Here is a 115343-nt window from a genome sequence, read left to right as displayed (position 1 = left end):
TTTTTTCCTTCCATATAACGTTTCACTTTTAACATATCAAGAACTGGAATTCCTTCTGTGATACAGATGGCTAGATCAAGTTCAGCGTCTACCGCTTCCATAATTGCGTCAGCTGCAAAGCCAGGTGGAACGTAAATGACTGTTGCATTTGCTCCTGTTGCTGCTTTCGCTTCAGATACTGTATTAAATACAGGAACACCTTCAATTTCCGTACCGCCTTTTTTCGGTGTGACACCGCCGACGATTTGTGTACCGTATTCAAGCGCTTGCTTTGTATGGAATAGTCCGGTACTGCCCGTAATACCTTGAACAATAACCTTCGTATCTTTGTTAATTAAGATACTCATTGTAGTTGGCCCGCCTTTCTATTTTACTAAAGCTACAATTTTTTCTGCGCCATCAGACATCGTGTCTGCAGCTGTAATGTTAAGTCCTGATTCTTGAAGGATTTGCTTACCTTCTTTCACGTTCGTACCTTCAAGTCTTACGACAAGAGGGATTTCAAGGCCGACTTCTTTCGTCGCCGTTACAACACCTTCTGCAATAACGTCACACTTCATGATCCCGCCAAAGATGTTGACGAAGATTCCTTTTACGTGCTTGTCCGAAAGAATGATCTTAAAAGCTTCGGTTACCTTTTCAGCTGTTGCACCGCCCCCAACGTCGAGGAAGTTCGCGGGTTCGCCGCCTTTATACTTGATGATGTCCATTGTAGCCATCGCAAGACCTGCACCATTTACCATACAACCGATGTTTCCATCGAGGGCAATGTAGCTAAGATCGAATTTAGACGCTTCAATTTCTTTCTCGTCTTCTTCATCAAGATCGCGGTACTCCACGATGTTGTTTTGACGATAAAGTGCATTGGAGTCGAAGTTCAACTTCGCATCAAGTGCAAGCACGTCACCTTGCTTTGTCGTTACAAGTGGGTTGATTTCAGCGATGGAGCAATCGTTATCAACGAATACTTTATATAATCCATCCATGAACTTCACGGCTTTGCCGAGCGCGTCCTTTGGAATGTTCATATTGAAAGCAAGTCTTCTCGCTTGGAATCCTTGCAAACCAACAGCAGGATCAATGAACTCTTTGAAAATCTTTTCAGGAGTTTCCTCAGCAACTTCCTCGATTTCTGTACCGCCCTCTTCAGAGCCCATAAGTACAATACGAGAAGTACTGCGATCAAGTACTAGTCCAATATAGTATTCTTGGTCAATGTCACAACCCTCTTCAATAAGAAGGCGTTTCACTTCTTTTCCTTCAGGTCCAGTCTGATGCGTGATGAGCGTTTTTCCTAGAATTTCATCTGCGTATGTACGCACTTCATCTAAGTTTTTCGCTACTTTTACACCGCCGGCTTTTCCGCGTCCACCTGCGTGGATTTGGGCTTTTACAACACTGACTTCTGTAGATAGCGACTTGGCTTTCTCAACCGCTTCATCCACTGTAAAAGCAACATGCCCAGTCGGTACAGCAACACCGTACTTTCTGAGTAACTCTTTACTCTGGTACTCATGAATATTCATGTTCTTTCCATCCTCCCTATGAGTACATTCAGTTTCATAAGATGCGGACGTTTGGCGAATGAATCGCCTACCGCAAGCTCATTACACACATGTTTAATCGTAACACAAAATGTTCGTCCTCAAAAGTTATATGTGCAATAACTTTCAATCTTGCCCACACATTTCCATTAAAAACGTCACGCATTGGGCACGCCCTTTATTATACATTAGTTCTGACGATTCGACACGGTTAGTTTTTTGGGAAAATAACTCATGTGTACGTCATCAACGTAAGAACCGTCCGCTTCTTTCCGGAGCTTCTCTACTCTCGCGTCTTCCAAAAATCCGAATTTATCATAAAGACTGATTGCTCGCTTGTTCGAGGCATACACTTCCAGTGATACTTTTTCTAGTCCTTCTTCTGCTTCGGCCCATTTCAAAAATTCAGTGAGCAACTTCTTGCCAATGCCTTGACCAGTGAAGTGTTCTTGGATACTCATGCCCATCATCCCCCCGTGCTTGTAACGCGCGCGCTCGTTTCGTAAAAAGCCGAGCATCCCGATAACCTGTCCGTCATAAATGGCGACAAACATACAGCCCCCTGGTTGCAAATGTTGTCTCAACCACGTCGTTTCAACGGATACGTCGATCTTCCATTCATCCAGTGTACGCCCCATGAATGCAGCATTTTCTCGCAATACTTGTTTTTTATGATTGATGATTGAAACGAGGTCTTGAAGCTTCACATCACGAATGATTACAACATCATACATTTCTAAATACCTCCTGAAAAGAAAAGGGCTTGCCACTGTGAGATCCACTCACAGGCAACCCCCATATCTTTATGTGACATTCAACGCTTTAAATTGACTCATCACTAAGTCGTAATACTTGCCTTTTTCTTTCATCAGCTTCTGGTGATTGCCCTGTTCCAGAATATTTCCTTGTTCCAAAACAATAATGTTGTCCGCTTCACGAATGGTCGATAACCGGTGAGCAATCATAACCGACGTTCTCCCTTTCAAAAGCGTGTTTAACGCTTCTTGAATTTTCAGTTCTGTCTCTGTATCAATACTTGCAGTCGCTTCATCCAAAATAATAATTTTAGGATCTGCAAGTAGCGTCCGAGCAAAAGAAAGAAGTTGTCGTTCTCCAACGCTTAAAATGTTCCCGCGTTCTTCAACTTCAGTTTCGTAACCGTCCTGAAGCCTTCCGATGAATTCATCCGCACCAATCGCTTTAGCCGCCTGTTCTACTTCTTCATCGCTAGCTGAAGGTCGGCCAAAACGGATGTTTTCTCGAATCGTTCCAGAGAATACAAACGTATCTTGAAGCACAGTGCTCACTTCTTCTCGTAAGCTGTTTAATTGATAATCTTCAAGCGCGTTTCCGTCAAGATATACACGGCCGCCTGTCGGGTCGTAATACCGGCCAATCAGGTTGGCAATCGTCGATTTCCCTGAGCCCGTATGACCGACGAGTGCAACCGTGTCCCCTGCATCGATCTTTAACGAGACTCCGTTCAACGCTTTTCTCGATTCATCATAACTGAATGTCACATCGTCAAAGACAATTTCTCCATCGAGCTTTTCAGCTGCGTAACCGTCCGCTTTATTTTTGATGTTTGGCCGCTCGTCGAGAAACTCAAAAATTCTTTCTGAGGAAGCCATCGCAACGAGCAGCTGGTTGTACACTTGCCCGAGTCGAGAGATCGGCTCCCAAAACATCCCGAGAAAGAAAGCAAACGAAACGAGAACACCAAAGCCAATTGATCCTTGAGCGACGAGGTACGCGCCGTACCAGATGAGCACTGCCGAACCAAGGGCGTTAGACATTTCCACAAACGGACGAAAGTATGCACTTTTCTTTGAAGCTTCTTCCCAAGCGTCATAATTCTCGCGGTTGATGCCATCAAAGAAATCCATGTTGTTGTTTTCTTGAGAAAATGATTGCGTCACGCGAACCCCTTGAATGCTTTCATTCAAGTGCGAGTTTAATTTCGCTTGACGAATTCTGACGGTTTGCCATGAACGACGAATATTTCTTCGTAATTTCGTTGAAATGAAAAACATGATTGGCAAAACAATTAAAACCGCTAACGCCAATGGTGGACTAAGTGTAAAGAGGATGATAATGATGCTCACGAGCATGACGATATCCATGAGCATGTTAATAATCCCGTTTGTAAATAGCTCTTGCAACGCATTCACATCGTTAACGACGCGTACGAGGATCGATCCTGCCGATCGTGAATCAAAGAAACGGTTGGATAACCCTTGAATATGGTTAAACAGTTCCTTTCTTAATGCATGGATCGCGTTTTGACCGATTTGATTCGTCCACTTTATCCGAAATCGGTTCGCAAATAATGAGAAAATATACAAACTTAAAGCAAGAACCGCTAGTTGCAGCATTAAACCGTAATCCTCGTCAGCGAGGGCGTAATCGAGTGCCCACTGACCGATGATAAGCGGAACAATCAGCCGAACGATTGTTGTAATGAGCATGGCAACAATCGCTTTAGGGATGAGTCCTTTGCTTTCTTTCATGTACTTGAACAATCGAGCTAACTTTTCCCAGTTGAAAGGCTTCTCGATTGCCGTGTCTTGACTGTAATGAAATCGCTCCATTACACGACTCTGCTTACTGTTTTGCTGTGACACGAGGCTTGCCCCTTTCAACTAATCGTTTGCGCTTTAATTGCTTCTAAATCTTGATACTGAATATCAAATATTCTACGGTAGAGGCCATTCTTTTCTAATAGTTCATCGTGACGTCCCCGTTCTTTTATCGTGCCTTCTTCTAATACAAGGATCTGATCCGCATGTTGAACACTCGAAATTCGATGGGCAATAATAAATGTCGTTCTGCCTTTCATGAGCTCCTTAAATGCGGCTTGAATCTTAAACTCCGTCTGCATATCAACAGCACTCGTCGCATCATCAAGAATGAGTATGCTCGGGTTCACAAGCAATGCTCTTGCAATTGAAATTCGCTGCTTTTGTCCTCCAGAAAGCCCCATGCCCCGCTCTCCAAGCACCGTATCATAGCCGTTCGGTAGCCCTTCAATAAATTCATGAGCATCTGCGCGTTTCGCCGCTTCAACAATTTCATCTAAAGAAATACTCGGATTTCCGTAGGAGATGTTGTCACGGATTGAAGATGAGAAAAGAAAGGGCTCTTGAAGAACAAAACCGATGTTTGCGCGAAGCGATTGCACCGTATAATCTCGATTGTCAATTCCATCGATAGTGATGGATCCGTTCGTTGCTTCATAGAACCTGGCGATTAATTGTGTGATGCTGGACTTTCCAGCACCTGTCCCTCCCATAAGACCAATGGTTTCGCCTTCATTTGCTTTGAAGTTAATGGACGAAAGAGCAGCCTTTTTCTCGGAAGGATAATAAAAATCAACATCTTTAAATTCTACTTCTCCCTTTAATCGTTTGGCGTCTGTCGCGTTAGGAAGATCTTGAATATCTTCAGGCTCATGCAGCACTTCAAGCAAACGCTCTCCTGACGCTTTCGATTGGCTAAAGGTGTTAATGATAAACCCTAAGTTCATAAGTGGGCCCATGATGTACCAAACGAGGCTGAAGAACGCAACAAATGCTCCAGGCGTTAACGTCCCATAAATCGCTAAGTATCCTCCGTAAGCTAAAAGAAGGACGACGGCGATGTTTCCGATGAATTCCATTACTGGAAAGTATTTCGCCCAAATCCCTGACGTAAACAAATACCGATCTCGATAGTGAGAGTTTTTATCATCAAATCGCGTCTTCTCAAAGTCTTCTTTGGAGAGTGATTTGACCGTTTGAATACCACTGACGTTCTCTTGAACGCGCGTATTTAAACTGGCCATTGAGATACGAATTTCTTTAAACGCAGGATGTACGAAGCGGTCAAACCGTTGCACGGTTACCGCGAGGACTGGCATCATAAAAAGCGTGACTAACGCCAATTGCGGTGAATAATAAAACATGACGATCAAACTGAAAACGACAATCATAAAAAAGTTAAATAACTGCGCAAAACCAAATGATAAAAAGAAACGAAACCCTTCTACATCCGCGGTAAGTCGCGACATCAAGTCGCCTGTACGAGCATTATCGTAATAGCGAAATGGCAAAAATTGCAACTTTTCATACAATCTTTTTCGGAGTTGGTAGACGGTTTGAATGCCGAACAGATCCCCCCAATATTGATTGAAAAATGCTGCGACTGCCTTGAGCATCATCACGAAGATAAACCCAATGGATAAAATGGGGATGAGACTGTAGTTTTGATTCACAATCCCTTCGTCAATTGCCAGCTGTAGAAAAATAGGATAAACGACAGTTAAGCCAGTCACAAAAATGAGTGAGAGAATGGAGCCGATAAAGTACTTACGATAAGGCCAGAAAAACTGTTTTAACTGCTTAAATATCTGCATATATGCATCACCTTCTTGTCACATTAAACTATCATTCAGAAACGTTGAAAAATTGTCACTCGATAAATATACCGTGTTTCGAAATAAAATGCTAGCGATTTTTGGAAATTATCTAAAAATGTCCGAGTCGTTTTTACGATAGAAAAGGCATGATGTTTTCACGCAACCATGCCTTTGCCTTTTGAAACAATTAACGATCAGATTCTTTTTGCTCGTCTTGCTTCTGCGATTTTTTGTCGTTAGCTTTCGCTTTGGCATCCTGTTCAAGCGCAGCATAATGAATGCCAAATTCATGTGCAATTTCTTCGTTAAATTGAGTCATCAGCGTCTCGCTTTGTGTTACGTCGAGCAAATTCTTTTTTTTCGTCAACGCTGGTCCCTCCTTTCTTATCTATCCCCCCCTATCGTTCCCGTTTGTTTGGATTTCTTTCATTTCTCTCTCCACTTGATAAATAAAAGCAAACACTTCAGCAACCGCTTCATACAAGTGCTCTGGGATCGGCTCATTCATATGTAAATGAGACAATAATTCAGCAAGAGACGGATCCTTTTGTACCGGAATTGCTGATTTCTCCGCGGATTTTTTGATCTGGTCAGCCACATGTCCATACCCTTTTGCTTTGACAACGGGCGCGTCTGTGCGATCTTTGTCATAACGAAGAGCGGCTGCAAAATTTCGTTTCTTCTTCATATTCTTATGTCCAATCGCTTTGAAGTTTTCGTATTTTCTTGCTCATTTTTTTGTAGTGTTAATACCGGTTCTCCATTTTCTGGCTCTTCCCACTGAAATTTTGACAACACAAATCCTGCTTGCTCCAGCCGATCGGTTAAAAGCGGGGTCATGACCGTCTTTATCCACTCTGGTTCCTGTTGTTTTGTGCGAATGTTTAAGAAAAGTTGCTCTTTGACGACTTGCATGTCAATGACGGTGTCACCGAGCATTTCCAGATTTAGAAAAAACAGAATTCGAAAAGCTTCATGATGCTCTCGCTTGTGTAGTAAAAACAAATCGGTATATGTTTCTTCTCGCTCTAGTGGAATATAAAATGCTTGAAAGTCATGAATTGCAGCGAGCAGATGCGTGCCGGCAATTTGTTGGGCAACGGAAGTAAACAATGTTACCGCCTGCGGGCTCATCTCCGTATTCATACCACGCTCCAACGTTTGCACGAGCATTCGTTGACTTGTACTCGTGTCTAGTAATTGTTTCACTTGTTGTACGTGCATCACTTCTTGGCCAACAAGTCGCTGCAGAGCTACGCGTTCATGAGCGGTTAGGTTTTGAAGAGAGAGGATCGTTTTCAAACGCTCAAACATCTGTGAAGAAGGGGTTAACCAAGTGCTCCACTCACGCGATTGAGTATACGCTGGATACGTCTCTTTTAGTTGGTGTATAAATGTCTCTCTCGTCGCGGTTGCCACTCCCTCGTTCACAAGCCCAATCCTCGCCAGCAACATTCTTGCCCCTTCTCCCCTACGATGCGGTACTTCTCGTCCAGTTGCTTCTTGGAGCAATTGCTCCAATCGGGAGGTCGTCACTGCCTGATTTGCTGAAACAGACGATCTTTCTAAAAGGGTCGTAAGCAATTGTAGAAATTGATTGGAGGACGGTGTTGCCGCTTGCATCGTCGTGGAGCTTTGCAGTTTACGAAGGAACGCTGATGCCCCTTGGTCTCCTCGCGTGAAAGCGTCGATGGCTTGATAGACCGAAGGGGTTAACGGCAAAAGTTGTTGAATCATCGCTCCGACAATCTTCACTGCGTGCGCATCTTTTCTTCCAATCGCTTTTAGCAGTTCCCCCCCTTGTTGCAAAGCATTCGTAGTAAACGGCGTTTCGTCTCTTAAAAAACGACCGAGCAACGCCCGTTCCTGCCGGTTATTCCCTAGACCTGTTGCACTCAATTGGTCTTTAGACGGGGAGTTGGACGGGGTGGGAAATACTTTCAAATGGACCTCACCTTTAACCGACTGCACTTGAAATAAATAGCGCTCATTCGCTGTGAGCGGGGCTTCGAGACGAGCAACCATCGAACCGCCGGATGTATGTACAACAGCTTGACGTCCCCTATAAATCTTTGTAATTCGTCCACTAAACCATTGGCCAGGCGTTAGTTTAGGCTTACCAAGCGTTAGATCTCTTGACACCGATAATGAACGGTTTATGTTTTGATGGTCCATACCTACACCCTCTCTTAGAGTAAACGTTCGGCGACTGGACGGAAACTCAAGCGATGTTCAGAAGAAGGTCCATAATCATCAAGAGCATCAAGATGGCGCTTCGTCCCGTATCCTACGTGCTGGTCAAATCCATACACCGGGAAGCGTTCATGAAGCTCCCTCATAAACCTGTCTCTTGTCTCCTTAGCGACAATCGAGGCGGCTGCTATGGCAGCACTGTGCTGATCACCTTTCGTCAGTGAGGTTTGGCGAATGGGCACGGGTAACGTCATCGCATCAACGAGTAAATGATCCGGTTGGGTCGGCAATGTTTCAATCGCCCGTTTCATTGCTAATTGCGTAGCATAATAAATGTTGATTTCGTCAATTTCTTCAACAGTCGCCTCACCAATGCCTACAACGCACGTTTCCATAATGAGGGTATATAGACGGGCTCTCTCTTTTTGTGAAAGTTTTTTTGAATCATCAATGCCCGGCAGCATCACGTGCTCAGGGATTATAACTGCAGCTGTCGTCACCGGTCCAGCTAGTGGACCTCGCCCGACTTCATCAATGCCTGCAAAGTTCCACGTGCGACAGAGACGATACTCTTCATTTCTTTTATCGGTATATATGTTCAAATCTGTTGTTTGTTTTTCGATGAGTGCATCGTACTGGGAGAGAAGCTTTTGAATGCCTTTTCTTTCGTCTGCACGCAGCGCTTTAAGCCAGTTCTCGTCATGCACTGCACCTTCTTCAAATAACTGGGCTTTCACTGCCTTTATGCTTTCCTTATTCATCGTTTTCTCCTTTTTAAAAAAAGGGAGCGTTACGTGTAGACGGTCGTTATGGCCGTTCTAGCGTAATTCTCCCTAACTTCTCTGAACGAAACTCCCTCAAAATCAGTTCGGAAGTTTGATCAAAATCGATGTCTCCTCCGCTCATTAGACAGCCTCTTCTTTTTCCAATTTCTTCAAACCACGCCACATCTTCAGTCGGAGCTTCTTTTATGTTATAGCGCACAGTTAGCGCATTTGGGTATTGTTCTTTAAGATAACGAATCAAATATAGGGCAACATCAGAAAAGTCTAGACGCTCATCTTTAATGGCTCCTGTCGCTGCCAATCTAAGGCCGACCGTTTGATCTTCAAACTTTGGCCAAAGGACGCCTGGCGTATCGAGCAGCTCCATTTTTTTGCCAACTTTTAACCATTCGTTCTTTCTTGTCACCCCTGGTTTATTCCCGGTTGTTGCTTGGTTTCTCCCGACAAGTCGATTAATGAGCGTCGATTTTCCTACGTTTGGAATGCCGACAATCATGGCACGCACAGAACGTTGTCGAATGCCTTTTTGCTTCAACTTATCCATCTTCGGTTCTGCCTGATTGAGCACTTCTTTAATGAGCGTTTGTATGCCTGTGTTTTTCTTGGCGTCCACCACGACTGCTGCTTGTCCACGTTGTTCGTAGTGGGCGACCCACTCTTTCGTTCGTTCTGGATCTGCTAAGTCTGGTTTCATAAAAACGAGCACTCGCGGCTGGTCAGTTACGACTTCTTCTAACACCGGATTTCTAGAAGATTCTGGGATGCGGGCATCAAGCAGTTCAATCACGACATCGACTTTTTTAATATTTTCTTTCATCTCCCGGATGGCTTTAGCCATATGTCCGGGGAACCATTGTATTGTCATGGTTACAACTTCCTTTACTTTTAGAAGTGCGAAAAAGGAGCCTGTATGGTGGCAAGCTCCTTTCGTTGGTCTACAATTTAGCGAAGTTCTTTTACTCTTGCTGCTTTTCCTTGAAGTTTACGCAAGTAGTACAATCTTGCTTGACGTACGCGACCACGGCGCTTCACGTCAATCTTAGCGATTCTTGGTGAATGAACCGGGAATGTACGCTCAATTCCTACACCAGAAGAGATCTTACGCACGGTAAACGTTTCGCTAATTGAACTTCCGCGACGCTTGAGTACAACACCTTGGAATACCTGAATTCTCTCACGAGAACCCTCGACAACTTTAACGTCGACAGCGACTGTATCTCCAGGACGGAAGTTAGGTACATCACTCTTTAGTTGAGCTTTGTTAATTTCACGAATAATGTTTGTCATAAGGCATACTGCCTCCTTTCTTCTCGGATGCTCTTACGGGATTTCCATAGCGGAACATCGGATTCAAGGGCTTTCGCCACAACTGCTATCATAGCATATGGACAGCCGTTCTTCAATTGTTTCCTTCAAATTCTTTTATCCAAACGTGTTCTCGTTCGGACAGTTCTTTTTGTTCGAGCAAATCCGGTCTCCGCTGCCACGTTCGCTTCAGCGCTTCTTTTTCTCGCCACTCATGAATACGCTCATGATGACCAGAGAGCAACACTTCAGGTACGTGCAAACCATTCCACTCGGCTGGTCGGGTGTATTGAGGATGTTCCAATAAACCGGTACTAAACGAGTCTTTAACCGCCGATTCATCATTTCCGAGCACTCCAGGCTGCAAACGAATGACGCTATCTGCAACAATCATCGATGCCAGCTCCCCACCGGTAAGCACGTAATCCCCTACAGAAATCTCATCTGTGACGAGCGTGCGAATACGTTCATCATACCCTTCATAATGGCCACAAATAAAAACGATTTGATCAGCGTCGGCAAGCTCTTCCGCTTTCTTTTGTGTGTATGCTTCGCCTTGAGGGCATAACAGGACGACTCGTTCCTTTTCTGTGCGAGGAATTGCCTGCAACGCATCGTGAATCGGTTGCGCACGAAGCACCATGCCTGCACCACCGCCAAACGGGTAGTCATCGACTTTCTTGTGCTTATTATCGGTATAGTCTCGGAAATTCGTAATCGTGTAAGTGGCACTACCTTTATCATTCGCTTGTTTCCATATGGAAGACTCTTTGACTCCAGTAAACATCTCTGGAAAAAGCGTTAGAAAATGAAGGTTCATTCGTCTAACAATCCTTCCATTAGCCGCACGGTGACGACTCGTTCAGAACGATTGACATCAATGATGACATCATCAATATACGGCAATAACACGTCTTTTTTCATCGGTTCATGTCGCTTGACGACCCACACGTCATTCGCTCCAGGAGAAAGTATTTCTTTCACGACACCAAGCGTTTGTCCATCAGTTGTAACAACGTTCAACCCGACGATTTCACTATAGTAGAAATCACCTTCTGGCAAATGCTCGCGCTCAGATTCATGCACTTGCAATTCAGCATCTCTAAGCGTATCTGCGCTCTCCTTAGAATCAATGCCTTCTAACGTGAGAAGTTGAAATTGCTTATGAGTCCTTGAGCCTGTAATTTTAACCGATGAACGGTTTTTGTTTTTGCCAAGAAGAGAAAGTGTGTTACCTACTTGAAACCGTTCTTCTTTGAAATCGGTTGACGGAATGACACGCACCTCACCCCGCACTCCATGGGTATTAACAATCGTCCCCACTTTAAAATACTCAGTGTTTGACGTCATGATCTCCTTGATCTCCTTTAGTGCGAATCTCTGTAACCATACCATCTTCAATGATGATTTCATCTTCTAGCTTATGGTCTGCCCATTTGTCGCCGACTTTTACATCGGTCGTACGTTTCAACGTTTCACTTGTTACAAGAGAACCTTCTGGAAGCGTACGAATCTTATTCTCACGAAAAGTAATGCTTTCAATTCGTTGTGTACGCTTCTTTATTTCCGCGTTAAACCTCGTTTTTACGAGCGCTTTGTTGTTGGCATCGGTTTGCTCTTTCGCTTGTTTCTGTGATTGAAAACGGAGTTGTTCCGTCTCCGTCATCAAACGCTGCTTGTCTTGTTCCATTTTAGCCAATAATTTCTTCCGATAGTCTTCGGTGAGTACATGACGAACGAGCACTTTCTTTTCAATTCTCATTGGATCACCTCTAGTTGATATGTAATACTTTCAATATACCATTAATCTTGTCCGGATTGAGCAAAAACGAGTAAAAAGAAAGAGGAAGGCTTCGCCTCCCCCTCACACGTCCTTAATCAGCAATGTTTAGTCGAACCTTTCCGTGATCCCGGTTCGCTGCGGCCAAAACCGTGCGCAATGCGCTTGCAACTTTGCCGCTTTTGCCGATGACTTTCCCCATGTCTTCCTTGTGCACAGACAGCGTTAACACTGTCGTTCCTTCTTGTTCCACTTGGTCTACGTGAACGTCTTCAGGGTGATCCACAAGCGTCTGGGCAACGGTCAAGACGAGTTTTTTTAGCATCGGTTAACCTACTTGCCGTTCTTCGCGTTATGGACTTTCTCCATAAGGCCAGCTTTAGAGAATAGGTTACGTACCGTGTCAGATGGTTTAGCTCCATCTAGCATCCACTTAAGCGCACGCTCTTCTTTCACATCAAATGTGTTTTCTGTAAGAAGCGGGTTGTACGTTCCAATCTCCTCGATAAAGCGACCATCACGTGGTGCGCGAGAGTCCGCAACAACTACACGGTAAAAAGGTCTTTTCTTTGATCCCATTCTTTTAAGACGAATTTTCGTTGCCATAATCCTCAACCTCCATTATATTTGTTTTCTTTTTTGTTTAAAAGGCAGAACGCCTTGCAATAATTCTAGTGAATTCATCGCACATTAGCCTATTATAGACAAAATCTTTTCATGTGTAAAGGGTTTTTCCTTTTCAGCATAAAAATCTTTGTCTACTTCATAAACGGGAGCTGCATCCCGCCTTTTCCTTTTTTCTTGCCTGTCATTTGTGAAGACATCTGTTTCATCATTTTTTTCATATCATCAAACTGTTTGAGCAGCTTATTCACATCTTGAACGGTCGTTCCACTACCTTTAGCAATTCTTCGCTTTCGGCTAGCATTCATCAGTTTAGGGTCGACTTTTTCCGCTTTCGTCATGGAACGAATGATCGCTTCCACTTTTCCAATTTGGCTGTCGTCAACTTGCATGTTCTTTAAGCCTTTCATTTTCCCAGCACCTGGAATCATCCCGAGTAGGTCTTCTAAAGGCCCCATGCTCTTCACTTGATCGAGTTGTTCCAAAAAGTCATCAAACGTCAAGTCGGCATTGCGCATCTTCGCTTCCAACTCTTTGGCTTTCTCTTCATCGACGTTCGTCTGTGCTTTTTCAATTAATGAAAGTACATCACCCATACCGAGAATTCGAGACGCCATTCGCTCTGGATGGAATGGTTCAAGTTGGTCAATCTTTTCACCCATTCCGGCGAACTTAATCGGCTTGTCAGTGACCGCGCGAATCGATAAAGCTGCCCCTCCGCGTGTATCGCCGTCTAGCTTCGTTAATACGACGCCATTAATTTCGAGCTGTTCGTTGAAATGTTCGGCAACGTTAACGGCATCTTGACCGGTCATCGCATCGACAACGAGAAGAATTTCATCAGGAGTTACAGCGTCTTTCATCTGCAGCAGTTCACCCATAAGTGATTCGTCCACATGCAAACGACCTGCCGTATCCAAGATGACCGTGTCATGTTGGTTATCTTTCGCCATTTGCACACCTGCATTGACGATGTCCACCGGGTTTTTATCGGTCCCATCCGAGTACACAGGCATATTTAATTGCTTTCCGAGTGTATTCAACTGGTCAATGGCCGCTGGACGGTATACGTCAGCGGCAACGAGCATCGGTGTTTTGTTCTTTTGCTTTCGCAAATAGTTGGCAAGTTTCGCCGCTGTCGTCGTTTTACCTGCACCTTGCAAACCGACCATCATAATGATCGTAGGAGGTTTGTTCGCTGTAGCAATCTTGCTTTCTTCAGCGCCCATCAATTCAGTCAGTTCTTCGTTGACGACTTTGATGACTTGTTGGCCGGGAGTTAAACTCTTCATCACTTCCTGGCCAACCGCCCGTTCTTTAATGCGGTTTACGAATTGTTTCACGACTTTAAAGTTCACGTCGGCTTCGAGCAAAGCAAGCCTCACTTCACGGGTCATTTCTTTGACGTCCGCTTCGTTAACCTTTCCTTTACCCTTAATCTTTTGCATCGTTTGTTGAAGTCTTTCCGCTAAACTTTCAAATGCGATTGGAATCCCCTCCTTACTCTTCGGCTCGTTCTAATTCTTCACTAATCCGGAGTAATTCCCGGTTATCTGTCTCGTCACCGATCTCTTTAAGTGCCTTGTATAGCTCTTGTCGAATTCGGTATCGATGAAAAAGACCCAGCTTCGCCTCATAGTCTTCAAGCATCTGTTCACTGCGGCGAATATTATCATACACCGCCTGCCTGCTCACCTCATAAAGTTCAGAGATCTCACCGAGCGAATAATCATCGTAATAGTAGAGCTTTAAATAATTGCGTTGTTTGTCTGTGAGAAGCGAATGATAGAAATCAAACAACGCGTTCATTCTCATCGTCTTTTCAAGCACTGAATTCACCCTCACTGTTAAGTGAATAGCCTTTACAATTAAATGTTACAAGCTGCGCGTCACGCTGTCAAGAAACGGTTAGTCCTCTTCTTTCTCGACCATGTTTTGAAAAAGTCCGTACGTGAACTGTTCCGCTTGAAACGGCTGTAAGTCATCCATCTTCTCGCCTAGCCCAACAAATTTCACTGGTATATCAAGCTCGTTGCGAATGGCGAGCACAATTCCACCTTTCGCCGTACCATCAAGCTTCGTTAACACAATCCCGGATACATCGGTGGCTTCTTTAAATTGTTTTGCTTGGGCCATCGCATTTTGACCAGTCGTTGCATCCAGAACGAGCAACACTTCATGAGGAGCGCTCGGTACTTCACGTTGGATTACACGCTTCACTTTCTCAAGCTCTTTCATGAGATTCACTTTATTTTGCAAGCGGCCAGCGGTATCACACAAAAGCACATTCGCCCCACGAGAGCGGGCAGCATGAATGGCGTCGTACATGACCGCTGCAGGGTCTGAACCTTCGGCTTGCTTGATTACATCTACACCGACGCGCTCTCCCCAAACCGCTAACTGTTCAATCGCCCCTGCACGAAATGTATCCCCGGCGGCTAACACAACTTTTTGGTCGGTTTGCTTGAAGTGGTGTGCGAGTTTACCAATCGTCGTCGTTTTTCCAACACCGTTCACACCGACGAACAAGATGACAGTCATCCCATCGGGGTTCATTGTAAGCTCACTGTCATGACCGGTAAAATCGAGTCTTTCGGTCAATTTTTCACTAATGATCGGTAAAATATCGTGACTGTTTTTAACATTTTTCAGCTTTGCCTCATCTCTAAGTTCATCAACGAGTTCCATGACCGTATTCACGCCAACATCTGCCGAAATGAGAAGTTCTTCAAGTTCTTCAAAGAAATCTTCGTCTACAGTTCGATACTTTGCAGCGAGACTGTTCATTTTCTCAGAGAATGAATCTCTCGTCTTTTGCAAACCATCTTTAAATTTATCGGTCATCGAATCGGTTTGATTCGTCACGCGTTCTTTAAGTTTTCGAAAGAAGCTCATGTCATCTACACCTTTCCACGATTTAATCTCCCGAGACGATGGCCTCGAGTTGTTCGGTTTCTTCTAAACGAACGGAAACAAGTCGCGATACACCTGATTCTTCCATTGTGACCCCATACAGTGCGTCACAAGACGCCATCGTCCCTTTTCTGTGTGTAATGACGATGAATTGGGTTTGGTGAGCGAACGACTGTAAATAGTTTGCAAACCGAGTGACGTTCGCTTCATCTAACGCGGCTTCCACTTCGTCCAATATGCAAAACGGCACCGGTCTCACGTTCAAAATCGCGAACAATAGAGCAATGGCAGTGAGCGCTCGCTCTCCACCAGAGAGTAGGGATAGCGCCTGGCGTTTCTTTCCTGGTGGTCGAGCAAAAATATCAATCCCACTCTCGAGCAGATCATCTGGGTCGCTCAGCTCGAGGTCAGCCTCTCCTCCCCCAAACATTTTCCGGTACGTTTCTTTAAATTGTGCGCGGATTTGCACGAACGTCTCACGAAACTTCCGCGTCATCTCCTCATCCATCTCGCGAATCGCTTCTTGAAGAGTGCGTCTAGCTTCTAATAGATCTTCTTGCTGGCTTTTAAGGAAATCGTGACGTTCGGAAATCCGTTCAAACTCATCAATCGCTCCAAGGTTGACAAACCCAAGCTCATCAATCGCTTTTTTTAGCAGCTTCACTTTCGTACGTGCTTCGTCCACAGGAATGGACAGCTCATAGTCACGTCTTGCCGCTTCATAACTTTGTTCATATTCGGATTGCAGACGGTTTAGCAAGTGGTCGAGTTCAATGTCTAACCGGTGAAGGCACAGTTCCTCATCTTGCTTTTTCGTTGCCTCTTCACTTACCCGCACTTCGTAACGTTGAACTTGCTCTTCTAACAATTGAAGTTGTTGTTTCACTTGCTCACGTTTTGCTTTGCCATCCTCAACCTTCGCCTGCTCAGTTTTCTTTTCCTCAGATGTCAACTGAATATCATCATCAATCGTCGATGAGCCTTCTGATAAGTCACCGAGTCTTGATTCTAATGTTTTCCGCTCATCTTTGGCGGCTTCAAGACCTTTCTGATGTTCTTTTACATCCGCTTGCAACCGTTTGACGGTTTGTTGCTGACTTTCGAATTGTTCTTTTTGTTTCGCCCGCTCAATTCTCATCTCCGTCACACGCTCTTGGAGATCTTTCTCCGAGGACTCTTCTTCTTTTTTGAGCGCTTCTTTTTGTTCGATCGACTGCTGGAGTTGTTGTACACGTGTGACGAGTGACTGCTCTTTTTCTTCGGTTCGTTCCACATGCTCTTCGGTATCGGTAAGCTCTTGTAAATAAGCTTCTCGCTCTTTAATATACAAGGAATGATGCGCCCCGTCCCGCTCCTTTTGCTGGGCAAGTTGTTGGGCTTGTTCTTTTGCTGTTTCCAACTCTAAACGAATGGTTTCACTTTGAAGGAGTTGTTCCTGTTTCTTTTCTTCAAGTTGAGCGAGTGTCTCTTTTTCAGTCGCAACTCGTTTTTCAAGAGATTGAATCGCTTCCTCAATAGACGTTTGCTTTTCTCGTAGCTCTTCTCGTTCACGCTTCCTACCGAGCAGCTCCATTCCTTTACGCTTCTCGCCCCCGCCAGTCATCGACCCTCCAGGGTTGATCACGTCACCGTCCATCGTAACAATTCGGTTTTTATAGTTGACCATTTGCGCTAATTGATTTCCTGCTTTTAAATCTGTCGCAATAATGACGGCTCCGAGCAAGTTGCCAATGACCGGTTCGAGCTGTTGTTCATACTGAACGTTTTCTTTAGCCGTCCCTAAATAGCCATCATGGGTTTGCAGCTTTTTTACGAGAGCTTCAGGAATTGTACGCGCTCGCATGACGTCTAACGGTAAAAATGTTGCCCGACCTTCTCGGTGGTTTTTCAAATACTGAATGGCTTGACGACCTGAACGTTCGGTATCAACGACGACGTGTTGGAGCGCACCGGCAAGTGCCGTCTCAATCGCCGTCTCAAACTTCTTATCAGAAGAGACGAGGGATGCGATCGGACCGACAATCCCTGTCAGGTTCTCACGGTCCTTTGCTTGAAGAACAGCTTTAACTCCTTGAAAGAAGCCAGCGTGTTCTTGCTCCATTCGGTCTAGCAAAGCGAGTCGTGACGTCACATCTTCCCTCGATCGATACCCACGATAGAGATGATCTTCTGTGTCTACCTTCTTTTGGGTCGCCTGCTCAATCTCTCCATCCAACGATTGCTCATCATCATTGGCTGCTTCGCGCTTGGCTTGAAGTGCTTTCACACGTTGAATCGCCTCTTGATGCTGCTTATCCTGAGCTTTTAACTCCTCATCTGTCCCTTTATTCTCTTCATCCAAGATGCGCAAGCGATGGCGTAGCTTTTTTCGTTGTTCATCGTGATAACGCAACTCATTCTTTGTGGCAGCTTGTTCATTCAAAACATCGATATACGTCGTTTTTAATGTTTCAATCTCTTCTTCAAGATCCTCTTTCGAACGGCTTGCACGGTTCGTTAACTCTTTCCACTGTTCGTCTAACGCCGTTAATTGATTCGTCTTTTCTCGAAGATCCTGATCTTCATCATCCAACTCTGTTTTCTTTCTTTTCCATTCACTTTCAATCGCCGTAATCCGTTTGTCCAACTCATCCAAACGGGTATAGGCATTCGTCCCTCGTTCGTCCATGAGCTTCTTGTGGCCTTCTTGTTGCTGAAGACGTTCACTAGCTTCTAACAATTTCGTCTGAGCAGATTCTAAGTTTTGTTCAATGTTTTGAAGTTTATTTGTTTCTTCTTTTCTCGCATCCGTATACGAAGCCAACTGTTTCTCTTCTGTTTTCAGACGTTCCTGTAAGGTTTCGACATCTTGTTTGGAAACAGACCATTTTTTATGTTTGTCTTCAATGTCAATCGCAAGAAGTGCGACATCTAGCGCAGTTAATTCTTCTTTTTTCTCAATGTATTCTTTTGCCGTTGACGCTTGGATTTCTAAAGGCTCAATTTGCTGCTCGAGCTCATGCAAAATGTCTTCTACCCGATCCAAATTCTCCATCGTTTCTTGAAGTTTCTTTTCTGATTGCTGTTTACGAGATTTATACTTCAATACGCCTGCCGCATCTTCAAACATCGCTCTACGCTCTTCAGGTTTAGAAGAGAGAATCTTTTCTACTTCTCCTTGCCCGATCATGGAATACGCTTCTTTGCCGAGCCCAGAGTCAACGAGTAAATCTACGAGATCTTTTCTGCGACAACTCGTCCCGTTTAACTTATATTCGCTCTCCCCACTCCGAAACAATTTACGCGTCATACTAATTTCCGTATAGTCCGATTGTAAATGACCGTCTTCATTGTCTAACACGAGTGTAACTTGAGCGAGGTTCACTCGTTTTCGCGATTCACTGCCAGCAAAAATGACATCTTCCATTTTTGATCCACGAAGCTGTTTGGCGGACTGTTCTCCTAGCACCCATCTCACGGCATCCGCAACATTGCTTTTGCCGCTACCGTTTGGGCCGACAACGGCGGTAATTCCTCGGTCAAAGTCTACGGTCAGCGGTGACGCAAAAGACTTGAATCCTGAAATTTCCAGTCGTTTTAAATGCATACATGTACCCTCAATTCAACCTTACCCCTTATTTCCTGATCTGACTTTTTTTACGTCTCACCTTTTCAAACATGAAAATCGCCTCTAAAATAAAAGAGAAAAGGAGGCTATTCATGGAACTTCAAGAAGCAACAAAAGAGAATATGACTTACATGTTTGAAAAGCTGCAGGAACGATTAAACGTCGTCAATCGGGCGATTCTAGACCCAGATGGCTATTCGTTATCACGATATGATGATATTCGTGATGTGTACGATTACGTCATTCATCATCCTAATCTAAGCGTAAAAGAGATCGATGCGCTCGTTTCTGAGCTTGGGTCCATTAAGGTTAAGAAATAATTCTCAGCACTAACCATTTTCTTAGAAATTGGTTAGTGCTGTTTTTCTACCACATCTTTGCTTAATTCTGCAAGTGCAAGTTGCGCAGCATGCTGTTCTGCAGCTTTCTTCGTCTTTCCTCTTCCTTCACCGTGCAATGCTTTATTTACATACACTTGTGAAACGAACTCTCGACTATGTGCAGGTCCTTCCTCAGCGACAATCTCATATTGAATTCTAGCGCCACTTTCTTGCTGAACGAACTCTTGCAATTGACTTTTAAAATCCATCACATGTGTATAACTGCCACTTTTAATCTTCTGATAGACCGTCTCTTCAAGGAATACGTACACCGAATCCATGCCTTGGTCAAGATAAAGTGCACCGACAAACGCTTCAAACACATCAGCGAGCATGGCTGGGCGTTCGCGGCCTCCACTCATTTCTTCCCCTTTACCTAAAAAGATAAGCGTTCCGAAGTTCAAACGCTCAGCTAAGTCTGCAAGGGATGGCTCACATACAACTGCTGCTCGGAGTTTCGTCATCTCCCCTTCTTGCATCGTCGGGAACCGTTTAAATAGATGCTGGGATACGGCAAGCTCAAGTACAGCATCTCCAAGAAACTCCAATCGTTCATTATCTTGGTCCGAACGAAACCTCTGTTCATTCACATAGGATGAATGAGTAAATGCTTGATAGAGAATTTGTTTATTCGTAAACGTAATCGATAAACTTTCAATTAAATCATCAAACCGCCTTGCCAATTGCGGGTGAACATTCGTCTGAGCTTTACGTTTTGGCTTTCGCTCCGTTTGCCGCCGCATAAGCACACTCCTTTCAAAGATCCTAACCGGAAAACAAGTTCTGCACCTTTGTGCAGAACTTGTTCGTTCAGTTACTGTGCATCTATGTAATTGACGACATCAGCAACCGTTGAAATTTTTTCAGCTTCTTCATCAGAAATTTCAAGTTCAAACTCATCTTCAAGTTCCATAACGAGTTCAACAACATCAAGGGAATCTGCTCCGAGATCGTCTTTGAATGTTGCTTCCATTTTTACGTCTGCTGCTTCTACGCTTAGTCGATCTACGATAATCTTCGTTACACGTTCAAGTGTGTTATTCTCTGCCATATTTATTCGCCTCCATTAATCATCTTTCTCTTTTAAGAAAAAGATGGCAATCCTTTTGTTATTATAGATGAAACTTCGAAAAAAAACTAGTGAATATCGTCCTTTATCCCATGTACATACCGCCGTCTACATGCAGGGTTTGCCCTGTCATATAACGACTTGCATCACTGGCAAGAAAAACGACGGCTTCTGCAATGTCTTCTGGCTTTCCGAGTTCATTTAGTGGAATGTTTGCCAACAAACTAACTCGCGTTTGTTCATCAAGTTGGTCGGTCATTTCCGTTGCGATGAACCCAGGAGCAACCGCATTGACACGGATGTTCCGTGCCGCAAATTCTCGAGCTAGCGTCTTTGTTAGACCGAGAACACCTGCTTTTGCCGCTGTGTAATTCGCTTGGCCCGCGTTCCCAATGGAACCAACAACCGATGCAATGTTAATGATCGCTCCGCTCCGCTGCTTCATCATTGGTCGGGATGCCGCTTTGGAGCATAGAAACACCCCCTTTAAATTTGTATCGATGACTGCGTCCCAATCGTCACTTTTCATGCGCATAACGAGGTTGTCTCGTGTAATCCCGGCGTTATTAATGAGCAGGTCAATGCCCCCGAATTGAGATTGCACTTCTTGAAACATGTTCTTGACGTCATCTTCACTCGCAACATCTGCTTGAATGGTGAAAGCCTCAACACCTTCAGCTATACATTCATTTTTTACTTCGTCTGCTTTGGCAGCATTTCCAGCATAGTTAATCGCAACATCTGCCCCTTGTTTTGCAAGAGCGACTGCAATGGCGCGACCAATTCCTCGTGAACCACCAGTAACAAGAGCTTTTTTGCCTTTTAACGTCATTATCTCACCGCCTTTACTGCTTGTTTAAATTGTTCAGCTTCTTCGAGGTTGCTGATGGAGAAAACATTCACATCTCGGCGTTGAATCTTTTTTACGAGCCCAGACAAAACTTGACCGCTCCCAAATTCAACGAACGTATCTACCCCTTCACGAATCATAAAGCGGATCGTGTCCTCCCAATACACCGGTGAGGTGAGCTGCTCTACTAGACCTTGCCGCAACTCTTCTCCGTTTGAAACTGGTGCAGCATGAATGTTCGTTACAACGGGGACACGTGCATCTTGGAATTCAATCGCTGTGAGTACGTCTCGCAACTGTTCTTTTGCCGGTTCCATTAACGCTGAATGGAATGGACCGCTCACGTTTAGTGGCATTACTCGTCTTGCCCCTTCTTCTTTCGCAGCCGCAGATGCAACTTGTACCCCCTCAACCGTCCCAGAAATGACGATTTGTCCAGGAGCATTCAAGTTTGCCAATTGAACCGCGTGACCAGACTCACTTACTCGCTTTGTGATCTGCATGAGCGGTTCACGTTCCATCCCAATAACGGCCGCCATCGTTCCCTCGCCCGTAGGAACTGCTGCTTGCATAAACTTGCCTCGCTCATGAACCGCATAAACTGCGTCATCAAAACGAAGGGCACCCGCGGCAACAAGCGCGCTATACTCCCCAAGACTATGCCCAGCCATGTAACTAGGCTCAATCTCGGCACCTTCTAAAAGGGAAAGACTTGCAATGCTCGCCGTTAGAAGCGCTGGTTGCGCGTTTGCCGTTTCTTTCAATTGTTCTTCAGGTCCGTTTTTCATTAACTCGCTTAAAGAAAATGGCAACCTGTCATCCGCACGGTCGAGAATTGCTTTTGCACTGTCACTGTCATTTGCTGCAGCATGTCCCATTCCGAGCGCTTGAGAACCTTGACCAGGAAATAAATATGCAATGTTTTCCATCGTTTCCACTCCCTATCCCTCTGAAGAAGTTAGTTCACGTTCAATCACACCGGGTACTTGTTCTTCAACCATTTGCATCGCCTGTCTGATCGCATGAAATACCGCAGTATGATCCGAAGAACCGTGCGCTTTAATGACAGGGGCACGCAGTCCGAAGAGTCCAGCTCCACCATAGTGGGAATAACTCATTTTTTCTTTAATATTTTTGAAGGAAGGTTTTAATACTCCGGCGGCGAGCTTGTTCATCGTTGAAGAAGTGAGCTCGGTTTTTAGTATAGAGAACAATGATTCCGCGGTTCCCTCAATCGTTTTCAGGAGAATGTTACCAGAGAAACCGTCGGTGACGACGACGTCACAAACGCCGTTTAAAACGTCCCGTGCTTCTACATTGCCAATGAAATTAAAATCGGCTTCTTGTAGGCGGGCAAATGCCGCTTTACTTAACTCATTGCCCTTGCCTTCCTCTGTTCCAACATTCAATAGCCCAACACGTGGGTTTTTACGGTTTTTTACTTGTCGCAAGTAAACGTCACCCATCACCCCATACTGATAAAGGTGTTCCGGCCGCGCATCAACATTCGCCCCGACGTCTAGCAACAAAAACCCTTCACCGTCTAGCGTCGGAAGCATCGGTGCGAGTGCTGGTCGCTCTACCCCTTCAATGCGCCCAACGTGTAAAAGTCCAGCTGTCATTAATGCCCCGGTATTGCCCGCTGAAATACACGCTTTCGCTCTTCCTTCACGTACTTCTCGAACTGCGAGCACCATCGACGCTTCTTTTTTTCTTCTCACTGCTTTTGTTGGTGAATCTTCAGAAGTGATCACTTCTGTCGTATGCTTTACTTCAATTCTTTCGTGATCTGTTAGGTGAGGCTTGATCAATTCTTCGTTTCCAATCAGTTGGATCGTAATATGATCAAACGCTTTAACCGCAGCCAGGGCTCCCGCTACTTGTGCTTTAGGAGCATGATCTCCACCCATGGCGTCTACCGCTATTTTCATTGCCGATCCCCTTTTCTCCGCATCTTGTTTGATACGTTTTCCATTTCAATCGCCTGTCCTCGCGACATAATAAACTCCCCGGAAAACACTACCGAGTGGTCGACTGTGCTCGTTACTTCAACGACCGACCAACCGTCATCCGTCTTGACTACCTTTGCTTTAGCAATGACACGGTCCCCTGCTTTTACTGGCTGAGAAAACCGAACTTTTGCACTGCCGGTAACGACAAATTCATTATTAATAATGGCCACTGCAAGTGAATTCGCTTGGGCGAACATATGGTGACCCCGGGCAATCCCATTTCTTGAAAATACTTGTTCATTCGTAATTTCCATAATTGAAATGGCTTTCTCATCTAATTCTAAATCAACGACCTCACCGATGACTTCTTCGTTTGTCAGTGCCTTTACGTCATCGTGGTGACCTCTAGCTACAGACTTTATTCGCTCCCGAAGTTCTGGAATTTGCAGTTCCATACGGTCCAAACGGATCGTTTGAATACTAACAGAAAACCGTTCCGCCAACGCCTCATCTGTAATAAATGGATCGGCTTCGATCGTTTCTTTCAGTTCGCTTTTTCGAATATGTTTAGGCTTTTTCATTCTTAAAGAGCACCGCATTTCTATGACTAGGTCCTAATAGTAGTTTGCAACAGTCCAAAGATAAAATCAACCGTTGACCATTGTTAATCAAGCTTGTCTTCTGACAACGCTCCTGAAGTGACCAAGTCCGTTCGCAACGCTTCGTACTCAGGATCTTCCCAAAAAGAGGAGGACTCAAACAGCGATTTTGCATCTTGTCTAGCCGTTTCTAATGCCCGGTAATCGTGCACCGGATCGGCAAGTCTAAACTTCGGCATGCCACTTTGCTTTTTCCCGAGTAATTCACCAGGTCCACGTAATTTCAAGTCTTCTTCGGCAAGTACAAATCCGTCTGTCGTTTCTGTCATAATGCGCATACGCTCTTTCCCGGTCTCTGATGACGGGTTGGCGAGCAAGATGCAATACGACTGGTTGTGACCTCTACCGACGCGACCACGAAGCTGATGCAACTGCGCTAGACCAAATCGATCTGCATCATAGATGACCATGCACGTCGCATTTGGAACATTCACACCGACTTCAATCACTGTCGTCGCGACGAGAACATCCAAATTTTGGGATGTGAATTGTTCCATCACTTCTCGTTTTTCATCATTGTGAAGGCGTCCATGAAGCAAACCGACGCGGTCCCCTGAAAGAATTGCTTGTAACTGCGCATGCAAATCGATGGCATTTTGGACATCGAGCTGTTCTGACTCCTCGATGAGCGGGCAAACGAAATACACTTGCCGTTTGTTCTGAATCTCTCTCTTAATGAAGTTAACAACCCGCTCAAACAAAGACATGTTCACCCAATACGTTTCCACTGCTTTTCGACCCGTAGGTAACTCATCGATCCTTGATACGTCCATGTCACCATACGCCGTAATCGCCAAAGTTCGAGGAATAGGTGTTGCGGTCATGAATAAAACATCAGGGTCGCCTTTTTCTTTTAGGGCGCGACGTTGCTTCACCCCAAACCGGTGTTGCTCATCAGTGACGACAAGACCTAACTTCGGAATTGGAACATCTGGCTGAATGAGCGCATGCGTTCCAATAATCAGGTCCACTTCTTTGTTTTCCAGTTGTTCAATGATGTCGCGACGCTCCGCCGCTTTCGTTGACCCTGTGAGCACCGAGACATTCACTGGATCGTCAGCAAACATCTCTTTAAAAGCTTCATAATGTTGACCTGCTAGAATTTCTGTTGGAACCATTAATGCGGCTTGCTTCCCAGCAGTAACAGCAGCATACATTGCGATGGCTGCAACTGCTGTTTTGCCTGATCCTACATCCCCTTGTAAGAGACGATTCATTCGATGCCCACTGCGCATATCAAATAGAATTTCTTGTAGAGAACGCTCCTGCGCTCCTGTGAGTGTAAAAGGAAGCCCTTGAATAAACGTGCTCACTCGCTCTTGGTCATCTTGTAATCCTTCTAAGTATTCACTTTTTCTTAGCGCATGCTTATAGGCGTGCATGCGTAGCTGAAACGTCAAAAACTCTTCATAAATAAACCTGCGCCTTGCATGCTTTAGTTGCTCTGCATCTTGTGGTTGATGCAGTTGCCTTAACGTTTCTTCTATTGATGGCAGCTTGTACTTCTCTCGAATAGAGAAAGGAAGCATCTCCAAAGGAAATACTTCTCTATTACGGGAAAGATCCGCAATCCATGTTTTTAATTGTCGATTTGTAAGTTTGCCTGTCAATTGATAGATCGGATCATACGGAGTACGTTCTTGACGCTCCCCGATTTCAATGTGTTTGGCTGTTACTTGTGCACGGCTTCGATTCCATTTCCCGGTTACTGTGATCGTCATCCCTGGTGAGAGTTTCCCTTTTAGGAATGCACGATTAAAAGCAGTCACCTCTATTGCGTGACCGCCGCTGTCCAATCGAAAGGTAAGAATGTTTTTTGCTTTACTGTAGCGGCGCACTCGCGCCTCACCGATCATCTCACCGGAGATGGTTGCCTGTTCATTATGTTCAATGTCTTCAATCGGTCTGATTTCGATATTTTCATAACGAAAGGGGATGTGAAACCATAAATCTTCGATTGTGGATATGCCGAGGCGCTCCAAATCTTTTTCTGCTTCTGGTCCGACACCTTTTAATTGCTGGACTTCTGAGTGGCGATCCATCCCATTCACGACCGCTCTAGCGATATATTAAAGATTTTGGTCTCAAGTTCTCTACCTGTCGGTGTCGCGGCCAGACCACCCATTGCTGTTTCTTTGAGTGACTCAGACATACTTTCGCCAATCCGGTACATTGCATCAATGACCTCATCACATGGAATTCGGCTTTCAATACCTGCTAGAGCCATGTCAGCAGCTACCATAGCAATGGCCGCTCCAGCTGCATTTCTTTTAACACAAGGAACTTCTACGAGTCCAGCTACAGGGTCACAAACGAGGCCGAGCATATTCTTTAACGCCATCGCCATCGCTTCAGCAGATTGCCTTGGTGTCCCTCCAGCAAGTTCAGTCGCTGCCGCAGCAGCCATACCTGCTGCCGAACCGACTTCAGCTTGGCAACCACCTGCTGCACCAGAAATGGATGCATTGTTGGCGACAACAAGTCCGAAAGCACCTGACGTTAATAAATACCTTTGCATCGCTTCTCTTGAAGGGTTTAGCTTGTCCTTAAGACTAAAAAGCGTACCGGGTACAACTCCAGCAGACCCCGCTGTTGGCGTCGCACAAATCATGCCCATAGCGGCGTTCACTTCATTGGTCGCCATCGCACGACTGACGGCATGGAGCACCGTGTCCCCACTTAGCCCTTTGCCTTCGGCAATGTATTGTTCGAGCTTCTTACCATCACCACCGGTGAGTCCAGACACAGAACGAATATCCTCTTCTACCCCACGCTTTGCCGCATCTTCCATGATCTTTAATTTCTCATCCATATCTTCTAAGACCGCTTCTCGACTTCGTCCGGTCACTTCAACTTCTTGGCGAATCATCGCCTCTGAAATCGAGATCTGGTCACGATCCGTGCGTTCGATCAATTCAGCTACATTCCGAAACATTAGTGATCACCTCAATATCATTCATTCAGCTTCGCTACTTGTGTAATGTGTTCGAGACGTTCTAACGATTCAATCATGTCATCTGTGACGGATTGATCCATTTCAATCACCATTAACGCTTCTCGACCTTTTTCTTTACGTGAAACTTCCATATGCCCAATGTTTACTTTGTGCGCTGCTAAAAGGTTGGCGACGTTAGCAATTACGCCGTAACGATCTTGATGGACAATGAGAAGGGCAGGATGATGTCCTGATAAATTAAGTTGAAAGCCATTAAGCTCCACCACTTCAATCTTCCCACCACCAATGGATATCCCAACGAGTTCCATTGATTTCTCCTTCGCCTCAAGACGGAGCTTAACTGTGTTTGGGTGGTCCATTATCGCATCTTCTTCATGGAATCTGACACGCATTTTTCTTTCTTTTGCAAGCTCTTTCGCTTGTGGGATTCGCTCATCAAACGTGTCGAAATCCAACAATCCACCGATAAGAGCAACATCGGTTCCGTGACCTTTATACGTCTTTGCAAACGACCCGTATAGGTGGATGTTCACGCGCTCAGGTTGCTCATGAAACAATAATCTTGCGAGCCGACCAATTCTTGCCGCACCCGCCGTATGTGAACTAGATGGACCGATCATAATCGGCCCTATAATTTCTGTTACACTCCGATACTTCATGCTAATCCCCTCTCAACCGAAGGTTTACTTGTTTTCATCTGCAGGGATCACCATGATTGCGATGGTTCCCGGCCCTACGTGTGTACCGATGACAGCCCCAATTTCTGTTTTGACTGTTGACACCGTATTAAGCCTAGACGAGACGGTTTCAAGAACAGAATCACCGACATCACTCGCGACTGCATGTGAAAGACCAATCTTCACGGGCTGATCGTTATACTCCGCAGCGAGTGTCTCGACAATCTTATCAATTGCCTTCTTGCGGCCTCGTACTTTTTCAAAAGGGTACACTTCCCCTTCTTTCGAAAGTGATAAGATCGGTTTCATCTTTAATAGCGAACCGATAAGTGCTGCTGCCTTTCCAATACGTCCGTTTTTTTGCAGATATTCAAGTGTCTCGACAAGAAAGTATACCGATGTTGATTCAAGCAACTCATCAATTCGCGCTTGTACCTGTTCCGCACTCGCCCCAGTTGCAGCAAGTCTAGCAACATCCTCTACGATAATCCCAATGGAATAACTCGCCTTTTTAGAATCAATCACATGAACACGAATCTTGTCTTCAACTTCTCCTGCTGCAATGCTCGCCGCTTGGTAAGTACCGCTAAGTTTGGATGAAAGGTGTATCGAAAACACGATCGTCTCTTCATCTGCATCTGTGCTAATTTTTGAGTAGAGCGTTTCAAAGTCATAAGGTGACGGCTGAGAAGTTGTCGGCATCACACTCGTCTTCCCCAACTTCTCATAAAACTGCGCCGGTGAAAGTTCTTCCCCGTCCAAGTACGTTTCTTGCTCAGAAAAGTTCACCTTTAGTGGAATGACCGTAATATCTAGTTCTTCAACAAGATCTTTAGGAATATCCGCCGTACTGTCTGTGACGATCTTCACACGTGTCATCGTTCAACCATCCCCCCTGCTATTCAGCAGCTATAATATAATGATACAGTGGCTGTTTGCCCTCGTGTACTTCAGTCTCAACGTCTGGGTGATGGCTTTCAATATGCTTAATGAGCGCATCTGTACACGACTGTTCCGCGTCTTCCCCGCTAATGATGGTGACCATTTCCGTGTCTTCATCGATCATCTTCTCGGTCACTTTTACAAGTGTCTCGTTTAACGGATCACCTGCACTAACAATTTTATTCTCAACAAGCCCCATGTAGTCGTCTTTTTTAATGTCGATGCCTTCGATGGACGTGTCTCGAATTGACGTCGTCACTTGTCCACTACGGACATGTTGAATACTATCGGTCATCTCCTCTTGGTTCTGATCAACATCTTGCATGCCATTAAACGCAAATAAAGCGCTTAACCCTTGTGGCACAGACTTTGTTGGGATGACTCGAACATCTTTATCGCTCACTTCAGCGGCTTGCTCAGCCGTCATAATGATGTTGCTGTTATTTGGAATCAAAAAGATATGCTTCGCATTAAAACGTTCAATGGACCGAGTCAGCTGCTCAGTACTCGGGTTCATCGTCTGTCCACCTTCGATTACTTCGTCAACGCCAATGCTCTTAAATAGCTCACTGACACCACTTCCCATCGCAACGGTAATGAGCGCAAAGTCTTTTTGCTCACCTGGCGCCGCGGCAGGTATGTGACCATCATAATCGTTAGAAAGAGCCGCATGCTGATCTCTCATATTATCGACTTTCACGTGAGTAAGATCGCCATACTTTTGCGCTTCGTTCATCACAAAGCCCGGATGCTCAGCATGAATATGAATCTTAATGAGGTCCTCATCACTTACGACGAGTAGTGAATCTCCGTATTGACTCAACGTGTTACGAAAATCATCTTCCACATAAGGATTCTTCTTCACTTTCTCATCGTCAAAGCGAATCATTACTTCTGTACAGTAGCCAAACTCGATGTCTTCAGCAGCCATATCGCCTTGAATATTATGGTGTTCGACCGTAACGAGCTCTTCCATTGTTGGTTGCTCTGTTGCGTAATCATCGGTCGTTTCGCCTCGCAGAGCCGCCATCATTCCTTCGTAAATGTAAACGAGCCCTTGGCCACCAGAGTCAACAACGCCGACTTCTTTAAGCACTGGCAACAAGTCTGGTGTTCGCTTAAGAGACGCCTTCGCTTCTTCAATGACAATGGCGAGTAACTCTTCGGCGTCCCGATGCTTCTTCACAGCTTTCTTTGCAGCTGCTGCTGCATCTTTAGCTACCGTAAGAATCGTGCCTTCTACAGGCTTCATAACCGCCTTGTACGCCGTTTCTACTCCAGCGTCTAATGCTTCGGCCAAATGCGTACCGTCTAGTTCTTGCTTTTGCTCAATTCCTTTGGCAAATCCGCGAAACAGTTGAGACAAAATCACACCAGAATTGCCTCTTGCTCCCATAAGCAATCCTTTCGAAAATCGTTTTGCCACTTCACTTGCTGAAGCTGAATTGCCTTGGTTCATTTCTTTGACACCTGACCGAATGGTCAAGCTCATATTTGTTCCTGTATCACCATCTGGCACAGGAAATACATTTAGAGCATCGACGCGCTTCGCATGTTTCTCAAGCGACGCTGCTCCCTCAGTAAACATGGCCAGAAGCATCTGGCCGTCTATCTTATTCGACACTGTATACCACCTCATTTATCCATACGCTACGGGTTTGTAACACGAACACCCTGTACAAAAATATTGACTGACTCCACATTTAAGCCGAGCAGCTTTTCAAGTTGATACTTCACTTTCGTTTGCACGTTATACGCCACCTCGGAAATCTTCGTTCCGTAGCTGACAATAATGTACATATCAATAATTAGATCTTCATTTTCTTCTCGAATGACAACCCCTCGAGAAAAATTATCTCTTTTTAGTAGTTCGGAAATGCCGTCTTTAATCTGCTTTTGAGAGGCCATGCCTACAATTCCGTAGCAATCGGTCGCTGCTCCTCCTGCAACGGTAGCAACAACTTCCCTAGAGATGTCAATGGTACCTAGTTGTGAATTCATTTCTAAGGCCATAGCCATCCTCCTTTCGTCAATCTGTAATGAGAACTATCGACAGTTTACTATATTTCTGGACTTTTATAAAGCGACTGTTAAGAAAACCATATTGATTTTTGTGCACAATCTATGCTAAGATGTTTCAGTGCAAGTAAGGGAAGTGTTAAGGTAAAGGAGGGAATATGATGGCACGTAAATGTTACGTTACGGGTCGTGGACCATCAAGCGGGAATAACCGCTCACATGCGAACAACTCATCAAAACGTCGTTGGGGCGCAAACGTACAAAAAGTACGTATTCTAGTAGACGGTAAACCAAAACGAGTTTATGTATCTGCAAAAGCTTTGAAAGCCGGCAAGGTGGAGCGCGTATAATCCGCGTCGCCAGCCGGTTTTTTTACGACCGACGAAAGAAAAAAGCCTCGCATAACGCGAGGCTTTTTTCTTTCCAGGGTGTTGTGGCGCTCAATCTTTTTTAAATGAGTTCAGCATTGCACGAACAACTCCGCCGAGAAACTTAGGAAGCTTGATCGTATAAAATTTCATGACTATTCCTCCTTGAAGGCCAGCTATTACCGAAGAATAATTACTGACGGGCACATACGGATTCTTCTATATGTATATTCACCCAGAAGGAAATAGTACATCGTTTTTAAAAAAATTATTTTACTGCGTGACGAAGTTTTTCAATCGTTTCGTTTCGATTCGGTTGTTTATAAATAAAGGAACCGGCAACGAGCATGTTTGCCCCCGACTGTACACAAGCTTTCCCCGTCTCCTCATTCACTCCCCCATCAACTTCTATGAGAAGCGATTCATTTTTTTCATCCGCCATCTGCTTTACTTCTTGAATTTTCGGGAGAACAGCGTCAATAAAATGTTGCCCGCCAAATCCAGGGTTTACCGTCATAAGTAGAACGAGATCAACATCTTGAATCACATGGCGCACGACGTCAACAGGTGTATGTGGGTTTATTGCAACGCCCGCCCGGACACCAAAGCTTTTGATCAAATGAATGGTGCGGTGTAAATGTTTTGTCGCTTCGGCGTGAACCGTAATAATGTCTGCTCCTGCATTTACAAAATCCTCTACATATTTGTCTGGATCTTCAATCATCAAGTGCACATCAAGTGGCAACGCTGTCGAACGTTTTGCCGCCTCACAAATCATCGGACCGATTGTGATATTCGGGACGAACTTCCCATCCATTACATCCACGTGAATAAAATCGGCATTGTCAACCGCGCGAATGTCTTCGCCTAGTTTGGCGAAGTCCGCTGATAAAATCGATGGGGCAATATAGGTCATGTCTAGTACCTCCGTTTTTCTTCTTCTTCTTTTTCTGTAAAGAATGTTATATAGTTTTCGTAGCGAGAATGGGCAATCTGTTCAGTTTCCACAGCTGCTTTCACAGCACAGCCGTCTTCTTTTCGATGGGTACAACCTCTATACTTACAAGCTTTGCCTGTTTCATGAATTTCAATAAAACAATCGGCCAATACGTCCAGTTCTATGCCTGTAAAATCAAGCGAGCTAAATCCTGGTGTATCCGCAACTTGCCCACCTTCTACCGATAACAATTCCACATGGCGCGTCGTATGCTTGCCCCTTGCAAGATGTTTTGACACTTCTCCAATCGTGAGGGCTAGCCTTTCGTCAATACGATTCAAAAGCGTTGACTTGCCGACACCTGATTGGCCGGCAACGACCGTCGTTTTTCCTGCCAACGCTACTTTCACTCTCTCTGTCGTGTTGTCGTCAGACATCTGAATGACTTCATACCCGAGCGCTTCATAAAGACGCACAATTGCTGCTGCTTGCTGCAGTTCTTCTTCACTTGCGATGTCAGCTTTTGTAAGTACAATGACGGCTTCGACGTCCATCGCCTCGGTATGAACGAGAAGCCGATCCAATAAATACGAGGACAAGGCAGGTTGGACAATGGATACGACGAGCAGCGCCTGGTCAACGTTTGCAATGGGCGGTCGATGCATTTCATTGTCTCGTGGCAAGACCTTTTGCACGTAGTCATCTTGAAACTCAACATGGTCGCCGACGAGGGGCTTTATATTTTGTTTTCTAAATAATCCACGAGCTCGGCATCGCACGACTTCTGTACTCGTCTTTACTTCATAAAATCCACCGACTGCTTTGACGATTTGACCTTTCCTCAAATGCTCCACCTCAACTTAATCACCTTCGTATTCCAACGTATTTGACTGTCTCTCTTCATCATTTACATACAACGTATATGAACCGGAAACACTCGGACTTACTTCAAGAGGGACGAGATACACTTCGGATTCAGTAATCTCCTCTTCAACAAATACATCGGTTTCTCCGTCTGTACTTAAATCTTCATACTCTATGCGAATCGTGAACACATCACCAGCATCTGGATTCGTCACATTTACTGGGATTTCTGCATAACGCGTCTCGGTTGGCTCTTCTTCGACTGGAGGGGGGCCTTCAGAAACAACGAACGTAATTTCACTGCCTTCTGAGACCGTTACAAACGGTCCTGGATCATGAGAAATAATGTTTCCAGCGGGAACAGAATCAGAATGTTCCCGCGTGAAATTCCCGCTTAAATTATGAGACTCAATATAATTGCTTGCGGCTTGCTCACTCGACCCTGTTAAGTCACTAATCGTGAACTCTGGCGTTTCGCTCACGACCAACTGCACGACTGTTTCGTCGACAACGACCTCTTCTCCGGGATTTGGGGTTTGACTCATGACCGTGTTCGGGTCAACATCGCTAGATTGTTCAAAACTGACATCAAGTTCAAAGCCGTCTAGCACATCTTCAGCTTCTTCCAAACTCATATCCGTCACATCTGCCATTTCCACTTGCTCAGGCCCGTCGCTTACTCTGAGCATTACAGAGCTATCAACTTTCACATTTCTCCCTGATGAAGGGGTCTGATAGTAAACGATATCCTCTTCGTATTCATCATGAAATTCTCGTTCAATGTTAATGAGCAAGTTGTTTTCTTCTAACAGCGTCTCCGCTTCACTCACATCCATTCCTAACACATCCGGGACTTGAACTTCATCAACCGCTAACCAAGACGGGATGACGACAAGTGCTAGAACGAGGGCTGCAGGAAACAGAATAAAAATGATAATGAGTGGGATGAGCCATTTTTTCTTCTTTTTTTTCTTTTTTGGTGCAGGTGCTTCTGCTTGTTCTTCATCTGCTCCAGAAGCAACAATCGTATCTTCTTCCGATTGTAAATCTGATAGAGCAGGCAACACACGGGTTTGGTCATCGTCTACTTCTTCAATGACTAGTGGCTCTTCATTTAACCGCTCTGGCAAAAGGGCAGTCTCAGCATCTGCGCGCATCTCTTGGACACTCGCATAGCGCTTGAGTGGGTCTTTCGCCGTCGCTTTACGAATGATATTGTTAATGCTCTCTGGCACATCTGGTCGAAAATCCTTCGCATTTGGAATGGTTTCTTGTAGATGTTTAAGAGCAATCGAAACAGCAGAGTCTGCATCAAAAGGCAATACACCTGTAATCATTTCATACAGAATAATGCCAAGCGCATACACGTCGGCTTGAGCTGTGACATGTCCTCCCCGTGCTTGTTCTGGCGAAAGATAATGAACGGAGCCGAGCACAGAATTTGTATGAGTGATCGTCGCCGCGGAAACTGCACGTGCAATCCCAAAATCCGTCACTTTTACGGTCCCATCATGATCAATCAAAATGTTCTGAGGCTTTAAATCTCGATGGACAATGCCTTGTTCGTGGGCATAGCTAATCGCTGCTGTAAGTTGATCGAAGATCTCAAGAACTTCAGTGAACGGCAACGATCCTTCTCCGATAATTTTATCTTTTAACGTACTGCCACCAATATAGTTCATCACAATATAAAATGTCTGGTCTTCTTCACCGACATCATAAATATCAACAACATTCGGATGAATCAAGCTGGTCGCTGCTTGCGCTTCTCTTCTGAAACGGCGAATGAACTCCTCATCATGAATGTATTGCGGTTGCAGTACTTTAACCGCCACTTCACGCTCTAAAATGACATCTTGGGCGCGATACACATTGGCCATGCCCCCGCCACCAATCATGTCTAGCAGTTCATAACGACCATCAATTCTCGAACCGATCATTACGCACTCCCCTCCTGCCGAAGCAAGATGAAGGTGATATTATCTTCTCCACCACGAGTGAGAGCAAGTTGCAAAAGCTCATCAGCGCTCTCTTCAAGTTGCGGTGAAGCAAGCGCACCCTCTACGTCGTCAGTCGTCAGCTTGTCACTAAGGCCATCCGAGCAAATAAGAAGTTCGCGAGTCCCTTCTAACGGGTGCGTACCTATATCTACTTGCACATGCTCTTCAGTTCCAAGTGCCCGAGTGACGACATTTTTACGAGGGTGAACCATCGCCTCAGCTTCCGTAATCTGACCTGATTTGACGAGCTCATGAACGAGGGTATGATCATTCGTAATTTGCAGTACGCCATCCTCTGTTCGTTCATAACAACGACTATCTCCAACATGAGCCGTAATAAAACGATCGCCAAACACGAGCGCACAGATGAGTGTCGTTCCCATCCCACTCATTTCTTCATGTTCGACAGATGCCTCGTAAATCCGGCGATTCGCAGCTTCAACGGTTTGGAGGAGCCATTGTTTGATGGCTTCCTCCTCAGCTGCTGGTGGTGCCTCTTGCCAGCGTTCTCGCACTGACTGAACCGCCATTTCACTCGCCACATCTCCAGCATTGTGCCCGCCCATGCCATCAGCCACGACGGCAAACAATAACTCGTCGGTCAGAAAGTAATCTCCGGCATCTTCATTATGCTCACGTAGTTTCCCTACATCAGTACGAAACGCAATCTCCACATTTACTCCCTCGTTTCTTCCGCACGTTCTTTCGCGCGTAGTTGTCCGCATGCAGCATCAATATCATGCCCTTGCTCCCTGCGTATCGTCACGAGTACCCCTTTATCTTTGAGTGTTTTTTCAAACGCGAAAATATCTTCTCTTGATGTTCGGACATAATCTCTTTCAGGCACGTCATTAACAGGAATCAAATTCACGTGACAGCGAATATCTTTAATCAGCTCTGCCAATTCTTCAGCATGTTCAACCTGATCATTTACGCCGCCAAACAGGCCGTATTCAAACGTGACACGACGCTTCGTTTTTTGTTGATAATAAACGATTGAGTCCATCAGTTTAGAGACTGGGAATGCTTTATTAATCGGCATTAACCGGCCACGAATTTCAGAGTTTGGTGCATGTAAAGAGATCGCAAAGTTAATTTGCATTCCTTCATCGGCAAACTTATAAATCTTCGGTACCATACCACTCGTTGATACGGTGATGTGACGAGCGCCTATGTTCAACCCTTCATCGTGATTGACCGTTCTTAAAAAGCCCATCAAGTGATCGTAATTGTCAAACGGCTCGCCAATTCCCATGACAACAATCGAGTCGACCCGTTCTCCCGTCTCGTCTAACGCACGTTGAACATCAAGAACTTGAGCGGTAATTTCTCCTGCTTCTAAATTCCTTTTTAAACCTCCAAGTGTTGAAGCACAAAATGTACATCCTAGGCGACAACCAACTTGAGTGGTAACACAAATGCTGTTTCCGTAATCGTGACGCATGAGTACGGTTTCGATCGAATAGCCATCGTGTAATTCAAACAGAAACTTTTCGGTTCCATCAACAGATGTTTGCCTAAGCACTTCTTTCAGTCTTGTAAACATAAATTCTTCATTTAGTTTCTCACGTAAATCTAACGGTAAATTCGTCATTTCATCGACGCTTTCTACCCGCTTTCGATACAGCCACTCATACATCTGTTTCGCACGAAATTGCGGTTGGCTGTTCTCACTCATCCATTGCTTCCAATCATCAAACGTTAATGAAAAAATCGACCGTTTCGAACCTTCAGCAGTAGCGGTTACGTCTCGTTTATTTTTTGTTACGGTTTTCACGAATCGGCACTTCCTTTCTTTATTAGAGCACAAATATAAAATCCATCACTTCCGTAGTGGTGAGGAAATATCGTACATTGCCCCGTTTTTGCGGCTTCAATCGTCAAACGTTCGCTAAGTGTGCGATCGAATGCAAATTCAGGGTGAGTTTCCATAAACTTACGAATAACATGTTCATTTTCTTCAGGTAAGACGGTGCACGTACTATAGACGAGTACACCAAAATCTTTCAGCAAAGGAGCGACCTGTTGCAAGATTTCTTGCTGTACGACAGGTAAGCCTTTAATTCTCTCTTCATCGGTATTCCATTTGATATCTGGTTTATTTCGTAGAACTCCTAAACCACTGCAAGGAGCATCAACTAAAATCCGGTCAAACGTTTGAGAGGGAAACTGGTCGGGCAACGTTTTTGCGTCACTCGTACGCGTCGATACACACGTTAATCCTAGACGGTTCACTTGTTGATTAATGAGCCGCTGTTTGTGTTCGTGAATATCGTTAGCAACGACCGTCCCTTCATCATTCATGAGCTCAGCGATGTGTGTTGTCTTTCCACCAGGTGCAGCACATGCATCTAAAACCGTCATGCCGGCCTTAGGATCTAGTGCTCTTGCGACGAGCATGGAACTTTCATCTTGAATGGTGAATCGCCCCCGTTCGTATGCCGAACTACTTCGTGCATGTCCTTCCAATACGCGAAGCGCTTCAGGTGCGATGTTCCCTTCATGAGTTTGAACGTGTTCTTCACTTAGTTCAATCTGAAGATCAGACCTTGATCCCTCTCTCGTGTTCGTGCGAAGTGTTGTTGACCCTCGCTTCGTATTTTCCTCACACATACGAAGGGTTTCGACTTCGCCGTAATCGTTCAACCACCGATTGACGAGCCACTCCGGGTGAGAAGTCGTTAAGCTAATCCGTTCCGTTACGCTCAAGTGCTCAAAACTCGGTTGCCCTTTTCTGGACACATTACGTAAAACACCGTTAATGAGCCCTTTTAACCCTTTGCGCCCCCATCGGCTAGCGAGTTCTACCGCTTCATGAATGGCGGCCCGCTCAGGCACTCGGTCCATATAAAACATTTGATATACAGACAATCGTAAGATCGTCTGTATGCGCTTGTCATTTTTTTCGACCGGTTGCTTAAGCTGCGCATTCAAGATGTAATCAATTGTATTTTTCCGTTTTACTGTACCATAAACGACTTCAGTGACAAATCGTTGGTCTGCGTTTTCCAAGCTTTTACTACGTAATTCCTCATCCAACGCTAAATGGCTGTATGAACCCTTAAAGAAGACACGGTGAAGCACCTCTGCTGCAACAAACCGAGCATTTTGCTTGCCATCATTTGTCATCAAAACAATCTCCTACTCGAATGTCTTGCCCTTTGCCTCGTAAATAATCTTCCACCTGCATTCGCTTTTTCCCGGATGGTTGAACGACTCGCAACTTCACGCCTTGACCATCCCCTGCACGTATGATCAATGTGTCTCTGTCCACGTGAACCACTTCTCCTGGGACACCTTCATAAACGGATGATTCGATACTTGCTTCCCAGCATTTGACCATTTCCTCACGCCAGTGCGTATGTGCAACCGGCCACGGATTCATGCCGCGAATTTGGTTATAAACAGCTTGGGCAGAATTCTTCCAGTCAATACGTTCAGCAGCACGAGAAATATTCGGTGCGTACGAAACTTTCGTTTCATCTTGCTCGGTTGCTTTCGCTGTCCCTGTCTCAATCTGCTTGACGGTATGAAGCAACAGCTTTGATCCAAGCTCACTTAACTTGTCATGCATCGTACCAACGGTGTCTGTTGGCTCAATCGCTATTCGCTCTTGAGAAAGCATCGCCCCGGCATCGAGCTTTTTAACCATGTACATAATGGTTACGCCGGTTTCACTTTCGCCATCAATAATTGCCTGGTGGATCGGGGCACCGCCGCGATACTTCGGGAGCAATGATGCGTGGACATTAATCGCTCCATGCACCGGTGCTTCGAGCAAAGACTCCGGTAACAATTGCCCGTATGCCGCCGTTACAATCAAATCAGGATCGCCAGAAACGGCGTGCTTAACAGCAGCTTCCTCCCTGACTTTTTCAGGTTGAAACACTTCAATCCCATGTTTTTCTGCCTCGACCTTCACAGGTGTTTTCACCCGTTCACGCTTTCTACCTTTCGGTCGGTCCGGTTGGGTAACGACGCGAATGATATCATGCCCCTCTTCGACGAGTGATTGAAGGACAGGAACGGCAAAGTCAGGTGTACCCATAAACACAATTTTCATTGATTTACACTTCCTTTATTATGCAACTTTCGTGCAAAAACCCCCAACAGCGTGGGGGCTACATGAATAAGTTAGGGTGGCGATCAATCGCCATAAACCGGCTGTCTTTATGAATTTCTTGTTGGTAATGAGCAAACAACTCACGAAGCTCATGAACGAGATGAGGCTCATCTTTATATTTTATCAAACATTGGCATCGATATCTATCTTGGATCCGACTAATTGGTGACGGTGTTGGTCCTAAAATAACCGCACCCTCACTGAGGCGCTCCTTTAACCGTGAAGCGGCAAAGCTACATGCATTCATCGCCTCTTTTAAATATTCGTGAGAAAACGTGATCAAACACAAATAATAATAAGGCGGATAACCAGCGACCTTTCTTTGCTGCATCTCCCGGTGAAAGAAACGGACATAGTCATGACCTTCAGCGAGAGCGACTGCGTAATGCTCCGGTGTGTACGTTTGGATAATGACTTCTCCTTCCAATTCGTCACGACCGGCTCGACCACCTAGTTGGGTAAGCAATTGAAAGGTTCTCTCTGGTGCTCTGAAGTCTGGAAGGTTTAATAGTGTGTCCGCAGTTAATACGCCCGCGAGTGTAATGTTCGGGAAGTCGAGACCTTTGGCGATCATCTGGGTGCCGAGCAGGATGTCGGCTTCTTGATTGCCAAATGCTTTCAACAGCTTTTCATGTGAGCCTTTCTTTTGCGTCGTGTCGTTATCCATACGAATAATCTTCGCTTCGGGAAGAAGTTTCTGCAATTCTTCTTCCACCCGTTGAGTACCTGTCCCAAAATAACGAATTTGATCACTTTCACATTCAGGACACGTCTCATACATCCCTTCTTCATAGCTGCAATAGTGACATTTTAATCGCTCTCCTCGTTGGTGATACGTAAGGGAGATTTCACAGTGAGGGCACATACCAACAAACCCACAGCTCCTACACATGACAAATGTAGAGAAGCCTCTTCGATTAAGAAACAATACTGTCTGCTCTTTTCGTTCGAGGCGCTCTTTAATCTTGTCTAGCAATTCTTTAGAGAAAACAGAACGATTTCCACTCCGCAGTTCATCACGCAAATCGGCAAAGTGAATGTCTGGCAACGGTTTCTCATTCACACGTTTAGGAAGCTCCAACAGTTGGTAAACTCCTTTTAACGCCCGTGCATAACTTTCCAACGCCGGAGTCGCACTGCCTAAGAGCACCGGACACTGATGATTTTCACTACGACGAATAGCGACCTCTCGTGCATGATACCTCGGGTAATCTTCTTGTTTATAGCTACTTTCGTGTTCTTCATCAATGACAATGAGGCCGATGTTTTCAAAAGGAGCAAATACAGCGGAACGCGCACCGACGACAACTTGCACTTCTTTTCGTTGAATTTTCATCCATTCGTCATACCGCTCTCCCGTTGATAAGGCACTGTGCATGACGGCTACGGCATCTCCAAACCTACGTTTAAACCGGTTGACCATTTGCGGGGTAAGGGAAATTTCTGGAACGAGAACAATGGCCTCTTTGCCAGCATGAATGACTTCCTCAATCGCTTGTAAATACACTTCAGTCTTCCCACTACCGGTCACTCCGTGAAGAAGCATCGTTTTCGCTTGATTTGATTTCACGCCTTGTATTAGTGCGTGAACTGCTGTTGTTTGATCCGTTGTCAGTGTCGCTTTTTGCTCTTTACCGTCCCCTTCTGCAGCAGTATAAGGGTTTCGTTCAATTACAACATGCTCTTCAATTAAAAAACCATTTTTTACTAACGTTTGAATCGTTGAGCGGCTTAGAGACTCATCGTTGATGAGCGATGCTACGGCGACTGGCTGCTCTTTTTTTGTAATCAGGTTAAGCGTCTTCTTTTGTTGGTCCGTGCTTGGCGTTTCGTCCGTCTGTACGACCCGGACCGCTTTTTGTTCTCGATGTTTGGCACTGTCTTTCAGTTTATAACCTACGCGCAATTGACCAGCTACAATCCCTGTTTGAATTTGCGTGAGGATCTTCTTTTGTTGAGGCACGTCTTTCCAATCGATCGTCGTCTTCTGTCCGAATAACGCTTGAATTTCCATTGGCAAGCGCGTAACTTCGTCATCACGCCGATGCAATTGTTTTTGAGCCTTTGCCCGCATTGCCGCAGGAATCATCGCCTGAAACGCCGTAATTTGAAAACAGATCGTTTCTTTTGCGAGCCATTGCCCGAGTTCAAGCAGTTCACCATTGAGAACAGGGGTCACATCGAGGAGCTCATGGATTGATTTGACCTTTTTCACCGTCGAGGAAGAGGTGATTTCAGTAATAAAACCCGTTTGTTTTCTTGCTCCAAACGGCACGAGAACCCGCATACCCGCAGTTGCCACATTCATGTGTTCTTCTTTTAAGCGGTAATCAAACGTGCGATCCACGCCACCGGCCGGCACATCAACGATCACCTTCGCGTACACGATTACCGGCTCCTTTCAGTAACTGACGTGCTTCTTCCACAATTTTCTTAGCGAGTGCGGACTTCTCTGAACGTGCGAATGGTTCGTTGGAGCGGTCCTTTCTGATAATCGTAATTTCATTCTCATCGCTTTCAAATCCAATGGTGTCGTCATTCACATTGTTGGCGACGATCAAATCCAAGTTCTTTCTTTCTAACTTGTCTTCAGCATACCGAATCACGTCTCTTGTCTCAGCAGCAAACCCGATAAGAACTTGGTTCGTCTTCTTTCTTCCGAGTTCTTCTAATATATCTTTCGTTCGCTCAAATTCGAGTGTGAGCGTGCCGTCTTGCTTCTTCACTTTATGCTCATCTCGATCGACAGGTCGATAATCAGACACTGCAGCGGTTTTTATAACCACATCAGCTTCGTCATAATAGGCAAGCGTTTGTTCATACATTTCTTCTGCACTCGTTACAGAGACACGTGTCACACCGACCGGAACGTCTAAAGTGACAGGACCACTGATGAGTATGACTTCTGCCCCTCGTTCTGCTGCTGCTCGGGCAATGCTATACCCCATTTTTCCAGATGAGCGATTGCTAATAAACCTTACCGGATCAATCACTTCTCTCGTAGGACCTGCAGTAACGACAAATGTTTTGCCTTTAAGGTCGGATGTTTCGGCTTCAAGCTCTTGCTGTAAATAGGCCAATAAATCTTCAGGTTCTGCAAGCCTGCCTTTGCCGATCCAGCCACACGCCAAATAGCCAGCGCCTGGCTCAACAAACTTCACGCCACGGGACCGAAGACGGTCCATGTTTTCTACAACAGCTGGATGTTCATACATGTTCACATTCATCGCCGGCGCAAGATAGACAGGGGCTCGTGTGGCAAGTAACGTTGACGTGAGCATATCATCGGCAATCCCATTCGCGTACTTCCCAATAAAGTTTGCTGTAGCTGGAACAACGATAAACGCATCCGCCCAGTCCGCTACGTCAATATGAGCAATAACTTCAACATCTTCTTCTATAAATGTATTTTCATACACACGGTCTCGTGTTAACGATTGGAATGTAAGTGGCGTGACAAATTGCTTTGCGCTTTCTGTCATAATGACTTTCACGCTCGCGCCTGTTTGCTTTAACTTCGAAGCAAATGCCGCGGCTTTAAACGCCGCAACTCCTCCTGTCACACAGAGTACAACCTTTTTGTTTTTCATCATGCCACTCCTTTCTCTTTGTCCTCGTTGCTAGTATAACACCATTATGTACCTTTCATCGCGCCTGATGCTTTCGCTCGTTTGCTTCTATATATAATGTTTAAAAGAAATTCATCTGACGGCAGAGCAGGGTTTATTCGTTACTAGTGAAGCAACTACAAAGAACTACATAGACTTGCCGAGCATGCGGGCTGAACGTTGGAGCGGGGAATGGATCGATAATCTTACCATAGCAGCTAGAAATCACATCCCATCAAGCCCAATGGTACAATATCAGCCGAGCACGTGGTCAAATCTGAGAAAGTCATCCCATACCGGATGACGACCCTATAAAAACTCCTACATCCTTCTTTCGCGGAGATCGATATCGTGAGAATTTTAGATTTTCCTGATTTGCGTTGTTGGTACTTGATTCCCATCACCTTTCCAAGGGGGATCATCGGGCGAAGTCCTCCATAGGATTTTGGGGTAGCTGAATACTTTTTTTGCTTCCAAAGAGATTGGATTGGAAACAGATTCACCGACCATACCCGTTTTGGTCTTGTTTTAGTTCCAATCCATGGACGTCTGCTTCCAAACAGACGTTTATGGAAGCAGATCGCCCGCCTTTACAGGAAATGAACGACAGTCTCCTCCCAATCCCTTTTTTAAGGTTGAGTCAGACGATTTAAGTAGAACCAGTTGGAGTAGTACAAAATCCTAGAACAACACCTAACCTACAATTGAGTGACATTCATTAGTTCAACTTATATAGCGCCCATATGGCAAATCTAACGTTCAACGTATCTAAACTTGAAAAAAATCGAGAAAGGCGGCGAACCACCCTTCTCGATTTAGAAAACCCCTGTTACTTTTTAATGCTCAAGTATCCGTCTTCGATTTCCTCTAGAGCAACACCGACATATTTTCTTGATACCGGTTTTTCAACACCTTGTGATCCTTCTTCTGTTTCTTGAAGTGCTCGCGCTCTCTGCGCTGAGATCGTCACTAGTGAGTACTTGCTATCAATTCGTTTTAACAATGAATCAATGGATGGATATAACATTTATTCATTCACCTCCACTTGGTTTCGATAATGGTCAATCACACGCTCTTGCCTTAAGTGCTCCGCTTGTACAATCGCTTGGATTCGCTCAACAGCACGTTCAACTTGATCATTTTCGACGACGTAATCATATTGCGCCATCATCTCAATCTCGGCTTTTGCAACGTCCATTCGCTGATTGATTAAGTCCATTTCCTCCGTACCTCGGCCTTCAATCCTTTTTCGAAGTTCTGCCAAGTTCGGTGGGGCAAGAAAAATAAAAATACCGTCTGGGTACTTTTGTTTCACTTTCGCTGCACCTTGAACTTCAATTTCTAAAATAATGTCGGACCCTTTTTTCACTGTTTCTTGAACATAGTGGAGCGGCGTGCCGTAGTAATTATCCACGTACTTTGCCCATTCCAGCAGTTCATCATGAGCAATCATGCGCTCGAATTCTTCTTTTGATTTGTAGAAGTAGTTGACGCCTTCTTGCTCGCCTTCACGTGGTTCTCTTGTTGTTGCGGACACGGAGTAGGAGACCCGTTGGTCAACACTTCGAAGAGCATTGCAGACCGTTCCTTTACCGACCCCTGCTGGTCCTGAAAGAACAATCAACAGACCTGGATCTTTTTTCAAGCTGTTCACTTCCTTCGGTTAATCTTCTTCAGATTCGTCTTTTGAGTGCAGTCTTTGTGCGACCGTTTCTGGTTGTACTGCTGACAAAATGACATGGTCGCTGTCGGCGATGATAACCGCCCTCGTTCGTCTTCCATATGTAGCATCAATCAACATATTGCGGTCTCTGCCTTCTTGGATAATTCGTTTTATCGGTGCAGATTCGGGACTTACAATCGAGATGATGCGGTTTGCAGATACCATATTACCAAAACCGATATTAATTAACTTTACATTCAATAGAAACCCTCACTCTCTGCACATCGGTTACTCGATGTTTTGCACTTGTTCCTTTAGCTTTTCGAGCGTTGCTTTTACTTCAATGACCAAACTAGGAATGGCTGTTCCCTTTACTTTGGAACCGATTGTATTCGCCTCACGATTCATTTCTTGTAAAATAAAGTCCAACTTGCGCCCGATCGGTCCAGCTTCACCCATGACTTGTTCGAACTGCTCTGCATGAGATGCTAGTCGAGTCAATTCCTCGGAAATATCACTTTTTTCAGCCATAATCGCAACTTCTGTCATTAACCGATCATCGTCAATGCCAACACCCATTTCCTTCATTCGGGTCGTTAACTTCTCACGAAACTGTTCGGTCGCTTCATGTTGGTGGGCTGAAATTGCCTCCGTATATCGTCTCACACTTTGTAAGCGTTTTTCAATATCTGTTTGCAAGTGCTTGCCTTCATCACTACGCATCGACATCATTTCGAGTATCGCTTCTTCTACGGCTTTGAATACGTCCGCTGCGAATGTTGACGTCCTATCCATGCTCGTACTTTCGGAAATGATATTTGTTCGAAAAAGCCACTCACCAAAAGAGAGCTGCTTTTCTATAATTTCATGACGATCGATCATGTTTTTAGCTACCTTTACATACTGATCAAAAAGTGCCCAATCAACAGACACCGTCTGCTTTTGATGTTCACTCGCTTTGACCGTAATCAAAACGTGTATTTTCCCTCTATGAATCTGCTTTTTTATTCGTGTTGTAATGGCTGACTCCATTTCCAAATACTCATCTGGAAGTTGCATTGACACGTCAAAAAAGCGGTGATTCACACTCTTTATCTCAACAATGACATGTTCACGGTCGCTCGAGAAGTTGGAACGACCATATCCGGTCATGCTTTTCATTACAGTCATCACATCCACCCGTTTATTGTATACGTTTTTCAAGAGAACAACAAGTACGCGCCTATTTATGCGTGTTCTGACATGAGAAAGGAGGATTTTGTCGGCATATGTCAATGATCAATCTCACAATTTCATACCAATTTATGGTATATTAATGACAGTGACATTACAATTATATGTAACTTTTATTTCAAGATATCGACAATATAGATAAGATATATATGGAGGTTTGTGATGAAGAAACATACCTTATTTCCAATGATTATTTGTACAGCATTTCTAGCAAGTTGCGGGACGGTAGACCAACCTACCTCTGTCGCATCCGTCTCCTCGGTTCACGCCGAGAATGAGATGAAGACAGCTCCGGAGAAGAAAGTCGTCGTATACGAAGAAGGCAATGACGATTTTCGAGTTGAATTAGAGGCAGACCAACTCAATGAGGATTATTTATCCGGCTGGGCGAAAACCTTGGCCAGAGGCGAAGAGGGTTATGATCGTTCCATGCAAACCCCTAAGAATATTGACGGCGCTTTAGAAGGTGGAAGAAGCGAAGTCATTCTAAGAGAAGGCGAGCTCGTAGAACGCGTGCTTGACGCTTCTTACTATGGGCGAGAGATTCAACTTCCACTTGACATTAACGAACCAAACGTATCAGAAGATGATTTAGAGAATATTGGTGCCGAAGTGATCGGCTCCTTTACAACTTCTTTTAACACCAATACGACCGGTAGAGTCGAGAACATCCGAATATCGACGGAAAGTATCAATCGTGTCGTCCTCGGTCCAGGGGATTCTTTCTCCTTCCATGAAGTCGTCGGGCAAGCGAGTGCTGAACGAGGGTATCAAGAGGCAAATGTTATCGTAGACGGTGAATTTACGAACGGCATGGGTGGAGGCATTTGTCAAACGTCAACAACGTTATACAATGCCATTGCCGATGCTGGACTGGATGTTACCGAACGTCATCACCACTCCTTACCGATCGATTACGTCCCTGAAGGCGAAGATGCGATGGTCAGTTGGGGATGGGCGGATCTCAAATTTCAAAACAATCATGACATTCCGGTAATGATCACAGGAGATGTGGATGCATCAAGCGGTAACGTTACATTTAACGTGAGGGCATCGACGAGTTTGTAAAACAATTACCGGGGTTCGGGGCTAATGATGCCAATATGGCCGTTAGCCCTTTTTCTTTTATATTTCGTAAACCTAATCGCGTCAGCTCTCACTTTCTCACAAAAAAAGCAGCCCATCCTAGGGCTGCTTTTTGTTTACATAATGTTATTATTGTTTCCTTCTTAAACCAGACCAGCTTAGAGCAACGGTTGGAATTGCTGCGAGACCGATAATTAAGAACCATTCGTTTAGCGATAATGCGGTTGTATAGAAGATCGGTTGTAAGAATGGTACGTATATGACCGCAAGCATCATGATGAATGACAGAAGTACAGCAAATACGAGCGTTCGATTACCGAACGGGTTTCGGTGAAAGACTGAATACTCGCTTCTGCAATCAAATACATGGATGAGCTGGGCAACGACGAGTGTTGTAAACGCAACCGTCTGTGCTTTCGTTAAATCTGGCAATCCACCACTTCCATAAAGTGTAATGACAAATGCTGCTAACGTTGCAAGACCAATTAACAACCCTCTAGTAATGACTTTCGTTCCTAGCCCTCTAGCAAAAATCCCTTCATTCGGATGCCGTGGAGCGCGTTTCATTACATCACTTTCTGCACGGTCAACCCCAAGTGCCATCGCTGGCAAGCCATCGGTAACAAGATTTATCCATAGAATTTGTATCGCCACAAGTGGGAGTGGCAAGCCAAGCAACAGTGCAAATAGCATAACAAGAATTTCTCCGACGTTGGAAGCGAGCATATAACGAATAAACTTTCGGATGTTATCGTATATATTTCTTCCTTCTTCAATCGCCGCTTTAATCGTCGAGAAATGGTCGTCAGCAAGTACGAGTGCCGCTGCTTCTTTGGCGACATCTGTCCCCGTTTTCCCCATGGCAACCCCGATATCCGCCGCTTTTAATGCTGGGGCATCATTCACACCATCACCTGTCATCGCAACGACGTGGCCGTTGGACTGCATAGACTTTACAATTTTTAATTTATGTTCAGGGGTTACACGAGCAAAAACATACGTTTTTCCGACTTCTCGCTTAAAATCTTCTGTGCTCAATTGATCGAGCTGTTGCCCAGTCATGACTTTGCCGTGGTCAGGCAACATGTTCAAACTTTTCGCCACTGCCCGCGCCGTTTCCACGTGATCCCCAGTAATCATTACCGTTTTAATTCCTGCCTCACGGCACTCATGGATGGCATCCTTAACGTCTGGTCTTGGTGGGTCCATCATGGCTTCTAGTCCGATAAGTGTCATATTTGACTCCACATCAGCCGCTTCATGGTTCCCTTCTGGCAACGGCCGGACCGCAACCGCAATTGTCCGTAACGCTTGAGAAGCAAATTGACTAACACTTCTTTCCCACTTTTGCTTCATTTCTTTCGTTAGTGGTTTGACGTGGCCATTTACTTGGATCGTTGTACACCTTGAAATGAGTACATCTGGTGCCCCTTTTGTGACGACGAACTTTTTGCCGTCTTTTTGTTTCATCACGACGGTCATTCTTTTTCTTGTTGAATCGAATGGTAGTTCATCGATTCTTGTTACGGAACGGGACACGTCTTCATAAAACCATCCCCCACGGGCCGCTGCTAGTACGAGGGCGGACTCCGTTGGTTCTCCACTCAATGTGTACTGTTGCACCGTCGTAATGTTTGATTTGCGATCTTCCTCGGTCGTCCGTTTTAGTTCTGCATTATTACAAATTAATCCATAATAAAGAACGTCTTGAATATCTCTAGACCCTTTTGTCGGTACGCCGTTATTCGTAAATGATCCGGTCAAACCTACACCGTCCAGAGCGACGTGTTCCGACCAAGTCCAAACTTCCGTGACCGTCATGTCATTTTTCGTCAATGTTCCGGTTTTATCAGAACAAATGATGGACGCGCATCCGAGTGTTTCTACCGCCGGAAGTCTTCTCACAATGGCTTTATAGCGAATCATCCGTTGTACTCCTAGTGCTAAAGCGACGGTCACAATCGCAGGCAATCCTTCAGGAATCGCAGCAACGGCAAGAGACACACCCGCAAGAAACATTTCATACGTCGGTTGCCCTTGCAAAATACCAAGCACTACAACGAGAATGGTGAGCAAAATCGCACCGATAATTAGCACTTTGCCTAGTTGTGCAAGACGGCGTTGTAACGGAGTCATGACCGTTTCTGTCGTTTGCAACAAATGGGCGATCTTTCCCATCTCGGTTTTCATGCCGGTACCCACGACTATTCCCCTGCCTCGCCCTCTCGTTACGAGCGTTCCGGCAAACGCCATGTTATGTTGGTCGGCTAGTGGCGCTTTCTCATCATGCAATAACCCTTCGTATTTCTCCGCTGCCACTGACTCTCCCGTGAGGGATGACTCTTCAATCGCTAGCCTCATCGTCTCAATGAGACGAATGTCTGCACTGATTCGGTCGCCATTTTCAAGTTGGACAATGTCCCCAGGCACCGCATCTGCGGACGGAATGCTTTGCCACTTCCCGTTACGAAGCACCGTCACTTCGGGGGCAGATAGCTCTTTTAACGCATGTAGCGAGCGTTCTGCTTTCCGTTCTTGAAAGAAGCCGAGCAATGCATTGACGAGCACAATCCCCATAATGACGAGCGCGTCGATGTATTCACCTAGAAGCCCAGATACAAAAGTGGCCACAAGTAAAATCATGACCATAAAATCTTTGAATTGCTCCATGAACAAAATCGGCCAAGGTGTGCTTTTTTCTTCCATTAAACGATTTGGACCGTGGATGTGTAATCGTCTAGCCGCTTCTTCTTTACTTAACCCTTCTTCACTGTCCGTATTTAACGCTTTGTATACGGCATATGGATCCGTCTGGTGCCATTTCATCTCTTCCCACCCCACAGCTTGGACTTCTCAATAATCCATCCTATTCAGCAATGGGACAAAACATGCTATACTGTTCATTGCAAGAAAGGGTGATTCGATGTCTTTTGATGGATTGGTGCTTCGTTCTGTCATAAACGAATGGCAAGAAGCATTACTCAATGGAAGAATTACAAAAATAAAACAACCAACCAATACTGAAGTGTACGTAACGATCCGTAACCACCGTCAAAATCATACGGTGCTTTTTTCTATTCACCCAAGTTTCGCAAGAATGCATTTTAGCGAAGCCCCTGAGGCGAGCCATAAAGAACCACCGATGTTTTGCCGGATTTTACGAAAGCATCTGGAAGGTGGATTCATTCGCGACATTTCACAAGTTGGGATGGAGCGAATCGCACAACTAACAATTGAAGGAACTGATGAAATTGGCGATCGCGAAGAAAAGCGATTGCACATTGAGATTATGGGTAAGCATAGCAACTTACTTTTAATTGATGACGAGGACCAGCTTATTGACGCTATTAAGCACGTATCTCCTGCTGTAAACCGTCATCGAACACTGCTGCCAGGACAAGCGTATACCCCGCCGCCAAGCCAACATAAAAACAATCCTTTTTCCGCAAGTGACGAGGATCTGCTTCGTAAGATCGATTGGAACGGCGGGCGCCTGGACAAACAATTGTTAAACAGCTATTCAGGATTAAGCCCACTCATTACAAAAGAAATGGTTCATGTCGCTGGATCAGGAGGACGACAATCACTCGTTCGTGCCTTTCTAACGACGATGGACCGTGTTCGAAATCATCAGGTCGAACCTGTCGTCATGACCCATCATCAAAAAGAGTACTTCTATCTTTTCCCTCTTGAGCATCTTGGTGGTGAAACGAGCCGATACGAAACGGTGAACGAAATGATTGATGGGTTCTATCGAGGCAAAGCGGAAAGAGATCGCGTAAAGCAGCAAGCGTACGACCTTGATCGCTTTATTCGAAACCAACTGCAAAAGAACGAAAGAAAGCAAAAGAAATTATTCGCTACGTCTCGTTCAGCAGAAGACGATTTGCAAAATCAGAAATACGGGGAACTTTTGACTGCGCATATGCACCAACTAAAGCTTGGCGATTCAAAAGCTGAGGTTATGGACTATTATGACCCTGAAGGTGCCACAATTGTGATCGAGCTTGACCCAGAAAAAACGCCGGCAGACAACGCTCAAATGTACTTCAAAAGATACAATAAAGCGAAAAACGCCCAAAAAGCGGTTGTCGAACAGCTCAAACAGACGAAAAGTGAGATTGACTATTTTGATGGTCTGTTGCAACAGCTACAATCGATCGCTCAAGCAGATTTACGAGAAGTACGAGAAGAATTAGAAGAAGAAGGTTACTTGAAGAACAAACAGCAAAAAAACAAAAAGAAAAAAGTTGAAAAACCAAAACCCGATCATTTTCGCTCAAGTGAAGGTATAGACATCTATGTAGGGAAAAACAACAAACAAAATGAATATGTGACGATGAAGTTTGCTAGAAAGACGGATACGTGGTTGCATACGAAAGACATTCCTGGTTCACATGTTGTCATTCGCGCCGAAGAATATAGTGAGGAGACCCTTCAGGAAGCCGCTCAACTCGCCGCCTATCATTCAAAAGCGAAAGAATCCGGGTCTGTCCCAGTCGACTACACGCTCATTCGGCATGTGAAAAAACCAAACGGGGCAAAACCAGGGTTTGTTACTTACGATGAACAGCGCACCGTCTACGTGACACCCGATCCGGCTGTTGTAAACCAACTCAAGCAATAGAGAGGAGAAGCGAATGAAACTCATCATTAAATTGCTCATCGGGATTGTCGCCGGGATTGTTATCGGACTCGTGGCGACCCAACTCCCTTCAGCTGTTATGGAAACTGTCGTCACCTTTCAGATGATTTTCGGTCAGTTTTTAGGTTTTATTATCCCTTTTGTGATTCTATTTTTTATTACGAGTGGTGTCGCTAGCATGGGCGCTGACTCAGGCAAAACGTTAGGATTAAGCGCAGGAATTGCTTACATCTCATCTGTGCTCGCCGGTGTGTTATCGTTTGTGATTGCACTTATTGTTCTTCCTTTATTCATTACCGAATCACAACCCAATGTTGGTGAAGAAAGTGGCTTCTCTCCGCTGTTCGAACTTGAAATCGACCCAGCACTAGGGGTCATTACCGCTCTCGTCATGGCCTTTGTTTTCGGGATCGGCATTGCGAGAACCGAATCTCCAACATTGAAGCGATTCTTCGATGAAGGAAAAACAATCATCGAAAAGCTGTTATGGAACGTCGTCATCCCGTTATTGCCTTTTTATATTGCAAGCATCTTTGCAGAAATGGCCGCAGACGGTACAGTATGGGAAACACTCGCTTCCTTTGCACTCGTTCTTATCCTTGCAATTGGAACGCATTGGATCTACTTGCTCGGCACGTTCACGACAGCTGGAGCGGTTACTGGTAGAAACCCGTTTACGTCCATTAAAAACATGCTACCTGCCTATTTCACCGGGCTCGGAACGATGTCGAGTGCAGCGACGATTCCCGTTACCGTAGAGGCCGCAAAGAAAAATAACGTCCGACACAGCATGGCAGAGACCGTCATCCCACTCGGGGCCAACATCCACCTCGCAGGCAGTACGATAACGATTGTTATGGCTGCTACGACCGTTATGATGATGTTTGGTGATTTAGCTACACCGACATTTGCGAACATGTTGCCGTTTATCTTTGCGCTTGCTGTAATTATGATTGCCGCTCCAGGCGTACCTGGCGGTGCCGTCATTGCCTCCCTTGGACTGCTCACGACGATGCTTGGCTTCACTGAAGCCGCTGTTGGCATCATGATCGCACTTTACATGGCACAAGACAGCTTCGGAACAGCAACAAACGTGACCGGCGACGGCGCGATCGCCATGCTCGTCGACCGATTCGTTCACGGAAAAAACCGAGGGTAATGAAAAGTCATCTAGTTGCAGAAATTACTGAAAGCCCAACATATAAGATTATATGTTGGGCTTTTTCTAAGTGAAAGTTTCAGAAGGTACACGTCGTTTCAGAACGAACCCGCCACGCTAAACGTGAACGCAGAAAGTGTAAACTTACGTGCAAAATGGCACCGCGCTATCCCATCCAACCCAACACCCAACAACTGAACAAATCAGGAAAATGTTACGTTGATCCTAACTATATAAGTTGAACGAAAGAATTTCATTGAATCGGATGACCGAGAGGGGTCTTTGCGGGTGAGTGCTTTCGTATTGCGTGTTGAAATTCACCTCGTTGCCGATCGTTGTTCGTCACCGCAAAGGTTGGGGGCACGAAAAACGTATGCCGAAGGGTTAAAAATCGCGACCGAGGCTCATCACCTGGCACAAGCATGTGATGGCCGGGCACGTATGTGACAATCCAGCCCTCAAACCGGGCACTTTCGGCACGCAACTGTCACAAATCGCACGATTTGTGACAGTTGACACCATTTATGTGCACATTCACGTGTAAAATCATGATTTTTCTTTCTCAAGTGTCACAAATATGAATATATGGGGCATTTGGACTTTTTCAACACACCGTAGCCAGGAGGCAGCACCGAACCGATGTCGCACTTGTGCTACGGAGTGTCAAAAAAACACGGTAGGCGTACTTTGACCACCGATGTTGCACTTATGCTCTGGAGTACATAGAAAACACGGTGGCTGTCTTTTGGCCACCAATGTTGCCCTTGTAGTCTGGACTACAAGCAACCGCCTGCAGTGGAAAGCAACAACAAACTGCGCAACTAGGAAAATGTTAAGTTGATCCTAACTAGCTCGTTTTCGGTGACAGCTTAATAAACGTTCACACATATAACAGGCTCTGCTACCAAGCCCCTTCACCTCTACGAAAGCTTTTGTATGTAAGTAACTACCGTCTTACGTTTGCCAGTCATTTGGTGCTTGTTGCCATCTTACTAATTTGTCGTACTCTCGCTTTGAGAGTGTGCCTTCCGATTGGGAAACGTCAAGCAACGTCTGGAAGTCAGTGAGCGTATATAACGGCACGTTTTCCGATTCCATATTGTTTATGGCTGCATCTAAGCCGTAAGAGAAAATGGCCACAATCCCGAGCACTTGCCCCCCTGCATCAACGACTGCTTTTGCGGCTTGCAAAGAGCTGCCTCCCGTTGACACGAGATCTTCAACTATGACAACCTTTTGACCGGCGAGTAATTGTCCTTCGATTTGGTTCCCTTTTCCGTGGGCCTTCGCCTTTCCTCGCACGTAAATCATCGGCAACTCCATGCGCTCAGCGACGAGTGCTGCATGGGGAATGCCTGCTGTTGCTGTTCCAGCAACGACGTCAGCTTCTGGAAACTTCGCACCGATGAGTTCGTTGAACTGATCAGCAATAAATGTCCGCAGTTTCGGGTGCGATAACGTTAAGCGGTTATCACAATAAATGGGCGCCTGAATGCCTGATGCCCACGTGAATGGCTCGTTCGGTTTTAAACTTACTGCTTGAATCGCTAACAACTGTTTTGCAATTTCTTTATTTGCTTCCATCATTTTCTCTCCTTTACGACAAACCGTGCCATCGTTCATAAATCTGGTCATACGTGGCAACAGGGTCCACACTTTCGGTAATTGCCCGTCCGACGACAATCGCACTGCTCGCTTCGGCTCTCGCGGTTTCAGGTGTTGCCGATCGCTTTTGGTCATGAGTGTCCGCACCGGCCATACGTATGCCTGGCGTGAGCGTAAAAATATCATCTGCTACGCTCCGTCTTAAGTCACGGACCTCATGTACGGAACAAACGACGCCGTCCAAACCGGCAGTGATCGTCGCTTTCGCCAAGTGGCGAACGGTTTCATCTAGCGATGTTTGGATGAGTAATTGTTCATGCAACATTTGTTCAGTCATGCTCGTAAGTGCCGTTACCGCAATACATTTTGTACGCGCTTGACCGTGGATTTGCCCTTGTTCCAATCCTTCTCTTGCTGCCTCCATCATCTCGGTACCCCCAAGCGCATGGGTCGTCACAAGATCGACACCTAATCCGGCAATTTGCTTCATCGTGCGTTCCACAGTTTTCGGGATATCATGACACTTCACATCTAAAAAGAGAGGGTGTCCTCGTTCTTTCAGGTTATGAATAAAGGCTGGTCCTGCAGTATAGAAAAGTTCCATTCCCACTTTTAACGCGGGTAAACGACCGTCAAATCGCTTCAAAAAATCTTCAGCTTCCGCTTTCGAACTCATATCTAGAGCAATGAATAACGGGTGTTCCATTAAGACATCACCCCGTTTGCCATAAGTTCTGTCACGTGGTCCACGCCCATTTCGTCGAGCCACGTCTCCAGCTCATTAATGATCGTTGGGCATGCAAACGGATCTGTAAAGTTAGCCGTTCCTACCGCCACTGCGTTCGCTCCAGCGATAAAGAATTCCATCACATCTTTTGCGTTTGAAATGCCGCCCATACCAATAATCGGTAAGTCCGATACTTGGCGGACATCATAAATCATGCGTAGGGCGACAGGCTTAATCGCAGGTCCTGACAAACCGCCTCTTTCGTTGGCAAGTATTGGCTGTTTCGTTTTCCAGTCAAAGCGCATCCCTACGAGCGTATTGATCATTGACAACCCGTCTGCACCGGCCGCTTCCACAGCTTTGGCAATGGCTACTACATCCGTTACATTCGGTGACAATTTCACATAGACCGGCTTATCCGTTACTTGTTTTGCCAGTTGCGTTAAACTAGCCGCTTGTTCTGGGTCGGTTCCAAACTGGATGCCCCCCGTTTTCACATTCGGGCACGAGATGTTTAGTTCAAATGCACCGACATTCTCAGCTGCTTTCAGCGTATCAATGACGTGCAAATATTCTTCTGGGGTCGACCCCGATACATTCGCCAACACTGGCAAATCATACGCATTCAAAAACAGAAGCTCTTCATCTCGCACCGCCTCTGCCCCAGGGTTTTGCAAGCCGATGGCATTGAGCATGCCCGAAGGACTTTCTGCAACTCTCGGCGTTGGATTGCCAAGACGCATGTCTCCAGTCGTCCCTTTAATCGCAATCGCTCCTAAACAAGACAGGTCATACAACTTCGCATATTCTCTTCCGAAACCAAAGCAGCCAGAAGCTGGCATGATTGGATTTTTCATTGACAAACCAGGAAGCTCAATCGCCAATCTTTCTCGATTCATAGATATACCTCCTCCGCTCGGAAAACGGGTCCATCTTGACAAACTTTAAAATAAGACCGTCGATCACTTGACTCACAGATGCACGCATAACAAGCACCGATCCCGCACCCCATATGTTCTTCTAAAGAGACATAACAGTTCGTTTCATCCGGCACTTCTTCCTTTAGTGCACGCAGCATTCCTCTCGGACCGCAGGCAAACAGCCAGTCTGCTACTGGCTGTTTCTTTAGTATGTCGATGACGGTTCCTTTTTCACCGTGACTGCCGTCGTCGGTAACGATCGTCACGTCACTGTGGGGAAGTTCGTAAAATGCTTTCTCATAAAACACGGATTCCTTGTCTGCATAGCCGGCAATAATTGAAACTGGGATGCCTCGTTCTGTCAGTTGCCTGGCTGCAAAGTAGATAGGAGGAATTCCGACCCCTCCCCCGACGAGTAAAATTCGGTCAGCGTTCTTTGGCAGCGATACAGGAAATGTGCTCCCACCAAGGGGGCCGAGCACATCGAGTCGATCGTTTGGACGAGCAGACGTAATCCGCTCTGTCCCGTCTCCGACACGTTTATAAATGATCGTACACGTTCCGAGTTCGTGATTCACCGCTGCTAAACTAAGCGGCCTGCGTAATACGAAGTTCTCCTCAGGCACGCGAACGTGGAGAAAGGTGCCTGCTTCATGTAGATGCTGAACGAGTTCACCACTTAAAATGAGCTCGTACGTATCTTTTGCGATCTCACGATTTCGTATGACTTTCATTGGTTTTGAGTGCATCACTGAACACCTTCTTTCACTTGCACTCGCTCTAAGCGTGGGACAGGCTCCGTCGCGAAAGACATCATTTCTAAAACGTGTAACAATGCAAACGCGGTATCCATTGAGGTTAAGCAGATGATTTCATGTTCAACCGCTTCTCTACGAATGCGGAATCCGTCACGTGCGGGTTGTTTCCCTTTCGTGAATGTGTTGATGACCAGTTGGGCGTCTCCGTCTTTAATGAGTGACGAGATGTTCGGCGTACCTTCTCCAATTTTATGAACGGTCTGAACAGAGATCCCTTCAGATTCAAGTAGCTTTGCTGTCCCGCTCGTCGCCATTAACGTAAATCCAAGGCGCTCGTAGCGTTCTGCAAGACGTACGGCTTCTTCTTTATCTTTGTCTGCAATCGTAAAAAGCACATTTCCTTTTCTCGGAATGTTCATGCCAGAGGCAACAAGTCCTTTATATAACGCTTTCTCTAAATTTAAGTCTCGCCCGAGCACTTCCCCAGTAGACTTCATTTCTGGTCCGAGATGAATGTCCACACGGCGCAGCTTTGCAAAAGAAAATACGGGCGCTTTTACCGATACACGGTCCGATTCTGGATGATACACGTCGGTGTAGCCTAAATCAGTAAGCTTCGAACCTAGAATAACTTGAGTCGCCAGTTGTGCCATCGGTACACCTGTCATTTTGCTAAGAAAAGGTACCGTACGACTCGCCCTCGGATTCACTTCAATCACGTAAACGTTGTTTTCGTGTAAGACGAACTGAATGTTTAACAAACCGATAATGCCAAGCCCTTTGGCAAGTTTCTCTGTTTGGCGTATGACTTCTTGTTTCGTCTGTTCGCTAAGCGTTTGTGGAGGATAAACGGCTATCGAGTCACCAGAATGCACGCCCGCTCTCTCGATATGCTCCATCATGCCAGGGATGAACACGTTGTTCCCGTCAGAAATGGCGTCCACTTCAATTTCTTTTCCAAAGAAATATCGATCAATGAGGACAGGATGCTCCGCGTGTACGTGCACTGCTTCCTTCATATAGCGAACGAGCTCATCCTCAGTATCAACGATTTCCATCGCCCGTCCGCCTAGTACGTAGGATGGGCGCACGAGAACCGGATAGCCTAGCACGTTCGCCGCCTCAATCGCACCGTCAACTGACGTAGCGGTTTTCCCTGGAGGCATCGGCACATCCAATCCTTTTAGCGCACGTTCAAACTTATCTCTGTCTTCAGCCGTATCCATCGCTTCAAGCGTTGTGCCAAGAATGTTCACGCCTGCTTCGTGTAATTTTTCTGCGAGGTTGATGGCGGTTTGACCTCCAAACTGAACGACAACACCTTTTGGCTTTTCTAGATCAATAACGTTCATCACATCTTCAAACGTTAACGGTTCGAAATATAGTTTGTCAGACATACTAAAATCGGTTGACACGGTTTCGGGGTTATTGTTGATGATGATCGCTTCGTATCCAGCTTCTTGAATCGCCCACACGCTATGAACGGTCGCATAATCAAATTCAACACCTTGCCCGATTCGAATCGGTCCTGAACCAAGCACGAGTACCGATGGTTTTTCGGTTTTGATGGATTCGTTTTCCTCCTCAAACGTGCTATAGAAATATGGAGTCTCCGAGGCAAACTCCGCTGCACACGTATCGACCATTTTGTACACTGGCGTCATGTTCTGTTGCTTTCTAAATGCCCGTATTTCTCCTTCAGTCGTGTCCCACAATTGAGAGACCGTCAAGTCTGAGAAACCATTTTCCTTAGCTGTTTGCAACAATTCCGCATCCCACGGCGCATCATTGAGGGCGAGGTGAAGGTGAACAAGCCCTTCGATATGCATCAAGTAGAACGCATCAATCGCTGTATGTTTGTGGAGCTCAGCTACCGTAAACCCTCTTCGAAACCCTTCAGCGACGGCGAACAATCGTTCATCATCGGCATTTTCCCACTGGTGAATGAGTGCTTCATCCGTTTCTTTTTCATAGCGAGGCAAAAGCAGATGGTCGTCTTTCATATCTAGTGAACGAATGCCTTTGAGTAGTGACTCTCCAAACGTCCGACCGATCGCCATCACTTCGCCGGTCGCTTTCATTTGTGTGCCTAGTTTCCGGTTCGCTGACGAGAACTTATCAAACGGCCAGCGTGGAATTTTCGTAACGATATAATCAAGAGCAGGCTCAAAGCTTGCGTATGTTCGTTTCGTTACTGGGTTTTTTAATTCTTTCAGATGATAGCCAACAGCAATTTTTGTGGCGATTTTCGCAATCGGATAGCCGGTTGCTTTCGAGGCAAGCGCTGACGATCGGCTCACTCGCGGGTTCACTTCGATCACGTAATATTCGTCGGAGTGTGGATCATGAGCAAGCTGTACATTACAGCCCCCTTCGATTTTAAGGGCACGGATAATCGTAAGCGATGCATCGCGTAACCGTTGATAATCACGGTCTGTGAGTGTTTGTGATGGGGCTGTTACAATCGAGTCTCCTGTGTGGATGCCAACTGGATCAAGGTTTTCCATGTTACATACAACAATCGCATCATCATTTCGGTCACGCATCACTTCATACTCGACTTCTTTCATACCCGCAATGCTTTGTTCAACGAGGCATTGGTCAACGGGACTATACGCTAAACCAGAAGCGAGTGTTTCTTTTAATTGCTCCATCGTTTTGGCGATTCCACCACCCGTCCCACCTAGTGTATACGCAGGACGCACGATGACGGGCAGACCGATTTCTTCAGCAAATTGTACACCCTCTTCAACCGAATGAACAATTTCGCTTGCTGGAACGGGCTGGCCTAGTTCGTGCATAAGTGAACGGAACGCTTCACGGTCTTCGGCTTTTTCAATCGCCTCAAGGTCTGTACCGAGCAATTCTGTACCGTATTGCTGCAACACGCCATTGCCTTCAAGTTCCATTGCCAAGTTCAATGCCGTTTGCCCACCCATTGTAGCAATGAGCCCGTCTGGACGTTCTTGACGGATGATGCGCGAAACGAACTCAAACGTTAACGGTTCAATATACACTTTATCGGCCATATTCGTATCGGTCATGATCGTTGCGGGATTTGAGTTAATAAGAACCGTTTCATACCCTTCTTCTTGAAGTGCTTGGCACGCTTGCGTTCCTGAATAGTCGAATTCAGCAGCCTGCCCAATGACAATCGGTCCCGAGCCGAGAACGAGGATTTTCTTGATGTCTTCACGCTTTGGCATGGTTAGCTCAACTCCTTCACTGGTTTTCTAATTTGCTGCAAAAACTGATCAAACAACGCATTCGCATCACTTGGACCCGGTGCCGCCTCTGGGTGATATTGCACGCTAAATGCGCTCCCATCTTCCAATGCAACCCCTTCGACCGAACCGTCATTAACGGCTTGATGAGTAACAAAAAGCGGGGTATGCAGCAACGATTCCGCGTCAATCGTATACCCATGATTTTGTGCAGTCAGGCTTACTGTTTGCGTTCTCAAGTTTACTACAGGGTGATTTGACCCCCGGTGACCAAACTTCATTTTTACTGCACGCCCGCCAAGCGCGAGGCATAAAAGCTGGTGGCCTAAACAAATCCCGAAAATTTTTGTTTTTCCGACAAGATTATTTACAACGTCCACACACTCCGGAATATCCCTCGGGTCTCCAGGTCCATTGGAAAGCATCACGCCATCAGGGTTCTCTTTAAGAATGTCTTTGGCCGATGTATTGTATGGAACGACATGCACTTCACAGCCCCGCTTTAACAATTCCCGCATAATGTTTTGCTTTGCGCCGTAATCAATCAAAACAATTTTCGGACCGTGGCTACCTGGTACGCTAAATGGATGTGTCGTACTCACTTTTGCCACTTGGTTTTTCGCAGCATCTTCAGATTGCAACTGCTCAATTACGCGATTAACACTCGTCTCTTCGTTGCAAATTACCGCGCGTACGGTCCCTTTGTCTCGAATTAATTTCGTTAGCTTTCTCGTGTCAACACCTTCAATTCCTGGAACATCAAAACGTACGAGTAAATCATTGAAAGACTCGCTATGTTTCCAATGATTCGGATAAGGGGAAAGAGATTTCACAACGACGCCGTGCAACGAAGGGGCAATCGTCTCAAAATCTGAACGGTTCGTGCCGTAATTTCCGATCAGAGGATATGTAAATGTAATAATTTGTCCGCTATAAGACGGGTCAGACATAATTTCTTGATAACCCGTCATTCCTGTGTTAAAAACAATTTCGCCACTTTGTTCTTTTTTACTTCCAAATGCTCTTCCTGTAAATACATGTCCATCTTCTAAAATGAGTTGACGTTTCAATTACACCACTCCTTCAAGGGCATGAATGTTTTTTTTCTGTAGAATTTCTTGGAGAATCGCCATCCGGCAATACACACCATTTTCCACTTGTTGAAAAATTCGTGATCGTTGGCATTCAACGACTGAGGAAGCGATCTCAACGCCTCTGTTAAACGGTCCAGGATGCATAATAATGCTGTTTTTCTTCATTTGTTTTTCGCGTTTCTCGGTGAGGCCATACTGCTCGTGATAGTCGTTCATTGCCGTTCGTTCGTCATGGCGTTCGTGTTGTACCCGAAGGAGCATGACGACGTCACTCGTTTGAACGGCTTCTTCCATGGAAATGTGACGACAGTGGTGCGTCTTCTCGTTAGACCAAGCCTTCGGGCCTGCTGTCATGACATTTGCGCCTAACTTTTGCAAAGCGATCATGTTAGATGCGGCTACTCGACTATGGACGATATCACCTACAATCGTCACGTTCAGGCCGTGAAAGCGGCCAAACGATTCTTGAATTGTAAACAGGTCGAGAATCGATTGGGAAGGGTGCTGGCCGCTCCCATCGCCAGCATTAATAATCGGAATGCCAATCCCTTGCAGTGACTCATAAAAGGCCGTCGTTGAATGGCGAATGACAGCGGCCTCTGCGCCAATGGCTTGCAATGTTCGTACCGTGTCGTACAGCGACTCCCCTTTTTGAACACTGGAATGGTCAGCATCTACATTGAGCGGGGAGAGACCGAGACGCTTTTCTGCAGCTTCAAAAGAAAGCTTCGTTCGCGTACTCGGTTCATAAAAGACGTTTGCGATAAAACCGCTACCCCCAACATGCTCCTTCTCCCCTTGCTTAAAGCGTTTCGCTGCTTCTAGAAGCTTGCCGATCTCTTGCACTGTTAGATCTTCCATTGACGTAAAGTTTTGCACTGTCATACCCATCACTCCTCTGTATTGTCTTCATCCATGCTATCGAACAGCTTCCCATTTCCATAGCCAAGATCTTTATTTGGCAAAATTGCGTGGAGAAACATCCCAATAAATGTGGCGAGTGCCATAGATGGGATAACGAGATCATCGGTGATTTCAATAAAGGCACCACCAATCCCAATCACTAAGATGACGGATGCGATGACGAGATTTCGGTTCTCTGACATGTCTAAACGATTCTCTACCATAAGTCGAAGTCCTGATGAAGCGATAATTCCAAACAGTAAGATCGACACACCACCCATTACGGATGTCGGTATGCTTGCAATAAACGCTTCAATCTTGCCTGAGAAACCAAACAAGATGGCAAACACCGCCGCACCCCCGATGACGAACACGCTAAAGACGCGCGTGATGGCAAGCACCCCAATATTTTCACCATACGTCGTGTTCGGTGGACCTCCAATTAAACTTGCAACGATGGAGGCAACACCATCGCCGAGTAGCGAGCGATTTAACCCCGGGTTCTTAATGAAATTCTTTCCTGTAATTTTACTGAGTACCATTTGGTCACCGATGTGCTCTGCCATTGTGACAAGCGCAATCGGGGCCATAATTCCGATGATCGTTAACGAATAAATCGGGTCAACTGTGAGGTAAGGGATGGCGAAGTCAGGCACATGAAACCATGCGGCTTCCCTTACCGGTGTCAAGTCGACAATTCCAACAACAATGGATAGCAAGTAGCCGGACACAAGACCGATCAGTACTGGAATCAGTCGGAAAAAACCTTTAAAAAACAATGAGGAAACGATGGTTACTCCTAGTGTGACAAGGGCTACGGTAAAGTGTAACGGTGTATCGACAAACTCTCCTGTATCTTGGTTATAATTCATCGCCATCTCAATCGCCGTTGAGGCGAGTCCGAGCCCAATTACCATAATGACAGGACCGACGACAATCGGAGGTAATAATCTTAGCAACCAGTTTACGCCAAAGGCGGTAATTAACATCGCTGTCGCACCATACACCACACCGGCGGAGAACGTCCCGAGCATCACAGCCCCGGGTCCGCCAAACGCCATCGCACTGATGAGGGGGCTAATAAAGGCAAAAGATGAGCCGACATATGCAGGAATTTTCCCTCGGGTAACAACGAGATAAGCGAGCGTCCCTAGTCCGCTCGAAACGAGAGCGACAGAAGGGCTTAATCCTGTCAAGATTGGAACTAAAATGGTTGCTCCAAACATGGCAAATAAGTGCTGCATGCTGAGGATGATCCATTTCGCAGGTTTAGGTCTTTCGTGTACGTCGAGTATTGCGTTTGGATTGCGATTCATGTTGTTTCCTCCACCTCATCATTTTCATAAAAAAACCCTTTGCCCAAGGAGCAAAGAGTTGACCGCACACTGACAAAAAGGGAAGCGATGTTCGCCACACTTTCGACAGGATACAACCTCTTTACAGCCTCACGGGACCATTTTAAAGAGAAACGTAATGTTATTGATTTTGTAGAAAGACGGAGTCTGAATGATCCACCTCTTGTAAGCTCACGTGAATCGTCTCACTGGACGAAGTCGGAACGTTTTTGCCTACGTAATCGGCTCGGATCGGAAGCTCACGATGGCCTCGGTCTACGAGAACAGCTAGCTGAATTTGTGACGGCCGTCCAAGGTCCATCAAGGCATCCATAGCTGAGCGCACGGTTCTGCCTGTATAAAGCACATCATCAACGAGTATGACACGTTGATTTTCAATGGATGTCGAAATCTCAACTTGGTGGATTTCTGGGTCTTCTTGCTTTTTATGAAGATCATCTCGATACAATGTGATGTCCATGCTTCCGACGGTTACATTCACATTTTCGATGCGTTCGATATGCTCTTTTAAACGGAGTGCGATCGGGTATCCTCGTGTTTTGATTCCGACGAGAATCGTGTCACTCATCCCTTTATTTTTTTCAATCATCTCATGTGAAATACGCTTTAGCGCCCGATTCATGGCAGCTTCGTCAAGTAAAATCTGCTCTCCTGAGCTCATGTGTACACCCACTCCTTTACGTAGTACATAAAAAAACCTCTCCAGTACGGAGAGGTTTTGGGCATACTCAACTGCAGGCAACCACAAGTTGGTCGTTGCTTTTCGCCAGGTTCCTTCTCAGCCTCTCCGGACTGTGTTAAAGGGCTATTCATTTCTTAGATCATTATTTCAGATAATAGAGCGACTGTCAATCCACTCTTTAATGTTCTAAATTGTTAATTAAAGACTGCATATCATCTGGAAGTTCCGCCTCAACGGTCATCGCTTCGCCAGTCGTCGGCTGAATAAACGTCAACGCCCGAGCGTGTAACGCTTGTCCTGCAATCGGTAAGCTATTTCTTACCCCGTACTTCGGGTCTCCAGCAAGAGGATGACCGATATACTCCATGTGCACCCGAATTTGATGCGTTCTACCCGTTTCCAATCGACATTCGACAAGCGTGTATTTAGCAAATCGTTGCATCACTGAAAAATGTGTAATGGCTTCTTTTGAATGCAAGTCGGTCACCGTCATCTTTTGTCGATCTTGCACATCTCGTCCTAGTGGAGCATCAATCGTGCCATTTTGGTGAGAAATAATGCCGTGGACAATCGCTACATACGTACGTTTCAACGTGCGTTCTTGCAATTGTTTAGCAAGCGCTTCGTGACTGGTGTCATTTTTAGCGACAATTAACAATCCACTCGTATCTTTGTCAATTCGGTGGACGACACCCGGACGAACGGTATCATCGTTAACGGATGACAACTGCTGCTTCATGCCGAGCAGCCCATTCACGACCGTGCCGCTCGTGTGACCCGGGGCTGGATGAACGACCATGCCTCTTGGTTTATTAATCACAAGTAAGTCGTTGTCTTCGTAGCGAATGTCTAGCGCTATATCTTCCGGAACGGCTCGGATTGGTTCCCGCTCTTTCGGTATAACATGAACACGGTCGTCTTTCGTTACTTTATAATTGCTCTTCGAGGTTTCACCGTTGACCGTTACATGGCCCTCGACAATCCATTGTTGAACGAGCGTTCTTGATACCGTCATTTTTTCTGCGACGAACTTATCTAAACGGTAATTGGCTTCTTGCTCATCAATGATCCATTCTGTTTCATGCAGATTCATGATTCTTCTCCTTTTTCTCTTTACGATCTTCCACGAACATGAGCACTAATAAAACGATGACACCGATCGTTAAAGCCGCATCTGCAACGTTGAAAATCGGAAAGCTATAACTTCCAATGTACACATCAACAAAGTCAACGACTTCATTACGAAATAGGCGATCGATAAAGTTCCCGAGCGTTCCTCCTAGAAGGACACCAAGCGAAATACCGTACCATTTGTTTTGCTTTGCGAGCTTTGGCATATAATAAATAATCCCGACCGTTACAATGACAGTTACGATGTAAAATAACCACATTTGTCCTTGCAATATCCCAAATGCAGCACCCATGTTTCGATGCGAGGTAATATGTAACACGTTTTCGATAATTGGAATAGTCTCAGCAATTTCCATGTTCCGATCAACAGCAATCTTCGTGATCTGGTCGATGCCAATAATAATTAGTGCCAGCAAATAATATAAAATCATTCTGTTTGTTCGCTCCTTTACAATGAAAGAAGACATGAAAGGAAGGCGGTAAACACGTTACCGCCATTCATTGTCTCGTTCTAGGTGGCGATGATGACTAGAGACGATATGCACGTGCTCAGCGCCAGTGTAACCTTCAATACCTGTGCTTGCATAGCGCTCATACTCTTCCGTAAACCCCGGGGCATCTTCTACCCATCCATCATCGGTCGCCGTTTCCCTATATCCTTCATCTTCGGTTGTGTTTAACAACTCTTCCCAAAGATCCGTGGCTGAATCAAATGTTAAAGCTTCGCTTGGTGGCGCATGCATCGCCGGTTCCACGTGCCTCGTATCGTTCGCTTTTTCAATAATCGTCAGGGCTGTCGGGCTCGCTAGCAACCGCTCAATTGGGATTTGCTGACCTGTCGCTTCACAAATGCCGTACGTCCCTATTTCCACTTTCTCGATCGCTCGCATCACTTGATCGTACTCTTGATGACGAAATTCTTCTAACACCCGGTCTTTACTCGCTTCAAAGTAAATATCACTTGAATCCGCCGGGTGATTGTCGTACACCGACAATTCATTATCTCTGCCATCCACTCGATCGTGTAAAGCATGTGTTTCAATTTCTTTTTTACGCCTGTACAAAGCTTGAATCGCATCATGAATAGAAGCCATTGCCCACATCCCTTTCACGTGACCGGTACACGCATAGCTTCTGACAAATGAGGGAACGTTACTCCATACTTATTTTGCCGGCTCTTCCAAAACAGCACGATCATACGTCGCAACGACGTCCGCACAACGCTCACAGAGCATAGGGAAAGATTGGTTCTCTCCAACATCATCTTTAACATGCCAGCAACGTTCACACGTATCTCCTGATGCTTTTTCAACACTCACGTGCGTTTCTTCACCTTCCAAGACATCGAGCTTGGATACGATAAATAATTTTTCTGGTGCACTCATTTGCTGGAGCATCTGCTTCATTGATGGAGACACTGTAAGTGATACGTGAGCTTCTAGTGACTTGCCAATTACTTTCTCGGAACGCGCTTCCTCAAGTGCCTTCAACACGACGGTACGCACTTGCAAAAGCTCATTCCAGCGCGCTTCCCTGTCAGCTTCGCCTTCAACTTCAAAGCGACTAGGCATGTCAGAGAGCTGAACAAATGCTTCGTTCGTATCCTCAATGAATGACCACGCTTCTTCCGCTGTATAAGGCGTAATCGGTGTGAGCAATTTCGTGAGGGTAACTAGACTGTCGTAAAGAACCGTCTGCATTGCACGGCGGTGCACATCATTTTCATGATCACAGTAGAGGGCATCTTTAGCGACGTCCATATAAAACGCACTCAAATCAATGGAGCAAAAGTGGTGAAGTGCTTGATACGTCGCACCGAAGTTGTATTCACGGTATCCTTTTTGTGCCGTATCGATTAAACGATTTAAGCGTTGGTACATGAATCGATCCATATCTCCAAGTTCATGATCAGCGACACGGTCGGTTGCTGGGTTAAAGTCATGCAAGTTGCCGAGCATAAAGCGTAACGTGTTACGGATCTTACGGTACGTCTCTGACACTTGCTTTAAGATATCATCAGAAACGCGAACGTCAGATTGGAAATCTGTTGATGATACCCACAGCCGTAAAATATCGGCCCCCAGTTGCTTCATCACCTTGGCCGGATCTACTGTATTTCCAAGTGATTTGGACATTTTTTCGCCTTTACCGTCCAGTGTAAAACCGTGGCTTAACACTTTCTTATAAGGAGCGTCACCTGTAACAGCAACGGCGGTGATGAGGGATGAATTAAACCACCCTCGGTATTGGTCAGATCCTTCGAAATACAAGTCTGCTGGACGGTGTTGATCGGCTCTTTCTTCCAAAACGCCTTGATGCGAAGAGCCAGAATCAAACCATACGTCCATAATATCGGTTTCACGTGTAAAGTTTCCGTTCGGGCTTTTTTCAGACGTGTAGCCTTCTGGCAACAGATCTTTCGTCTCCCAATCAAACCAAATGTTCGATCCGTGAGTTCTAAACAACTGTGCCACATGATCAATCGTCTCCGTAGAAATGATCGGTGACCCATCTTCTTCATAGAACACCGGAATAGGAACGCCCCATACGCGCTGACGACTAATGCACCAATCGCCACGATCTCGAATCATATTGTGGAGACGTACCTCTCCCCACTTCGGTTGCCACTCCACGCGAGCAATCGCATCGAGTAAGTCTTGTCTCATATTATCAACACTCACGAACCATTGTTCGGTCGCTCGATAGATGACAGGCTTTTTCGTTCTCCAGTCGTGTGGATACGAGTGTGTGATGAACTGCAACTTGAGTAAAGCCCCGTTTTCATCCAACTTTTCCGTAATCGGTTTATTCGCTTCGTCATAGAAAAGGCCTTCAAAACCAGGAGCTTTGTCCGTCATTTTTCCTTTATCGTCGACGGGACAAAGTGGCGGTAAACCGTAATGTTGACCGATGATAAAGTCATCTTCACCGTGACCTGGTGCGGTGTGTACAGCACCCGTACCCGCTTCTACAGTAACGTGGTCACCTGTCATGACGAGTGATTCACGATCATAAAAAGGGTGCTGAGCGGTAATGTTTTCCAATTGGTCGCCAGTGACTGTCTTTACGACGTTCATAGCGTCCCACTCCAACGCCGTTTGAACTTGCTCAAGAAGCTCTTTAGCAACGACGAATCTGCGTGCATCCGCTTCAACGACGACGTATTCATATTTGGGATGCACAGAAATCCCAAGGTTCGCTGGCAATGTCCACGGCGTTGTCGTCCAGATGATAAATTCATCCGTTTCATCGAGTACGCCTCGTCCATCTTTCACCTTCATAGCTACATAAATAGACGGTGAACGTTTGTCGTGATACTCAATTTCCGCTTCTGCCAATGCTGACTCTGAAGAAGGGGACCAGTACACCGGCTTTTTCCCTTGATACACGTGACCTTCTTTCGCCATTTCGCCGAATACTTTAATCTGATTCGCTTCGAAATCAGGCGTCAGCGTCACATAAGGGTCGTCCCAATCCCCAATCAGACCGAGTCGTTGAAATTGTTCTTTTTGATTTTCCACTTGCTCCCACGCATACGCCTCGCAAGCTGCCCGAAATTCTGAAATCGACATTTTCTTACGATCGACTTTCTTCGTTTTCGTAAGCGCTGTTTCAATCGGCAATCCGTGCGCATCCCAACCAGGGACGTATGGCGCTTTATACCCATCCATATTGCGGTGTCTCACGATCATATCTTTGACGATACGGTTCATCGCATGGCCGACGTGGATGTTCCCGTTTGCGTAAATCGGTCCGTCATGCAAAACGAACATCGGCTTGTCACTGTTCTTCTCCATCACTTGATCATATAAATCGGCTTCGTTCCATTCTTCCAACCTGACTGGCTCTCGATTTGGTAAGTTCCCTCTCATTGGAAATTCAGTTGTTGGCATTCGTAATGTCTTCTTAAAATTCATCGTATCCTCCTATAAACATAAAATAACCCCGTCCACAAAAAGGGACGAGGTTTACCCGCGGTACCACCCTGATAACTGCTCGTTCGCAGCCACTCAAGCCCAATTATCGCTTGGTCACGTCGTAGTCTACCACTATAAGTTCATAGCTTCTTTACGATAGCTCCGAGGTGATCTTCACAAAAACGGCTCGTATTGGGCTCCCACCGTCCCCAACTCGCTTTGCCAAGCTCGTGTTTTTGTTACTGTCCTCATCTTTGCTTCATATTACGTGTAATTTGCATGTAGTATATTGGAAAATGGCGCAAACGTCAAGTCAACGACTTTCACGATCATCATATGTATGCTGAAGTTCCTGTTCGTCTTCTTCTTGTACATCTGTAAGACTATCCCAATCTTCATCATCCAACAATTCCAGTTGCGCTTCGATCAGCATCTTAAAACGCATCCGATAAACAGCCGCTTGTTTCTTAAGCTCTTCAAGTTCTAGTGCAATCTTTCGCGACTTAGATAGCGCATCATTAATAATCCGATCGGCGTTTTTCTCAGACTCTTTAATGATCAGCTGTGATTCTTTCTTTGCGCTCCGCTTCACTTCTTCTGCAGATTCTTGTGCAACGAGAATCGACTTGTTCAGCGTTTCTTCAATATTGGAAAAGTGATCCAATCGACTTTCAAGCTCGTTCACCTTTGTAAACAGTTCTTCCTTTTCTCGAATGACCGTCTCATAATCTTTAATCACCTGGTCGAGAAATTCATTCACCTCGTCCATATCATACCCTCGAAAGCCTTTTGTAAACTGTTTATTATGGATGTCCATCGGTGTTAATGCCAAAACCTACCACCTCCGTATTTATTTTTGTTCTCCATAGTGAATACGCACATTGCCTTTTTTTGTTGTCGAGCCAAGTGACAACAGTTTTCGCCTGCCGTATTGACGAACCGACAGTGTATCACCTTCTCTTAGCACAAAGGCAGGTTGGTCGACGACCTTCCAATTCACTTTCACTCGCTCTCGTTCTACTAACGCTTTCGCCTTAGACCTGGATAGCTTGAAAAGCTCTGCAATGACCGTATCAAGACGAAGGGACGATACAAACCCTGAGCGCTCTTCCCACACTTCACGCATTGGAACAGCCTCGTCTAACGACACGACCTTCGGTACGATACTCGTATTTCCCGCTTGATTAAAATGGGTGCGGACGAAGTCTTCCATCTCTCCGGTAACAAACCATTGTACAAACGTATCAAACACGTGTAAATCGCCATACATCTCTCGTTTAACACCAAGACCCATGAGTGCACCTAACAGATCCGGATGACTCAACGAAGTGAATTTCGGGTCAAATGACGCCTGGAACACCGTAATGTGAAAGCGACTCCGTTCCGGGGACTCAAAAAACGGATAGACGAGTGCGCGCTGTCGCTCCGCCTCGTCCACACCTCCGAAAAACGCCACTTTTACATTGTCGTCGGCACCGATCACATCGCGGACGATGTCACATTCTCGAGGGTCTAAAAAACCAGACAGTTTGGCTTCATAAACCGTTCCGACCGTTTCTTTCCAATCTTGCACGAGTTCAATAAACCCGTGTTCTTCTTGACGGTAATGCTGAAAAATATCCATCCGTTAATAGAAGATGCTCATTGCGCCCATTCGTGCTAGATAAAGCGCAAGCAATGCCACAATCGGTGAAATGTCAATCATGCCGATGGGCGGGATAATCTTTCGAAATGGCTCCATTACCGGCTCAACAACTTTGCCGAGTGCTTCCCCGAATTGCGACTCTCTTAACCCAGGAAGCCAACTCGATAACACGTAAATAAACACAGCCAATTGTAACAACGTTAATGCCATTACAATAATGTTTCCGATTAACACCATTTATTGTTCACCTCAACCTCATTTACTCAAATTCTTGTTGTAACACTTCAGAAATCGCCCCTGAAATTTCTACGTTGTCCGGAGTGACTAAAAAGATGTTGCTTCCGACTTTTTGAATGTCTCCACCGATCGCATAAACGGTCCCACTAAGAAAGTCGACAATTCGTTTCGCTTGATCGCGCTGAATGCGTTGCATGTTTAAAATAACCGAACGTCGATTCTTTAAATGGTCAGCTACATCTTGAGCTTCTTCATAGGTACGTGGTTCAATTAACACCATCTTCGCAGACTGCTGCACGCTTTGCAAGCTCACGACGTTCTTCTTATTCTCTGTTGAAGACGAATTCGAATCTTCGGTATGTGGAACTTCAATTTCTTCTTCAATATAATCTTCATCCACATCGAAAAAGCGTTTGAATCTTGACTTCATACTCATGCGAACGCCCCCTTTACGATTCGTTTCGTTCATCGCCGACGAGTGTTGATCCGAGTCGAATGTATGTTGCTCCTTCTTCAATCGCTAGTTCAAAATCATTGGACATGCCCATCGACAATTCTGTGCACGGCGCGTGCTGCCATTTGTGGCTCTGAACCGTCGACTGCAGTTCTTTCAACTGCTTGAAATACGGCCTCGTTTGTTCAGGATCATCCGTGTACGGTGCCATCGTCATCAAACCGACAACTTCAATCTTGTCAAACTCAGCTAACGATTCAACAAAAGAAATTGCCTCTTCGGGATGAAGGCCTGACTTCGACGCTTCGCCTGAGACATTCACTTGCACAAAGCAACGAAGAGATTCGTCCTTCGTATAACGCTTTTGAATCTCTTTCGCTAACGAGCGTCGGTCCAATGAATGCAAATAGTCAATCCGGTTGACGACATCTTTCACTTTGCGGCTTTGAAGTTGACCGATAAAGTGCCAGCTTGCTTCACGACCTTGAAGGGCATCTTGCTTTTCAACCAAGCCTTCAGTTCGGCTTTCTCCAAGATGACGAATGCCAAAGTCCAGCGCTTGTTGTGCCGTATTTGTTGATACGTACTTCGTAACAGCAACGGTTGTGACCGCTTGTCCAAAACCGCCACGCTCACGAGCATTCGTGATCCGCTCTTCCACGAGCTCTACATTTTCTTTCACGCTCATTGGTCAGTAACACTCCCACAGTTCAATCCGATAAATGCTGCCATTCTCCCAGTCTTCGCTCCGTCTCGTCGATGTGAATAAAACCAATCTGCTTCTTTGTATGTACAATACGTACTCACATGGAGATTGGCCTCTGGCACTCCGGCACTTTGGAGCAACACTCTGTTCGTCTCTTTTAGATCCAATTGATACTTACCCGGGTTTGTCGGGTAGTAAGGTCGTCGTACCGAATGAGGCAAACAAGCATCCACACTCGTAATAATCGTATCGTTCACTTCATAATTTGCTTGTCCGATCGACGGACCGATGTAAGCATGCACCGTTTGCAGATCCACACCTTCTTCTTTCCAAGCTCCGAGCATGTTTGAGCCGATCTGACCTACCGTACCCTTCCATCCCGCATGAGCTAAACCGACAATCTTCCCTTCCTCTCCAATAAAGAAAAGGGGAACACAGTCTGCGTAAAGACTCATGAGGGTGACCGTCGGATCAGTCGTATAAAACCCATCTGCCCCCGCAATTGCCGTTGCCAACGTTTCGCTGCCTGCCCCTCGGTCGAGGGAACCGACCCGTTGCACGTCGTTGCCATGTACTTGCTCAGCAAATACAAATGATTGTTCGTCACGACCGATGCTGGCTGCAAATCGTGACCGATTCTCCAAGACGTCTTCGTTACGGTCACTAACGTGAAGACCGAGATTTAATGAGTTATAGGGTGCTGAACTTACCCCTTGTTTTCGCGTCGAAAATCCAGCTTTCACATCTCCTGGAGGAGATGGAAGTGTAAAAAATTCATTTGTATCATCTAATACGAAAGGTTCTTTGGACATAATTCGCCTTCCTTTTCATATTCTCCTCTATATTTTAGCACATTTCCCCTACTGTACGGTAGCAATCGTCATGATATTCAAAAACTCGGGTCACGCGTCCTGCCCGTAAACATAAACGAGTATTACATCAGTCCCGATTTTTGCGATTTGATTCCAAGGAATCACCATTTCATCATCTTTGCCAAACATTCCGAGCATGCGACCGGAATTGCTAATAATTAACGATTCAATCATTCCTGTTGACAAGTTAATATCTACATCTCCAAGCATACCGAGACGTTTCCCTGTTTGGACGTTAACAACTTCTTTGGATTGTAGGTCTGTAATCTTGAGCATTGCCAAACCTCCTTTGCTTATCCATATGATGAGTTTCAATGGATTATCTCACTTAAATTGCAACTCAATACAGTACGTGAAATTATTGATATTTGTAAATTACACGGTAAAGACAGATGAAATGAGTAGCGCTAGTTTTGTGTTCCCTCCGATATATACGTAACGAAATACGTTGAACGTAAGAATTTCTTCAAAAACCCATGGTAAGCTTTGTGACGTGGAAACTGCGCTCAAGTTGAAGAAAATCGCAGCAAAAGCGATGGATTCTCATAAACTCGGGAACAAGAATGAGCAAACTCGGGAACAGATTACCGGCTCACGTGTACAATCCCCGCGCCGAACCGAGTTCGATTTGGCTTCGGCCCCTCTGGGGCCGACATGTCGTTGGCACTTCAGCCTGGAATCTGCGCGCAAGTTGGAACAAACTGCGCGCAAGTTTGGTGGAATCGGAGCTAAGATTGGTCAAAAGCGCAAACTTGCGCGCAGATGGGGGAAACTAGCGCGCAAAATGGCACCCAGCACCGCGCTACCCCTTCCACCCAACAATGCAAATCCAGAAAATGCTAAGTTCATTCCATATAGATCGTCAAGTATATTGGAAAATCGCCCTTTTTACCGTGACCTAGACCATTTTGGGCGTGGTCTAGATCGCCGATCTCCTAGAAATTACCAACACCGAGCATCCAACCAAATTAGACAAAAGCGCAGTACCGAGGTATGTTGCACTTATGCTCTGGACTGTAAAGAAAACACGGTGGGCGTTCCGGGCCTCCGATGTTGCACTTATGCTCTCGAGCAAAAGCTTCCGCCTGTAGTAAATCAAGAACCAACTGTGCATTTTGAGAAGAACGAAAGTGATATGAGTAAACGTGCGTGCTAGTTAGGCGCTGGGCCTCTTGCTCCTCGACGAAAAACCAGCCCTATGAATCTATTAGGGGCTGGTTTATTGACCACAACACTGTGTGGTTACCTTGTATGTTTGTTCATTTGCTGAATGGCTGCTTTTTCTAGTCTGGATACTTGCGCTTGAGAGATGCCGATTTCTTCGGCAACTTCCATTTGTGTTTTTCCTTGGAAAAATCGCATGTCCAATATCTTTTTTTCTCGTTCGTTTAATCGAATCATCGCTTCTTGGATGGCGATGTGCTCAACCCACGTGCTATCTTTCTCTTTATCATCGCTAATCTGGTCCATTACGTATATCGGGTCTCCACCGTCGTTATAGATCGGTTCAAATAATGATACAGGGTCTTGAATCGCGTCTAGAGCGTAAACGACGTCTTCTTTTGGAAGGTCTAACTCCTTGGCGATTTCTTGTACGGTCGGTTCGGTCGTACGGTTTTTCTCTGCCATCAACCGATCTCGAACTTGCAAAGCTTTGTAAGCTGTATCTCTTAGAGACCTCGACACTCTGATCGGGTTGTTGTCTCGTAAATAACGACGAATTTCTCCAATAATCATCGGTACGGCATACGTAGAAAAACGCACATTATGACTTAGGTCAAAATTATCTATGGATTTCATAAGTCCAATACATCCGACCTGGAACAAGTCATCAACAAATTCTCCTCGATTGTTAAACCGTTGAATCACACTAAGTACAAGTCTCAAATTCCCATTGACTAACGTTTCTCGTGCTCGTTCATCTCCTGCTTGCAATTCAGTGAACAACACTCGCATTTCGTCATTTTTAAGTACGGGTAACTTTGACGTATCAACTCCGCAGATTTCTACCTTGTTGCGTGTCACATGCGTTCCCTCCCACGGCGTCATAGCAGAGAACTTCAACGTTCATCCTGCTTTCATGTTCAGTATGTCCGTGGGAGGTTTTTTTATGCGTTCGGTTTCGTCCTAAAAGAAAGGTTGGAGCGAACAATCTTACGTAGAACCGCAGTCCAATGAGACTTTCTTGATCACACCATTTTATTAAATTCTTTTCTTAGTCTGCGAATGATTCGTTTTTCCAACCTAGAAATGTATGATTGCGATATGCCTAACATATCTGCCACATCTTTTTGCGTTTTTTCTTTTGTTCCTGCTAAACCAAAACGAAGTTCCATAATTTGTTTCTCTCGGGGGTTTAATGTCGTCAATGCTCTTCTGAGCAATGATTTATCGACCTTATCTTCGAGGTCACGAGTAATAATATCATCGTCAGTACCCATTACATCCGAAAGTAAGAGTTCGTTTCCATCCCAGTCAACGTTTAACGGCTCATCAAACGAAATTTCTGAACGAGTTTTGTTATTTCTGCGTAAATACATGAGAATTTCATTCTCAATACAACGTGAGGCATAGGTTGCCAGCTTGATCTTCTTTTCTGGGTTGAATGTATTCACAGCTTTGATGAGCCCGATCGTTCCGATGCTAATGAGATCCTCAATATTAATGCCCGTGTTTTCAAATTTACGAGCAATGTAGACAACGAGGCGCAAGTTTCGTTCAATTAGACGCCCACGTACTTCAGGGTCACCATAAGGCAAACGGTCTAGTAAATCTTTTTCTTCCTCTTTCGAAAGCGGTGGAGGCAAGGCTTCGCTTCCACCGATATAATAAATTTCATCAGGTTTAATGCCGAGGCGGACGAGCAGGCGATACCAACGAATTGTAATCATCTTTTTTGATTTCTTCCACAAAGTAAATCCCCCTTCGGTGAGTGTTGCGTGTTTAACTGGCCTGTTCTGACAGTGTTTCGTCCGGAAGTAAGTCCGGAGGAATGATGCATTGAAATTTGCCTTCAGTCGAAAACGGTTTGTCCTCAAATCCAATAAGGGTGTGAGAGTTCACTTTTCGCTCGTCATCAATCCAAATGACAACTTCAAAGGCGACAACAGCAAAGATAAATCCATGGCTGCTCCCGACAGCACGGTACGGTATGACACGGATTTTATCATCCCAAAGATTGGCACCTTGACTTCCGTCTGTTGCGATCCATTCGATAAACTGAGCAAAGGATGCTTCATCGAGCAATGGGCGCACAATCGATGCTTCTGCTAAAACGACGGGCTTCCTTGAGATCGGATCTTTCAATTGATTGCCAGTATCAACGAGCGCACAAGTGTCAATCCAATCATCCGTTTCTGTCATTCGAATCGATACTCGCACAAGCTTTTTCATCATCTTCTTGTCTTCTTTCACGGCACGTTTGACAATTTCACTTAAAATTAGAACGACGGGGATTGTGGATAGTACGAGCAGTGCGTGCATATGATCTAATAAATGCCATGTAGAAGTGGCTCTCCAGCTTTGAACGAGTGCTGAAGACTGGAAAAACCAGCTCATTGCAACGACCGCACCACCAGATAAAATCGAAATAAAATAAAAGGCGGCAACCGTTTTAAAAAGCCGCCAAAACGTCTGAAAACCGAAAGCAAGCAACACCGCTCCTAAACAGATGAAAAATTGCGAAATTGGAGATGCCAAATATACGCTATAATCCGTCATCCAAAGGAACAAGGGTAAGCCGGTAACTAGCGCTGTGCAGACGATGCGAACAGGCTTTATTTCATATCCAACCCATTTCCCCGTCATATACAAAAGTGAAATGGTTACGATCGTATTCAATCCATAGATAATATCTATGTATAACGTCAAGACACCTGCACATCCTCCCTTCACGAAGGATTCATTTTCCTTGCTAAACTCTTGATATAAGTATAGTCTGCAGCGGTTTCGAAGTATGTCATTTTGTTAGAGTGACCAGGTCGCTGTTTTTCAACCTTTTCGTTCCATTGTGTCGAAAGACAGAAGTGTTCACTCTAGGCAAAGTTTGACACCCCCTATTTACAAGGGATACAGCGAGGGCGTGATATGTTGAAAAAACATTGGGGAATCAAAAGAAAAACGTCCGGTACAACCTCGAAAGGTTGTACCGGACGTTTACTTGTTATTTACGGCGGCGATTTCTAAGAAATGCCGGAATATCCAATGAATCTTCTTCTGTTTGAGATTGTTGAGGTGGTTCCTCATATGACGATTGACGGTTTGATTGCGACGGTCGTTCGGACTCATTGCTTTGAACCGTTTGTTGACGTTTAGGAGCTGTCCCTCTTGTCTTTTGCTGCCTGTGCTTCTTTTCAGTTTGGTCATCAAAACCGGTCGCAATAACCGTGACGACAATCTCTTCTTTCAGATTCTCGTTAATGACGGAACCAAAAATCATGTTCACTTCAGGATCAGAGGCGTCTGAAACGATCTCAGCCGCTTCATGAACTTCAAATAGACTTAGGTTGCTGCCACCTGTAATGTTCATTAATACCCCTTGTGCCCCGTCTACTGACGTTTCTAAAAGGGGGCTTGAAACCGCTTTTTTCGCTGCCTCAGCAGCACGGTTTTCACCGGTAGCAATGCCAATCCCCATCAGAGCCGAACCTTTCTCGCTCATGACCGTTTTCACATCGGCAAAGTCTAAGTTAATGAGACCGGGTGTAGCAATTAAATCAGATATGCCTTGTACACCTTGACGGAGTACGTTGTCCGCTTCACGGAACGCCTCTAACATCGGTGTATTCTTGTCGACAATCTCAAGCAAACGATCGTTTGGTATGACAATTAGCGTGTCAACCTTTTCTTTTAGTGCTTCAATACCATCGCTCGCATGGGTTGAACGCTTCTTCCCTTCAAAAGAGAAAGGTCGTGTGACAACACCAACAGTAAGAGCGCCGATTTCTTTAGCAATTTCAGCAATAACAGGGGCGGCACCTGTTCCAGTTCCTCCACCCATTCCGGCAGTAATAAACACCATGTCAGCGCCGGTTAACGATTCTTCAATCTGTTCCTTGCTCTCTTCTGCAGCTTTTTTTCCGATATCTGGATTCGCACCTGCTCCAAGACCTCTAGTAAGCTTTCCACCTAATTGCAACTTCGTTTCAGCTTGTGAAAGTTGGAGTGCTTGTGCATCCGTATTTACTGCAATAAACTCTACACCTTGGAGGCCATTTTCAATCATACGGTTTACCGCGTTTGAACCTCCACCTCCGACCCCAATGACTTTAATTTGGGCGAGTTGGTCCATGTCCATTTCAAACTCTAGCATTTCAGGTCCCCCTCATTCAGTCAAATGTGCCTGCTTTATTCAAAAAACACTTTAAAGAAATTACGTACGCGTTTTTTTACACCAGGACTGTTCTCATTTTGTTCGTTTACGTGTTTCTCAGCTTGTCTTTTTTTGCGAGCAGGTTCTGCCGGCAACTCTTCAGTGTCGGCTGTTGCTGCAACCATCTCTTTACTAAGCATTTTAACATGCTTATGGGCAAATTCAATGAGTCCTACGGCATTTGTATACCGTGGTTCTCTCACCCCGATATAATCTGGGATGGCCATGCGAAGGTTTCTTCCCATCACATCTCTGGCAAGTTCCAACGTTCCAGGAATCATGACGCCGCCACCAGTGAGTACAACACCTGCAGGAATATCACCGTACTTGCTCAACGTGTCTTCTACGAGTGAAAAAATCTCTTCCATTCTCGGTTCAATGATATGAGCAAGATCTTGTTGTGAATACTCTTCACCATCGTGATTGCCCATCGGAACGATCTTCGTCGTCACATCGTTGGATGCATCATCGATAAACGCATGTCCGTGTTCAATCTTCACTTGTTCAGCTTGTCCCATTGTCGTTCGAAGCCCTGCAGATAAGTCACTCGTTACATGCATTCCACCAATCGGTAATACATGCGTGGCGACAAGCCCACCGTGTTGGAAAAAGGAGACGGTCGTCTGTCCGCCACCTACATCAACCAAACCAACGCCGAGCGATCGCTCATCATCAGAAACAGCGATTTCCCCAGCCGCGAGCGGCTGCAAGAAGATGTCGATAATTTCCAAGTTTGCTTTTTCTACGCAACGCAGTAGGTTATGTAAAACGGTTTTCGAGCCTGTCACCATTAGCCCTTCCATTTCAAGACGAACACCAATCATACCTGTCGGGTCCGTAATGCCATCGTAACCGTCTACAATATACTGCAAAGGCACAACATCAACAATTTCACGATCATGAGGAATGCTAACGACACTTGCAGCGTCTTTCACACGATCAATGTCTTCGTCCGTGATCTCTTTATTCGTACTGGATACTGCAACGATTCCGTGACTCTGATGGAGATCAATATGGTTTCCGTTAATGCCTACAACCACTTGCTTAATTGACATACCCACCATTCTCTCGGCCTTCTCAACCGCTTGACGGATGGCTTTGACAGTAGCATCTATGTCAACAACTGCACCTTTTTTTATCCCTGTTGAAGTCGCATTTCCTACTCCAATGATGTTCAGCATCCCTGCTGACATCTCTCCGATCATGACACGTACCTCGGCTGTACCAACATCGAGACTGACATATAATTCATTACTGTCCATGCGTGGTACCTCCTACTGATAAAAACTCTACCTAGTTTCTGTTATTCATTGTTTACAAGATTAAGCTTCGTTCGCATTGGAAAACGACTTACTTAGATTTAGTTCGATCTCAATACAGCAAATCCCTTTTTCATTTGGAAAAAGAATTACTATGTACAAGTCTACACTATGTTCACCGACTAGGGAAGCGAAAAACGCTCTACATTGCGACTAGAACAAAAGCCACAGCTTCTCTCTCCCCTATCGTTCGTTTCACTCACTGTTTCCAGTTGTAGCCCACCAAAAGTGCCACCTTATGCTTCGTCTGTTGATTCTTCTTCAGGTTGCTCGACTCCGCCTTCTCCAGTATCGATGTGCTCTTCCATCTCTTCATCTTCTTCTTCCCATTGAAATGCTTCAAAGTAAGGGCTCATTTTCATGTGTAAAACGCCATCTTCTGGGGCTGAAATTTGCCTTGCAATCGTTGGGTACGGCGTCATATGATCCGCAAATTGGTTCACAGTCGTCTCAACTTCAATGCCATCGTTCATGTATAGCCTAAGGTGCGTTGGATCGTCTTCAAGCGGATGAATTTCAGAGATATGATTCACAATGCCGTCCCCGAGCTGATCGAGCTCTTCAAAAAACCGTTCTAACAAACGGTCTTCTGTCCAATTATAAATGACCGGTGCATCACTTGGATGCGTTGATAAACTTTGCTCTTCCATCAAGTTTCCGTTGCCATAAACCGGAATAAACTGACCTTCCTGCTCAATATAGGCGGTTCGCTCTCGCTCATTAACAACGATGCGCACGGTTGTGGGCAATGAGCGTCTTACTTCTACAGAGTCAACGTATGGAATTTGTGTGATGGTTTGCTCTGCTGCGTCAAAATCCGCAGACCAAATGCTTGTCCCTGTTTCTAGACCACTGGCAGAAAGGATTTCTTGCTCCTCCCCTATTTCTTGGCCTTCGACTTGGATGGTTTGAATATGGCTTAACGGTGACTGAAAATAGACAACTGCTGCAATGAGTATGAAAAAAATACTCACATACAGAATCAGTCGTCGGTTGGCTCGCTTTTTCCGCTGTTCTTTCAGCGCCGGAATGCGATCTTGTACGGATATGACTTTTTGGTCGTCAGACATATACCTCACTCCTTTTACGAACGGAGCACGTTTCTACTAGGTCGAAGAACCGGAGTTCATTAATTCTTGCACGAGTGCGTACATTCGCTCACCAGCATCTGGTACGGCTGCCTTTTTGGCATTATCGCTCATTTGTAACTGGTTTTGGTCTTGGAATAAATAGGCCAAATCTGCCTCCATTTGCTCAGCCGTCCATTCTGATTCTTTTCGGACAATCGCTGCCCCCACGCGCTCTAGCGACCTAGCATTATGCTCTTGATGATTGTTCGTCACGTACGGGCTTGGGATAAGTATTGAAGGAATCCCCATCGCCGTAATTTCTGCAAGCGTTGTTGCCCCCGCTCGGCTTATGATCGCATCCACACGCTTTAGTACACTCGGCATGTTGTGCAAAAACGGGCGGATGACCACATGTTGAGCATTCTTCGTTTCATTTAATGTTTCCTTTACTTTATCATAGTGTACGTCTCCAGTAACGTACAAGAATTGGCAAGTTTTGTCGGTCATTTTTGGTAACGCATCTAAAAACGCCTCGTGAATCGGTCTCGCCCCCCGACTTCCACCTACGACTAGCACAATAGGGAGCCTACGATCCATGCCAAATTCATTGTGAATGTCTAGTTCTGGTGCTTCCAATGCTTCGGTTGCTCTTGGATTCCCTGTAAAAACAACTTTCTCTTCTTTAAAGTATTGTTTCGCTTCGTGAAACGAAATCGCCACTCGATCGGCGTAGCGACTAAGAAACTTGTTCGTCAAGCCAGGAATGCTATTTTGTTCATGAATAATTGTCGGCACCCCTGCTTTTGAAGCAGCATACATGACCGGTCCGGCAACATAGCCGCCTGTGCCAATCGCCACATCGGGTTGAAACTGTTTAATGATTGATTTAGCTTTTTTCGTTCCACGCAAAAACCGTTGCACCGTCTTCACGTTTTCAAACGAAAGCTTTCGTTTGAATCCGGAAATTTCAATCGTTTGGAAAGGGATGTTTTGTTTTGGCACAATGGTACTTTCCAATCCGTTTTCTGTTCCAACGTATAAAAACTGGGCGTCGGGGTTTTGTTTTTGTATTGTATGAACGAGTGCGAGCGCCGGATAAATGTGACCTCCGGTGCCGCCTCCTGTGAGTAGAACTTTCATGTTTTTCACCTTTTCATGTGTAAATATAAATGCGCACAACTATACGCTGCGAACATTACTGCTAATGTTAACTAAAATGCCTAGGGCTACAAGCATGAGTGTTAACGAAGACCCACCATAGCTTAAAAGTGGCAACGTAATTCCAGTTACCGGAATAAGGCCGATTACAACCCCGACATTAATTGCGACTTGTATGAACAGCATACCAACGATTCCAACTGCAAGATATGTGCCAAACGAATCAGGTGCTAATAGTGCAGTACGAACCCCCCGCCAAAGAATAATCGCAAACAACGAAATGACAGCGACACCTGCGATAAATCCTCCTTCTTCAGCGATCACCGCAAAAATAAAATCGGTTTGCGGCTCAGGCAAGTAAAAGTACTTTTGCCTACTTTCACCAAACCCCATTCCGAAAAGTCCGCCAGGACCTATAGCATAAAGTGATTGAATAATTTGAAACCCTGTGCCGAGTGGGTCACTCCACGGATCCATAAACGACGTAATCCGATCAATTCGATACGGTGCGGAAGCGATTAGCCCGACAAAACCTGCAACACCAATCCCACCCATTACAGCAAAGTGTCTGACTCTTGCCCCCGCTACGAATAAGATGACAAACGATGTAGCCACCATTACCGCGCCTGTTCCTAAATCGGGTTGTAGCATGATCAACCCAAAAGCTGTAAAAATGATCGCTAAAAGTGGAAGTAAGCCGGTCTTAAACGATTGGATCTTTTGTGGGTTGGCTGCCAACCAGTGTGCTAAAAACGCAATCATAGCCAGTTTCATAAACTCTGACGGCTGAATCGAAAATGCCCCTACCCCGATCCAGCTTTGCGCACCGCCTCGCACAAGGCCTACGCCTGGAATGAGGACGAGAATGAGCAAGCCAAAACAGATAAAAAGACCGAGCAACGTAAACCTACGCCAGTTCCAATAATCAACATGCATCATAATCGTCATACCGATCACACCGACAAAAGCAAATAACATCTGTCGCTTTGCGAAATAGTACGGATCGGAGAAACGATACTCTCCCCATGCCGCACTTGCACTGTACACCATGATGACCCCAATAATTAATAGAGCACCAATGGCAAACAACAGTAGACCGTCTGCCGTTTTTTTCTTTTCACTCATAATTTCACCCCGTCACATCGCAACGTCATGCTTTGTCCAAAAAGGACACGCACATACTACAGCTTATGACGGGGTGAGGAAGAACATGTCCTAGCTTTATTCGATTGCTCCGATTGCTCGAATAAATGCCTCGCCTCGTTCTTCAAATGTTCGATATTGATCCCAACTTGCACATGCTGGAGACAGTAGGATCACATCCCCAACATCAGAAGCACGAAAAGCAGTGGCAACGGCTTCGTCTAATGTGTTTGTCGCTTCTGTCGTTTGAACACCTGCAACATCAGCCGTTGATTTTAACTTATGTTTCGTTTCCCCATAAGAGATTAACGCTTTTACATTTTCCATACTGCTCATGAGGCCATCGAATTCATTGCCACGATCTAAACCACCAGCGATGAGAACGACCGGCTCTTTGAATGCTTGTAGTGCTTTTTCTGTGGCAAGAATATTCGTCGCTTTGCTATCATTGAACACTTTACGACCTTGAAGCGTCTTCACGTACTGCAGACGATGCTCTACACCTGTAAATACGTTCAACACATGCGCAATGGCACGATCGCTCACTCCGGATAGTTTAGCCGCTGCAACAGCTGCCAATATGTTCTCCAAATTGTGGATCCCCGGAAGCGCAGCATCTGCTCGCTTCATAATTACCGTACCTTGCCAATAGATGTTGTCGTTCATGTAATAGGCCCCGGTATTTAAGGGGCGCTTTACAGAGAAGGGAACTTTCGTCGCTCTCGATTTCTCAGCGGCCTGCACAACGATTGGGTCGTCAGCATTGTAAACAAAAAAGTCTTCTTCTGTCTGTTCTGTCGTGATTCTCGTTTTCGAATTCACATAGTCTTCTTTCGTGCCATGATAATCAAGGTGCGCATCAAAAATGTTCAACATCAAAGCAATTTTCGGCTTAAAATGCAACGTTCCTTTGAGTTGAAAGCTCGATACCTCAGTCACCATAAATCCATCTTTATCAATAGTTCTAGCCACTTCGCTCGCTGGGCGGCCGATGTTCCCGGCTACTTCAGCTTGTTTTCCATCTTCGCTAATCATCCGAGTAATTAATTCTGTCGTCGTCGTTTTTCCGTTAGAACCGGTAATCGCAATCATCGTTCCTTCGACCACTTGTGCAGCCAGTTCAATTTCAGTAATGACGGGAATATCAGCTTCAATCGCTCGTTTAACGAGGGGATTATCGTAGCGAATGCCTGGGTTTTTCACGACGAATAGAGGGCGTGGCTCCAATAAAGATAAAGGATGCCCACCGGTCACAAAAGAAATGCCGAGTGATTCTAGTTCTTCTGCGTTTTGTAACTCTTGTTTTTCTTTGTATTCGTTGACAGTCACACTCGCTCCTAAGTCATAAAGCAGTCGAGCCGCAGCTTCTCCACTTCTGGCTAGCCCGAGAACAACCACCTTTTTGCCATCTACAGAGAAATCATTCATAAACTTAACACCCCAATGTAAACACCCGCTGCAGCAAAGAACATACCCGCTACCCAAAATACGATAACGACTTTCCACTCTGACCATCCAACGAGCTCAAAATGATGGTGAAGAGGGCTCATTTTAAACACTCGCTTACCTGTTAATTTAAACGAGATCACTTGGATAATAACTGATAATGTCTCAATGACAAATACCGCTCCGATAATAATGAGCAAGATTTCCATTTCAAGCAAGATGGCAACCGCTGCAATGGCACCACCTAACGCGAGAGAACCGGTATCACCCATAAACACTTTTGCCGGATGGGCATTGAAGACGAGAAAACCAAGCACAGCACCGACGACAGCCGCCGAGAACACAGCAATTTCAAGTTCACCGGCACCGAAAGCAAGAACAGTAAATGCCCCAAAGGCAATCGCTGATGTCCCGGCTAACAAACCATCAAGTCCGTCGGTTAGATTCACCGCATTGGACGCACCAACGAGCATGACTGCGATGAGAACTAAGTATAAGATGCCGATGTCAATAGACATGCTTGTTGCTGGAATATCCACAGATGTAGAAAATCCATAGTTTCTAAGCACAAAGTAAAAAATGATGGACACGACCAATTGTGCGAGTAACTTCTGCTTAGAATTCAGGCCAAGGTTTCGTTTCATGACCACTTTAATAAAATCATCTAAAAACCCAACAATACCAAAAGCGAGCGTAACGAGTAGCAATAGCCACACTTGATAGTTGAGCTCTAATTCAGGAATAAATAAAATGACCGCTACCGCGGAGATCATCAAACTGAGTAAAACGACAATCCCACCCATTGTTGGTGTTCCGCTTTTCTTTTGGTGACTTTTAGGTCCTTCATCACGAATGCTCTGCCCGAACTTCATCCGATGCAAAATCGGGATAAACAAAGGGGAAAGAGCGACACATAAAACAAATGATACTGCGATGGCTATGAGAATTGATGGTTCAAACATATCCGGTCTCTCCTTTCTCCTCGTTTATCCTCGCTCGGCAAGGCGTTCTTGAATGGCTTGGGAAGCTTCTACGCGATCATCAAAATCATGGAACACACCCGCGACTTCTTGGTACGTTTCATGCCCTTTTCCGGCAATCACGACAACGTCGCCTGCTTCTGCTTTATGAATCGCTGTTTGAATCGCCTGCTTACGGTCAGTGATTACGGTATACGGTTGGCCTTCTGCTCCCGCGCGCATATCACGTAAAATCGCTTCAGGATCTTCAGAGCGTGGGTTATCACTAGTGAAAATCGCCTCATCGCCGTAGTGCACAGCAATTCTCGCCATTTCTGGTCGCTTTGTGCGATCCCGATCGCCACCACATCCAACGACGACGTATACGTTTTTGTTAGCAAGTTCTTTCACCGTTTTTAATATATTATCCAAACTGTCTGCGGTATGAGCATAATCAACAATTACCGCAAAATCCTGGCCAGCATCGACGGTTTCAAAGCGACCTGGAATTGGCTTTGAGCTTTCTAGGCTATCTTTTATATCTTCTACTGAAATTCCCGATACGTAGGCACTAGCCGCTGCAGCGAGAGCATTATACACATTAAATCGGCCGACCATCTTTAAATTCAAATCAACGGATTGATCTCCGATAATCATGCGAAAGTATGTGCCTCCTGGACCGGCATGCAAATCGGTGCCTCTTACATCGGCACCCTCACTCAGTCCGTACGTAATGATTGGAGCTGAAGTAATGCTCGTCATATAGTCACTGTGCTCATCGTCAATATTAATCACCGCTGCTTTTCGCTCATCTGTGTAAGCATTGCCTAACTGAGAGAACAACAAGCCTTTCGATTGTTTATAGTTCTCCATCGTCTCGTGGTAATCCAAATGATCAGCGGTCAGGTTCGTGTAGACGGCAATGTTAAAATCGGTGCCTCGGACCCGTCCTAGCGCCAATGCTTGGGAAGATACTTCCATCGCGACGTGTTGAACATCGGCATCTCTCATCTGAGTAAACGTTTGTTGCAAAAGAAGGGACTCAGGAGTTGTGTTTTTAGATTCTTCGATTACATCGTTAAACTTTGTGTACAACGTCCCAATGAGACCTATGTTCTTACCTGCATGTTGAAAGATGTTTTCGATAAGGTGTGTCGTCGTCGTTTTTCCATTTGTACCTGTCACACCGATGACGTTCATATCTTTTGTTGGGTTTTTGTAAAATTTCGCTGCGAGTTGGGCAAGGGCACGATACGTATCTTTCACTTGAATCACCGGTAGCTTCGTTTCTACAGGCTCTTCTGCTAAGATTGCCGCTGCCCCGCGTTGTTCAGCTTGTTGAACAAAGTCATGGCCATCAACGGTAAAACCGCGAAGTGCCGCAAAGAGCACCCCAGGTTGCACCTTTCGAGAGTCCATTTCAATGGCGCTTATTTCTGGATTTACATTATTGTGTTGTTTGTAAACAAGCACGTCTTCCACGAGTTCATTTAACTTCATTATTTATCACTCACTTTCATTCTCACAAGCAATAATTATATCATTAATAGATAAGATTTTGTAACAGTTTCTTACAGATGCAAACAGGAATCCATAGATAGACGATTAGCCAAGAAGTTCACCCTTCTTGGCTAATGGTATTATTCATCACTTTCGTCTTCTTCGCCCATAAATATACGTAGGGTGGACCCTTCTTGCACGCGAACACCTGGTTCTGGCGCTTGACTGACGATCGTTTCCCCAACACCCGTTATGTCGAGTTGCAATGGGTAATGAGCATCATGAATGTCTCGTAATGTTAGACCTGTCACATCCGGGACTTCAAGGTACGGAACATCTGACCAGGTGAGTTCTTTTTCAATTTGGTCTGTTCTTCTCGGCACGCCTAGCGCACTCAAGCTATCTCCAATAATCTTACCAGCAATTGGGGCAGAGACGACGCCGCCAAACTGCACCGTATTTTTCGGATTATCTACGGCAACGTATACGACGATTTGCGGGTCATCTGCTGGGGCAAACCCAATGAACGATACAATGTGATTATTCTCCAAATAACGTCCACCTTGAGCCTTCTGAGCTGTACCGGTCTTTCCGCCTACACGGTAGCCATCCACAAACGCTTTGCCACCGGTCCCTTTGGCTACTACATGCTCTAAGGCGTGTCGCACTTCTTGCGATGTTTCACTCGAGATGACGTTTCGTTTTGCGATCGGCAACTGACTATCGATGACAAGACCTGTGTCTGGGTCTACCCAATCTTTGGCAATATACGGCTGGTATAAAGTGCCTCCGTTAACCGCAGCGCTTACAGCAGCGACTTGCTGAATTGGTGTTACCGACACCCCTTGACCAAATGCAGTTGTCGCCCGCTCAAGCGGTCCTACATTTTCTTCGTCAAACAGGATGCCACTGCCTTCTCCGTCCATATCAATGCCGGTTTGCTCACCGAATCCAAACGAATGGATATAATTAAATAAACGCTCAGTCCCTAAACGCTCCCCCAAAACGACGAAACCAGGGTTGCATGAATTTTGCACAACTTCAAGGAATGTTTGGCTACCATGTCCGCCTTTTTTCCAGCACCGAAGCCGGTGACCGGACACCTCAATTGAGCCTGAATCATGATAATGATCTTCATCCAAGTCAACTTCATTCTCTTGTAATGCGGCTGCGAGTGTAATAATTTTAAACGTTGATCCTGGTTCATACTGTGCCCATATTGGACGATTCTGGTTGTAAATTTCCGGAGAAACGGCTTGATAGTCATCTGGGTTAAAATGAGGGCGACTCGACATCCCGAGAATTTCCCCAGTACTTGGATCCATGGCGATCGCCATCGCCCCATCAGGGTCATACGTCGCTTCTGCATCATCTAGTTCTCGTTCAATAATCGTTTGAACCCGGTTATCAATCGTTAGCTTTACGTCCATTCCGTTTTGCGGAGGTTGATATTGGTCTGCCATATCTGGCAACCTCCGACCTTGTGCATCGGAAAAGAACGATACGTGCCCACTTTCACCCCGAAGTTGTTCATCGTAAAAGCTCTCCAGCCCAACAAGGCCTTGATTGTCAATACCGGCAAACCCTAACACATGGGCTAAATGCTCACCATTTGGATAATGCCGCTTATTGTCTTCGACGATATAAACGCCAGAATGTCGCATTTTACGAATATCAGAGGCGACATCTTGTTCAATCTTTCTGCCATCAGGGTTAATCCGTACAATTGAACTGTTCTCTGTCACTTGGCTATAAATTCTTTGTTCGTCCCCATCCAAAATGTCGGCAAGCATTGCTGCAGTCTCATTTGGGTTGTCGATTTGTCTTGGCACGACAAGGACAGAAGGCGCACTTACATTCGTCGCGAGCACTTCTCCGTTTCTGTCTAAAATCTCCCCTCGCTCTGCTTCAAAAGGGAGGTCTCGACTCCAAGAGTCTTCAGCTGCCCCCGTCAGCCAGCCGCCAAGGCCAAACTGTACATATCCTAGCCTTGCAATAAGAATGACGGTTAACACCAGACCAATTAACAAGACGAATAATAAACGTTTCCGTACAAGCGTTTTCGTAATTTTAGACATTGAAAGGCCACCTTTTACACTAGATGTGTAGCCGCAATAAGCGTTTGGCTTAATGAGCGTCTGTTATAAAAGCTTGTTCCTTTTCAACTCTATGCTTGTACGGAATCACATTAGAACAGTTGAACGAAAAAACGACGATTACTCATCTTCATCTTCATTTTCAACTTCTTCATCATTTGTTTCTGGATTTTCTTCTTCCGTGCCTTCTTCACTGTCTTCCTCGACTTCATCACTGTTTCGTTCTGAATCAAAGTTCACTTCAATCGTCTCATTGCCTGAAATTGGCTCTCCTGGTGCAATCTCTTGATTTATCACATAGCCATTGCCGCTTTGTTCGACGGTAACACCAGAAGCTTGGGAAAACTTCATGACATCACGCACAGACCAACCAGAAAGGTCTGGCATTTCCATCTCCCCGCCTAAGTACAGGAATACCTTTTCCCCGGCGAGCACTTTGGCGTGCGGGGCCGGCAATTGGGCTTCAACCCGGTTCCCTTGACCGAGTAAGACCGGTTCGAGATTCTCTTGTTGTAATGCATCAACCGCATCTGATCGTCTTTCTCCACTTACATTCATCAACTCTGCACCTTCAGGTTGATAAGCTTGGTTGTTGGACTCTTCAGGGGTCACATTCAAATACTGGATACTTTGTTTTAAAACAGAGTTAAAGATTTCTGCAACCGCTTGGTTTCCACTTTGGCCATTTTGCATGTCCGGTCGATCAACGGCAACGTACACAATCACTTCAGGGTCATCAAATGGCGCCATACCTAGAAATGAAAACACATTTTGGTTGTGACCTTGCAAATAGCCGCCTTCACTCGGAATTTGAGCAGTCCCTGTTTTGCCTGCCACTTCAATGCCGTCAACTTGAAACGGTTTACCTGTTCCAACATCGCTATACACAACGTCATGAAGCTGTTCCATCACTTCATTAGCGGTTTCTTTTGAGATTGGCTCACCAATGACTTCTCGTTCGTGTTCGTACGTCACGTCCCCGGTATTTGGGTTCACAATCGAATCAATTAAATATGGCTTGACCATCTGTCCATCGTTCGCAATGGCGGTCGCTGCTTGGATTTGTTGAATTGGCGTCACAGCAGAAGCTTGTCCAAACCCAGAATAGATGGCACCCAAATCATTTTCTGACATGAGCCCTGGTGCTTCCATCGGTAATTCAATGCCGGTCGGGGACCCAAATCCAAAAGCGTTCATATATTCATAGAAACGTTCAGCACCAAGCTGATCATTAACGATGCTTGCAAAGGCGGTATTCGCTGAACGAGGCATCGCTTCTCGGTATGGAATACTTCCCCACCCACGGCCTTGATTGTGGTCACGAATGAGAGGGGTATCTGCGTAACCGGTGCTGTACGTACCGGATTCAAAATAGTTATCCGGCTTATACACCCCTTCTTCGATGGCTGCTGCCATCGTAAATATTTTCATCGTTGAACCTGGTTCAAAATGGTCACTCACCGCGAAATTCATATGATTTGAAATCGATTCATAGTGGTTCGGGTTAAACGATGGGCGATTGCTCATCGCTAAGATCTCCCCTGATTTAGGGTTAGCGACGACTGCAATCATTCGTTCAGGGCTATACTGTTCATCGGCATTCGTTAACGCTTGCTCGACGGCCAATTGAATATTGGAATGAAGTGTTAGGTGAATATCATCACCGTTGTACGCTTCTTCGATGTCTCGAATTTCTCCAGGAAGTGGCACGCCATTCCTCGCACGCATATAACTGTATGACCCACCTGTCCCTTCTAGATGGTCATTCAAATAAGATTCCAAACCCATTGCCGGAGAATTTTCATTTCGATTAAAATACCCGACGACATGAGAAGCAAAATCTTGCTTTGGATAATACCTTCTCGGCTCCGTACGGAATTCAATCCCCGAGAGTTCAAGATCATCAATCGCCTGTCGCTGCTCAAATGTTAAATAACTCGCACCTGGACCTAATTCAATTTGGAATTGGTCTTCTTCAATGCCATTTTCAATTCTTTGTAGCAACTCGCCTTCCTCCATATTAATGTGAGGCGCTAACTCCCGTGCGGTTTCAACAGGGTCTTCAATCCCCGCATACCCAAAGTCATTTCGCAAAATGAGTTGGATTGTATACGAAGACACCTCTTCTGCAATCGCACTTTCATTACTGGCGTAAATGGTTCCACGTTCTCCGTGTAAAGGTTGTTCACTCGTCCATTGTCTTTCTGCATACTGCAAATAATCATGTTCTTCTGTGCCTTGTGCGATTTGAACATACAAAAAGCGTCCGCCAATCACTGCTAACAGAAGCGCAGCGAAGGCGAACACAATTAACGCACGATATACGATGGTTGTGCGCTTCACAACTTCACCACCTTATTTAGGGATGTCTATTCACCGGTCACCACTTGCACGTTGCCTTCATTCAGCTGCATGCCATTTTCTTGAGCGAGATGAAGGATTCTTTCAGGATCACTAAGTTCAGCAACTTGCAAATCAAGCCCTGCATTCACTTCTTGCTGGTTACTTATGCTCGTATTAACATCCGAGAGGCTTGAGTTCTGACTATAAATTGTAGCGTAATTCGAGATCATCATGAGGGCGGTAACGAGAATGATGCCAACGATGATCATCATTAAACATTTTTCACCGAGCGTAATTCTTTTCTTCAGCCGCTTTTGCACCGTCTCGACTTGGGGATTTTGTTGCGATTGCTGCGTTTGTTCGTGTTTAAATGCGAATTGACTCATTGCTGCCTCCCTCGTAGATCTCTACTTTTCTCTACTTTATCTTTTCTGCCGCCCGTAGTTTCGCTGACCTTGCTCTTCGATTCTCTTCTAGCTCTTGCTCACTTGCGACGATTGGTTTTTTGCTTACCCATCGCATGGATGGTTCTAGTTCCGGAGGTATGACCGGTAGCCCTGGGGGAAGTTTCGGCAACTTGCAATACTCGTCCAAAATGGTTTTCGTAATGCGATCTTCTAATGAGTGAAAGGATATAACAGCAATTCTACCGTTCACTCGAAGCATCGGGATAAATGCGGAGAGCGCTTCCTCAACCGCACCCATTTCATCATTTACTGCAATTCTTAATGCCTGAAAGCTGCGCTTGGCAGGATGTCCCCCTGTCCTTCTTTTGGCAGCCGGGATTCCTTCTTTAATAATTTCTACTAGCTCACTCGTCGTTTCTATTGGTTTTGACTGTCGGTAACGTTCAATAAGACGAGCAATTTGCCTTGAAAACTTCTCATCTCCGTATCGATAAAGAATGCGAGCGAGGTCCTCAAAAGGCCACGTGTTCACAATCTCCCTTGCTGTGAGCGATTGTCTTTGGTCCATTCTCATATCCAGCGGATCATCACCTTGGTAGCTAAACCCTCGTGACTTATCATCAAATTGGGGAGAAGACACCCCCAAATCAAACAATACACCGTCTACGTCCGTAATGCCTTGTTCATTTAAAAAACGAGCCGCTTCCCGAAAATTCACATGGAAGAGCGTCAATCGTTGTTCATTTGCGAACGTTTCTTTTGCTGAGCGGATGGCTTCATCGTCTGCATCAAAAGCAATGAGGCGCCCTTCTTTGCCTAACTGCTGAAGAATTAATTGTGAATGACCACCTCTACCAAACGTACAGTCCACATAAACGCCATCTGGCTTAATGTCTAGTGCTTCAACTGATTCGTGAAGAAGCACGGTGTCATGAGTATAAATGCCTGTAAGCTCCTTTCTCCTTAGAAATCAAGGTCTTCCATTGATTCTGCAATATCACTAAACGATGATTCCGACTCTGCAAAGTAGGATTCCCAAGTTGATTGATTCCAAATCTCAACACGCCTGGAAACTCCGATAATCGCACATTCTTTGTCTAAGTTTGCGTATGTTCGTAATGGGCTCGGGATATTCACCCTGCCTTGTTTATCAAAAGAGGCTTCTGCTGCTCCTGAGAAGAAGAAGCGTGTAAATGCCCGTGCATCTTTTTTTGTAAATGGTAACGTTTTAAGTTTCTGTTCAAGCAGATCCCACTCTGTTCTTGGGTATACAAAAACACACTGATCCATACCTCTTGTGACAACAAATTGGTCCCCCAACTGTTCTCTGAACTTCGACGGAATGATCAGCCTGCCTTTATCATCGATGGCGTGAGTGTATTCGCCCATAAACATGGAGCGCCATCTCCTTCCACTTGATACTGATAATTTACCACAATCCCCCACTTTACACCACGTTATTTTTTGCATTTTTTTGCGCATGATTTCTTGATAAAGTCAGAAAGCGCGAATTAACGCGGTTTTTGACATAAAATAACAGCGAACATTTTTTATAAACATCCGCTGCATTCATCGGCTTTTTTCCTCCTTTCACTGTACATCTTTCATTTGTTCACTACAGATCGAGACGACATCACTACATTCCCACTCCTGAAATTACGAGCGCAGCGAACGGTGTCGAAACGCCTGCATTTACTCATCTAAAAACGCACATTGTCGACGACACCCCGCTATTCTCCAGTGATTTTGGCAAGGGGTGTCACTTGCAAGTACGGGCATCGACGTTTTATAAAACAATCGGACAACGTAGATGCGCTCTTATCTTACTAGACGACAGAAAAAGTCCCCCACTTTCTACGGGGGAGAAAGTGGGGGACTTTTTTAGATGTAGAGAATATGATGTTCAAAATCGCCGACATTCGCTTCACTCATGAGCTGACGAAAGCGGGAGACGCCTCCTTCATTCAAGACTTGCATAATGTTGAGCATCCGTTCTTGAGGCTTCTGTTCTGGAGACAATCGATGTTCGGCAAACTTTAACCGCTCAATCTCCGGCTGAACCCGCGCATATTGTACATGGTCAACGCGCGCTTGCATCTCTTCGAGTACGTGGAGCACGTCATTATATTTCTTATTTGCAAAGCGTTCTTCTGAAGCTGACAATCCAAGAAGCGCTTCTCGCAAAGGCTGTAACGCTTGGCGGGCATCAGGTTTGCTCGCTTCTAGAAGCGCTCCTGTATCCAACTGCTCACTGTCACGTTTCAACTTCCACTGGCGTTCTTTCGTACCTTCTTCGGTTACTTGAATCACAGGTAATCCAGCGCTTTGAAGCGCCTTCGCCGACTTTCGATCCACAAACGTTTGTTGTACACGAGGAATGACCGGTGGCACTTGACGACGGAACTGATGGAAGAGAGGTTGAACCATCGACCAATACTTTAATTCCCCAGGGCCAGAGACGAATCCGAGTACAGGCAACATTCGTTCCTGAGCGAAGGGGCGCGTGTAGACATTACTGCTAAAACGGTCTGGTTCTTTCGCTCCCCACTCTGACCAGTCACCTTTAGACATTTTAAATCGACCACTCTCCAATGATAAGTCCCCATCATCGTGGGCAACGATCTTCTCTCGATATCCATCATCTTTATAGAAAAGATGCGTGTGATCATTGGAAAGGAGGATAAACGGCTCCTCGCCTAACTGCTCGACACGATTGCACGCCGTTGAGAAATTCCCTCTCACTTCGTCATTGTACAAGAGTAACTCCTGCCATAGATCACCCATCATGCTTCGAAACACCGGTTCTTCTGCGTCCATGACGACAAGACCGTCATCTTTAAACAACCAAAGTAATAGCTCGGCAAAAAAACGTGAAGGACTTTTTGAACGCTTAGCAAATCGAGAAACAACGTGGTGAAGCTCTTTCGTATGTTCAGTCTCACCTAAATGGTAAAACAGCTCGTTAATCATCTTCCCCATCGCCTGTTCGTCTAGCTTTTGATTCGTAACGGCAACACGTTGAGAAGCGTGACCTTCGTATTTCACTTTTTGTAAGCGGTTGTCAGGCGTATGGACGTACACATGGTTTACTTCTTCCCAGTCGTGATCCTCGCCTGCAATCCAAAACACAGGAACGACAGGTGTACCAAGTGCAGCTTCTTGCTCTTTCGCTTTTTCTACGATTGAAAGCGCCTTGGCAATTGTATAAATCGGACCGGTGAACAAGCCAGCTTGTTGTCCACCGACAATCACTGTACTTTCGTGTGATGAAAATTTCTTTATTTGTTCTAATGCTTGTTCATTATATAAGAAGTTGGACTGATACGTTTGCAGCGCCTTTTGCAACTCACTCCGATCATACGAATGATCCATAAGTTCTTTGTGACGTCGCCGCTCATCGCCTGATGGGCGATAGTCGTATAAAGAGGCTACTTGAGATTCACCCTCAGCATAACGCTGTAACCATCCTTCTTTTATCGATGAATAGGATTCGATCGTCATGATTTCCGACCTTTCTTGAAGGTTTCAACATTGATGTTTATCCACGGCTACCTAGGATGAGAAGTATGTAAACATGCTCGAAACAAACCCATAGGTAAATACGACGAGGTAGATTGGCATTACGAGAATAAACAACAGTCTCCATAGCCCTTTTACGAGCTTCTTCGGTTGGAGTTCTTCATATACTTTAGCATAATAATACGTAAACATCGCCCCGACAAGTAAAAGAATCGTGACAAACACCCAATAGCTACCCGCACTCCAAACTTCAAACCAAAGAAAGGAGACAGCTCCTAAAAATAAAGGCGTCGTAATATCAGCGGCGAGCCGTATGGCATGCTTCTCTGTTCGTGGCCAACGCTTGAACAAAACCGATAGTATCAAAAAAATCAATAGAGGAAAAGTCAAAAGTACTGTAATCATATATGTTGCAAACGTCAACGCGTATTCAACTCCTAACGTTCCCATGAATGAGTTTCAGTCTGTACGTTCTAGGTAGTTGATGCAAAGGTGTATACGCACGTTCATTAGCTTCAGTGTAGCATACCCGGTTTTGAATTTCCTTTGATCTGACTTTTGGATTTTTTTTACGTATGAAAACACAACCGCTACAATATATAGTAAAATAAATGTGAAGATGGGCTATATTTAAAGGAGGCACTTCCGTGGACGTTAACGTTGAACAACTTAGAATTAATTACAAAACAATTGAAGATTTCCAAGCATTCCGCGAAGTTGGCATTCAAGAGTTGTCAATGAAAGAGGAACTACAAGAAGACATGATTGAGAATAACAGCAAGTCGCCATTTTACGGGATCTATATTGGCGATCGATTGGCCGCGCGTATGTGTTTATATGAAATTGAGAAGAAATATGATTTCTATTTCGAACCTCCACAAACGTTTTTAGAACTATGGAAGCTAGAAGTGCTCGAACCCTACCGCAAAAGAAACTTCGGGAAAGCGCTCGTTGAATACGCAAAGACGCTAGGGTACCCGATTAAGACGAACGCACGACAAGGCTCTGATGATTTTTGGTTAAAGATGGGATTCTCTCCAGTAGAGTACGATTCCGTTCGAGACCGAGGAGAAAACCCTTACGTATCCTATCCATCGAACGTATCCGCACAAAAGAACTAAAAAGAGCAATCGTTTGATTGCTCCGCAAAGGGGAACCCTACCTATTGGGTTCCCTTTATTTGTTACTCATTCCAGGCAATGACCTCGCTTTGTCGAGCAATGCAAGAAACGTTTGATAGTCTTCTTCGACACGGGCGAGCTTTTGTTCTGCGTTTTGTAGTCGAGTAAGTAATGCTTCCTTTTCTGACCGCTCCCGCTCAATCTCTCGTTCCAGTTGCCCTGATGCATGTTCAGTTTGTTGCATCTGTTGTAGAAAACGTATAACGTCCTCCATACTTCCTACTGTTTGACTACTTAAAACTTTACGTTCATTGCTCTCCACTGTATACAATGGTTTTTCATGCTTTAACGGCGTTTTGTTTGCTTTCGCTTTCTGAATGGCTTTTGCATATTGTTTTCGAATGCTAGCGTTCCAACGAAATCCACATGCTGCCGATGTTCGCCCTAAACGTTTGCCTACTTCTTCAAATGCTTGCAGTTGCGTTTTGCCTTCTTGAATATGTGTGAGCACAACTTCCGCGAGTACTACATCCTCCTCCTGACTCCATGCATCCTGTCTGACAACACTCATCCTCTTCCCTCCGATTCTTACTCATTCCTTATCATTGCTAATCATATCTCCTTATGTACTTCTATGCCAAAACGGTGCCATCTATGATAGAACTTCAAAAGAAAGCAAAAACGGTCGTGCAGATGAGGTTCATCTGCACGACCGTTTCTTTTTGAAGCTAGTATTTACTGAGCTTCTACAACTTCTTCACCTTTATACGTCCCGCAAGATTTGCATACGCGGTGTGAACGTTTAAGTTCTCCACACTCAGGGCACTTAGTCATGCCTGGTACTGCAAGCTTTACGTGAGTCCGGCGTTTATTCTTTCTTGTTTTGGATGTTCTTCTTTTTGGTACTGCCATTCTCAATGCACCTCCTTTAGAAAATGAGTTCAATTTCATCATTAAAGACTACACGCGAGTGTTTATCTTATCCGTCACTGATCGTCTTCAAAGAATTTCGCTAAGTCCTTTAAGCGAGGGTCAACAGCGGTCTTTTCATCGGTTTTCTTATGATCTTCATCCAACACGATTTCCCAACCATTTCCTTGGTTTGGTGTATCATCGGATGGATCTTGGTCATCATTAATTACCCGAATTGGGATCGCAAGAAGAATATTCTCCTTAATATAAGGAAGAAGATCCACATAACCATTCTCAGGCTCGTGCAGCGTTTCGTCTTCGTTAGATATTGGCGCTCCATCAATTCGGAATCGCTCCGTAAACGCAATGTCAAATGGAACTATTGTGTCTCTTAGCGTTCTTGCACACGGTAGAGTCATCGACCCTTCCGCATGGAGATGGAAGGTTGCATATTGACGATCAATCATCACATACCCATGAACTCGAACTGGGGATACGTTCCGCAATTCCCGGTCGCGCTCAGTAAGTTCCGTGACATCGACAACCTTGTCAATATCGACCCGCTCACTTCTACTCGTTAATAGTTGTTGAATTGTCCAACGCAATGTGATCACCTCGAGAGCAACAAGAGTAATTATATCGGTCATTCAGGCAGTTTGTCAACATTTTTTCTTTACATTATACTGTAGAGATAAGTTGTACGGTTTGGAGGAAACAAAATGAAAGCCATCGGCCTTGTAGTGGAATATAACCCCTTTCATAACGGTCATTTGTATCATTTACAAAAATCAAAGGAAGATGCAGATGCTGACGTTGTCATTTGTGTCATGAGCGGATATTATCTCCAACGGGGAGAGCCTGCAGGCTTTGACCGAAAGACGCGTACCGAAATGGCACTCTCATGTGGAGCAGACGTTGTCGTAGAACTACCCTATACGTATTCAACACAACACGCAAGCTTGTTTGCTAGAGGGAGCATTTCTATTCTCGACGGTTTGCTGGCTGATGCGTTTTATTTCGGGAGTGAATCTGGTGATATTGATTCTTTTTTAGCATTAGATGCGTTTATGATCGAGCATGAACAGCTACTACAACACCACTTAAGGCAAGGGTTGGACGAAGGCTACTCTTATCCGAGAGCTCAGGCTTACGCATTTAATCTACTTCATGCACCGGCGTCGTATCCTGATTTGTCACAACCGAATAACATTCTTGGCTACGAGTACGTGAAAGCAACTCGAGAGCTCGGGGCGCGAATTCAACCGCAAACGATTACCCGCATTGGAAGTGGCTATCATAGTGAACAGTTAGACGACGCTCTTACGATTGCAAGTGCAACGGCCATTCGAAAAACGCTACATTCTGAGGGAAAATCCGACGTCGGGGCGTACATGCCAGCTTATTGTGAGCGCGCCATTCAACACCAGCCGCTTATTACGTGGGCAGACTATTACCCCTTGCTGCAACACGTGTTACTCACAACAGCACCAGACCATTTAGGAGAAATCTATGAAGCCGAAGAAGGCATTCATCACCGGCTGATTGCTGCAGCGAAACAAGCTAGAGACTTTCAAACATTTATGGAAACAGTGAAAACGAAGCGATATACGTGGACAAGAATTCAAAGGCTGCTCGTTCACGTGCTCACAAATACATCAAAAGATGACATGCGCGCCTCGTTCGGCGAGTCATGTACGCCTCGTTCAGTTCGCTTGTTAGGCTTTACCGAGACGGGGCAATCCTATTTGCGCTCGATCAAAAAAACGACTGCTCTTCACCTTTACCACCGGCCTCCTCGTCAAAAAGGGGCACAAGAGCGGTTGGATGAAAAAGCAGCCATTGCGTACTACAGCCATGCACATCCCGACGAGCGAGTCGAGAGATATAAAGAAGAATACGGTCCACCAGTAGTCGTTCGTCACTCTGTCAAATAGTCAATCGCATCTTGCAATGTGTCTACAGGTACAACATCGATGTCGGCATTCACATCATTGGCCGCTTCCAAAGCGGCTAAATAGTTTGAGCGTTCCCCTAACTCTTCATCATTCGGAGTAAAGAAGATCTCAATTCCTGACCGATCGGCGGCGACTACTTTTTGCGAGACACCTCCGACTCGACCTACTTGGCCATCTTCATTAATCGAGCCGGTACCAGCAACGTTCATGCCACGCGTAATGTCTTCATCTTCTATGAGCTGATTGTAAATTTCTAGAGAGAACATAAGGCCCGCCGACGGTCCGCCAATTGCTCCCGCTTCGATCGTCACTTCTGGATCAAAACTCACTTCTCGATCATTGACGGGAAAGATAATGCCTAAGCCAACGGCTTCAGGGTCGGCTCCAATGCCATCTTCATCTTCGTCAGGATCAGGGAAATTCCTCATTTCCACATCGACTTGAAAACGGTCTCCTTCTCTCTCAATCCAAAGCTCCGCAAATTCACCCGCTTCTTTTCCTTGCAACGCTTCGGTTAATTCATTGAAATTGTGAATCTCCTGATCGTCTACAGCTGTAATCGTGTCTCCAGACTCCAACTCTTCAACAGCACCCATACCATCAACAAACTGTGTCACAAACACACCGTTCTCTTCAATATGCACAGTCGCCCCTGCCGCTCGGTATGCGGCAATTTTTGCTGCATCTTGTGATTGCCTCATCGATTCGGTTTGTCGGTGTTGGTATTCCTCATCCGTCTCATCTTCGGTCATGAGATCTTCTTCTGGCGTGAGTATACGATACGGGCTCAAATAAGACCACGCATACAAAAATGGACTTGCCCGACTTTGAAGGATGGTCGTTAAGTAAAATTCTCCTTCTTCATACTGACTTGATCCTTCAACCGTAATAATCTCTTGCAACCCCGTCGCTTCTCCAGGTTGAGAGTAATAATAACCAGTTGGAATTTGATTGATAATTAATACAGCAAACAGGATTGCGACAACAATCCAGAGCTTTGATACATGTCGTTTTTGCTGTTTTGGCTCACTCATTTGCTGCCTCCCACTCCGTCATACGCTCTTTAATCAATGATACATATTTCTCCGCTTCTTCTTTTCCTTGTTTTATTAGTTCTGGCGTATCTTGAAACATGACCGAACTGTGCTGACGAACAATGGGTCTCATGAGTACATCTGCTAGAATCGTTCGTGCTTCTAATACTTCTTTGCCCATAATTTCCATACTTTGCATAATCACGTCATAAATAGAAGAAATCGGTGGTTGCTTTGGAAAATATGACACGTCTACGGCAATGACAATATCAGCTCCCATTTGCCGCACCACTTGCGCCGGCACACGGTCCACAATCCCTCCATCAACGAGCATCTGTTGTTCATGCTGGACAGGTACAAAAATGCCTGGTATCGAGATACTTGCCCGCACAGCTTTTGCAACGTTGCCTTCGTTTAGTTGCACCGGAGCACCGGTTTGTAGATTTGTTGCGGTTACGGTGAGTGGACGTTCTAATTCATCGAAACGCTGACCTTTCGTCAGCATATAGATGAGTTCTTCAATGCGCTTTCCATTCATCAGGCCCATTTTTGGAACCGTAAAGTCCAAATAAAATTTCCGCTTAAACAAGTTAGCAATCTGGTCTAATTCAGCAGCGTTATATCCAGACGCATAAAGTGCACCAACGAGAGAACCCATGCTACTTCCCGCAATATAGTCAATCGGAATATGATGTGCTTCAAGTACATGCAGCACCCCGACGTGTGCCATCCCTCTTGCTCCACCTGATCCTAGTGCCAAGCCAATCCGGGGTCTCGTTTTATGATCCATCTTCATCCCCCCATAAAAACACCGTGACTCTCGCCTACCCATTGTATGCCTATTTTACCTATTCGTACCGTCTGTCATTCTTCGATTTTAAATCATCCAAGAAAAAAGGTCTATCCGAGCGCTTAGACACGTACCGTAAGTAATACACAAACCTTGTCCAATGTCGTGTTTTTGCATAAGGGGGACGGACTTTGTCTTTTCAAAAATGGCACTCTTTATTATTAGCAACAGCGGCAACGGTATTGGCCGTTTCTTTAATGCTGTTTCCACAACAATCACTAGAAGCTTCCTTGCGCGGACTGTCGATTTGGTGGGATGTAGTGTTTCCATCGTTGCTTCCGTTTTTCATTATATCAGAGTTACTCATCGCTTTTGGTGTGGTCAGTTTTATCGGTGCTTACATGGAACCGCTCATGCGTCCGTTGTTCAGAGTACCTGGTACAGGTGGGTTTGTATGGGCGATGGGCCTTGCGAGTGGGTATCCGGCCGGCGCAAAACTGACGACCCGGCTATGGGAAGATGGGAGAATCAGTACGATTGAAGCTGAGCGTCTTGTTTCGTTTACGAATTCTTCTAACCCTCTGTTTATTTTCGGGGCGATTGCCATCGGCTTTTTCCATGATCCTGCCTTAGGCATCGTACTTGCTGCTGCCCACTATGGAGGGAACATCATCGTTGGATTGATCATGCGTTTTCACGGCACTCAGACTGAACAATCAACGAAAAAGAAAAGCTTTCCCAGCTTGGCAAAAGCTTTTCATCTTCTCCACGAGGAACGAATAAAAGACGAACGACCGATTGGTAAAAAACTCGGTGATGCGGTTCATTCTTCCGTACAAACGTTGCTCATGATCGGCGGGTTTATCATTCTTTTCTCTGTGCTTAACGAAGTTCTGTCTTTGCTTCGCTTCACCGAAATCTTTGCTGCTTTTATCCATGTACTGCTTGCGATGATTGGGTTATCTAGCGATTTTGGCATCCCGATCGTATCAGGGCTGTTTGAAATGACTCTCGGTAGTCAACTCGTCAGTTTGACTGACACACCGTTGAAACAACAAGCCATCGTCACAAGCTTTTTATTAGCTTTTGCTGGATTATCCGCTCAAGCTCAAGCAGCGAGTCTACTTGCACCTACAGCCATTCGCTTTTTGCCGTTTTTTGTGGCAAGGATTATGCAAGGTTTCTTCGCCGCGTGCATTGCAGCAGTCACCTTTGACTGGTTATATCAACCAAAAAGTGCTCACGTATTTACAGGAGCTGATCCACTCTACATGATTGAACACTCGGTACATCAATTTTTTGCTGTCGCACCTTTCATTACACTCATCACGCTCATTGTCTTTATTTTCCTACGTCATCGACGACTCATTCACCAGAGGGTGGATGGATAAAGCGCTCTTTAAGCGCCCGTTCGACCGGTTCAGGCACGAGATCTTTCACACTGCGCTCATATTTGGCGACTTCTTTGACGATGCTAGAGCTCAAATAAGAATACTGATTATTCGTCATCATAAAAAACGTTTCGACTGATCGCTCTAGGTTTCGGTTGATCGACGCATTTTGCATCTCGTATTCAAAGTCTGAGACAGCGCGAAGACCCCGAACAATGACATTGGCATTTTTCTCTTTCACGTAATCAACGAGCAAACCGTTAAACGAGTCAACGGTTACATTTGGCATGTGGGCCACTGACTGCCGGAGTAGCTCGACTCTCTCATCCACAGAAAATAGTGGCGTCTTTGAGCGATTATGTAGAACAGCAACGATGATCTCGTCAAAAACTTGCATGCCTCTTTCAATAATATCAATATGACCATTGGTTACGGGATCAAAACTTCCTGGATACACAGCGATGGTCGTCATATGACCTCTCCTCTCATCTATTGGTACATTGTCACAGTTGTATCACGGTATGTCTTTTGATGAGTCTGACAAACACGGGCAATCGTCTCCGGTAGCTCTACACTGCTTCGGTGCTCAGCGACGATCGTCGCTTCATCATGTAGTAATCCGTACGTCTGAAGAAGTTGGATGTCTTCTTCTACCTGCTGCTCTTCATATGGTGGATCTAAAAACACGAAATCGAACCGTTCATCTCGATCACGAAGTTTTTCTAACACTCGCAGGCGATCCCCGGTATGAACCGTAATTTGCTTCTCGACACGAGCAAGCTTTACATTGTCTTTAATCACACTGATTGCCCCTTTATGAGCATCAGCAACGTGCATATGATGGAAGCCACGACTAATCGCTTCAATCGAAATGCCGCCACTCCCCCCGTATAGGTCCAACCCTTTTCCCCCATCAAAAAATGGGCCGAGTCGGTGGAACAATGCTTCTTTTACTTTGTCTGAGGTAGGTCTCGTATTATCACCTGGTAGCGATTTTAATCGGAGTCCTTTGCATTTGCCAGCAATCACACGCATCGGATTCTTCCTTTCTTATGTAAAATCATCACGAATTGTTTCTATCCTATCATACCAACTTGTCCATGTCAGAGCACGACCGATATGAAAAACTTTTTCGTCGTTGTATATTTCAAAGCTTCATCGGCAAGACTAGGGTTAGCAACATGATCCCATGTTGCAAGTAACCGCGGAGAACGCTTACGTTTCCCCATAAGCGCTTCCTCCGGTTTCTCCTCTCCCATTGCCTGTATAAACAACAGGCTCCGCGTACCCCTATGGGGGGACGCGGTTTTTTCGTTTTCAATAGTAGAGGTAAACACTCAAAACGAAAAAACCGCGAATGGCGTAGAAGTCCTAACCATTCGCGTACCGTGCTTATGCCTTGAATATATTTACTTGCTTCGCGTTAGTGAGCGCTTACGTATGCACTTTATCTTGAGGAATAACTTCTCGCTTCTCCTGCCCAAAATCCAAATCTAATTGTCTACGAACCGACCATTCAATGTTATGGACAAAATTTAATTGCTTAATCTGCTCACTCACTTTATGTGCATCACTCGTATTGCAATAAAGAACCACATATCGCATTTTTTTGGAAACGTACTGAACATGCCCATATTTTCTAAGGTGACGGACATTTTTTAATGATTGAACCCAAATAACGAGTCCTTGGCGTTGTTCAAACATACAAACTCTCCTTTGGGAAATCGTTTATCGTCAGTTTATCACGGGAAAATAGAAAGAACAATTCATCTTTGTTGAAAAGGAGGCAAATGATGAGTACATTTACCCTTGATCAAATTTGGGAAACATTCCTTCAACAATTGCGACATGTTGATAACAATCTAACAACGAACACCATTTCATACCAAACCTTCATCTATTTACGCTGGGATGGACCGCGTGAACCATTGGAGCAAGCGTTGCAGAATGCAGCTGGTCGAGCTATGCGTGGTAAAATTGTCACAGCCTCCATCCGTTATGTACGCATGACCGACCTTAAAGAATATGTTTATGCTGTACGTTTTCTTGTCCCTTTAAGAAAACGATTTTGTTGTGGCAATGGCTGCACCGATTGCATTCGATTAAAATCGTAGCCCTCTTGCGTAAACCGCTGTATAATGATATTATGATCTCCAATTTATGAATAACGAACGCAATGAAGGGCCAAGTAAAGATCGATCAAGCTTTAGAGAGCGAATGACGAGCTGAAACATTCGCGCCACTGATCGCCTTGAAACCTACCTCGAGCAACCAAGCCAACCTTGGTCGTCTGACCTGCGATACGGGTCAAGAGTGAATGGTGTACACGTATGCCATTAATCAAGGTGGTACCGCGGAACTCCTATTTCGTCCTTAAAACAGATGAAATAGGAGTTTTTTATGTAGAAATGAGATAGGAGTCGTGATGATGAAAAAAGGCAGATTGGTCGTAAAAATTGGAAGCAGCTCGTTAGCGAAGCGAAACGGCAGTATTGATCACAAATCATTAATCGATTACGCAAATGCGGTTAGCCACTTGCATGCATCAGGATACGAAGTCGTCCTCATATCTTCCGGTGCAGTTGCTGCAGGGTTTCAAAAAATCGGGTACCGCACAAGACCAATCACAACCGTAAAGAAACAAGCCGCTGCCGCTGTCGGGCAAGGTCTGTTAATGGAAGCTTATGAGAAAGCTTTTAGTGAAAATACGATTGCCGTCGCCCAGTTATTACTCACTAGAGAAAGCTTTGTTGTGGAAGAACAGTACGACAATGCGTATGCGACCCTTGAAGAATTGCTACGGCGAGGGGTCGTGCCGATCATTAATGAAAATGACTCGATTGCAATAGAAGAATTAACGTTCGGCGATAACGATTGGTTATCAAGTCTTGTTGCTGGCTTGATTCGTGCCGACATGCTCATTCTTCTCACCGACGTGAACGGTGTTTACAACAAACACCCATCCAGCCCGGATGCCGTTCGCTATTCGACAATTACAGACGTTACCGATGACTTGTATGAACAAACCGCATCCACTCGTTCGACGCTTGGAACAGGAGGGATGCGCTCCAAACTAGAAGCCGCTAAGCGGGCGCAGCAACTCGGTATCCGGACGTTTATCGGCCAAGCAAGGGACACTCGCTCTCTTGAAGACGCTGTTCACTCAAACGGAGACGGCACGTACGTAGACGCTTGGCATACGCCGTGGACGAAAGGCAAGCAATGGGTCGGGCTTCACTCTCCTGTTGAAGGTGCAATAATGATTGATAACGGCGCGAAACAAGCCCTTCTTCACGACAAAAAAAGTTTGCTAACCGTCGGCATCGTTGATGTAATTAAGACATTCCCTGAAGGAGCCGTTATTGACGTTTGTGACCAAGATGGTCATACAATCGGACGGGGAAGAAGTGCGGTTTCATCGGAACAAATAAAAACAACACATTATAATCAGTTGTGCATTCATAGAAATCACTGGGTATCTTACGTAAACGGAGGCGAATAATATGACAACTACAAAACAATTAGCATTACAAAGTAAAGCTGCGTCAAAGTCACTATCATCATTTACAGCTGCTGAGCGAAATGATGCGCTTCAAGCCATCGCCAATGTCTTACTCGACCATAAAGTTGACATACTCGCGGCCAATCAAGAAGATGTTGAATTGGCGAAAAAAAATGATGTGAGCCGGGAGATGTTGGACCGCTTAACGTTAACAGAAGAACGTTTACAATCGATCTCACAAGGGCTCGTGCACGTTAAAACGTTACCAGATCCGCTCAGTCAGTCCCCAAGTCGCTATGTTCGTGATGACGGCCTTATTATAGAAAATCACCGGGTTCCTTTCGGTGTGATTGCGATGGTTTATGAAGCCCGGCCAAACGTCACCGTAGATGCGGCTGGGTTGTGCTTAAAATCTGGTAATAGCGTCCTATTACGCGGCAGTTCCTCGGCACAAAAAACGAACCGGATACTCGTCACATGTATGCAGGAAGGGTTAAAAAACGCTGGGCTACCGGCGGATGCAATTACCCTCGTCCCTCCTCATACACGTGAAAATGTGAAAGAGCTTGGACAACTTCGCGGCATTGTCGATGTGATGATCCCTAGAGGAGGTGCGGCACTCATCCAAACGGTTGTACAAAACTCAACCGTCCCTGTATTGGAAACTGGAGAAGGAAATTGTCACCTTTTCATTGATCAATCTGCACGTGAAGACATGGCCATTTCCGTCGCAATCGACGCGAAAACTGACCGCCCATCAGTGTGCAATGCCATCGAAACGATCCTCATTAACGAGGACTGGCTTTCTCGCCACGGAAAAGAATTACTGCAAGCATTGCTTGCCAAAGGGGTTACGATCTATGGAGACGAAGACGTGCAACGATTAGATGACCGCGTAAAACAAGCGACCGAAGAAGATTGGGCAAAAGAATACTTAGACCCGATTGTCGCGATTAAATGTGTGTCAAGTGTAGCAGAAGCAGCTCAGCATATCGATAAGTACGGGACTAAGCATTCAGAAGCCATTATTTCTGAAGATGACGAGCACGTTGAACAGTTTCGTCATTTGATCGACGCCGCTGCAGTGTATCACAATGCCTCGACTCGCTTCACTGACGGTGCTGAATTTGGATTCGGTGCAGAGATTGGCATTAGTACACAAAAACTACACGCCAGAGGTCCGCTTGGACTCGAAGCACTTACAACGAATAAGTACTACATTACCGGTACAGGTCAAACGAAAGGGTCAGGTACACATGATGCACAATAAGCGTTTACTCTTTGTCGGGGCAGGAGCGATGGCTGAGGCGATCATCTCAGGCATTCGCCTAGCCGAACAACAACAATCTGACATTCGTGTGATCAATCGTAATGATGAAACACGCCTGTCTTTACTAAATGAAAAATATAACATCGATAAAGGAATTGAGATGGATTTGGCCGTAGCTGAAGCTGACATGATTATTCTTGCTACGAAACCGAAAGATATGGCATCAGCAATTGACCGGATCCAACCTTATGTCGAGCCGAGACATTTAATTATCTCTGTGCTAGCAGGCATTACAACGCAAACAATAACGAATCACCTCGGGGAAAACAACCCGATCATTCGAGCGATGCCTAATACTTCAGCGAATGTATTGCAGTCCGCTACAGCCGTTTGCAAAGGGGATTATGCCTCAGAATATGACTTGTTACTCGCAACCACACTATTTGAAACGATTGGTTCTGTCATTCACGTTGAAGAAACTCAGATGGATGCAGTGACTGGAATTTCTGGCAGCGGCCCTGCTTACATGTATTACATGATGGAAGGTCTTCAACAAACCGCCCTACAAAACGGATTAAACGAGGATGAAGCGAAAAAACTCATTGTCCAAACGGTTCTTGGTGCTGCGATGCGTTGGACGAAAACGGATGCTTCTTTAGAGAGTTTATATAAAGAAGTGATGAGCCCAGGAGGTACGACCGAAGCTGCTTTTGTTACGCTCGAAGAAAACGAAGTGCAACGCCATTTTTCACGCAGTGTTCAAGCAGCGATTGAACGGTCCAAACAACTCGGCTCCTAATTTGGGGGAGTGTAGATGTGAGTCAACGAAAAAACTGGAGGCAAACCCTTCAAGAAATTACAGACCACCGCTTTTTTACGGTGGTCGTTATGTTGCTTATCGGCGTGAATGCCATTATTGTAGGCTTGGAAACCTACCCTGAACTGTATGTTCCATATAAAGAATGGTTTTATATTTCGGATCGGATTCTTCTGTGGATTTTTACCGTTGAAATTGCGATGCGGTTGGTCGCAGCGCAGCCGATGATTACCTTTTTCAAAAGTGGCTGGAACTGGTTTGACTTTTTAATTATATCCGCGGGTCACTTGTTTGCTGGCGCTCACTTTGTTACAGTTCTTCGTGTGCTTCGCGTATTGCGTGTACTTCGAGCCGTGTCAGTCATTCCATCATTGCGAAGGCTTGTCGATGCGCTTATGAGGACGATTCCTTCACTTTTCAACATTATGTTCCTCATGAGTCTCGTTTTCTACATATTCGCAGTCATTGGGACAATGCTATTCGCATCGATCTCACCAGAATACTTCGGGTCTTTAGGTCGTTCAGTGCTCACGTTATTTCAAATTGTAACACTGGACTCTTGGACAGAGGCTGTGATGCGTCCAATACTCGAAATTAAGCCATTAAGTTGGATCTACTTTATTTCGTTCGTTCTCGTCGGTACATTTATCATCTTCAACCTCTTCATCGGTGTTATTGTTAATAACGTCGAGAAAGCCAATGAAGAAGACGAACAACTTCTAGGCAAAAATAAAAAAGATCAAGACATCGAGTCATTGCAAAATGAACTGCAAGAAATTAAAGAGATGCTCCGAGATATGAAAAGCGACAATCAGTAATCGATTGAGCTTACGAACGTTTTCGTTCTTAAGCTCTTTTTTTGTCATTTGCCCGTAGCATCCCGGTGTCGCCGCTTCGGGTTGCAAAACACGACAATGTCAGCACCTGCGATCCACACGGAATGCAGTTAGCCATGCTTGTCACAGCCGCAGTTGGACAATCGTGAATAATCCCTATTTCGTACAATCGGTTCTTCACCCCTCTATTTGCAACTGTCATTTCAATACAAACTCAAAAAAAACACCCCAAAAGTGAGGTTAACTCTACCTTTTGGGGTGTTTCACTTGTTTAATAGCCTCGAAGTTTTACGAGAGCCTTCTAAAGTTTATTGCTTAGCTACTCGAGTAAAGAATTCCTCATATAAGGCTTTTAATGCATTGTCCGCGTCTCGCTCTTTTACACCGAACGTTAATGATACTTCGGAAGAGCCTTGATTCACCATTTCGAGGTTAACACCTGCTCCTGCAATAGCGTCGGTTGCGCGAGCGGCAAGACCAACGGTTTCGTGCATGCCTTCACCAACAACCATTACCATTGCAAACCCGTGTTCAATATAAGCGTCATCTACACCGAGTTCTGTTTGAATGCGTGTGAGTAGACGGTTTTCGCTATCTAAAGAAAACTGAGACGTTCTTAAGATGACCGACGTGTCATCAATGCCTGAAGGCAAGTGCTCATAGGAGAGGCCTTCTTCTTCAACCATCTCAAGAAGTCGACGTCCAAATCCGATTTCACGGTTCATTAAGTATTTGCGTACGTAAATGATACTAAATCCTTTATCTGCGGCAATTCCCGTAACCGGATAATACGTATCTTCTTTTCTTCTGCTCGCGGTAATTAACGTACCGTCACTAGAAGGGTTGTTCGTATTTTTAATGCTTACCGGTATATCATGTTGGAATGCCGGAATGAGTGCAACATCATGGAATACTGTAAAACCAGCGTAAGAAAGCTCCCGCATCTCTCGGTACGTCATGTGATGGATTTCTTCTGGTTGGTCAATGACCATCGGATTGGCCACACAAACCGAATCAACATCTGTGAAATTCTCATATAAAGTCGCATTCACACCTGCTGCGACAATGGCGCCGGTAATATCTGAACCTCCGCGTGGGAAGGTTGTGAGAACACCCGCTTCTGTGTATCCAAAAAAGCCTGGGAACACAATAATTCTTTCTTCTTTTTGTAGTGCACTTAATTGATCGTATGCTTTTGGAATGACTTGGGCATCACCAGCTTCGCCAGTAACGAGCAAGCCTGCATCTTTAGGGTTCATATAGACGGCATCCAAACCAATGTTGTTAAAATGAGCCGCAATTAGTTTAGCATTGTTATCTTCCCCAGCGGCTTTCATCTGATCCATAAACTGGCCTGAATTATCTGCGTCATACATAACGCGCTCTTTAAGATCTGCTTCGATTTCTTCAATGACCGTCATCGGTAATGCCAATTCTTTCGCGATGGACTGATAACGACCGGTTACTGCCGCAAGTGCATCGGAAGTATCCTCGTTATTCAAACATTTCTCCCCAAGATCAATGAGCATATCTGTCACTTTCACATCATCCGATGAGCGTTTGCCAGGAGCAGATACAACAATGACCTTTCGTGTTTCATCATCTTTTACGATATTCGTGATTTTCTCAATTTGCGGTCCGCTTGCCACGGAAGTCCCGCCAAATTTTACGACTTTCATTCGAATGGTTCTCTCCCTTTTGTATAGTGAACGTCCGTTACAGACGATCTTCTTCGGTCCACTTCTGTTCGCCAATACCGACGAGCTGGAACACAGCTAACAGCAGAGGTACATCACTTTGCGTATAGAATTCTTGAGAACACGATGATTCTGCCTCGTAATCAAGAGATTGAGCATGCCCATACGTCGTTTCTTGCAAAAAATTCGTCATGTCTGCCGAATCAAAACAAGACGGCGAGGCGTACGTATGTGTCGTGTGGTCCAAGATGGTCCGTGTGTCTGATGGGGCATTTACGGTTATCGGAATAAACATTCCCGCAATAATGAGCACCACGAGTGTCGATAACAGCACTGTGATAATGTTCTTGTCCCTCTTTTTCATACGATGTTCCTTTCCATAATGCAACCTCCCCTCATTATACGTGGATTTACACAGAGGGTCTACCGTTAGTCTGATCGTTTTGTCGATGTCAGAAAGCGTCACACAATTCTTGACAAAAATATGGCAAACTTCTACGATTATACATAGTACTACAATGTTTCATGCTGGTGTATAATGTCTTGCTTAGGCGAAAGGGACGTGATGACATGACGATTGACACCTTAAAGAATCGCCAGCTCATAAATAAAGAAATCCACGATCTGATCATTTCACATGAAAAAGTGGCCCACGTACAGTTACAAAACCGACTGGATCATGCGCTCTTAGTTTTAATTAAATCTGGTTATACTGCCATACCCGTGTTGGATGTGGATTATCGTGTTCACGGTCAGATTAGTAAAAATGAAATCCTCGATTCAATTTTAGGTCTTGAACAATTAGAAATGGAAAAACTTCATGACATCACTGTGGATACGGTCATGAACACGAAACTGCCTCGTTTACGAATGGATGCAACATTTCATAAAGCACTTACGACCTCGATCAACCATCCATTCATATGTATTGTTGATGATGACGACGCCTTTGTAGGCATACTCACACGCCGTTCGATTTTGGCACTCATCCACCGTTATCTTCAATAATAAAAATCGAGATGAAGATTCGACCTCTTCATCTCGATTTTTATCGTCTAACTACAACTACAGCTACCGCCTGAACCGCAACCCCCACTGCATGAGGATGAGTCAAAGTATGGATTCGACGAAGGAATTTTTATGCTTGGCGAAACAGAGTAGGCTAACAGCTCACTAATGCCCGTTAACAACTTCTCAAGTTCCCGTTCTGTCTTTCTATAATTCGCCACCGATTCACAAACATCCATTTCCCTTTTTGCTAATCGGAGTGCTTTCGTCACTTCATGATAGTCTGGATGATATTTACCAAACCGTTGCACTTCTTCAAAACGTTCTTTTTCTTGATTAAATGTATGAATAAGTGTTTGCGCCTCTTCGTCTTCATTCATCGCTCTTCTTGCGTCTGTAAATGCTTGATATAATTCAGATTGAAGCATCATACGAGAGAGCTCTTCTGAGCGATCAAGCAGTTCAATTGGTGTGGAAACAACCGTTTGCACCACAATCACCTCCATCACCATCAGTATAACATGTCCATTATGACATTTGAACGGTCTCTTCGTGCTCATATAGCAACATGTGCTCGAGATCGTACAACTGGAAGTGAACGTGATGTTCCCCTTCACTTAACCCTGTAATTGTAAAAGCCGCTTGATGCACACTTTCTGCACGTTCCCCATCTACTGATACGGTCATATATCCTTTTGTTCTTTCAGGATCATCAGCTTCTGTCCGAAATGTAAAATCAGGAATGTATGATTCTACAAAAAGGGTTTCGTCTCTCACTTCAACCGATATTCGCACGTCTTGTACATCTTGGCTTACTTCGAGTATTTCAGGTAATGGCTCAATCTTAATTTCATCAGCATTCGACGTGAAACAAATCACAAACAAGAAATACACCAACATATAAACCCTCCTTTGGGCTAGTATGTGCCAAAGGAAGGTCGGTTTATGCTATTTTCTGAACATGCTAAGCAAACTCATTGTCATCCCTAACCCTTGATTCACACGAGCTACACGTTGTGGCCACGTTTGACCATTAAACACTTTCGCTTCCTTCTCCATTTCCTGAAGCTGTTCAGGATGTCTTGCTAGGATGCGATACCATGTAGGCTCGGCACGCAAATACCTTTTCAAATCTTGCCGACTCGTTATATATACGAGCAGATCATTCCTCATACAACCTCTCCTTTACGTTAGAAACCACGGAACGAAAAAGGATTTTCTCTCGTACTGTTTTGAACAGGGCCACCCGTATTTTGAAATTGACCCATGAGTTGCTGAACATTTCCCATTACACCACTGAATTGCGACAAATAGCCTTGGAGGTCATTGACATTCATCTGGCCGAGACGACTGACGACCGATGATACGGTCGGGTTGCTCTCCAAAAATTGATTCAACGAGTTCTGAGCTGCGTTCGTTGTCGTTTCTCCACTCGTCTCTCTGTCATTCGTCGATGCTTCACCTACAGGCTCTGGCTCAGGGTTCGTTTGATAAGACGTCCAGTCAGCGTGGTCACCTCCGATAATTGCCCATTCTTGATATAAATCATTCCATGAGTATCTTCCGTGTCGTACTTCTTGGATTAACCCTGGATGATTTTGAACGAACGTTTTGAATTCAATCACCGAAGGGTCCATATGCTCATCCGACATGAAAACCCCCTCCTTTTACAACTACTATACGTATAGACTCTTGTCTACGTTCCAGTCGTTAAGTTCACTTGGAACAATTGCAAATCTAAGCATTTCCATATAAAATAAAGAGTGGATTGATCCTTTGAGGAGGGAACGGCAGTGAAACTAACAGACTATAACTTTCCAGAAAAAGAATTGAAATTTGGCAACCTCTTGCCGGTAATGGACGAGCTCGGTTTTGTTCATGCAGAACAATGGGACTATGAAAGAGTCATGTTTGACTATAAAATGCTTGATGAACGTGTAAACGCTACGTATTACCTTCGCGTTCCGGCATATGCAGTAGAAGGTGACATTCCTGGAGAGGACACCATTGTGAAGCTAATGACACCCATCGTTGGCCGCCACTACTACCCTCACGGTGTAGAATATGACGAAGAAATGCCAAGCAAAGTACTTAACAAATGTGCAACAAAACTAAAAGGCATTGAAGAAGGCTTAAAAGGCTTCTAAAAAAGAAGGATGAGGGTGCAAACCCCCGTCCTTCTTTTTTATCCATAATATGGTGATATGAGAATGTAAATGAGTACGCCAGTAATACTTACGTATAACCATAGTGGCATCGTCCACCGGACAATCTTTTTATGTTTTTTCACTTGATTCGTGTATCCCCAAATTACAGATAAAAGGACGAGCGGTACGATGATGGCCGCAAGCGGAATATGTGTGAGTAAAATAAAGTAATACACGGTTTGTAAGATTCCATCTCCTCCGTACGTTGTAGAGTCAGCCAACAGATGGTGAGCCACATACGTGACGAGGAATAACGTCGTCGTCGTTAACGCCGCATAAATGAATCGACGATGAACTTTCACGTTCTTTTTTAATATTGCATAGAGCGCTGCAAACAGGAAAACGGTCGTAAAACTATTGTAGATCGCGTTAAGCATCGGCAAAAGCGTAACGTCAAATGAAGCTTCTGCACCAATACCGTCCATGAAAAAGAGCACAGCGATTAACCCGTTAATCACGATCGTTAACGTGACAACTAAGCCCGTGTAGTTTTTATTGCTTTTGGGTATTTGATTCGTATTTTCCAAACTGGACAACCTCCTATCGCTTTTATTATACGTGAATGCCGCTCGAGAAACAAAACCACACCTTGACGATTGTATGACAACGCTTGAGCTATCCTTAATCGTAAGGTGCATCCGAGAAAAAACCCATACGGTAATGACCGTATGGGTTTTTCTTTATTCACATTTAGTACTTCGTTACACCGATAAGAAGCATAAGTGCAACAATGGTAGGAATAACAAGCACGATTCCGGATACAATAAACGTATTCGGCCAACCGTGGTCTTTATCCTTTAGGTGCATAAAGTAGAACAGCTGCAAGAAGAGTTGAACCCCTGCAAGTCCGAGGATAAATGGTGTTGCAAAGGCGCCAGGCACAACATCTGCGCCAACAGCGATAAACGCTAGCAACGTAATTGCAATCATGAATGCAAAAGCAATCGTTTGAATGCGTTGCTCACGGTTTATCTTTACCATCTCTTCTTGAGTCATCGCACTTTTCTCAAAGGGTTGAGATAAATTTTCACCCATTTATGATCAACCTCCGATTCCCATTAGATAGACGACGGTGAAGATAAAGATCCACACGACATCAATAAAGTGCCAGTACAGACTCGAAACATAGAATTTCGGTGCGTTCGTTAACGTAATTCCGGAGTTGCGGTAGCGAATGAGTAACAAACTGATCCACAAAAGTCCAAAGAGAACGTGGGCACCGTGCAAACCAACAAGTGCATAAAATGATGAAGCAAAGGCGCTTGTCGTAAATCCAAGTCCATAGTGTACATATTCCACAAACTCATAGATTTCAAAACCTAAGAATGCGGCACCTAGAGCAACCGTTACCCACATCCAAGCCTTCATTTTCTTGAACTGGTTCTTCTTCATTGCAAACATCGCGAACACACTTGTCAATGAACTCGTCAAAAGGATCATTGTCATAATGAACACGAGTGGCAAAGAGAAAATATCTGCTGCTTCTGGGCCAGATCCTGTACCGTTTCTCAAGCCAAGATACGTACCGAAAAACGTTGCAAACATCGTTGTTTCCCCGGCGAGGAAAACCCAGAAGCCAAGAAACTTGTTCTTACCTTCTAGCGTTGCTCGTTCCGGATGGGAGGGAAGTCCTTTCGAAAGATCAGTCGTTTCAGCCATTCGTCCCCACCTCTTTCTCAATTTCTTCTACAGTTTCTTTTGTAATGTGATAACCGTGGTCTTCTTTCACAGAATGCAAGGCCATAGAACCAAAGGTAATAATACCTCCGATAGCAATTACAATCCATGGGCTAATGATGGCTTCCATGTTGAGCATAATAAAACCAAAACCTACAAAGAATAAACCTAAGCTAATTGTAAATGGATAGATCGATCCGTTTGGCATATGAATATCTGCAACAGGTT

The 115343-nt window shown here is 45.2% G+C and carries 120 protein-coding genes and 1 other annotated feature (2 of these 121 cut by a window edge); of the genes, 16 read left to right on the top strand and 104 right to left on the bottom strand.

The window, feature by feature from the left end; all coding sequences use genetic code 11:
• The 20 genes from sucD to smc all read right to left on the bottom strand — a co-directional run.
• Window positions 1-347: the start of a succinate--CoA ligase subunit alpha gene (sucD, locus tag ACE1TF_RS02300; RefSeq protein WP_042404459.1), read on the bottom strand. The gene continues 565 nt to the left of window position 1, outside the view; only the first 347 of its 912 coding nucleotides appear in the window; it begins with the start codon at window positions 345-347; the stop codon falls past the left edge of the window.
• A gap of 18 nt (window positions 348-365) precedes the next feature.
• Window positions 366-1526 carry an ADP-forming succinate--CoA ligase subunit beta gene (gene sucC, locus ACE1TF_RS02295; protein WP_042404461.1) on the bottom strand — a complete coding sequence of 387 codons (1161 nt, stop codon included), beginning with the start codon at window positions 1524-1526 and terminating at the stop codon, window positions 366-368.
• 206 nt (window positions 1527-1732) lie between these two features.
• Window positions 1733-2278, bottom strand: coding sequence for a GNAT family N-acetyltransferase (locus ACE1TF_RS02290; RefSeq protein WP_375013891.1), 546 nt, complete (start codon window positions 2276-2278; stop codon window positions 1733-1735).
• Between the two features lie 69 nt (window positions 2279-2347).
• Window positions 2348-4135 carry an ABC transporter ATP-binding protein gene (locus ACE1TF_RS02285; RefSeq protein WP_375014097.1) on the bottom strand — a complete coding sequence of 596 codons (1788 nt, stop codon included), beginning with the start codon at window positions 4133-4135 and terminating at the stop codon, window positions 2348-2350.
• Between the two features lie 47 nt (window positions 4136-4182).
• Window positions 4183-5937, bottom strand: coding sequence for an ABC transporter ATP-binding protein (locus ACE1TF_RS02280; protein WP_375013889.1), 1755 nt, complete (start codon window positions 5935-5937; stop codon window positions 4183-4185).
• Window positions 5938-6127: 190 nt separating this feature from the next.
• Window positions 6128-6307, bottom strand: coding sequence for a hypothetical protein (locus ACE1TF_RS02275; protein WP_152549179.1), 180 nt, complete (start codon window positions 6305-6307; stop codon window positions 6128-6130).
• A gap of 21 nt (window positions 6308-6328) precedes the next feature.
• The gene (locus tag ACE1TF_RS02270) at window positions 6329-6628 is read right to left on the bottom strand and encodes an EscU/YscU/HrcU family type III secretion system export apparatus switch protein (RefSeq protein ID WP_375013887.1); all 300 of its coding nucleotides are present in this window, start codon (window positions 6626-6628) and stop codon (window positions 6329-6331) included.
• Window positions 6625-8115, bottom strand: a complete 1491-nt coding sequence (locus ACE1TF_RS02265) for a hypothetical protein (RefSeq protein WP_375013885.1) — start codon at window positions 8113-8115, stop codon at window positions 6625-6627. The genes ACE1TF_RS02270 and ACE1TF_RS02265 overlap by 4 nt, the downstream gene beginning before the upstream one ends.
• Before the next feature lie 14 nt (window positions 8116-8129).
• On the bottom strand, window positions 8130-8894 hold the full coding sequence (locus tag ACE1TF_RS02260) for a ribonuclease HII (protein ID WP_375013883.1): 765 nt from the start codon (window positions 8892-8894) through the stop codon (window positions 8130-8132).
• 46 nt (window positions 8895-8940) lie between these two features.
• Window positions 8941-9783: a ribosome biogenesis GTPase YlqF gene (ylqF, locus tag ACE1TF_RS02255; RefSeq protein WP_042402024.1), complete on the bottom strand. Its 843-nt coding sequence runs from the start codon at window positions 9781-9783 to the stop codon at window positions 8941-8943.
• 77 nt (window positions 9784-9860) lie between these two features.
• Window positions 9861-10205: a 50S ribosomal protein L19 gene (gene rplS, locus ACE1TF_RS02250; RefSeq protein WP_042402021.1), complete on the bottom strand. Its 345-nt coding sequence runs from the start codon at window positions 10203-10205 to the stop codon at window positions 9861-9863.
• Between the two features lie 112 nt (window positions 10206-10317).
• Window positions 10318-11043 (bottom strand): tRNA (guanosine(37)-N1)-methyltransferase TrmD, encoded by a 726-nt coding sequence (gene trmD / locus ACE1TF_RS02245; protein ID WP_042402019.1) that lies wholly within the window; start codon window positions 11041-11043, stop codon window positions 10318-10320.
• Entirely contained in the window at window positions 11040-11573 is a 534-nt protein-coding gene (rimM, locus tag ACE1TF_RS02240) for a ribosome maturation factor RimM (protein WP_042402016.1), read from the bottom strand. The genes trmD and rimM overlap by 4 nt, the downstream gene beginning before the upstream one ends.
• Window positions 11557-11985: a YlqD family protein gene (locus tag ACE1TF_RS02235; protein ID WP_042402014.1), complete on the bottom strand. Its 429-nt coding sequence runs from the start codon at window positions 11983-11985 to the stop codon at window positions 11557-11559. The genes rimM and ACE1TF_RS02235 overlap by 17 nt, the downstream gene beginning before the upstream one ends.
• A gap of 112 nt (window positions 11986-12097) precedes the next feature.
• Window positions 12098-12328 (bottom strand): KH domain-containing protein, encoded by a 231-nt coding sequence (locus tag ACE1TF_RS02230; protein WP_042402012.1) that lies wholly within the window; start codon window positions 12326-12328, stop codon window positions 12098-12100.
• A gap of 8 nt (window positions 12329-12336) precedes the next feature.
• Window positions 12337-12609 (bottom strand): 30S ribosomal protein S16, encoded by a 273-nt coding sequence (gene rpsP / locus ACE1TF_RS02225; RefSeq protein ID WP_042402009.1) that lies wholly within the window; start codon window positions 12607-12609, stop codon window positions 12337-12339.
• Between the two features lie 152 nt (window positions 12610-12761).
• Complete coding sequence (ffh, locus tag ACE1TF_RS02220) at window positions 12762-14114, bottom strand: signal recognition particle protein (protein ID WP_042423597.1); 1353 nt, start codon at window positions 14112-14114, stop codon at window positions 12762-12764.
• A gap of 13 nt (window positions 14115-14127) precedes the next feature.
• Window positions 14128-14457, bottom strand: a complete 330-nt coding sequence (locus ACE1TF_RS02215) for a putative DNA-binding protein (RefSeq protein ID WP_042402007.1) — start codon at window positions 14455-14457, stop codon at window positions 14128-14130.
• 78 nt (window positions 14458-14535) lie between these two features.
• A complete protein-coding gene (ftsY, locus tag ACE1TF_RS02210) occupies window positions 14536-15522 on the bottom strand; it encodes a signal recognition particle-docking protein FtsY (RefSeq protein ID WP_042402004.1) in 987 nt (328 codons plus the stop codon).
• Window positions 15523-15544: 22 nt separating this feature from the next.
• Window positions 15545-19126, bottom strand: coding sequence for a chromosome segregation protein SMC (gene smc / locus ACE1TF_RS02205; RefSeq protein WP_375013878.1), 3582 nt, complete (start codon window positions 19124-19126; stop codon window positions 15545-15547).
• A gap of 113 nt (window positions 19127-19239) precedes the next feature.
• On the opposite strand from smc, the gene ACE1TF_RS02200 reads away from it, so the two are divergent.
• Window positions 19240-19467, top strand: a complete 228-nt coding sequence (locus tag ACE1TF_RS02200) for a DUF1128 domain-containing protein (protein ID WP_375013876.1) — start codon at window positions 19240-19242, stop codon at window positions 19465-19467.
• A gap of 32 nt (window positions 19468-19499) precedes the next feature.
• Here the strand turns inward: ACE1TF_RS02200 and rnc are convergent, their stop codons facing one another.
• From rnc to ACE1TF_RS02140, 12 genes are all read right to left on the bottom strand, one after another.
• On the bottom strand, window positions 19500-20270 hold the full coding sequence (gene rnc / locus ACE1TF_RS02195) for a ribonuclease III (protein ID WP_375013874.1): 771 nt from the start codon (window positions 20268-20270) through the stop codon (window positions 19500-19502).
• A gap of 71 nt (window positions 20271-20341) precedes the next feature.
• Window positions 20342-20578 (bottom strand): acyl carrier protein, encoded by a 237-nt coding sequence (gene acpP, locus ACE1TF_RS02190; protein WP_042401995.1) that lies wholly within the window; start codon window positions 20576-20578, stop codon window positions 20342-20344.
• Window positions 20579-20681: 103 nt separating this feature from the next.
• A complete protein-coding gene (gene fabG, locus ACE1TF_RS02185) occupies window positions 20682-21428 on the bottom strand; it encodes a 3-oxoacyl-[acyl-carrier-protein] reductase (RefSeq protein WP_375013872.1) in 747 nt (248 codons plus the stop codon).
• Window positions 21428-22375 carry an ACP S-malonyltransferase gene (gene fabD / locus ACE1TF_RS02180; protein ID WP_375013870.1) on the bottom strand — a complete coding sequence of 316 codons (948 nt, stop codon included), beginning with the start codon at window positions 22373-22375 and terminating at the stop codon, window positions 21428-21430. Before fabD ends, fabG begins: the two co-directional genes overlap by 1 nt.
• Before the next feature lie 12 nt (window positions 22376-22387).
• On the bottom strand, window positions 22388-23377 hold the full coding sequence (gene plsX, locus ACE1TF_RS02175; protein WP_375013868.1) for a phosphate acyltransferase PlsX: 990 nt from the start codon (window positions 23375-23377) through the stop codon (window positions 22388-22390).
• The gene (fapR, locus tag ACE1TF_RS02170) at window positions 23374-23979 is read right to left on the bottom strand and encodes a transcription factor FapR (RefSeq protein WP_375013866.1); all 606 of its coding nucleotides are present in this window, start codon (window positions 23977-23979) and stop codon (window positions 23374-23376) included. The genes plsX and fapR overlap by 4 nt, the downstream gene beginning before the upstream one ends.
• A gap of 83 nt (window positions 23980-24062) precedes the next feature.
• Window positions 24063-26099: an ATP-dependent DNA helicase RecG gene (gene recG, locus ACE1TF_RS02165; RefSeq protein ID WP_375013864.1), complete on the bottom strand. Its 2037-nt coding sequence runs from the start codon at window positions 26097-26099 to the stop codon at window positions 24063-24065.
• A 5-nt stretch (window positions 26100-26104) separates the two neighbouring features.
• The gene (gene sdaAA / locus ACE1TF_RS02160; RefSeq protein WP_042401984.1) at window positions 26105-26992 is read right to left on the bottom strand and encodes an L-serine ammonia-lyase, iron-sulfur-dependent, subunit alpha; all 888 of its coding nucleotides are present in this window, start codon (window positions 26990-26992) and stop codon (window positions 26105-26107) included.
• A 17-nt stretch (window positions 26993-27009) separates the two neighbouring features.
• Entirely contained in the window at window positions 27010-27672 is a 663-nt protein-coding gene (sdaAB, locus tag ACE1TF_RS02155) for an L-serine ammonia-lyase, iron-sulfur-dependent subunit beta (protein ID WP_042401981.1), read from the bottom strand.
• A 24-nt stretch (window positions 27673-27696) separates the two neighbouring features.
• Window positions 27697-28569, bottom strand: a complete 873-nt coding sequence (locus tag ACE1TF_RS02150; RefSeq protein ID WP_042401979.1) for a DegV family protein — start codon at window positions 28567-28569, stop codon at window positions 27697-27699.
• 19 nt (window positions 28570-28588) lie between these two features.
• Window positions 28589-30256: a DAK2 domain-containing protein gene (locus ACE1TF_RS02145; RefSeq protein ID WP_375013861.1), complete on the bottom strand. Its 1668-nt coding sequence runs from the start codon at window positions 30254-30256 to the stop codon at window positions 28589-28591.
• A gap of 26 nt (window positions 30257-30282) precedes the next feature.
• Window positions 30283-30645 carry an Asp23/Gls24 family envelope stress response protein gene (locus ACE1TF_RS02140; RefSeq protein ID WP_042401978.1) on the bottom strand — a complete coding sequence of 121 codons (363 nt, stop codon included), beginning with the start codon at window positions 30643-30645 and terminating at the stop codon, window positions 30283-30285.
• A 167-nt stretch (window positions 30646-30812) separates the two neighbouring features.
• Between ACE1TF_RS02140 and rpmB the strand changes: the two genes are divergently transcribed.
• Window positions 30813-31001 (top strand): 50S ribosomal protein L28, encoded by a 189-nt coding sequence (rpmB, locus tag ACE1TF_RS02135; RefSeq protein ID WP_042401976.1) that lies wholly within the window; start codon window positions 30813-30815, stop codon window positions 30999-31001.
• A 90-nt stretch (window positions 31002-31091) separates the two neighbouring features.
• On the opposite strand, the gene spoVM is transcribed toward rpmB, so the two are convergent.
• The 14 genes from spoVM to ACE1TF_RS02065 all read right to left on the bottom strand — a co-directional run bounded on the left by spoVM (window position 31092) and on the right by ACE1TF_RS02065 (window position 45384).
• Window positions 31092-31172: a stage V sporulation protein SpoVM gene (spoVM, locus tag ACE1TF_RS02130; protein ID WP_042401972.1), complete on the bottom strand. Its 81-nt coding sequence runs from the start codon at window positions 31170-31172 to the stop codon at window positions 31092-31094.
• A 115-nt stretch (window positions 31173-31287) separates the two neighbouring features.
• Window positions 31288-31935, bottom strand: coding sequence for a ribulose-phosphate 3-epimerase (gene rpe / locus ACE1TF_RS02125; protein ID WP_042401970.1), 648 nt, complete (start codon window positions 31933-31935; stop codon window positions 31288-31290).
• A gap of 2 nt (window positions 31936-31937) precedes the next feature.
• Window positions 31938-32801, bottom strand: a complete 864-nt coding sequence (rsgA, locus tag ACE1TF_RS02120; RefSeq protein WP_042402042.1) for a ribosome small subunit-dependent GTPase A — start codon at window positions 32799-32801, stop codon at window positions 31938-31940.
• Window positions 32802-32816: 15 nt separating this feature from the next.
• The gene (gene pknB, locus ACE1TF_RS02115; protein ID WP_375013858.1) at window positions 32817-34760 is read right to left on the bottom strand and encodes a Stk1 family PASTA domain-containing Ser/Thr kinase; all 1944 of its coding nucleotides are present in this window, start codon (window positions 34758-34760) and stop codon (window positions 32817-32819) included.
• Window positions 34760-35494: a Stp1/IreP family PP2C-type Ser/Thr phosphatase gene (locus ACE1TF_RS02110; RefSeq protein WP_052363892.1), complete on the bottom strand. Its 735-nt coding sequence runs from the start codon at window positions 35492-35494 to the stop codon at window positions 34760-34762. Before ACE1TF_RS02110 ends, pknB begins: the two co-directional genes overlap by 1 nt.
• A 2-nt stretch (window positions 35495-35496) precedes the next feature.
• A complete protein-coding gene (gene rlmN, locus ACE1TF_RS02105) occupies window positions 35497-36597 on the bottom strand; it encodes a dual-specificity RNA methyltransferase RlmN (RefSeq protein WP_042423568.1) in 1101 nt (366 codons plus the stop codon).
• The gene (gene rsmB / locus ACE1TF_RS02100; protein ID WP_375013856.1) at window positions 36594-37949 is read right to left on the bottom strand and encodes a 16S rRNA (cytosine(967)-C(5))-methyltransferase RsmB; all 1356 of its coding nucleotides are present in this window, start codon (window positions 37947-37949) and stop codon (window positions 36594-36596) included. Before rsmB ends, rlmN begins: the two co-directional genes overlap by 4 nt.
• Entirely contained in the window at window positions 37939-38883 is a 945-nt protein-coding gene (gene fmt / locus ACE1TF_RS02095) for a methionyl-tRNA formyltransferase (RefSeq protein WP_375013854.1), read from the bottom strand. Before fmt ends, rsmB begins: the two co-directional genes overlap by 11 nt.
• Window positions 38884-38941: 58 nt before the next feature.
• Window positions 38942-41332 carry a primosomal protein N' gene (gene priA / locus ACE1TF_RS02090; RefSeq protein ID WP_375014095.1) on the bottom strand — a complete coding sequence of 797 codons (2391 nt, stop codon included), beginning with the start codon at window positions 41330-41332 and terminating at the stop codon, window positions 38942-38944.
• On the bottom strand, window positions 41307-42533 hold the full coding sequence (gene coaBC, locus ACE1TF_RS02085; protein ID WP_375013852.1) for a bifunctional phosphopantothenoylcysteine decarboxylase/phosphopantothenate--cysteine ligase CoaBC: 1227 nt from the start codon (window positions 42531-42533) through the stop codon (window positions 41307-41309). The genes priA and coaBC overlap by 26 nt, the downstream gene beginning before the upstream one ends.
• Before the next feature lie 847 nt (window positions 42534-43380).
• Window positions 43381-43578 (bottom strand): DNA-directed RNA polymerase subunit omega, encoded by a 198-nt coding sequence (gene rpoZ, locus ACE1TF_RS02080; RefSeq protein ID WP_042401962.1) that lies wholly within the window; start codon window positions 43576-43578, stop codon window positions 43381-43383.
• On the bottom strand, window positions 43579-44196 hold the full coding sequence (gene gmk, locus ACE1TF_RS02075) for a guanylate kinase (protein ID WP_042401960.1): 618 nt from the start codon (window positions 44194-44196) through the stop codon (window positions 43579-43581).
• Window positions 44197-44214: 18 nt separating this feature from the next.
• On the bottom strand, window positions 44215-44475 hold the full coding sequence (remA, locus tag ACE1TF_RS02070) for an extracellular matrix/biofilm regulator RemA (RefSeq protein ID WP_042401957.1): 261 nt from the start codon (window positions 44473-44475) through the stop codon (window positions 44215-44217).
• Between the two features lie 27 nt (window positions 44476-44502).
• Entirely contained in the window at window positions 44503-45384 is an 882-nt protein-coding gene (locus ACE1TF_RS02065; RefSeq protein ID WP_375013849.1) for a YicC/YloC family endoribonuclease, read from the bottom strand.
• 225 nt (window positions 45385-45609) lie between these two features.
• Here ACE1TF_RS02065 and ACE1TF_RS02060 point away from each other — a divergent pair, with 225 nt between their 5' ends.
• Window positions 45610-46515, top strand: a complete 906-nt coding sequence (locus tag ACE1TF_RS02060; RefSeq protein ID WP_375013847.1) for a VanW family protein — start codon at window positions 45610-45612, stop codon at window positions 46513-46515.
• A 147-nt stretch (window positions 46516-46662) separates the two neighbouring features.
• Here ACE1TF_RS02060 and ACE1TF_RS02055 read toward each other — a convergent pair whose 3' ends face one another.
• Entirely contained in the window at window positions 46663-49359 is a 2697-nt protein-coding gene (locus ACE1TF_RS02055; protein WP_375013845.1) for a calcium-translocating P-type ATPase, SERCA-type, read from the bottom strand.
• A 97-nt stretch (window positions 49360-49456) separates the two neighbouring features.
• Between ACE1TF_RS02055 and ACE1TF_RS02050 the strand changes: the two genes are divergently transcribed.
• The 3 genes from ACE1TF_RS02050 to ACE1TF_RS02040 all read left to right on the top strand — a co-directional run bounded on the left by ACE1TF_RS02050 (window position 49457) and on the right by ACE1TF_RS02040 (window position 52784).
• Window positions 49457-51160: an Rqc2 family fibronectin-binding protein gene (locus ACE1TF_RS02050; protein ID WP_375013843.1), complete on the top strand. Its 1704-nt coding sequence runs from the start codon at window positions 49457-49459 to the stop codon at window positions 51158-51160.
• A 13-nt stretch (window positions 51161-51173) separates the two neighbouring features.
• On the top strand, window positions 51174-52337 hold the full coding sequence (locus ACE1TF_RS02045) for a dicarboxylate/amino acid:cation symporter (protein ID WP_375013841.1): 1164 nt from the start codon (window positions 51174-51176) through the stop codon (window positions 52335-52337).
• Window positions 52338-52625: 288 nt separating this feature from the next.
• The gene (locus ACE1TF_RS02040) at window positions 52626-52784 is read left to right on the top strand and encodes a hypothetical protein (protein WP_375013839.1); all 159 of its coding nucleotides are present in this window, start codon (window positions 52626-52628) and stop codon (window positions 52782-52784) included.
• Between the two features lie 507 nt (window positions 52785-53291).
• On the opposite strand, the gene pyrE is transcribed toward ACE1TF_RS02040, so the two are convergent.
• The 38 genes from pyrE to ACE1TF_RS01850 all read right to left on the bottom strand — a co-directional run bounded on the left by pyrE (window position 53292) and on the right by ACE1TF_RS01850 (window position 95321).
• Window positions 53292-53921, bottom strand: coding sequence for an orotate phosphoribosyltransferase (gene pyrE, locus ACE1TF_RS02035; RefSeq protein WP_042401950.1), 630 nt, complete (start codon window positions 53919-53921; stop codon window positions 53292-53294).
• A gap of 13 nt (window positions 53922-53934) precedes the next feature.
• Window positions 53935-54648 carry an orotidine-5'-phosphate decarboxylase gene (gene pyrF, locus ACE1TF_RS02030; protein WP_375013837.1) on the bottom strand — a complete coding sequence of 238 codons (714 nt, stop codon included), beginning with the start codon at window positions 54646-54648 and terminating at the stop codon, window positions 53935-53937.
• Window positions 54648-55568, bottom strand: a complete 921-nt coding sequence (locus tag ACE1TF_RS02025; RefSeq protein WP_375013835.1) for a dihydroorotate dehydrogenase — start codon at window positions 55566-55568, stop codon at window positions 54648-54650. Before ACE1TF_RS02025 ends, pyrF begins: the two co-directional genes overlap by 1 nt.
• Window positions 55565-56338: a dihydroorotate dehydrogenase electron transfer subunit gene (locus ACE1TF_RS02020; protein WP_375013833.1), complete on the bottom strand. Its 774-nt coding sequence runs from the start codon at window positions 56336-56338 to the stop codon at window positions 55565-55567. The genes ACE1TF_RS02025 and ACE1TF_RS02020 overlap by 4 nt, the downstream gene beginning before the upstream one ends.
• Window positions 56338-59553: a carbamoyl-phosphate synthase large subunit gene (gene carB / locus ACE1TF_RS02015; RefSeq protein ID WP_375013831.1), complete on the bottom strand. Its 3216-nt coding sequence runs from the start codon at window positions 59551-59553 to the stop codon at window positions 56338-56340. Before carB ends, ACE1TF_RS02020 begins: the two co-directional genes overlap by 1 nt.
• 2 nt (window positions 59554-59555) lie before the next feature.
• Window positions 59556-60641 carry a glutamine-hydrolyzing carbamoyl-phosphate synthase small subunit gene (gene carA, locus ACE1TF_RS02010; protein WP_375013829.1) on the bottom strand — a complete coding sequence of 362 codons (1086 nt, stop codon included), beginning with the start codon at window positions 60639-60641 and terminating at the stop codon, window positions 59556-59558.
• The gene (locus tag ACE1TF_RS02005; protein ID WP_042402038.1) at window positions 60642-61544 is read right to left on the bottom strand and encodes an aspartate carbamoyltransferase catalytic subunit; all 903 of its coding nucleotides are present in this window, start codon (window positions 61542-61544) and stop codon (window positions 60642-60644) included. It lies immediately after the preceding gene.
• Window positions 61545-61555: 11 nt separating this feature from the next.
• Window positions 61556-62884, bottom strand: coding sequence for a uracil-xanthine permease family protein (locus tag ACE1TF_RS02000; RefSeq protein WP_375013827.1), 1329 nt, complete (start codon window positions 62882-62884; stop codon window positions 61556-61558).
• A gap of 160 nt (window positions 62885-63044) precedes the next feature.
• A complete protein-coding gene (gene pyrR / locus ACE1TF_RS01995; protein ID WP_375013825.1) occupies window positions 63045-63584 on the bottom strand; it encodes a bifunctional pyr operon transcriptional regulator/uracil phosphoribosyltransferase PyrR in 540 nt (179 codons plus the stop codon).
• A gap of 199 nt (window positions 63585-63783) precedes the next feature.
• Complete coding sequence (locus ACE1TF_RS01990; RefSeq protein ID WP_375014093.1) at window positions 63784-64692, bottom strand: RluA family pseudouridine synthase; 909 nt, start codon at window positions 64690-64692, stop codon at window positions 63784-63786.
• A complete protein-coding gene (gene lspA, locus ACE1TF_RS01985; protein WP_375013823.1) occupies window positions 64685-65167 on the bottom strand; it encodes a signal peptidase II in 483 nt (160 codons plus the stop codon). Before lspA ends, ACE1TF_RS01990 begins: the two co-directional genes overlap by 8 nt.
• Window positions 65168-65224: 57 nt before the next feature.
• Window positions 65225-65830: a TraR/DksA C4-type zinc finger protein gene (locus ACE1TF_RS01980; protein WP_375013821.1), complete on the bottom strand. Its 606-nt coding sequence runs from the start codon at window positions 65828-65830 to the stop codon at window positions 65225-65227.
• A 69-nt stretch (window positions 65831-65899) separates the two neighbouring features.
• Window positions 65900-68653: an isoleucine--tRNA ligase gene (gene ileS, locus ACE1TF_RS01975; protein WP_375013819.1), complete on the bottom strand. Its 2754-nt coding sequence runs from the start codon at window positions 68651-68653 to the stop codon at window positions 65900-65902.
• Window positions 68654-68690: 37 nt separating this feature from the next.
• Window positions 68691-68917 (bottom strand) — a binding site (T-box leader).
• Between the two features lie 49 nt (window positions 68918-68966).
• Window positions 68967-69485, bottom strand: coding sequence for a DivIVA domain-containing protein (locus tag ACE1TF_RS01970; protein WP_042401933.1), 519 nt, complete (start codon window positions 69483-69485; stop codon window positions 68967-68969).
• A gap of 18 nt (window positions 69486-69503) precedes the next feature.
• Window positions 69504-70277 (bottom strand): YlmH family RNA-binding protein, encoded by a 774-nt coding sequence (locus ACE1TF_RS01965; protein ID WP_042401930.1) that lies wholly within the window; start codon window positions 70275-70277, stop codon window positions 69504-69506.
• A 3-nt stretch (window positions 70278-70280) separates the two neighbouring features.
• On the bottom strand, window positions 70281-70535 hold the full coding sequence (locus tag ACE1TF_RS01960) for a YggT family protein (protein WP_042423536.1): 255 nt from the start codon (window positions 70533-70535) through the stop codon (window positions 70281-70283).
• Between the two features lie 22 nt (window positions 70536-70557).
• On the bottom strand, window positions 70558-70971 hold the full coding sequence (locus ACE1TF_RS01955) for a cell division protein SepF (RefSeq protein WP_042401927.1): 414 nt from the start codon (window positions 70969-70971) through the stop codon (window positions 70558-70560).
• Between the two features lie 13 nt (window positions 70972-70984).
• Window positions 70985-71677 (bottom strand): YggS family pyridoxal phosphate-dependent enzyme, encoded by a 693-nt coding sequence (locus tag ACE1TF_RS01950; protein WP_042401924.1) that lies wholly within the window; start codon window positions 71675-71677, stop codon window positions 70985-70987.
• Window positions 71674-72507: a peptidoglycan editing factor PgeF gene (gene pgeF / locus ACE1TF_RS01945; protein ID WP_375013815.1), complete on the bottom strand. Its 834-nt coding sequence runs from the start codon at window positions 72505-72507 to the stop codon at window positions 71674-71676. The genes ACE1TF_RS01950 and pgeF overlap by 4 nt, the downstream gene beginning before the upstream one ends.
• A gap of 90 nt (window positions 72508-72597) precedes the next feature.
• Window positions 72598-72843 carry a YlmC/YmxH family sporulation protein gene (locus ACE1TF_RS01940; protein WP_042401922.1) on the bottom strand — a complete coding sequence of 82 codons (246 nt, stop codon included), beginning with the start codon at window positions 72841-72843 and terminating at the stop codon, window positions 72598-72600.
• A 966-nt stretch (window positions 72844-73809) separates the two neighbouring features.
• Window positions 73810-74592 carry an RNA polymerase sporulation sigma factor SigG gene (gene sigG / locus ACE1TF_RS01935; protein WP_042400821.1) on the bottom strand — a complete coding sequence of 261 codons (783 nt, stop codon included), beginning with the start codon at window positions 74590-74592 and terminating at the stop codon, window positions 73810-73812.
• A gap of 164 nt (window positions 74593-74756) precedes the next feature.
• On the bottom strand, window positions 74757-75479 hold the full coding sequence (gene sigE, locus ACE1TF_RS01930) for an RNA polymerase sporulation sigma factor SigE (protein WP_255343733.1): 723 nt from the start codon (window positions 75477-75479) through the stop codon (window positions 74757-74759).
• A gap of 31 nt (window positions 75480-75510) precedes the next feature.
• On the bottom strand, window positions 75511-76437 hold the full coding sequence (locus tag ACE1TF_RS01925) for a sigma-E processing peptidase SpoIIGA (RefSeq protein WP_375013812.1): 927 nt from the start codon (window positions 76435-76437) through the stop codon (window positions 75511-75513).
• Between the two features lie 292 nt (window positions 76438-76729).
• Window positions 76730-77878, bottom strand: coding sequence for a cell division protein FtsZ (gene ftsZ / locus ACE1TF_RS01920; RefSeq protein ID WP_042430654.1), 1149 nt, complete (start codon window positions 77876-77878; stop codon window positions 76730-76732).
• Window positions 77879-77913: 35 nt separating this feature from the next.
• Window positions 77914-79200: a cell division protein FtsA gene (ftsA, locus tag ACE1TF_RS01915; RefSeq protein ID WP_375013809.1), complete on the bottom strand. Its 1287-nt coding sequence runs from the start codon at window positions 79198-79200 to the stop codon at window positions 77914-77916.
• 293 nt (window positions 79201-79493) lie between these two features.
• Window positions 79494-80327, bottom strand: coding sequence for a cell division protein FtsQ/DivIB (locus ACE1TF_RS01910; RefSeq protein WP_375013807.1), 834 nt, complete (start codon window positions 80325-80327; stop codon window positions 79494-79496).
• Between the two features lie 36 nt (window positions 80328-80363).
• Window positions 80364-81467 carry an undecaprenyldiphospho-muramoylpentapeptide beta-N-acetylglucosaminyltransferase gene (murG, locus tag ACE1TF_RS01905; RefSeq protein WP_375013805.1) on the bottom strand — a complete coding sequence of 368 codons (1104 nt, stop codon included), beginning with the start codon at window positions 81465-81467 and terminating at the stop codon, window positions 80364-80366.
• A gap of 39 nt (window positions 81468-81506) precedes the next feature.
• Window positions 81507-82610 (bottom strand): stage V sporulation protein E, encoded by a 1104-nt coding sequence (spoVE, locus tag ACE1TF_RS01900; RefSeq protein WP_375013803.1) that lies wholly within the window; start codon window positions 82608-82610, stop codon window positions 81507-81509.
• A 96-nt stretch (window positions 82611-82706) separates the two neighbouring features.
• Window positions 82707-84056 carry a UDP-N-acetylmuramoyl-L-alanine--D-glutamate ligase gene (gene murD / locus ACE1TF_RS01895; RefSeq protein WP_375013801.1) on the bottom strand — a complete coding sequence of 450 codons (1350 nt, stop codon included), beginning with the start codon at window positions 84054-84056 and terminating at the stop codon, window positions 82707-82709.
• Window positions 84053-85036, bottom strand: a complete 984-nt coding sequence (gene mraY / locus ACE1TF_RS01890) for a phospho-N-acetylmuramoyl-pentapeptide-transferase (RefSeq protein WP_375013799.1) — start codon at window positions 85034-85036, stop codon at window positions 84053-84055. The genes murD and mraY overlap by 4 nt, the downstream gene beginning before the upstream one ends.
• Before the next feature lie 24 nt (window positions 85037-85060).
• Complete coding sequence (locus ACE1TF_RS01885; RefSeq protein ID WP_375013797.1) at window positions 85061-86533, bottom strand: UDP-N-acetylmuramoyl-L-alanyl-D-glutamate--2,6-diaminopimelate ligase; 1473 nt, start codon at window positions 86531-86533, stop codon at window positions 85061-85063.
• Between the two features lie 140 nt (window positions 86534-86673).
• A complete protein-coding gene (locus ACE1TF_RS01880) occupies window positions 86674-88611 on the bottom strand; it encodes a stage V sporulation protein D (RefSeq protein ID WP_375013795.1) in 1938 nt (645 codons plus the stop codon).
• Between the two features lie 138 nt (window positions 88612-88749).
• A complete protein-coding gene (locus ACE1TF_RS01875; protein ID WP_375013793.1) occupies window positions 88750-90972 on the bottom strand; it encodes a penicillin-binding protein in 2223 nt (740 codons plus the stop codon).
• Between the two features lie 26 nt (window positions 90973-90998).
• Complete coding sequence (ftsL, locus tag ACE1TF_RS01870) at window positions 90999-91358, bottom strand: cell division protein FtsL (protein WP_042400843.1); 360 nt, start codon at window positions 91356-91358, stop codon at window positions 90999-91001.
• A 31-nt stretch (window positions 91359-91389) separates the two neighbouring features.
• Window positions 91390-92322 carry a 16S rRNA (cytosine(1402)-N(4))-methyltransferase RsmH gene (gene rsmH / locus ACE1TF_RS01865; RefSeq protein ID WP_375014091.1) on the bottom strand — a complete coding sequence of 311 codons (933 nt, stop codon included), beginning with the start codon at window positions 92320-92322 and terminating at the stop codon, window positions 91390-91392.
• Window positions 92323-92342: 20 nt separating this feature from the next.
• Window positions 92343-92774, bottom strand: a complete 432-nt coding sequence (mraZ, locus tag ACE1TF_RS01860; protein WP_042400849.1) for a division/cell wall cluster transcriptional repressor MraZ — start codon at window positions 92772-92774, stop codon at window positions 92343-92345.
• A 486-nt stretch (window positions 92775-93260) separates the two neighbouring features.
• Window positions 93261-94880, bottom strand: coding sequence for a bacillithiol biosynthesis cysteine-adding enzyme BshC (gene bshC, locus ACE1TF_RS01855; protein WP_375013790.1), 1620 nt, complete (start codon window positions 94878-94880; stop codon window positions 93261-93263).
• Between the two features lie 51 nt (window positions 94881-94931).
• Entirely contained in the window at window positions 94932-95321 is a 390-nt protein-coding gene (locus tag ACE1TF_RS01850) for a DUF3397 domain-containing protein (RefSeq protein ID WP_375013789.1), read from the bottom strand.
• Between the two features lie 224 nt (window positions 95322-95545).
• On the opposite strand from ACE1TF_RS01850, the gene ACE1TF_RS01845 reads away from it, so the two are divergent.
• On the top strand, window positions 95546-96019 hold the full coding sequence (locus ACE1TF_RS01845; protein WP_042400855.1) for an N-acetyltransferase: 474 nt from the start codon (window positions 95546-95548) through the stop codon (window positions 96017-96019).
• A gap of 55 nt (window positions 96020-96074) precedes the next feature.
• On the opposite strand, the gene ACE1TF_RS01840 is transcribed toward ACE1TF_RS01845, so the two are convergent.
• The 3 genes from ACE1TF_RS01840 to ACE1TF_RS01830 form a co-directional block, all read right to left on the bottom strand.
• A complete protein-coding gene (locus tag ACE1TF_RS01840; RefSeq protein ID WP_375013787.1) occupies window positions 96075-96590 on the bottom strand; it encodes an RsfA family transcriptional regulator in 516 nt (171 codons plus the stop codon).
• A gap of 164 nt (window positions 96591-96754) precedes the next feature.
• Window positions 96755-96931 (bottom strand): 50S ribosomal protein L32, encoded by a 177-nt coding sequence (rpmF, locus tag ACE1TF_RS01835; RefSeq protein WP_375013786.1) that lies wholly within the window; start codon window positions 96929-96931, stop codon window positions 96755-96757.
• 74 nt (window positions 96932-97005) lie between these two features.
• On the bottom strand, window positions 97006-97536 hold the full coding sequence (locus ACE1TF_RS01830; RefSeq protein ID WP_375013784.1) for a YceD family protein: 531 nt from the start codon (window positions 97534-97536) through the stop codon (window positions 97006-97008).
• 114 nt (window positions 97537-97650) lie between these two features.
• On the opposite strand from ACE1TF_RS01830, the gene ACE1TF_RS01825 reads away from it, so the two are divergent.
• Window positions 97651-98865 (top strand): nucleotidyltransferase, encoded by a 1215-nt coding sequence (locus tag ACE1TF_RS01825; RefSeq protein WP_375013782.1) that lies wholly within the window; start codon window positions 97651-97653, stop codon window positions 98863-98865.
• Here ACE1TF_RS01825 and ACE1TF_RS01820 read toward each other — a convergent pair.
• Window positions 98850-99920, bottom strand: coding sequence for a YlbL family protein (locus ACE1TF_RS01820; RefSeq protein WP_375013780.1), 1071 nt, complete (start codon window positions 99918-99920; stop codon window positions 98850-98852). The two genes, ACE1TF_RS01825 and ACE1TF_RS01820, sit on opposite strands and share 16 nt — an antisense overlap.
• On the bottom strand, window positions 99913-100710 hold the full coding sequence (locus ACE1TF_RS01815; RefSeq protein ID WP_375013778.1) for a patatin-like phospholipase family protein: 798 nt from the start codon (window positions 100708-100710) through the stop codon (window positions 99913-99915). The genes ACE1TF_RS01820 and ACE1TF_RS01815 overlap by 8 nt, the downstream gene beginning before the upstream one ends.
• Before the next feature lie 191 nt (window positions 100711-100901).
• On the opposite strand from ACE1TF_RS01815, the gene ylbJ reads away from it, so the two are divergent.
• The gene (ylbJ, locus tag ACE1TF_RS01810; protein WP_375013776.1) at window positions 100902-102101 is read left to right on the top strand and encodes a sporulation integral membrane protein YlbJ; all 1200 of its coding nucleotides are present in this window, start codon (window positions 100902-100904) and stop codon (window positions 102099-102101) included.
• On the opposite strand, the gene coaD is transcribed toward ylbJ, so the two are convergent.
• The 4 genes from coaD to ACE1TF_RS01790 all read right to left on the bottom strand — a co-directional run bounded on the left by coaD (window position 102076) and on the right by ACE1TF_RS01790 (window position 103805).
• Entirely contained in the window at window positions 102076-102573 is a 498-nt protein-coding gene (gene coaD, locus ACE1TF_RS01805) for a pantetheine-phosphate adenylyltransferase (RefSeq protein ID WP_042400871.1), read from the bottom strand. The genes ylbJ and coaD overlap by 26 nt on opposite strands.
• 17 nt (window positions 102574-102590) lie before the next feature.
• A complete protein-coding gene (rsmD, locus tag ACE1TF_RS01800) occupies window positions 102591-103136 on the bottom strand; it encodes a 16S rRNA (guanine(966)-N(2))-methyltransferase RsmD (protein ID WP_375013773.1) in 546 nt (181 codons plus the stop codon).
• Between the two features lie 68 nt (window positions 103137-103204).
• The gene (locus ACE1TF_RS01795; protein ID WP_255357894.1) at window positions 103205-103330 is read right to left on the bottom strand and encodes a hypothetical protein; all 126 of its coding nucleotides are present in this window, start codon (window positions 103328-103330) and stop codon (window positions 103205-103207) included.
• A gap of 205 nt (window positions 103331-103535) precedes the next feature.
• Window positions 103536-103805 (bottom strand): YlbG family protein, encoded by a 270-nt coding sequence (locus tag ACE1TF_RS01790; RefSeq protein ID WP_042400877.1) that lies wholly within the window; start codon window positions 103803-103805, stop codon window positions 103536-103538.
• 89 nt (window positions 103806-103894) lie between these two features.
• Here ACE1TF_RS01790 and ACE1TF_RS01785 point away from each other — a divergent pair, with 89 nt between their 5' ends.
• The 5 genes from ACE1TF_RS01785 (at window position 103895) to ACE1TF_RS01765 (ending at window position 108508) form a co-directional block, all read left to right on the top strand.
• Window positions 103895-104215: a hypothetical protein gene (locus ACE1TF_RS01785; protein ID WP_375013770.1), complete on the top strand. Its 321-nt coding sequence runs from the start codon at window positions 103895-103897 to the stop codon at window positions 104213-104215.
• Window positions 104216-104529: 314 nt separating this feature from the next.
• Entirely contained in the window at window positions 104530-105603 is a 1074-nt protein-coding gene (gene proB / locus ACE1TF_RS01780) for a glutamate 5-kinase (RefSeq protein WP_375013768.1), read from the top strand.
• Between the two features lies 1 nt (window position 105604).
• On the top strand, window positions 105605-106873 hold the full coding sequence (locus ACE1TF_RS01775; RefSeq protein ID WP_375013766.1) for a glutamate-5-semialdehyde dehydrogenase: 1269 nt from the start codon (window positions 105605-105607) through the stop codon (window positions 106871-106873).
• Complete coding sequence (proC, locus tag ACE1TF_RS01770) at window positions 106860-107672, top strand: pyrroline-5-carboxylate reductase (protein WP_375013764.1); 813 nt, start codon at window positions 106860-106862, stop codon at window positions 107670-107672. Before ACE1TF_RS01775 ends, proC begins: the two co-directional genes overlap by 14 nt.
• Before the next feature lie 17 nt (window positions 107673-107689).
• Window positions 107690-108508: an ion transporter gene (locus ACE1TF_RS01765; RefSeq protein WP_375013762.1), complete on the top strand. Its 819-nt coding sequence runs from the start codon at window positions 107690-107692 to the stop codon at window positions 108506-108508.
• A 326-nt stretch (window positions 108509-108834) separates the two neighbouring features.
• On the opposite strand, the gene ACE1TF_RS01760 is transcribed toward ACE1TF_RS01765, so the two are convergent.
• Both ACE1TF_RS01760 and ACE1TF_RS01755 read right to left on the bottom strand, forming a co-directional pair.
• Complete coding sequence (locus tag ACE1TF_RS01760; RefSeq protein ID WP_375013760.1) at window positions 108835-110205, bottom strand: aspartate kinase; 1371 nt, start codon at window positions 110203-110205, stop codon at window positions 108835-108837.
• 37 nt (window positions 110206-110242) lie between these two features.
• Window positions 110243-110587 (bottom strand): hypothetical protein, encoded by a 345-nt coding sequence (locus ACE1TF_RS01755; RefSeq protein WP_042400888.1) that lies wholly within the window; start codon window positions 110585-110587, stop codon window positions 110243-110245.
• A 206-nt stretch (window positions 110588-110793) separates the two neighbouring features.
• On the opposite strand from ACE1TF_RS01755, the gene cbpB reads away from it, so the two are divergent.
• Window positions 110794-111231, top strand: a complete 438-nt coding sequence (gene cbpB, locus ACE1TF_RS01750; RefSeq protein WP_042400890.1) for a cyclic-di-AMP-binding protein CbpB — start codon at window positions 110794-110796, stop codon at window positions 111229-111231.
• Between the two features lie 47 nt (window positions 111232-111278).
• On the opposite strand, the gene ACE1TF_RS01745 is transcribed toward cbpB, so the two are convergent.
• Genes ACE1TF_RS01745 through ylbD form a run of 4 tightly spaced genes read right to left on the bottom strand, consistent with a single transcriptional unit; the run spans window position 111279 to window position 112883 of the window.
• Entirely contained in the window at window positions 111279-111722 is a 444-nt protein-coding gene (locus tag ACE1TF_RS01745) for a YlbF/YmcA family competence regulator (RefSeq protein ID WP_307189785.1), read from the bottom strand.
• Window positions 111723-111759: 37 nt separating this feature from the next.
• Window positions 111760-112131, bottom strand: a complete 372-nt coding sequence (locus ACE1TF_RS01740) for a hypothetical protein (protein WP_042400893.1) — start codon at window positions 112129-112131, stop codon at window positions 111760-111762.
• Window positions 112132-112179: 48 nt separating this feature from the next.
• A complete protein-coding gene (locus tag ACE1TF_RS01735; RefSeq protein WP_042400896.1) occupies window positions 112180-112404 on the bottom strand; it encodes a YlbE-like family protein in 225 nt (74 codons plus the stop codon).
• Between the two features lie 17 nt (window positions 112405-112421).
• The gene (ylbD, locus tag ACE1TF_RS01730) at window positions 112422-112883 is read right to left on the bottom strand and encodes a spore coat protein YlbD (RefSeq protein WP_375013756.1); all 462 of its coding nucleotides are present in this window, start codon (window positions 112881-112883) and stop codon (window positions 112422-112424) included.
• A 141-nt stretch (window positions 112884-113024) separates the two neighbouring features.
• On the opposite strand from ylbD, the gene ACE1TF_RS01725 reads away from it, so the two are divergent.
• Entirely contained in the window at window positions 113025-113378 is a 354-nt protein-coding gene (locus ACE1TF_RS01725) for a YugN family protein (RefSeq protein WP_375013754.1), read from the top strand.
• 38 nt (window positions 113379-113416) lie between these two features.
• On the opposite strand, the gene ACE1TF_RS01720 is transcribed toward ACE1TF_RS01725, so the two are convergent.
• The 4 genes from ACE1TF_RS01720 to ctaD form a co-directional block, all read right to left on the bottom strand.
• A complete protein-coding gene (locus ACE1TF_RS01720; protein WP_238544666.1) occupies window positions 113417-113965 on the bottom strand; it encodes a DUF420 domain-containing protein in 549 nt (182 codons plus the stop codon).
• Window positions 113966-114128: 163 nt separating this feature from the next.
• Window positions 114129-114473 (bottom strand): cytochrome C oxidase subunit IV family protein, encoded by a 345-nt coding sequence (locus tag ACE1TF_RS01715; protein WP_042400905.1) that lies wholly within the window; start codon window positions 114471-114473, stop codon window positions 114129-114131.
• Window positions 114474-114479: 6 nt separating this feature from the next.
• Complete coding sequence (locus ACE1TF_RS01710) at window positions 114480-115097, bottom strand: cytochrome (ubi)quinol oxidase subunit III (protein ID WP_042430095.1); 618 nt, start codon at window positions 115095-115097, stop codon at window positions 114480-114482.
• A protein-coding gene (gene ctaD / locus ACE1TF_RS01705) for a cytochrome c oxidase subunit I (protein WP_375013752.1) crosses the window boundary here: on the bottom strand, window positions 115090-115343 show its 3' end. 1624 nt of this gene lie beyond the right edge of the window; only the last 254 of its 1878 coding nucleotides appear in the window; the start codon falls outside the window, past its right edge; the stop codon is at window positions 115090-115092. The genes ACE1TF_RS01710 and ctaD overlap by 8 nt, the downstream gene beginning before the upstream one ends.

This window comes from Geomicrobium sp. JSM 1781026 (assembly GCF_041949955.1).
Lineage (GTDB): Bacteria > Bacillota > Bacilli > Bacillales > Marinococcaceae > Geomicrobium_A.
The sequence above is the reverse complement of the archived record's forward strand: the minus strand, read 5'-3'. Positions and strand labels throughout refer to the sequence as shown.

What these genes read in the sequence shown, in the direction of transcription:
- bshC (WP_375013790.1), bottom strand. Translation starts at nt 94,880, where the DNA reads ATGACGATCGAATCCTATTCATCGATAAAAGAAGGATGGTTACAGCGT.
- ACE1TF_RS01980 (WP_375013821.1), bottom strand. Translation starts at nt 65,830, where the DNA reads ATGGCTTCTATTCATGATGCGATTCAAGCTTTGTACAGGCGTAAAAAA.
- rplS (WP_042402021.1), bottom strand. Translation starts at nt 10,205, where the DNA reads ATGACAAACATTATTCGTGAAATTAACAAAGCTCAACTAAAGAGTGAT.
- fabD (WP_375013870.1), bottom strand. Translation starts at nt 22,375, where the DNA reads ATGGAAAACATTGCATATTTATTTCCTGGTCAAGGTTCTCAAGCGCTC.
- ACE1TF_RS02055 (WP_375013845.1), bottom strand. Translation starts at nt 49,359, where the DNA reads ATGAAATGGCACCAGACGGATCCATATGCCGTATACAAAGCGTTAAAT.
- spoVM (WP_042401972.1), bottom strand. Translation starts at nt 31,172, where the DNA reads ATGAAATTTTATACGATCAAGCTTCCTAAGTTTCTCGGCGGAGTTGTT.
- ACE1TF_RS01965 (WP_042401930.1), bottom strand. Translation starts at nt 70,277, where the DNA reads ATGGATATTTTTCAGCATTACCGTCAAGAAGAACACGGGTTTATTGAA.
- ACE1TF_RS01910 (WP_375013807.1), bottom strand. Translation starts at nt 80,327, where the DNA reads ATGTCTGACGACCAAAAAGTCATATCCGTACAAGATCGCATTCCGGCG.
- sucC (WP_042404461.1), bottom strand. Translation starts at nt 1,526, where the DNA reads ATGAATATTCATGAGTACCAGAGTAAAGAGTTACTCAGAAAGTACGGT.
- ftsL (WP_042400843.1), bottom strand. Translation starts at nt 91,358, where the DNA reads ATGAGTCAATTCGCATTTAAACACGAACAAACGCAGCAATCGCAACAA.
- ACE1TF_RS02045 (WP_375013841.1), top strand. Translation starts at nt 51,174, where the DNA reads ATGAAACTCATCATTAAATTGCTCATCGGGATTGTCGCCGGGATTGTT.
- murD (WP_375013801.1), bottom strand. Translation starts at nt 84,056, where the DNA reads ATGAATGATTTCTCTGTAGATGGCAAAAAGGTGGTTGTTCTCGGGCTA.
- proC (WP_375013764.1), top strand. Translation starts at nt 106,860, where the DNA reads ATGATGCACAATAAGCGTTTACTCTTTGTCGGGGCAGGAGCGATGGCT.
- recG (WP_375013864.1), bottom strand. Translation starts at nt 26,099, where the DNA reads ATGGATCGCCACTCAGAAGTCCAGCAATTAAAAGGTGTCGGACCAGAA.
- murG (WP_375013805.1), bottom strand. Translation starts at nt 81,467, where the DNA reads ATGAAAGTTCTACTCACAGGAGGCGGCACCGGAGGTCACATTTATCCG.
- ACE1TF_RS02060 (WP_375013847.1), top strand. Translation starts at nt 45,610, where the DNA reads ATGAAGAAACATACCTTATTTCCAATGATTATTTGTACAGCATTTCTA.
- ACE1TF_RS02270 (WP_375013887.1), bottom strand. Translation starts at nt 6,628, where the DNA reads ATGAAGAAGAAACGAAATTTTGCAGCCGCTCTTCGTTATGACAAAGAT.
- fmt (WP_375013854.1), bottom strand. Translation starts at nt 38,883, where the DNA reads ATGAAAATTGTGTTTATGGGTACACCTGACTTTGCCGTTCCTGTCCTT.
- trmD (WP_042402019.1), bottom strand. Translation starts at nt 11,043, where the DNA reads ATGAACCTTCATTTTCTAACGCTTTTTCCAGAGATGTTTACTGGAGTC.
- pyrF (WP_375013837.1), bottom strand. Translation starts at nt 54,648, where the DNA reads ATGGAACACCCGTTATTCATTGCTCTAGATATGAGTTCGAAAGCGGAA.
- spoVE (WP_375013803.1), bottom strand. Translation starts at nt 82,610, where the DNA reads ATGAGTGAAAAGAAAAAAACGGCAGACGGTCTACTGTTGTTTGCCATT.
- ACE1TF_RS02265 (WP_375013885.1), bottom strand. Translation starts at nt 8,115, where the DNA reads ATGGACCATCAAAACATAAACCGTTCATTATCGGTGTCAAGAGATCTA.
- ileS (WP_375013819.1), bottom strand. Translation starts at nt 68,653, where the DNA reads ATGAATTTTAAGAAGACATTACGAATGCCAACAACTGAATTTCCAATG.
- carB (WP_375013831.1), bottom strand. Translation starts at nt 59,553, where the DNA reads ATGCCAAAGCGTGAAGACATCAAGAAAATCCTCGTTCTCGGCTCGGGA.
- rpoZ (WP_042401962.1), bottom strand. Translation starts at nt 43,578, where the DNA reads ATGTTATATCCATCCATTGATTCATTGTTAAAACGAATTGATAGCAAG.
- ACE1TF_RS01960 (WP_042423536.1), bottom strand. Translation starts at nt 70,535, where the DNA reads ATGGTGTTAATCGGAAACATTATTGTAATGGCATTAACGTTGTTACAA.
- ACE1TF_RS02000 (WP_375013827.1), bottom strand. Translation starts at nt 62,884, where the DNA reads ATGAATCGCAATCCAAACGCAATACTCGACGTACACGAAAGACCTAAA.
- ACE1TF_RS01775 (WP_375013766.1), top strand. Translation starts at nt 105,605, where the DNA reads ATGACAACTACAAAACAATTAGCATTACAAAGTAAAGCTGCGTCAAAG.
- sdaAB (WP_042401981.1), bottom strand. Translation starts at nt 27,672, where the DNA reads ATGAAGTATCGGAGTGTAACAGAAATTATAGGGCCGATTATGATCGGT.
- ACE1TF_RS02065 (WP_375013849.1), bottom strand. Translation starts at nt 45,384, where the DNA reads ATGACTGTAATGAAAAGCATGACCGGATATGGTCGTTCCAACTTCTCG.
- ylqF (WP_042402024.1), bottom strand. Translation starts at nt 9,783, where the DNA reads ATGACAATACAATGGTTCCCCGGACATATGGCTAAAGCCATCCGGGAG.
- ftsY (WP_042402004.1), bottom strand. Translation starts at nt 15,522, where the DNA reads ATGAGCTTCTTTCGAAAACTTAAAGAACGCGTGACGAATCAAACCGAT.
- ACE1TF_RS02260 (WP_375013883.1), bottom strand. Translation starts at nt 8,894, where the DNA reads ATGAATAAGGAAAGCATAAAGGCAGTGAAAGCCCAGTTATTTGAAGAA.
- coaBC (WP_375013852.1), bottom strand. Translation starts at nt 42,533, where the DNA reads ATGAAAAACAAAAAGGTTGTACTCTGTGTGACAGGAGGAGTTGCGGCG.
- ACE1TF_RS01715 (WP_042400905.1), bottom strand. Translation starts at nt 114,473, where the DNA reads ATGGGTGAAAATTTATCTCAACCCTTTGAGAAAAGTGCGATGACTCAA.
- ACE1TF_RS01820 (WP_375013780.1), bottom strand. Translation starts at nt 99,920, where the DNA reads ATGAGTGAGCCAAAACAGCAAAAACGACATGTATCAAAGCTCTGGATT.
- ACE1TF_RS02230 (WP_042402012.1), bottom strand. Translation starts at nt 12,328, where the DNA reads ATGCTAAAAAAACTCGTCTTGACCGTTGCCCAGACGCTTGTGGATCAC.
- proB (WP_375013768.1), top strand. Translation starts at nt 104,530, where the DNA reads ATGAAAAAAGGCAGATTGGTCGTAAAAATTGGAAGCAGCTCGTTAGCG.
- rsmB (WP_375013856.1), bottom strand. Translation starts at nt 37,949, where the DNA reads ATGACAAATGATGGCAAGCAAAATGCTCGGTTTGTTGCAGCAGAGGTG.
- pyrR (WP_375013825.1), bottom strand. Translation starts at nt 63,584, where the DNA reads ATGAGCTCAGGAGAGCAGATTTTACTTGACGAAGCTGCCATGAATCGG.
- ACE1TF_RS02200 (WP_375013876.1), top strand. Translation starts at nt 19,240, where the DNA reads ATGGAACTTCAAGAAGCAACAAAAGAGAATATGACTTACATGTTTGAA.
- rpsP (WP_042402009.1), bottom strand. Translation starts at nt 12,609, where the DNA reads ATGGCAACGAAAATTCGTCTTAAAAGAATGGGATCAAAGAAAAGACCT.
- coaD (WP_042400871.1), bottom strand. Translation starts at nt 102,573, where the DNA reads ATGACGACCATCGCTGTGTATCCAGGAAGTTTTGATCCCGTAACCAAT.
- sdaAA (WP_042401984.1), bottom strand. Translation starts at nt 26,992, where the DNA reads ATGTTTCGGAATGTAGCTGAATTGATCGAACGCACGGATCGTGACCAG.
- acpP (WP_042401995.1), bottom strand. Translation starts at nt 20,578, where the DNA reads ATGGCAGAGAATAACACACTTGAACGTGTAACGAAGATTATCGTAGAT.
- ACE1TF_RS02235 (WP_042402014.1), bottom strand. Translation starts at nt 11,985, where the DNA reads ATGAGAATTGAAAAGAAAGTGCTCGTTCGTCATGTACTCACCGAAGAC.
- ACE1TF_RS01840 (WP_375013787.1), bottom strand. Translation starts at nt 96,590, where the DNA reads ATGAGTGTTGTCAGACAGGATGCATGGAGTCAGGAGGAGGATGTAGTA.
- fapR (WP_375013866.1), bottom strand. Translation starts at nt 23,979, where the DNA reads ATGAAAAAGCCTAAACATATTCGAAAAAGCGAACTGAAAGAAACGATC.
- ftsZ (WP_042430654.1), bottom strand. Translation starts at nt 77,878, where the DNA reads ATGCTAGAGTTTGAAATGGACATGGACCAACTCGCCCAAATTAAAGTC.
- rimM (WP_042402016.1), bottom strand. Translation starts at nt 11,573, where the DNA reads ATGACGTCAAACACTGAGTATTTTAAAGTGGGGACGATTGTTAATACC.
- mraZ (WP_042400849.1), bottom strand. Translation starts at nt 92,774, where the DNA reads ATGTTTATGGGCGAATACACTCACGCCATCGATGATAAAGGCAGGCTG.
- ACE1TF_RS01755 (WP_042400888.1), bottom strand. Translation starts at nt 110,587, where the DNA reads ATGAAAAAGAGGGACAAGAACATTATCACAGTGCTGTTATCGACACTC.
- rpmF (WP_375013786.1), bottom strand. Translation starts at nt 96,931, where the DNA reads ATGGCAGTACCAAAAAGAAGAACATCCAAAACAAGAAAGAATAAACGC.
- ACE1TF_RS02150 (WP_042401979.1), bottom strand. Translation starts at nt 28,569, where the DNA reads ATGACACGTGTGAAGATCGTCACAGACAGTACGGCGGATATTCCTAAA.
- ACE1TF_RS01815 (WP_375013778.1), bottom strand. Translation starts at nt 100,710, where the DNA reads ATGGATCATAAAACGAGACCCCGGATTGGCTTGGCACTAGGATCAGGT.
- ACE1TF_RS02020 (WP_375013833.1), bottom strand. Translation starts at nt 56,338, where the DNA reads ATGCACTCAAAACCAATGAAAGTCATACGAAATCGTGAGATCGCAAAA.
- ACE1TF_RS01825 (WP_375013782.1), top strand. Translation starts at nt 97,651, where the DNA reads ATGAAAGCCATCGGCCTTGTAGTGGAATATAACCCCTTTCATAACGGT.
- ACE1TF_RS02280 (WP_375013889.1), bottom strand. Translation starts at nt 5,937, where the DNA reads ATGCAGATATTTAAGCAGTTAAAACAGTTTTTCTGGCCTTATCGTAAG.
- cbpB (WP_042400890.1), top strand. Translation starts at nt 110,794, where the DNA reads ATGACGATTGACACCTTAAAGAATCGCCAGCTCATAAATAAAGAAATC.
- ACE1TF_RS02025 (WP_375013835.1), bottom strand. Translation starts at nt 55,568, where the DNA reads ATGAATCGAGAAAGATTGGCGATTGAGCTTCCTGGTTTGTCAATGAAA.
- ACE1TF_RS01790 (WP_042400877.1), bottom strand. Translation starts at nt 103,805, where the DNA reads ATGTTTGAACAACGCCAAGGACTCGTTATTTGGGTTCAATCATTAAAA.
- plsX (WP_375013868.1), bottom strand. Translation starts at nt 23,377, where the DNA reads ATGAAAATAGCGGTAGACGCCATGGGTGGAGATCATGCTCCTAAAGCA.
- ACE1TF_RS01950 (WP_042401924.1), bottom strand. Translation starts at nt 71,677, where the DNA reads ATGAGCGTGAAAGAAAATGTAGAGCTCGTGGAAGAGCGGATCACGAAT.
- fabG (WP_375013872.1), bottom strand. Translation starts at nt 21,428, where the DNA reads ATGACGTTAAAAGGCAAAAAAGCTCTTGTTACTGGTGGTTCACGAGGA.
- ACE1TF_RS02140 (WP_042401978.1), bottom strand. Translation starts at nt 30,645, where the DNA reads ATGGCCTTAGAAATGAATTCACAACTAGGTACCATTGACATCTCTAGG.
- rpmB (WP_042401976.1), top strand. Translation starts at nt 30,813, where the DNA reads ATGGCACGTAAATGTTACGTTACGGGTCGTGGACCATCAAGCGGGAAT.
- ACE1TF_RS01760 (WP_375013760.1), bottom strand. Translation starts at nt 110,205, where the DNA reads ATGAAAGTCGTAAAATTTGGCGGGACTTCCGTGGCAAGCGGACCGCAA.
- ACE1TF_RS02050 (WP_375013843.1), top strand. Translation starts at nt 49,457, where the DNA reads ATGTCTTTTGATGGATTGGTGCTTCGTTCTGTCATAAACGAATGGCAA.
- rnc (WP_375013874.1), bottom strand. Translation starts at nt 20,270, where the DNA reads ATGCGGCGGCAAACGGAGCGAAAGCCAAAACGTAAAGCTCAGACGAAT.
- ACE1TF_RS01735 (WP_042400896.1), bottom strand. Translation starts at nt 112,404, where the DNA reads ATGAGGAATGATCTGCTCGTATATATAACGAGTCGGCAAGATTTGAAA.
- ACE1TF_RS02285 (WP_375014097.1), bottom strand. Translation starts at nt 4,135, where the DNA reads ATGGAGCGATTTCATTACAGTCAAGACACGGCAATCGAGAAGCCTTTC.
- ACE1TF_RS01955 (WP_042401927.1), bottom strand. Translation starts at nt 70,971, where the DNA reads ATGAGTATGAAGTCAAGATTCAAACGCTTTTTCGATGTGGATGAAGAT.
- pyrE (WP_042401950.1), bottom strand. Translation starts at nt 53,921, where the DNA reads ATGGAAGCAAATAAAGAAATTGCAAAACAGTTGTTAGCGATTCAAGCA.
- pknB (WP_375013858.1), bottom strand. Translation starts at nt 34,760, where the DNA reads ATGATCGGTTCGAGAATTGATGGTCGTTATGAACTGCTAGACATGATT.
- ACE1TF_RS02290 (WP_375013891.1), bottom strand. Translation starts at nt 2,278, where the DNA reads ATGTATGATGTTGTAATCATTCGTGATGTGAAGCTTCAAGACCTCGTT.
- ACE1TF_RS01795 (WP_255357894.1), bottom strand. Translation starts at nt 103,330, where the DNA reads ATGGGGAAACGTAAGCGTTCTCCGCGGTTACTTGCAACATGGGATCAT.
- pgeF (WP_375013815.1), bottom strand. Translation starts at nt 72,507, where the DNA reads ATGTCCAAAGAACCTTTCGTATTAGATGATACAAATGAATTTTTTACA.
- ACE1TF_RS01885 (WP_375013797.1), bottom strand. Translation starts at nt 86,533, where the DNA reads ATGAAGTTAAATGAACTCGTGGAAGACGTGCTTGTTTACAAACAACAC.
- rpe (WP_042401970.1), bottom strand. Translation starts at nt 31,935, where the DNA reads ATGACCTATATTGCCCCATCGATTTTATCAGCGGACTTCGCCAAACTA.
- ACE1TF_RS01940 (WP_042401922.1), bottom strand. Translation starts at nt 72,843, where the DNA reads ATGCTCAAGATTACAGACCTACAATCCAAAGAAGTTGTTAACGTCCAA.
- rsmD (WP_375013773.1), bottom strand. Translation starts at nt 103,136, where the DNA reads ATGCGTGTGATTGCTGGCAAATGCAAAGGACTCCGATTAAAATCGCTA.
- ACE1TF_RS01740 (WP_042400893.1), bottom strand. Translation starts at nt 112,131, where the DNA reads ATGTTGGTGTATTTCTTGTTTGTGATTTGTTTCACGTCGAATGCTGAT.
- ACE1TF_RS01710 (WP_042430095.1), bottom strand. Translation starts at nt 115,097, where the DNA reads ATGGCTGAAACGACTGATCTTTCGAAAGGACTTCCCTCCCATCCGGAA.
- ftsA (WP_375013809.1), bottom strand. Translation starts at nt 79,200, where the DNA reads ATGGACAGTAATGAATTATATGTCAGTCTCGATGTTGGTACAGCCGAG.
- mraY (WP_375013799.1), bottom strand. Translation starts at nt 85,036, where the DNA reads ATGTTTGAACCATCAATTCTCATAGCCATCGCAGTATCATTTGTTTTA.
- ACE1TF_RS01785 (WP_375013770.1), top strand. Translation starts at nt 103,895, where the DNA reads ATGAGTACATTTACCCTTGATCAAATTTGGGAAACATTCCTTCAACAA.
- ylbD (WP_375013756.1), bottom strand. Translation starts at nt 112,883, where the DNA reads ATGTCGGATGAGCATATGGACCCTTCGGTGATTGAATTCAAAACGTTC.
- lspA (WP_375013823.1), bottom strand. Translation starts at nt 65,167, where the DNA reads ATGATTTTATATTATTTGCTGGCACTAATTATTATTGGCATCGACCAG.
- smc (WP_375013878.1), bottom strand. Translation starts at nt 19,126, where the DNA reads ATGCATTTAAAACGACTGGAAATTTCAGGATTCAAGTCTTTTGCGTCA.
- ACE1TF_RS01880 (WP_375013795.1), bottom strand. Translation starts at nt 88,611, where the DNA reads ATGTCTAAAATTACGAAAACGCTTGTACGGAAACGTTTATTATTCGTC.